The 80,869-nt window shown below is 67.6% G+C and carries 76 protein-coding genes and 5 pseudogenes (1 of these 81 only partly in view); 43 read left to right on the forward strand and 38 right to left on the reverse strand.

Annotated features, from left to right (window positions below; translation table 11 throughout):
- A protein-coding gene (locus ACW4TU_RS45270) for a site-specific integrase (RefSeq protein WP_457430887.1) crosses the window boundary here: on the forward strand, positions 1–1,495 show its 3' portion. Its footprint begins 926 nt before the window's first position; the window shows 1,495 of its 2,421 coding nt (coding positions 927–2,421); the start codon falls outside the window, past its left edge; the stop codon is at positions 1,493–1,495.
- Here ACW4TU_RS45270 and ACW4TU_RS45275 read toward each other — a convergent pair.
- On the reverse strand, positions 1,470–2,096 hold the full coding sequence (locus tag ACW4TU_RS45275; protein WP_457430889.1) for a nucleotidyltransferase family protein: 627 nt from the start codon (positions 2,094–2,096) through the stop codon (positions 1,470–1,472). The two genes, ACW4TU_RS45270 and ACW4TU_RS45275, sit on opposite strands and share 26 nt — an antisense overlap.
- A gap of 141 nt (positions 2,097–2,237) precedes the next feature.
- On the opposite strand from ACW4TU_RS45275, the gene ACW4TU_RS45280 reads away from it, so the two are divergent.
- From ACW4TU_RS45280 to ACW4TU_RS45290, 3 genes are read left to right on the forward strand one after another with little or no spacing between them, the layout of a single operon-like run.
- Complete coding sequence (locus tag ACW4TU_RS45280; RefSeq protein ID WP_457430891.1) at positions 2,238–2,804, forward strand: CYTH domain-containing protein; 567 nt, start codon at positions 2,238–2,240, stop codon at positions 2,802–2,804.
- Positions 2,765–3,361: a hypothetical protein gene (locus ACW4TU_RS45285; RefSeq protein ID WP_457430893.1), complete on the forward strand. Its 597-nt coding sequence runs from the start codon at positions 2,765–2,767 to the stop codon at positions 3,359–3,361. The genes ACW4TU_RS45280 and ACW4TU_RS45285 overlap by 40 nt, the downstream gene beginning before the upstream one ends.
- The gene (locus ACW4TU_RS45290) at positions 3,358–3,939 is read left to right on the forward strand and encodes a DUF6262 family protein (protein ID WP_457430894.1); all 582 of its coding nucleotides are present in this window, start codon (positions 3,358–3,360) and stop codon (positions 3,937–3,939) included. The genes ACW4TU_RS45285 and ACW4TU_RS45290 overlap by 4 nt, the downstream gene beginning before the upstream one ends.
- Positions 3,940–4,260: 321 nt before the next feature.
- On the opposite strand, the gene ACW4TU_RS45295 is transcribed toward ACW4TU_RS45290, so the two are convergent.
- From ACW4TU_RS45295 to ACW4TU_RS45315, 5 genes are all read right to left on the reverse strand, one after another.
- Positions 4,261–5,469: an MFS transporter gene (locus ACW4TU_RS45295; protein ID WP_457430896.1), complete on the reverse strand. Its 1,209-nt coding sequence runs from the start codon at positions 5,467–5,469 to the stop codon at positions 4,261–4,263.
- Positions 5,470–5,735: 266 nt separating this feature from the next.
- On the reverse strand, positions 5,736–6,908 hold the full coding sequence (locus ACW4TU_RS45300) for an ATP-grasp domain-containing protein (RefSeq protein WP_457430898.1): 1,173 nt from the start codon (positions 6,906–6,908) through the stop codon (positions 5,736–5,738).
- Between the two features lie 387 nt (positions 6,909–7,295).
- The gene (gene metX, locus ACW4TU_RS45305; RefSeq protein WP_457430900.1) at positions 7,296–8,417 is read right to left on the reverse strand and encodes a homoserine O-acetyltransferase MetX; all 1,122 of its coding nucleotides are present in this window, start codon (positions 8,415–8,417) and stop codon (positions 7,296–7,298) included.
- 20 nt (positions 8,418–8,437) lie between these two features.
- Positions 8,438–9,418 carry a cysteine synthase A gene (cysK, locus tag ACW4TU_RS45310; protein ID WP_457430901.1) on the reverse strand — a complete coding sequence of 327 codons (981 nt, stop codon included), beginning with the start codon at positions 9,416–9,418 and terminating at the stop codon, positions 8,438–8,440.
- Positions 9,419–9,727: 309 nt separating this feature from the next.
- Positions 9,728–10,846, reverse strand: coding sequence for a cytochrome P450 family protein (locus ACW4TU_RS45315; protein ID WP_457430902.1), 1,119 nt, complete (start codon positions 10,844–10,846; stop codon positions 9,728–9,730).
- Positions 10,847–11,455: 609 nt separating this feature from the next.
- Here ACW4TU_RS45315 and ACW4TU_RS45320 point away from each other — a divergent pair.
- A complete protein-coding gene (locus ACW4TU_RS45320; protein WP_457430903.1) occupies positions 11,456–11,590 on the forward strand; it encodes a hypothetical protein in 135 nt (44 codons plus the stop codon).
- Between the two features lie 157 nt (positions 11,591–11,747).
- Here the strand turns inward: ACW4TU_RS45320 and ACW4TU_RS45325 are convergent.
- Positions 11,748–13,000 (reverse strand): IS3 family transposase gene (locus ACW4TU_RS45325; protein ID WP_457430862.1). Its coding sequence is split into 2 segments (ribosomal slippage): positions 11,748–12,718 and positions 12,718–13,000, totalling 1,254 coding nucleotides; the frame shifts between segments, so codons are not numbered across the junction.
- Between the two features lie 97 nt (positions 13,001–13,097).
- Here ACW4TU_RS45325 and ACW4TU_RS45330 point away from each other — a divergent pair.
- From ACW4TU_RS45330 to ACW4TU_RS45345, 4 genes are all read left to right on the forward strand, one after another.
- On the forward strand, positions 13,098–13,325 hold the full coding sequence (locus ACW4TU_RS45330) for a hypothetical protein (protein ID WP_457430905.1): 228 nt from the start codon (positions 13,098–13,100) through the stop codon (positions 13,323–13,325).
- Positions 13,326–13,860: 535 nt separating this feature from the next.
- A complete protein-coding gene (locus ACW4TU_RS45335; RefSeq protein WP_457430907.1) occupies positions 13,861–14,463 on the forward strand; it encodes a sigma-70 family RNA polymerase sigma factor in 603 nt (200 codons plus the stop codon).
- Positions 14,460–15,131: a hypothetical protein gene (locus tag ACW4TU_RS45340; RefSeq protein WP_457430909.1), complete on the forward strand. Its 672-nt coding sequence runs from the start codon at positions 14,460–14,462 to the stop codon at positions 15,129–15,131. The genes ACW4TU_RS45335 and ACW4TU_RS45340 overlap by 4 nt, the downstream gene beginning before the upstream one ends.
- A gap of 304 nt (positions 15,132–15,435) precedes the next feature.
- Positions 15,436–15,636 (forward strand): hypothetical protein, encoded by a 201-nt coding sequence (locus ACW4TU_RS45345; RefSeq protein WP_457430910.1) that lies wholly within the window; start codon positions 15,436–15,438, stop codon positions 15,634–15,636.
- Positions 15,637–15,840: 204 nt separating this feature from the next.
- On the opposite strand, the gene ACW4TU_RS45350 is transcribed toward ACW4TU_RS45345, so the two are convergent.
- Entirely contained in the window at positions 15,841–16,158 is a 318-nt protein-coding gene (locus ACW4TU_RS45350; RefSeq protein WP_457430912.1) for a hypothetical protein, read from the reverse strand.
- Between the two features lie 203 nt (positions 16,159–16,361).
- Between ACW4TU_RS45350 and ACW4TU_RS45355 the strand changes: the two genes are divergently transcribed.
- The 3 genes from ACW4TU_RS45355 (at position 16,362) to ACW4TU_RS45365 (ending at position 18,383) form a co-directional block, all read left to right on the forward strand.
- A complete protein-coding gene (locus tag ACW4TU_RS45355; protein WP_457430913.1) occupies positions 16,362–17,111 on the forward strand; it encodes a transposase family protein in 750 nt (249 codons plus the stop codon).
- A gap of 413 nt (positions 17,112–17,524) precedes the next feature.
- Positions 17,525–18,004, forward strand: a complete 480-nt coding sequence (locus tag ACW4TU_RS45360; RefSeq protein ID WP_457430914.1) for a hypothetical protein — start codon at positions 17,525–17,527, stop codon at positions 18,002–18,004.
- Positions 18,005–18,257: 253 nt separating this feature from the next.
- Positions 18,258–18,383 carry a hypothetical protein gene (locus ACW4TU_RS45365; RefSeq protein WP_457430916.1) on the forward strand — a complete coding sequence of 42 codons (126 nt, stop codon included), beginning with the start codon at positions 18,258–18,260 and terminating at the stop codon, positions 18,381–18,383.
- Positions 18,384–18,587: 204 nt separating this feature from the next.
- Here the strand turns inward: ACW4TU_RS45365 and ACW4TU_RS45370 are convergent.
- The 3 genes and pseudogenes from ACW4TU_RS45370 to ACW4TU_RS45380 all read right to left on the reverse strand — a co-directional run.
- A pseudogene (locus tag ACW4TU_RS45370) lies at positions 18,588–18,893 on the reverse strand (hypothetical protein); the annotation flags it as partial.
- Positions 18,894–18,951: 58 nt separating this feature from the next.
- Positions 18,952–22,791, reverse strand: coding sequence for an nSTAND1 domain-containing NTPase (locus ACW4TU_RS45375; protein ID WP_457430918.1), 3,840 nt, complete (start codon positions 22,789–22,791; stop codon positions 18,952–18,954).
- A complete protein-coding gene (locus ACW4TU_RS45380; RefSeq protein WP_457430919.1) occupies positions 22,788–23,063 on the reverse strand; it encodes a hypothetical protein in 276 nt (91 codons plus the stop codon). The genes ACW4TU_RS45375 and ACW4TU_RS45380 overlap by 4 nt, the downstream gene beginning before the upstream one ends.
- Before the next feature lie 1,018 nt (positions 23,064–24,081).
- Between ACW4TU_RS45380 and ACW4TU_RS45385 the strand changes: the two genes are divergently transcribed.
- Together ACW4TU_RS45385 and ACW4TU_RS45390 are read left to right on the forward strand one after the other, a co-directional pair.
- The gene (locus tag ACW4TU_RS45385) at positions 24,082–25,035 is read left to right on the forward strand and encodes an FHA domain-containing protein (protein ID WP_457430921.1); all 954 of its coding nucleotides are present in this window, start codon (positions 24,082–24,084) and stop codon (positions 25,033–25,035) included.
- A gap of 14 nt (positions 25,036–25,049) precedes the next feature.
- Complete coding sequence (locus ACW4TU_RS45390) at positions 25,050–25,442, forward strand: hypothetical protein (RefSeq protein WP_363167537.1); 393 nt, start codon at positions 25,050–25,052, stop codon at positions 25,440–25,442.
- 314 nt (positions 25,443–25,756) lie between these two features.
- Here ACW4TU_RS45390 and ACW4TU_RS45395 read toward each other — a convergent pair whose 3' ends face one another.
- The 3 genes and pseudogenes from ACW4TU_RS45395 to ACW4TU_RS45405 form a co-directional block, all read right to left on the reverse strand.
- Positions 25,757–26,137: a hypothetical protein gene (locus ACW4TU_RS45395; protein WP_457430923.1), complete on the reverse strand. Its 381-nt coding sequence runs from the start codon at positions 26,135–26,137 to the stop codon at positions 25,757–25,759.
- A 157-nt stretch (positions 26,138–26,294) separates the two neighbouring features.
- On the reverse strand, positions 26,295–26,804 hold the full coding sequence (locus ACW4TU_RS45400; protein WP_457430925.1) for a helix-turn-helix domain-containing protein: 510 nt from the start codon (positions 26,802–26,804) through the stop codon (positions 26,295–26,297).
- 630 nt (positions 26,805–27,434) lie between these two features.
- Positions 27,435–28,569, reverse strand: a pseudogene (locus tag ACW4TU_RS45405) (serine hydrolase domain-containing protein).
- Between the two features lie 396 nt (positions 28,570–28,965).
- Between ACW4TU_RS45405 and ACW4TU_RS45410 the strand changes: the two are divergent.
- Positions 28,966–30,465 carry a hypothetical protein gene (locus ACW4TU_RS45410; protein WP_457430927.1) on the forward strand — a complete coding sequence of 500 codons (1,500 nt, stop codon included), beginning with the start codon at positions 28,966–28,968 and terminating at the stop codon, positions 30,463–30,465.
- A 180-nt stretch (positions 30,466–30,645) separates the two neighbouring features.
- On the opposite strand, the gene ACW4TU_RS45415 is transcribed toward ACW4TU_RS45410, so the two are convergent.
- Positions 30,646–31,218, reverse strand: a complete 573-nt coding sequence (locus tag ACW4TU_RS45415) for a group II intron maturase-specific domain-containing protein (RefSeq protein ID WP_457430928.1) — start codon at positions 31,216–31,218, stop codon at positions 30,646–30,648.
- Positions 31,219–32,061: 843 nt separating this feature from the next.
- Here ACW4TU_RS45415 and ACW4TU_RS45420 point away from each other — a divergent pair.
- Entirely contained in the window at positions 32,062–34,020 is a 1,959-nt protein-coding gene (locus ACW4TU_RS45420) for a hypothetical protein (RefSeq protein ID WP_457430930.1), read from the forward strand.
- A gap of 78 nt (positions 34,021–34,098) precedes the next feature.
- Here ACW4TU_RS45420 and ACW4TU_RS45425 read toward each other — a convergent pair whose 3' ends face one another.
- A complete protein-coding gene (locus ACW4TU_RS45425) occupies positions 34,099–35,052 on the reverse strand; it encodes an SMI1/KNR4 family protein (protein ID WP_457430932.1) in 954 nt (317 codons plus the stop codon).
- A gap of 884 nt (positions 35,053–35,936) precedes the next feature.
- On the opposite strand from ACW4TU_RS45425, the gene ACW4TU_RS45430 reads away from it, so the two are divergent.
- Genes ACW4TU_RS45430 through ACW4TU_RS45440 form a run of 3 tightly spaced genes read left to right on the forward strand, consistent with a single transcriptional unit; the run spans position 35,937 to position 37,466 of the window.
- A complete protein-coding gene (locus ACW4TU_RS45430) occupies positions 35,937–36,125 on the forward strand; it encodes a hypothetical protein (RefSeq protein WP_457430933.1) in 189 nt (62 codons plus the stop codon).
- Positions 36,126–36,128: 3 nt separating this feature from the next.
- A complete protein-coding gene (locus ACW4TU_RS45435) occupies positions 36,129–36,764 on the forward strand; it encodes a sigma-70 family RNA polymerase sigma factor (RefSeq protein WP_457430935.1) in 636 nt (211 codons plus the stop codon).
- 3 nt (positions 36,765–36,767) lie between these two features.
- Positions 36,768–37,466: a hypothetical protein gene (locus ACW4TU_RS45440; RefSeq protein WP_457430937.1), complete on the forward strand. Its 699-nt coding sequence runs from the start codon at positions 36,768–36,770 to the stop codon at positions 37,464–37,466.
- 69 nt (positions 37,467–37,535) lie between these two features.
- On the opposite strand, the gene ACW4TU_RS45445 is transcribed toward ACW4TU_RS45440, so the two are convergent.
- Entirely contained in the window at positions 37,536–38,465 is a 930-nt protein-coding gene (locus ACW4TU_RS45445; RefSeq protein ID WP_457430938.1) for a hypothetical protein, read from the reverse strand.
- 256 nt (positions 38,466–38,721) lie between these two features.
- Positions 38,722–38,949 (reverse strand): hypothetical protein, encoded by a 228-nt coding sequence (locus tag ACW4TU_RS45450; RefSeq protein WP_457430940.1) that lies wholly within the window; start codon positions 38,947–38,949, stop codon positions 38,722–38,724.
- A 754-nt stretch (positions 38,950–39,703) separates the two neighbouring features.
- Here ACW4TU_RS45450 and ACW4TU_RS45455 point away from each other — a divergent pair.
- From ACW4TU_RS45455 to ACW4TU_RS45475, 5 genes are all read left to right on the forward strand, one after another.
- Positions 39,704–39,991, forward strand: a complete 288-nt coding sequence (locus tag ACW4TU_RS45455) for a hypothetical protein (RefSeq protein ID WP_457430941.1) — start codon at positions 39,704–39,706, stop codon at positions 39,989–39,991.
- Positions 39,992–40,332: 341 nt separating this feature from the next.
- Positions 40,333–41,025, forward strand: a complete 693-nt coding sequence (locus ACW4TU_RS45460) for a hypothetical protein (protein ID WP_457430943.1) — start codon at positions 40,333–40,335, stop codon at positions 41,023–41,025.
- Between the two features lie 93 nt (positions 41,026–41,118).
- Positions 41,119–41,781 (forward strand): hypothetical protein, encoded by a 663-nt coding sequence (locus ACW4TU_RS45465; RefSeq protein WP_457430944.1) that lies wholly within the window; start codon positions 41,119–41,121, stop codon positions 41,779–41,781.
- Between the two features lie 79 nt (positions 41,782–41,860).
- Positions 41,861–42,214, forward strand: coding sequence for a hypothetical protein (locus tag ACW4TU_RS45470; protein WP_457430946.1), 354 nt, complete (start codon positions 41,861–41,863; stop codon positions 42,212–42,214).
- A 272-nt stretch (positions 42,215–42,486) separates the two neighbouring features.
- Positions 42,487–43,206, forward strand: a complete 720-nt coding sequence (locus ACW4TU_RS45475; protein ID WP_457430948.1) for an HNH endonuclease family protein — start codon at positions 42,487–42,489, stop codon at positions 43,204–43,206.
- A 381-nt stretch (positions 43,207–43,587) separates the two neighbouring features.
- On the opposite strand, the gene ACW4TU_RS45480 is transcribed toward ACW4TU_RS45475, so the two are convergent.
- Complete coding sequence (locus ACW4TU_RS45480) at positions 43,588–44,031, reverse strand: hypothetical protein (RefSeq protein WP_457430950.1); 444 nt, start codon at positions 44,029–44,031, stop codon at positions 43,588–43,590.
- A 68-nt stretch (positions 44,032–44,099) separates the two neighbouring features.
- Between ACW4TU_RS45480 and ACW4TU_RS45485 the strand changes: the two genes are divergently transcribed.
- Positions 44,100–46,547, forward strand: a complete 2,448-nt coding sequence (locus ACW4TU_RS45485; RefSeq protein WP_457430952.1) for a beta propeller repeat protein — start codon at positions 44,100–44,102, stop codon at positions 46,545–46,547.
- Between the two features lie 30 nt (positions 46,548–46,577).
- Entirely contained in the window at positions 46,578–46,823 is a 246-nt protein-coding gene (locus tag ACW4TU_RS45490; RefSeq protein ID WP_457430954.1) for an ABC transporter permease, read from the forward strand.
- Positions 46,824–47,026: 203 nt separating this feature from the next.
- Here ACW4TU_RS45490 and ACW4TU_RS45495 read toward each other — a convergent pair whose 3' ends face one another.
- On the reverse strand, positions 47,027–48,649 hold the full coding sequence (locus tag ACW4TU_RS45495; protein WP_457430956.1) for a serine/threonine-protein kinase: 1,623 nt from the start codon (positions 48,647–48,649) through the stop codon (positions 47,027–47,029).
- A gap of 259 nt (positions 48,650–48,908) precedes the next feature.
- Between ACW4TU_RS45495 and ACW4TU_RS45500 the strand changes: the two genes are divergently transcribed.
- Together ACW4TU_RS45500 and ACW4TU_RS45505 are read left to right on the forward strand one after the other, a co-directional pair.
- Complete coding sequence (locus ACW4TU_RS45500) at positions 48,909–49,148, forward strand: hypothetical protein (RefSeq protein ID WP_457430958.1); 240 nt, start codon at positions 48,909–48,911, stop codon at positions 49,146–49,148.
- The gene (locus ACW4TU_RS45505) at positions 49,148–49,528 is read left to right on the forward strand and encodes a toxin Doc (protein ID WP_457430959.1); all 381 of its coding nucleotides are present in this window, start codon (positions 49,148–49,150) and stop codon (positions 49,526–49,528) included. Before ACW4TU_RS45500 ends, ACW4TU_RS45505 begins: the two co-directional genes overlap by 1 nt.
- 33 nt (positions 49,529–49,561) lie before the next feature.
- Here the strand turns inward: ACW4TU_RS45505 and ACW4TU_RS45510 are convergent, their stop codons facing one another.
- Both ACW4TU_RS45510 and ACW4TU_RS45515 read right to left on the reverse strand, forming a co-directional pair.
- Positions 49,562–50,881: a tetratricopeptide repeat protein gene (locus ACW4TU_RS45510; RefSeq protein ID WP_457430961.1), complete on the reverse strand. Its 1,320-nt coding sequence runs from the start codon at positions 50,879–50,881 to the stop codon at positions 49,562–49,564.
- Positions 50,878–51,792, reverse strand: coding sequence for a hypothetical protein (locus ACW4TU_RS45515; protein ID WP_457430963.1), 915 nt, complete (start codon positions 51,790–51,792; stop codon positions 50,878–50,880). The genes ACW4TU_RS45510 and ACW4TU_RS45515 overlap by 4 nt, the downstream gene beginning before the upstream one ends.
- 234 nt (positions 51,793–52,026) lie before the next feature.
- Between ACW4TU_RS45515 and tap the strand changes: the two genes are divergently transcribed.
- Positions 52,027–54,147 (forward strand): telomere-associated protein Tap, encoded by a 2,121-nt coding sequence (gene tap / locus ACW4TU_RS45520; RefSeq protein ID WP_457430965.1) that lies wholly within the window; start codon positions 52,027–52,029, stop codon positions 54,145–54,147.
- Positions 54,148–54,150: 3 nt separating this feature from the next.
- Positions 54,151–54,708 (forward strand): telomere-protecting terminal protein Tpg, encoded by a 558-nt coding sequence (gene tpg, locus ACW4TU_RS45525; protein ID WP_457430967.1) that lies wholly within the window; start codon positions 54,151–54,153, stop codon positions 54,706–54,708.
- Positions 54,709–55,272: 564 nt separating this feature from the next.
- Here tpg and ACW4TU_RS45530 read toward each other — a convergent pair.
- Positions 55,273–55,941 carry a hypothetical protein gene (locus ACW4TU_RS45530; protein WP_457430969.1) on the reverse strand — a complete coding sequence of 223 codons (669 nt, stop codon included), beginning with the start codon at positions 55,939–55,941 and terminating at the stop codon, positions 55,273–55,275.
- A 197-nt stretch (positions 55,942–56,138) separates the two neighbouring features.
- On the opposite strand from ACW4TU_RS45530, the gene ACW4TU_RS45535 reads away from it, so the two are divergent.
- On the forward strand, positions 56,139–56,600 hold the full coding sequence (locus tag ACW4TU_RS45535) for a hypothetical protein (RefSeq protein ID WP_457430971.1): 462 nt from the start codon (positions 56,139–56,141) through the stop codon (positions 56,598–56,600).
- Positions 56,601–56,824: 224 nt separating this feature from the next.
- On the opposite strand, the gene ACW4TU_RS45540 is transcribed toward ACW4TU_RS45535, so the two are convergent.
- The gene (locus tag ACW4TU_RS45540) at positions 56,825–56,953 is read right to left on the reverse strand and encodes a hypothetical protein (protein ID WP_314254458.1); all 129 of its coding nucleotides are present in this window, start codon (positions 56,951–56,953) and stop codon (positions 56,825–56,827) included.
- Between ACW4TU_RS45540 and ACW4TU_RS45545 the strand changes: the two genes are divergently transcribed.
- From ACW4TU_RS45545 to ACW4TU_RS45555, 3 genes are read left to right on the forward strand one after another with little or no spacing between them, the layout of a single operon-like run.
- The gene (locus tag ACW4TU_RS45545; RefSeq protein ID WP_457430874.1) at positions 56,945–57,994 is read left to right on the forward strand and encodes an ISAs1 family transposase; all 1,050 of its coding nucleotides are present in this window, start codon (positions 56,945–56,947) and stop codon (positions 57,992–57,994) included. The genes ACW4TU_RS45540 and ACW4TU_RS45545 overlap by 9 nt on opposite strands.
- Before the next feature lie 55 nt (positions 57,995–58,049).
- A complete protein-coding gene (locus ACW4TU_RS45550; protein ID WP_457430973.1) occupies positions 58,050–58,355 on the forward strand; it encodes a DUF6247 family protein in 306 nt (101 codons plus the stop codon).
- Positions 58,352–58,612, forward strand: a complete 261-nt coding sequence (locus ACW4TU_RS45555) for a hypothetical protein (RefSeq protein WP_457430974.1) — start codon at positions 58,352–58,354, stop codon at positions 58,610–58,612. The genes ACW4TU_RS45550 and ACW4TU_RS45555 overlap by 4 nt, the downstream gene beginning before the upstream one ends.
- 16 nt (positions 58,613–58,628) lie before the next feature.
- On the opposite strand, the gene ACW4TU_RS45560 is transcribed toward ACW4TU_RS45555, so the two are convergent.
- Both ACW4TU_RS45560 and ACW4TU_RS45565 read right to left on the reverse strand, forming a co-directional pair.
- Positions 58,629–59,204, reverse strand: a complete 576-nt coding sequence (locus tag ACW4TU_RS45560) for a hypothetical protein (RefSeq protein WP_457430976.1) — start codon at positions 59,202–59,204, stop codon at positions 58,629–58,631.
- A 439-nt stretch (positions 59,205–59,643) separates the two neighbouring features.
- The gene (locus ACW4TU_RS45565; RefSeq protein WP_457430978.1) at positions 59,644–59,961 is read right to left on the reverse strand and encodes a hypothetical protein; all 318 of its coding nucleotides are present in this window, start codon (positions 59,959–59,961) and stop codon (positions 59,644–59,646) included.
- 322 nt (positions 59,962–60,283) lie between these two features.
- Here ACW4TU_RS45565 and ACW4TU_RS45570 point away from each other — a divergent pair, with 322 nt between their 5' ends.
- Positions 60,284–61,423: a hypothetical protein gene (locus ACW4TU_RS45570; RefSeq protein ID WP_457430979.1), complete on the forward strand. Its 1,140-nt coding sequence runs from the start codon at positions 60,284–60,286 to the stop codon at positions 61,421–61,423.
- A 21-nt stretch (positions 61,424–61,444) separates the two neighbouring features.
- Positions 61,445–61,612 (forward strand): annotated as a pseudogene (locus ACW4TU_RS45575) (helix-turn-helix domain-containing protein); the annotation flags it as partial.
- A gap of 14 nt (positions 61,613–61,626) precedes the next feature.
- On the opposite strand, the gene ACW4TU_RS45580 reads toward ACW4TU_RS45575, so the two are convergent.
- Positions 61,627–62,547, reverse strand: a complete 921-nt coding sequence (locus tag ACW4TU_RS45580) for an IS3 family transposase (protein ID WP_457430981.1) — start codon at positions 62,545–62,547, stop codon at positions 61,627–61,629.
- Positions 62,535–62,867, reverse strand: coding sequence for a transposase (locus tag ACW4TU_RS45585; protein WP_457430983.1), 333 nt, complete (start codon positions 62,865–62,867; stop codon positions 62,535–62,537). Before ACW4TU_RS45585 ends, ACW4TU_RS45580 begins: the two co-directional genes overlap by 13 nt.
- A gap of 49 nt (positions 62,868–62,916) precedes the next feature.
- Between ACW4TU_RS45585 and ACW4TU_RS45590 the strand changes: the two are divergent.
- Positions 62,917–63,863: pseudogene (locus tag ACW4TU_RS45590) on the forward strand (IS630 family transposase); the annotation flags it as partial.
- A gap of 318 nt (positions 63,864–64,181) precedes the next feature.
- Here ACW4TU_RS45590 and ACW4TU_RS45595 read toward each other — a convergent pair.
- The 4 genes from ACW4TU_RS45595 to ACW4TU_RS45610 all read right to left on the reverse strand — a co-directional run bounded on the left by ACW4TU_RS45595 (position 64,182) and on the right by ACW4TU_RS45610 (position 66,199).
- Positions 64,182–64,364 carry a hypothetical protein gene (locus ACW4TU_RS45595; protein ID WP_457430985.1) on the reverse strand — a complete coding sequence of 61 codons (183 nt, stop codon included), beginning with the start codon at positions 64,362–64,364 and terminating at the stop codon, positions 64,182–64,184.
- Positions 64,365–64,816: 452 nt separating this feature from the next.
- Entirely contained in the window at positions 64,817–65,254 is a 438-nt protein-coding gene (locus ACW4TU_RS45600) for a hypothetical protein (protein ID WP_457430986.1), read from the reverse strand.
- A gap of 156 nt (positions 65,255–65,410) precedes the next feature.
- Complete coding sequence (locus tag ACW4TU_RS45605) at positions 65,411–65,869, reverse strand: hypothetical protein (RefSeq protein ID WP_457430987.1); 459 nt, start codon at positions 65,867–65,869, stop codon at positions 65,411–65,413.
- A 96-nt stretch (positions 65,870–65,965) separates the two neighbouring features.
- Positions 65,966–66,199, reverse strand: a complete 234-nt coding sequence (locus ACW4TU_RS45610) for a hypothetical protein (protein ID WP_457430989.1) — start codon at positions 66,197–66,199, stop codon at positions 65,966–65,968.
- 168 nt (positions 66,200–66,367) lie between these two features.
- Between ACW4TU_RS45610 and ACW4TU_RS45615 the strand changes: the two genes are divergently transcribed.
- Both ACW4TU_RS45615 and ACW4TU_RS45620 read left to right on the forward strand, forming a co-directional pair.
- Positions 66,368–66,889, forward strand: coding sequence for a hypothetical protein (locus ACW4TU_RS45615; RefSeq protein ID WP_457430991.1), 522 nt, complete (start codon positions 66,368–66,370; stop codon positions 66,887–66,889).
- A gap of 159 nt (positions 66,890–67,048) precedes the next feature.
- Positions 67,049–67,207, forward strand: a complete 159-nt coding sequence (locus ACW4TU_RS45620; RefSeq protein ID WP_457430993.1) for a hypothetical protein — start codon at positions 67,049–67,051, stop codon at positions 67,205–67,207.
- A gap of 490 nt (positions 67,208–67,697) precedes the next feature.
- On the opposite strand, the gene ACW4TU_RS45625 is transcribed toward ACW4TU_RS45620, so the two are convergent.
- Positions 67,698–70,112, reverse strand: a complete 2,415-nt coding sequence (locus tag ACW4TU_RS45625) for a UvrD-helicase domain-containing protein (protein WP_457430995.1) — start codon at positions 70,110–70,112, stop codon at positions 67,698–67,700.
- A 330-nt stretch (positions 70,113–70,442) separates the two neighbouring features.
- Between ACW4TU_RS45625 and ACW4TU_RS45630 the strand changes: the two genes are divergently transcribed.
- The 4 genes from ACW4TU_RS45630 (at position 70,443) to ACW4TU_RS45645 (ending at position 75,123) form a co-directional block, all read left to right on the forward strand.
- Positions 70,443–71,111, forward strand: a complete 669-nt coding sequence (locus tag ACW4TU_RS45630; RefSeq protein WP_457430996.1) for a DUF4232 domain-containing protein — start codon at positions 70,443–70,445, stop codon at positions 71,109–71,111.
- Positions 71,112–72,080: 969 nt separating this feature from the next.
- Positions 72,081–73,187, forward strand: a complete 1,107-nt coding sequence (locus ACW4TU_RS45635; RefSeq protein WP_457430998.1) for a bifunctional DNA primase/polymerase — start codon at positions 72,081–72,083, stop codon at positions 73,185–73,187.
- Positions 73,184–74,725: a DNA primase family protein gene (locus tag ACW4TU_RS45640; protein WP_457430999.1), complete on the forward strand. Its 1,542-nt coding sequence runs from the start codon at positions 73,184–73,186 to the stop codon at positions 74,723–74,725. The genes ACW4TU_RS45635 and ACW4TU_RS45640 overlap by 4 nt, the downstream gene beginning before the upstream one ends.
- Positions 74,722–75,123, forward strand: a complete 402-nt coding sequence (locus ACW4TU_RS45645; RefSeq protein ID WP_457431001.1) for a DUF6009 family protein — start codon at positions 74,722–74,724, stop codon at positions 75,121–75,123. The genes ACW4TU_RS45640 and ACW4TU_RS45645 overlap by 4 nt, the downstream gene beginning before the upstream one ends.
- A 274-nt stretch (positions 75,124–75,397) precedes the next feature.
- Here ACW4TU_RS45645 and ACW4TU_RS45650 read toward each other — a convergent pair.
- From ACW4TU_RS45650 to ACW4TU_RS45670, 5 genes and pseudogenes are all read right to left on the reverse strand, one after another.
- Positions 75,398–76,369, reverse strand: a pseudogene (locus tag ACW4TU_RS45650) (lipase/acyltransferase domain-containing protein); the annotation flags it as partial.
- A gap of 392 nt (positions 76,370–76,761) precedes the next feature.
- Positions 76,762–78,039, reverse strand: a complete 1,278-nt coding sequence (ectB, locus tag ACW4TU_RS45655) for a diaminobutyrate--2-oxoglutarate transaminase (RefSeq protein ID WP_457431002.1) — start codon at positions 78,037–78,039, stop codon at positions 76,762–76,764.
- Positions 78,040–78,169: 130 nt separating this feature from the next.
- Entirely contained in the window at positions 78,170–78,616 is a 447-nt protein-coding gene (locus ACW4TU_RS45660; RefSeq protein WP_457431004.1) for a hypothetical protein, read from the reverse strand.
- A gap of 263 nt (positions 78,617–78,879) precedes the next feature.
- Positions 78,880–79,983: a 3-dehydroquinate synthase II family protein gene (locus ACW4TU_RS45665; protein WP_457431006.1), complete on the reverse strand. Its 1,104-nt coding sequence runs from the start codon at positions 79,981–79,983 to the stop codon at positions 78,880–78,882.
- Positions 79,980–80,795: a 2-amino-3,7-dideoxy-D-threo-hept-6-ulosonate synthase gene (locus ACW4TU_RS45670; RefSeq protein ID WP_457431008.1), complete on the reverse strand. Its 816-nt coding sequence runs from the start codon at positions 80,793–80,795 to the stop codon at positions 79,980–79,982. Before ACW4TU_RS45670 ends, ACW4TU_RS45665 begins: the two co-directional genes overlap by 4 nt.
- Positions 80,796–80,869 lie beyond the last annotated feature (74 nt).

The following is an 80,869-nucleotide window of genomic DNA, read 5'->3' on the forward strand; positions in this document are numbered from 1 at the left end:
CTGCCGCACCGCCGAAGGGCCGGTCTGCCCGAACTGCCGTCCCCTGCCCGTACTGCTCTGCTCGATCTGCGGCCGCACCGCACCCTGCATGCTCTCGAAGCTCACCGGCCTGCCCCGCTGCGGCGGCTGCGACAGACGCCCGGCTCACTGCATCGTCTGCGGACGACTCCGCGGCATCCACTCCGGCACCGCCGACGCCCCCGTCTGCGGCCCCTGCACCACACCGGACGCCGAGCTCTGGCGCCCGTGCCCGACCTGCGGACAAGCCGAACGGCTGCATGCGCCGGGTCCGTGCCCCCGCTGCACCCTCAAGGAGCGGCTCCACGAGCTCCTCTCCACTGACACCGGCTCCATACCCCCGAAACTGCAGGCCCTCCACGAGGCCCTGGCCGGCACCGAACGCGCCGGCACCGCGATGCGCTGGCTCTCCAATGGCATCGTCTCCACCGTCCTGTCCGACCTCGGCTCCGGCCGCCGCCCCCTCACCCACGAAGCCCTGGACGAACTCCCCGAAGGTAAGGTCGTCGAACACATCCGCAGCGTCCTCGTCGCCACCGACACCCTGCCGAAACGCGACGAGCAGATGGTCCGTCTTGAACGGCACGTGAAGGACCTCGTCACCTCCCACACGACCGCCGAAGGACGGAAAATCCTGCACCGGTACGCAACCTGGCACCTCCTGCGCCGGCTTCGCCGACGCAGTCGCGGCAAGGAGACCACGCACAACCAGCTCCAGGTCGCGCGGCAACATCTGCGGGCAGCCGTCTATCTCCTGAACTGGCTTGCGGACCAGAACCTGACCCTTGCCACTTGCCAGCAGACCGACCTTGAGCGCTGGATGACCAGCGACGACGTCCGCCACCGCCAGGAGGCAGGCCACTTCGTGCGCTGGGCCCTCTCCCAGAAGATCGCCCGCGATCTCACCTTCCCGGCCGAACGATGGAACGGCCCCTCCCAGCCCATGGACGACGAAGTCCGCTGGCACACCGCCCGCCGCCTGCTGCACGATGACACCCTCAAGTCCGAAGACCGCCTCGCTGGCCTGCTGTTGCTCCTCTATGCCCAGTGGCCCGCGGCGATCTCCCGGCTCACCGTCGCCCACATCGAGGAGACGGACGGAGAGGTCCGCATCCGCCTCGGCGCCGTCCCGGTCGAACTTCCCGCACCTGTCGCCGAACTGGCCCTCCACCAGGTCGAGGCTCGTCGCAGCCATGCCGTCCTCGGCCGCACAGACTCGCCCTGGCTCTTCCCCGGAGGCCAGCCCGGCCGACCGATCAGCGCCTGGGCCATGGGCGAACGGCTCCGCAAACTCGGCATCCGCCTCGCGGAAGCCCGCTCGACCGCACTGTTCCAGCTTGCCTCCGAGCTGCCCGCTGCGGTTCTCGCCCGCACCCTCGGCATCGACATCACCGTTGCCGTCAAGTGGCAGCGAGCCGCTGCCGGAGACTGGGGCGCTTACGCAGCCGAGGTCAGCCGCCGGACCAGGTCGTCGTGACACTCAGGGCGGGCCAGTCCAGCACGGTGAGCTCGGGCCATTGCTCTTGCCATCGTGCCGCCTTGGTCTCATAGACCGAGCGAGGGGCGAGCACAGGGTTCGGCCGGACGACGAGGTTGAACATGTCCGAAAGGCCATGCGGCGCATACACGCGCCACCGGCCGTCAGTCTCCAGCCGGACTCCCAGACAGCAGGTCGTCGCAGCGAAACTGTCGATCGCCGCCTCAGTGGAGTCATACGGCGGACACGCCACTCCGAACTTGTCCTCATACCAGAGGTGGACCCGGGCCTCGTTGCGGATCTCAACCTCTGCCGGAAGGTCGGCGAAGACCTCCTTGCCGGTCTTGATCACGGCATCTTCTGCTTCCCAGGACAGATCGTCGGCGTCGAAGTAGAAGACGTCGTAGTCCTTGATGCCGCTGGTCGGTGGTCTGTCCGTTGCCACGTTCCACACAGTCTGGAACAGGCATCCCGCGGTCACAAACCACCCAGGCAGACCCAACGTCGCAGTCCGCGCCAGCACCTCCGTCAACACGTCGTTACGCGATAGCACCGCACGCAGGGACTCGAGTTGCTCGTCGAGAGGGAGTCGGCTGATCACCACCCCTGCCTACCACAACTCGCCCAGGGCCACGGCCGATCCACTTCGCGAAGCCCCTCCTGGCTGTTTCGACGGCTGCGGGAGGTCGATCCCACTGAAAACTCAGGCATCGCGAGCAGAACCAGCTGGGAAGCTGTCTTCATGATGGACAAGGCCGGCGGGGTTCAAGGTCAGACGGTTCACCCGGGAAAGTACGCGCGCATCGAGCGGGAACGGCGGTTCTTGCAGGCTGAAGCGCCGGCACCGTCAGCAGTGACGGTCACCCGGATGATCACCGACCGCTATCTGGTGGGAACGCGCCTGCGTCTGCGACGCGCCGAACGGTCAGACGGCGGCTGCGAACTCAAGCTCACCCAGAAGGTGCCGGTCTCTCGGCCAGGCGCGGTTCAGGGCCTGATCACGAATACGTACTTGTCGTCGGCTGAGTACGACCTGCTCGCCTCACTGCCGGCCGCAGTGTTGACCAAGACGCGTTTCAGCGTGCCTCCCTTGGGCGTCGACGTCTTCGACGGACGTTTGCAGGGCCTGGTCCTGGCGGAGGGCGAGTTCACCACCGACGAGGAGGCCCAGTCCTTTATGCCCCCTCCAGAGTGCGTGGCAGAGGTGACCGACGACGCCCGCTTCACCGGAGGCCGACTCGTCGAGACCTCTCGCCAAGACCTGCTTCAGTGGCTGGCCGAGTACGGGCTCCATCCAGCGACTCCCTAGGCGTCGAAGCCTCTCGGGCACAGGCATTCAGGCAGTTCCAATACCCGACTCCACCATTAAAGGTCTCCCTGGAGCGGAAACGCAAAGCCGTCGAGACAGTTGCCCAGCTGACCCTCGACCGGCACGGCAACCCCCACGGCTACAGCGACGCACTGGCCTACGAGGGCCAGACCGTCGCGGTCCCCTACGGCGGCTGCAGCGAACCGAGTAACGTCAAGGCTGGCGGGCAGCACTGCCGTATCCGCTTCCAGTGCGCTGGCTGCGACTTCTACCGCCCCGACCCCTCCTACCTGCCGGCGTTGGAACAACAGGTCGCCGAGCTGCGGGCCGACAAGGAGGCAGCCCTGGCGATGGGCGCTGCCGACTGGGTCATCCGCAACTTCGACGACCAGATCGCCGGCTACGGCAAGTCCCTGGACCAGATGCAGCACACGCTTCAAGCACTGCCAGAGCGCGAACGAACGGCCGTTGAGGAAGCGGCCCGAGAACTGCGCAAGGCGCGATCAGCCGCCGCATTCATCCCACTGGACCGCCTGAACGTACGGAGCAGCGGGTGAGCAGAACCGCATCGTCTCGCGACGCCCGCGTGGCTCGGTTGCGCCAGGCCAGGCAATCGGACAGCGTCACCAAGACCACCCGTGCGCGGGAAGTTATCCGCGACCTGCTCACAGCCGGACAACGCGTCTCCTTCGCCCGCGTCGCACGAGAAGCGAGCGTGTCGACGTGGTTCGTCTACAACAATCCCGAGGTCAAGGCGGCGATCCGGGACGCGATGAACGACCAGACCCATCATGGGATAGAAGCAGCTGCGGCTCCCCGGTCTGAGCGGGCCACGCCCGCCAGCCTGCACACCGACCTCGCGCTCGCCCGTGAGGAGATCCAGGACCTGAAACGGGAGCGTGACACTTTGAAGCGCCGCGTCCAGCTTGCTCTGCGCGCGGAGATCGACCACGTGGCACAGGCCGATCTCGTCGATCGAATCCAGGATCTGGAACACCACAATCAGGTCCTGGCCACAGACCTCACCCAGGCCCGCGCCAGCGCCGAACGACTCGCGAAGCAGCGTGAGGAGTCGGAAGAAACGATCACGTCGCTTCGGCTCGCCCTGCGCAAGGCCATACGCGCAGTGCCTTGAGATCCTCATCCGACGAAGTGGTGGCCCCTACCGAGAGGGGCCGCCACCCGTCATCACCGGGCGAGTTCGACCGTGATCGGCTTGGTGGTGCAGGAGGAGGCGAGACGGGTGAAAGTGTCCTTCTCGCGACTGTCCACAGTCAGGCCGTAAGGACAGCTGATCAGCGGTGGGCGGGGAAGTTCATCGGGCCATGGCCGGTTGCCGCAGACGGGAGCTCCCAGTCGTTGCTGCCGCGGTGCACCCTTTGTCCCGGAAGCGCGCATGCCGGACGTAGCCCTGCTCATGCACAGCGACATGTAGTCGGGTTAGCCCGCTCTCAGCCTACGAAATCATCGAGATCTGTTGCAGCCGACGCCGCACGGGAGCGGCCAGGGCAAGCCCCCCGGCCAGCCCGGCGCCGCCCAGGACGGCACATGTCCACCACAGGACGGCGGGTCCCGCAGTGGCGTACAGCTGGGCTCCCATCGGCAGCCCGATCAGCTGTGCGGCCGCATACGACCAGCCGAACGTGGCCTGGTAGCGGCCCTGGGCACGGTCCGGGGCCAGATCGGCGACCAGGGAGCCGACGAAGCTGGCTGCCCCGATCTCGCCCAGGGTCCAGACGCATACCGTTACGACGTAGCCGAGCGCGGAGTCGGCCAGTGCGGTGGCGGCAATACCCAGGCCGAAAACCAGCCAGGACACCCCCAGCACTACCAGCCGGTCGTAGCGTTCTAGCCAGGCAGAGAGCAGGGGCTGGGTGACACTGATGATGATGCCGTTGGCCAGGAAGACTGATCCGTAGACGGAGCCGCTCAGGCCGTCGTCCCTGATGGCCAGCGGCAAACCGACCGTGATCTGGGCGGTGACTATCCCGTTGACCAGGTTGAGCGCGGCAAGGGCGAGCAGCAGCCGGTCGTGCAGCGCACCGGGTGCAGCCAACCCGTCTGCGGCGGGCGCTCGTTCGCGCTCCGGAGGGTCCGCCGGCAGTAGGACGAAAATCAGCAGGGCGAACGCGCCGGTGGTCAGTGCCTGCACAGCGAACAGGGTCCCGTAGCCGTGCCGGGCGAGCAGACCGGCGAGCAGACCACCCAGTGCCACACCGAGATTGACGGCCCAGTAGATGAGGCTGTATGCGCGCGGACGGTCGGCGACCGGTACGGAGGTGGCGACCACCGCGGCGGCAGCCGGGCGGTAGATGTCGGCCACGACGCCGAACAGCAGTGCGGCGGCGAGGACCGACCCCAGCCCTCGGGCTGTGCCGAGTAGGGCGCTGGTGGCGCAACTGGCCGAAAGCCCTGCCACCAGTGCGAAGCGAGGGCCGAACAGGTCCGTGAGCACACCCCCCAGCGGCTGGGAGGCGAGGCCGCCCACACCGACCGCTCCGAGCACGATTCCCGCATCCTCCGCCGTCAGACCTTGCTCCCCCAGATAAAGCACCAGGAAGGGCACGGCCATGCTGCCGATGCGGTTGATGAACTGGCCTGAGAAGACGACCCAGAAGCTTCTCGGCAATCCACCCATACGAACCGCACCGACGGCGCGCGCCACATTTGGGCCGAGCGTCAAGAATTCCCCCACAGTAAAAGAGCGACCCATTTGAAATGGGTCCCACGCAGGTGCGCTATCGTTATGAAACCTCGATTGACGCCTATGTCACATATCAGCGACTGACCGGCGGTTTCACACCCGTCAGAGTGCAGAGCGCGCCGGAAATGAAAGCAGAGGTCATTTCGGCGACGACCTTGCCTCCGTTCCTGACCGACGCGCGGATGAGGCTGGCGCTCCGGCCGATCTTAATGGGGTGGTCCGAGTCGCTAGGCTCCATAGGAAAAGCACTTCTCGGACTTGAGGTAGTCGAAGGTCTCCAGCAATGTGCTCGCGTCCGGAGCAGCGGCATACACGCGCGCGAGCGCTCCTGTCATCGTTCCTTCTTCCCATTGCGGCCGTTCTCCTCGCACATAGTTAACCCGTGCGCTCATTACACTGGGCAGCGCAAGCAATTCATCCGCAGTGGGTACATGAGCAATTTCTAGGTGCCGAGACGGTATTTGGGGCAACATGATGGCAGATGCCATCTTGAACTGTCCGATGTCGGGGGGAGTCTTCCCCAGGGCGACATCGGCAAGCGCTCTAATGATGTCGTAGCCGGCAGCGTAGTAAAGCTGCTCCGGAACTCCGCCGCCAACCCGGCAGTTAACCTCGATGATCATCGGGCCGATCGCCGTCAGCTTGAATTCTGCATGCACGGCACAGTTGGTGAGTCCGAGAGCTGTGATTGCCGCCGAGGCGGCACTGTACAGATCATTTATGTCTTCCGCCGGCAACACCGAGGGAAGAATTCCGCCATTTTCCCGGAAAGGATCAGTGAGGGGAAACTTGTCGGTCACGGCGAGATGGCTGATCTGTCCACCATGTACGATGGATTCGACGCTGGCATAGTCTCCGTATCGCTCGTCTGAGTATTTGCTGACGCCTATGAGTCGCTCTTCAAGGATAAAGGTGGCTGTTTTGCCGCCGCGCGCATCGTTTTCATGAGCTGCGCGTGCTGTCTCCCACAGGCCCCTGAGGCTCGTGTCTGGGCCGACCGCGTAGGTTGCCAGGCTGCCCGCCCCGGTCACCGGCTTGAAGATCGCTGGTGACCCAACGTGCCGGTGTGCCTCCTCGAGCTGTTCGGCGCTACGCACCAGCGCAAACCGGGGAACCGGAACGCCGGCCTCAGCCAGACGTTGGCGCTGCACGTACTTGTCACGCATTGCCGGAACAGAAGGCAACGGGTTGGCTGGGAGCCCCAGTTCCGCAGCCGCTGTGTGGGTATCGCTGACCCGCAGCTCGCTGAACGAGAGAAGGCCGTCAGCGTTTTCGGAGAGGGCGAATTTCTTGATCATCTGGACGAGATTCTGGCCCTTGTGGAAGATCGAGCTTCGACACCCCCAGGACGTGAACAGTTCCTGCTTTCCGTTATCCGCCGACTCGTCTCCGGACGGCATCCACAAGACTGCGACATCGTGCCGATCGCAGAGCCGCGGGAGGTACCAATCCGGGGAGAGACCAAATCCATCCACAAGGATAAGCTTCGGGCGGGGGTGAGTCGAGTCATTCATTGGATTCTCCGTAAGGGCGAGACGTGTAGGTTTATGTCAAGTGCGGTTTCATTAGGCGGTCCGAAAGTGACGCAGAGGTCCGGCCTCGGGAGGAAAACGGCCCAGCGCCCACGTCGCACCAGCCGCGACTCTGGAACCCTTTGCGATGTGATGTTTTCGCGCGCGACGAATCCGGCCAGTACCAGTGCCACCGTCTGCAGGGCATATGCTTCCGGAGTACCAGCCGCACTGGGCTCCGTCAGCGACTCCGGCGAAGACCCGAACTTGCCGAAGTCAGTAGTTCCATCCCATCGACAGGAACTTGGCTATCGGCGGCCCGAAATGATCGGTGTCGACCAAGAATGCGTCGTGCCCCTGTGATGAGTCCAGTGGCAGGAATTGAACATCGGTTCCTCCAGCACTTAGCCCCTCAGCAATCTGCTGCTGCTGCTTCAACGGGAACAGGATGTCGGTCTCTACGCCAATCACCAGTGCCTTCTCAAGGTGCAACTTGGACAGGGCGTCGTTCGGGGTGATACCGCAGCACTCACCCAGGTCGAACTGGTCGATCGAATGACTGAGGTAGAGGTAACTGTTGGGGTCAAATTCGCGCAGGAAGCGGTGGGCATGGAATTCCAGATAGCTCTCAACCTCGAATTCCAGGCCAAACGGCTCCTCCTCCGTTTGACGATCTGCGCTCAGGCGCGCTCGACCGAAGCGGCTCTCCCACTCTTGGGCCGAACGATACGTCGCCATGCCCAACTTGCGCGCTATGAGCATGCCTCGCTGCGGATACTGTTCCGCGTGGTACCAGCCCCGGTTCCACAGTGGATCACACCGGATCGCCTCGCGTTGCAGGGAGCGGATGGCGATCGAGAACGGCAGCGAGTGCACTGCCCCGGAGATACTGATATGGCTCTGCGCTATCCCAGGGTGCCGAGCGAGCAGAGCCAATGAGCTCATCCCTCCCATCGAGGCCCCCAGCACGCAGGCCAGGCGATCAAATCCCAACGCGCGCACTGTGTAGGCTGCAGCATCCGCGATGTCCTCAATGGTGACGTCAGGGAATTTGAGCCGATAGAAGTCGCCTGTTCTTGGATCGATAGAGGCTGGTCCCGTCGAGCCCTTACAGCTCCCCAAGGAGTTGATGCAGATAACGTACCAACGGTCCGTGTCGATGGGCTTTCCCGGCCCCACCATTGCCTCCCACCATCCTGGACTTGGGTCGTCCGGGTGTGCGGCAGGGTGCGCGTCGGCCGAAAGGCCGGCGAGAATCAAGATAACCTCGCGTGCAGCGTTCAACTTCCCATAGGTTTGGTAGCCGATGCGCGCACCGTGAAGCGTGCCACCATGCTTCATCGGAAAATCTTCGGGCAGGTCGATGAAGCGAGTGGCAGGGGGGATGAATTCCCTCATGCGCCCGTTCTCCTTCAGGTTCAGGCGACGCCGGGGGCCTCGTCGAGCGAGGCCAGCCATTCGTCGTCCGAGCCCTCATTCATTCCGTCGAACAAAAAGGTGGACAGGTAGCGCTCGCCGGTATCCGGCAGCATGGTGAGAAGGACCGAGCCCTCGGGAGCGGTCTTCGCGATGCGCAGCGCTGTCGCCACGTTGGCTCCGGCTGTTATACCCGTGAAGATTCCTTCCTCGGCGGCGAGCCGGCGCGCGGTGTCGCGTGCCACGACTTCGTCCACGGTCAGGAGTTCATCGATCACGCTTCTGTCCAGCACTCCGGGCACCCAACCGGGGGCCAGCCCCTGAATCTTGTGGGTCTCCCACTCCTGGCCGGCCAACACGGCGGCCTTGTCCGGCTCAAAGGTCACGATGCGTACATTGGGCCGGGCGCGCTTCATCATCTGGCCGACGCCTGTCAGGGTCCCGCTTGTACCGAAGCCACAGACGAAGTAGTCCAGCCGCTTTCCGGCAAAGTCGCTGAGAATCTCCGCCGCTGTGGTTTCCCGGTGGTAGGCAGGATTGGCAGGGTTGTCGAACTGCCGGGAGCGGAACCAGCCATACCTTTCTGCCAATTCGTCGGCAATGACCCTGCCGTCAGTGCGGCCCTCAGCGACAGCGGGGAAGAGGATGACTTTGCCGCCGTAGGCCCGTATGAGCTTCCGCCGCTCCACCGAGAAGTAATCGCACATGACCGCCACAAATCGGTAGCCACGCGCCGCGGCCACCATTGCCAGCGCGACGCCCGCATTGCCCGAGGTACATTCCACGATCGTGTCGCCGGGCTTCAGTTCTCCTCTCGCCTCGGCGTCGAGGATGACGGAGAGCGCGAGGCGGTCCTTCACGGAGCCACCGGGGTTGAACGACTCGACTTTTACATAGAGCGTGACATTCTCAGGCGCAAGCCGGTTCAGTTTGACGATGGGCGTGCGGCCGATAGTGTCGAGAATACTGTCAAAGAGAGGCATGGGGGAACTGTCCTTTGTAGGCGAATACGGGGCTTCTTGTATCCGGCCGTGGGGCAGACGCTGCGTCAGCCGGTAAGCCGCTGCGGTACTCCAGGCGCAGGGGTTATGACCGGGCTGGCCCTGACACTCCCTGGGTTCGATACCCACGAGCTAAGCAGGAGGACCTGCCCCTGCCCCCACCACGGCAAGATCACTCAAGCGGAACCCCTCGTTCGACGGGCACCGCTCAAGTCTGCAAAGACAACGACGGCTTACTGACGCGCCGATATATTTGCACCACCGGAGGAACCCGATGCAGAAATTTCCGGGTCACGGTCGCGCTGCGAACCGCAACATAAGACGGTCAGGTCCATGCAGTCCTGATGGTGCGCGCCACGAAATCGGCTCCATGATCTCAGGGGTTCCCAACGTGGCTGTGAGCTCACTCAAAGCCTCTGAGACGTGGCTGAACGAGGTCTTGGAGGCCATGCAGTGGTGCGGTCCCATACTGAAAGACAGGTGTGATTGGTGCCGCTTTGTGAGGATGTCGAATTCATGACCGCCATCTGAGCCGTCGCGGTTGGCCTGCAGGGAACACAGGATTACCGGGCTGCCCACCGCCAAGTTCATTCCCTGGTATTCAATATCTTCCGTAGCAAACCGAATCTGAAGGGGCGCCCCCGGAATCCAGCGCAACGTTTCGGCGGAAGCAGCATCGGCCAGTTCAGGGTTCCCTGCCAGCGATTGCCATTGCTGTGGATGATACGCAAAGGCTATTACGCTGTTGGCGAACTGTAGCCTGAGTGCCTCAAACCCAATGACCAGTGACATCAACGCGCGCAATGTCGTCGCTGCATCCGGGGACTTGCTGACAAGGACGGATACGGCGTCCCAGCCGGGCCGTCGCCTACGCTGCTCGGCAAGGTCAGTTAGATACAGGTTGAGCTGCATGGCAGCTTCGTTCACCTTGGTCACTACATTGTCGAGTGATAGGTCGTGCACCAGGGACAGGTCACGTGCACATTGCGCAATCGGCGCGTAATCCGCCATGGACACGCCGAGCATCGCGGCGATCATCCGATCAGTGAGAGGTGTGGCAAAATCTTTAAGAAATTCACATTCCGGAGAGACTGCAATTTCCTCCGCCAACTCGCGGGCAATTTTCTGGACGAACGACGGTGTGAACGGCTCGCACTTGAATGCATGCCCAATCAACCGGCGTAGGCCATCATGATTGCCGGTCTGAGATGTGACCGTCAGCGAGTTGATTAGGAGTGACCCGAACCACTCATCAGCGAAACTACTTTCGATACCGGTCAAATTCAACTGTTGGCGGCCGGCATGCACGAGACCGCGGTGGCGCGAGAGTTCGCTTACCTCCCTGTGGCGTAGCACCACCGGTCCCAACTCTGACGTCGCATACCATGATTTCTGCTGTGCGGCCTGCACGCATGGCAGGGCAAAGTGAAATGAACGATCCAGAACATCAAGATGCGCCGGTATTTCGGCATCGACCCCAGGAGATATCTGAGTACGGGAGGAGATATCTCTCCCATTGACCTCACTAGACGCGGGATAATCTAGTCCTCGGTTACTCATAACTGTCACCATTCTGTGAGGTTCGGTGGAATTCCATACGCTCACACTGAATAAGGTGCGGCACATGGAGGGGTCTCCTCGACCCGAATTTACTTGAATTGACTGCCCTCTATGCCAAGCAACGGTCAGTGGCTCGTCGTTAGTGTCCCTGCCACTCCGGATAACGCTCGGTTCGGTAAATTGGAGCAACCGCTACTACCTTACGGTCGCCAATGCGAGGTCACGCAATACCTCGCTCGCAAGATGGCACCTTCGGGCACAGTGTTTGGTAGCAGTGCTTGCTTGCGGAGTGCCCCTGATGCCCATTGCGGACAGTTAATTCTTCTCCTTTTGGCCAGGCCCGTCGCGCCAGAGCCCCGACGCCTTGTCTATGGCTTGTGCTGTTATGTGACGATCACCTGTTGCCATAGATGGAGCGTGCAGTTCCGAAAGGGCACCATCGAGACAGTCCTACTGCCCGTGCGTACCATCGAGATTGACATCTCCAACGGCGTGATCGGCCTGTTGTCCACGGACAAGCGAGACGTGGTCGCCGCGACCTTGCGCGTCAGGGCTTCGGCGTATTCGCGCGCAGTCCGGTTCGTGATCACGTGAGGACGAGTAGTGCGAACAGGCGTTTCAGGTCGCGGGCGTCGACGCGGCCTGCTGCCGCCGATGGGCTCCATCGGCGGCTGCGTGGACAACGCGATGATGGAGCCCTTCTGGGGCCGGATCCAGGTCGAACTGAACCGCCCCGGGTTGGTTGGAGACTCTAGATTGTGGTTGTGACCTGGAGTTTCTGGGTTGTCTGGTAGTGGCCGGCTTCGTATTCGGCGGGTGGGACGTGGCCTATCTCACCGTGCAGGCGGCGGAAGTTGTACCAGTCGATCCATTCGGCGGTGGCCAACTCCACCTCGGCCAGGGTCTTCCAGGGCCGTCGGGGCTTGATCAGCTCGGTCTTGTAGAGGCCGATCGTGGATTCCATCAGGGCGTTGTCGTAGGCGTCGCCGACCGAGCCGATGGAGGCTGCGATGCCGTCGTGGGCCAGGTGCTCGGCGAGCTTGAACGAGGTGTATTGCGACCCGGCATCCGAGTGATGTATGAGCTTGCCGGGCGTGTGCGGGTGGCCGTCGCGGTCCCGCTGCCAGATACCCATCTCCAGCGCGTCCAGGACCAGTTGGGTCTCTTTGCTCATCGCGGCGGACCAGCCGACGATGCGGCGGGAGAAGGTGTCCACGACGAACGCGACGTAGACGGTGCCGGCCCAGGCCGCGACATGCGTGAAGTCCGCGACCCAGGTGCGGTTCGGCGCGTCGGCGACGAAGTCGCGGTCGAGACGGTCCGGGGCCCGTGTCGCGGCCGGGTCGGCGATGGTGGTGACGACCTTCCGGCCGCGGACGGCGCCGGTGATGCCGAGTTCACGCATGAGGCGTTCGACGGTGCACCGGGCCACCGTGTGGCCCTGCCGGTTCAGCTCCCGCCAGATCTTCCTGGCCCCGTAGACACGGTAGTTGGCGTCGAAGATCTCCTTGATCAGGTCCTTGAGAGCGGTGTCCCGCAGTTGGCGGGCGGAGGGATTCTCCTGGCGCTGTTTGTGGGCGTAGTAGGTGGAGGGGGCGATGCTGCAGTCGTGCTCGGAGAGTGTTCTGCAGATCGGCTCGACACCGCCGAAGCGGTCCCGGCACTCGTCGATGAACGCTACGAGCGCAGATGTGGCCGGTCGAGCTCGGCCGCGAAGAAAGACGCCGCGGCCTTCAGGATCTCGTTCGCCCGCTTCAGTTCGGCGTTCTCCTTCTTCAACGCCTTGACCTGGGCAGACTCCTCCGTCGTCGTCCCTGGCCGAGTCCCGCCGTCGACCTGGTCCTGGCGGACCCACGAGCGCAGCGTCTCGGTCGAACCGATCCCCAGCTTGCTCGCGACCGCCTTCATCGCGGCCCACTCGGTGGCGTAGTCGGGCCGCACCTCGGCGACCATGCGGACCGCACGCTTGCGCAGCTCAGGAGGGTAAGGGGAGGGACGTGCCATGACTCAATCCTCTCAGAGAATCGAGCCTCCATTCGACCCGGAACGGTTCAGTGCAGATAAGCCTGGTGTTGCACGAGTCGCGGTCAGCGTCGACCCAGTGGCGGAACTTGGAGCGCTCGTACCCGGTGCGGTCCTCGGTCTGGACGGCCAGGGCGTGGAGGGCCTCGCGTACGGGCAGGGCCACGGTGTCGCCGGGGGCGGCGGCGTGCGCGGCGGCGGGGGAGAGCAGGGCGGCGAGTGCGGAGAACGCGGGGGCAGTGCTGGCGGTATGGGAGCGGGTGGGGCGCACGAAGGGTTCCTCTCGGAGATCACGGACAGCGGGTGATCTTCGTAGCGGGCGAGGCCCGCGCCACGTTCGGCGATCCGCCGCCGGTTCACCCGTACGGGCCGGTAAGTCACACAGGCGCCTGAGGGCCTGAGGCAGCACGCTGTAGGGCTGGCGCCCGGCGCGTTTCGCTCTCACCACCGCGCGCCCCTCGATCGGGTGACGGCGGATCGGTTCTGCACATAGGAGGGGTGACGGGGGCGCGTCGTCAGATGTCTGTACAGAAGGGAGCAGAGTGTGACCTCTGACACGAACCAGGCGGTTCTTGAACAGTGAACCTCTCCGTATGGCTCTGTTTTCCCAGCTCACAGTGCTTGCGTGGAACGTCTGCCCGATTAGAGAACTCACGTTCCGCTTACGGTCAAGATCGGTGAGTGACGATTTTCGGGGGTCGCATGAGTTTCAGGCCTTGAAAATCGACAGGGTGGTGCGTGAGGGCCCAATCCAACTGGGCGCTTGCGCGGGAAAGTTGACCCGTGCTGGATCCCACCGGCCTCGACGGAGAGTCCGGTGCCCGCATCGCATGGAGGACCGTATGGGCAACGGCGACGTCACCACTGACGTATCGCCCCAGGACGGCGGCCACGGCCAGCCCGTCCAGGCCCCTCCCGACCTGCCGCTGGACTTCGAGGCCTTCTACCTGGGACATCAGGAGTTCTTCCACGACTTCGCGGAGATCCACCTGGGAAGCCGCCGGGTCGCCGAACAGGTCGTCCACCACGTCTTCCTGACCATCCTGGGCGGCTGGGACGATCTGCTGCAGCAGGGCGACCTCGAACAGCAGACCCTGGCGGTGCTGCACTGCTGCGTCACCCGCCGCCTCAAGGAGGACGGACGCCCGCCAGCCTTCCTCATCAACGCCCCGATAGCCCGCAACCTGCAAGCGGTGCGCAGCCAGCTGGAGATCGCCAGCAGCACGAACGGCCTGTACGAGGCGATCCTTCAGTTGCCCACCCGCCAGTTCACCGTCATCGTCCTGCGCCATCTGCTCGGCTACCCGACCAAGCAGATCGCCCGCTACATGGGCCTGGACACCCGCACCGTCGACTACCACGGCCGCAAAGGCAAGGACCGCCTGCGCATCCAGCTGCGCCTGCCCGCCGACCCGCACAAGAGCAAGAAGGGACCGGGACAGTGAGCACCACCATCGACGCCCTCCTGGCCGACGCCCGTGTCCCCACCACACGGCACGAGGGCTTCGACGTCGGCGCCGCGCTGCGCCGCCTCGCCGCCGACGCAGCCACCGCGTCACCGATGCCGAACCGGGACATGGTCCGTGCCGCGGAGGCCGGCCAGCGGCTGTCGGTGGTGTGCCGCTGGATCCTCAACAAGCCCGACGCCGCCGACCACGTCGACCGCCTCGCCCAGGAACCCGACGAAGTGACCGCGGACCAGCTGGACGTCGACGGCGCCCTCATCTTCGCGTGCCTGCTCCACCTCACCGACCACCGCGAGAGCGCCCAGTTCTGGTGGCAGCTCGCCGCCGGGGCCGGCCACCGCGCCGCCGCCTACTGCCTGCACCTGCACCACCTCGCCCTCGGTGAGACGCGCGAGGCACGGCACTGGCTCCACGAGGTCACCCACGACGTCCTCGACTCCGAAGCCCCCGACAGCGACTTCCTCGCCACCCTCGAAGCCGTCGCGACGTACGTCCGCAGGACCGGCTCCAGCCTCACCAGCCCGCCCACCGGAGGCCTCGAAATGGAGGTCGACCGCCTCGCCACCGAGAAGACCGGCTCGTGCATCATCGTCCGGCGCCCCGACCAGCAACTCGCCGACCGACTGCATGACTTCACCCGCCGCTGACCGCGCGACACCACCGAGCGTGTGGCTTTGTGACGGTTACCACCCCGTGGCTGAGCCCACGTCATCTACCTGCGCTTTCAGCTGGGTCGTGAGCCGCTCGGTGGGAACTGGACGGCGCGAGACGGCGCGAGACGGCGCGAGACGGCACTCATGGCTGCGACGCCGGAACCGGCTGTTCGCGGCCGTCGATACACTCCCCTGAACGCGCAGAAGGAGCCCTGAATCCCAACTGGTTTCTCAGGCCACAGTGTTGGGAGGGCTCCCTGCGCGGTGTTCCAGCACGCCGAAAACGAGAGGAACTCCGTTGGACGAGAGTAACGCGAAACGCGGGCCGAAGCACTGGGCACACATGGGCAGGCGGGTCAGGGACACCGGCTATCGCCTGCGCAAATGGCTCGGAAGGCATGGCCAGGATGTCCAGATCCAGTTTCTCCAGGGTGCGGCGAACCGGCTCGGCAGCGGCGCGGTGACCCTGCTCATCCTGTGGTGGGAGACCCGCCACTGACGCCGGCGGCGGGCCCTGCGGGTGGGCCCGCCGTATCCTCGCCAACCGGCCTTCTGCCGGCGGCACATTGCGAACGTCGCTTTCGCCATGAGATGACGACACCGACGTCTCACCAGTCCCTGCGTTCTGGAGACCCAAGACTGGCGCCGTAGCCGTACCGGGCACCGCCCACGTCAAGCAGCGCACGACGCGGTTTCCTTGATCTCATTGGGCGTGGTGCAGCCAGCGCTGGAGGGTGTTGTTGACGTCTGCCGGCAGGGTGCTGAGCTGGTCGATGACGGCACGGTCTTCGGGCATCGGGGGGATGCCGGTGACGGTGAGTGCCGCATGCAGGGCGAGACGTTGCTGGTCGTGTGGGCTGAGGATGTAGTTGAGGCGGTCGGCGGGGTTGGGCGGCGGCAGGAAGTAGTCGAGGTCATCGCAGGGCTGGGCGGCAGTCGGCCAGGCATCGTCACTGGGATGTACGGCGTAGGGGTCGACGACGGCGCACGAACCGAGGCTCTCGTAGCTCCAGGCGGTCATTTCTGTCTCCTCACCGGCGAACTGCGGATCACAGGTCCAGAGCACCGCAAGGACCCCTTCGGTTGCGGCCGCGACCGTACGTCACACTGAGCTTCTTCGAGTTGGCCTCCGATCAGGTGACGGCCTGCGAAGCGCAACGAGCGAGGCCCCCGGGCTGTTGATCGAGATGTCTGACGTCTCAACCACGCTGCTCGGGGGCCTCGTTGGTCATCTGTCCTGCCGCACTCGACCTGCCCCATGCCCTCGTGGAGTGGGTCACGATGCTCATCGTCACCCGTGAGGGTGACCGGCGCTGCAAGCTCCGCCCATCTCAACGCGCGATGGTGGCACTGGTGTACCTGCGCGAACACACCACCCTGGCGAAGATCGCTACCGGGTTCGGAATCAGCGAATCCACCGCCCACGCCTACACCAGCACGGTCATCCACCTGCTCGCCGAACGCGCGCCGGGCCTGCTGAAGGTCCTGCGCGAGGCCGATGCGGACTTCGTCCTGCTGGACGGCACGCTCGCCGAGTGCGACCGGGTCGGCGACGGACGGGCCGACTACTCCCACAAGCACCGCCGGCACGGGGTGAACGTGCAGGTGGTCACCGATCCGGGCGGCCGACTGCTGTGGCTCTCACCCGCACTGCCCGGCCGGACTCACGACCTGACCGCCGCCCGCACCCACCGGATCATCCGCATCTGCGAACGCCAGGGCGTCCCCATCCTGGCCGACCTCGCCTACCAGGGCGGCGGCCCGTGGGTAAGTACCGGCATCAAACTCAAGCCCCTGCAGGAACTCACCCTCACCGAGAAGACCCTCAACCGCGCGCTGTCCGCGGCACGGGCACCGGTCGAACGCGGCGTCGCACACCTGAAGTCCTGGCGCATCTTCCGCAGATCCCGATGCAGTCCCAACCGGATGACGTCAATCGCCAAAGCCGTCCTCACCCTGGAGCGGCAACGCTGAAGAAGCTCACTGATGGCGCCATCGACTGCTGATCACCTGGTGTGACCAGTAGATGGCAGTCGGCGCAGCACTCCGGCGATGTTCGGCAGAAATAGTGACAGAGCGTCACTCGGCCGTGGTGCGGCCACGTGCTGGCCAGGGTGGCGCTGCTCTTGCCGGGGTACGTTCCCCGATGATCTGGCGGCACCGTGGCTTCACCAGTGAGTCGTGGCTCCACCCAACGAGTTTTGGCCCCCTTTGCTGCAGTAGTCCACCGGCGGGTGAGGCTTCTCCGCGCAGGTTTGGCGGATGCCGGGGGCAGGAATCGCTATGTCACCGGCAGGCGGGCAAGTACCGGAACCCCCTGATCAGCCGTGATGCTCTGCCGGGTGTCCCACCCTCGCGGCCTCGGGCCAACCTTCGGGAGAGCAGCTGTGGTTGATCTCGGTTTCGTGGGCCCCAGCCGGCCCGCCAACGACTACCGGTTCGTGAGCGTCACCGACGGTGACACCCCCAACATCGAAATGGCCATCCGCATGGTGTCCATCGACACCCCGGAAAGCCACTACGGCGGCGCCCCGGCCACCGCCCAGGCCACTCTGGAGCGCACCAAGACGCGGCTGCTAAACGGCACCTACGACGCGCTGCCGCAGGACCTGCGCAATTATCTCGTCGCCCGGATCACCCCCGACGCCGCGCAGCGCCATCAGGACGCGGGCCAGGCGGCGGCCGAGGCGCATACGGCCATGGTGGCCACCCGCCTGGCCCGTCCCGACGGCTCCCAGCGCAAGATGGCCGTGATCGCCACCGGCGAGCTCGTCGAGGGCAACGGACGCCTGCTGGCCTACACCGCGCCCCGGTTCATCGGCAGCGCCTCCGATCCGCTGCCGCCACGCGACAACCCCCGCCGGTGAACGTTCAACCTGGACATGGTGGCGCTCGGCTGGGCGGCCACCTTCCTCATCTACCCCTCCATCCCGCCCGCCAGGGACCTGAACCTGCTGCTGGACGGAGGCGCAGGCGGCCTGGACACAGCAACTCGGCGCCTGGGCCCAGTTCGGGCAGGACCTGCTGCTGGGATACGAGTACCGGGCCTGCATCAAGCTCGGCGCCAGGGAGCTGACCGACCCGGCCGGGGCGATCTCCCAGGCCTACCAACGGGTGTGCGTGGACCTGCGGATCCTGACCGAAGGAGGCCTCTACGACTACCACCAGGTGCCGCCCCAGCACCGGCTGTGGATCTGGGCGACCGACCTGGGGCAGGCACGCAAGGACCTACTGATCAGCTCCTGAACCCAGGCCCGCGCCGCGCTCCGTGATCCGCCGCCGGCTCACCCGTGCGTGCCGGTAGGTCACACAGGTGCACCGGCCCGGCGCGACGGGCGCGAGCCCGGTGGGCTGGGTGGCCTGCCCCCTCTGGCACGCCCCGCACACCGCGGGCTCTGGGTGGGGACATGCATGAGATCCGGCGGCCGGTAGGACGCCGGGCCAACGAGTGGTCCAGGCGGTGAACTCCTCCGGCGAGAAGACGTTGTCCAGGCTCAGCATCGCGACCGTGTGCGGGACATCCCCCTCCACTGCGCCGCCAGCGACCCTCCCGGTCGGCGATGCGGGCAGCGCCTGATCGGGAAGCTCGGTCTCCCATGCGGCGATGCCGCGGACCAGCCGGTCGTAGGTGTCGTCGTCAAGCACCGAGGTGCCGCCCGTGTAGTAGGCGGCCGACGCCTTTACCGCGTCCTCGACCGCCTGCGCGTAGCGGCGGAAGAACCTGACCGAGCGAACGAACTGGTCGTGCTGGAGCATGTCCGCGGGCATGGGGCAGGCCGCGCGTTCGGTCCCGCTACTACCGTCGCCGCGGGGCTCAGTTCCGTCCGGGGCACGGCGGGTCGTAGTCCAGTTGCGGGATGTACTTGTGCCAGAGGGCGGGTGTCAAGAGATTCCCGGTCGCCCGGCATACGTAGTCGACGGCGGCTTGGGCGGACAGCGGCAGGGTGAACACGGTGTTCTCCCCGGTGCCGATGAAGAGGAAACGCCCGTCAGGGGAGAACACGACGGCGTTGACCCAGTTGATGACGCCGGTCACCGGCAGTCCGTGGGCCCGCGCGCGGCCCCGCTCGTCGACGTCCCACAGTCGGAGCGTCGTGTCGGAACTGCCGCTGATCAGAGTGCGGCCGTCCGGGCTGAAGGCCAGGGTGTAGACGATGTCCGTGTGGCCGGTGAGCGGGGCGCCCGTCGGTGTGGGGCGCGCGCGGTCGGTGAGGTTCCACAAGCGGACTGTGCTGTCGTTGCCGGCGGCGGCGAGGGTACGGCTGTCCGGGCTGAAGGCGACGGCCTGGAGCGGATCCGCGCTGGGACGCAGGGGTGTCCCCAGAGGCGTCGGCTGCGTGGGCTCGGCAATGTCCCACAGGCGGAGGGCGCCGTCTTGTGCCACAGCGGCGAGCGTGCGGCCGTCCGGGCTGACGGCCAGGCGGTTGATCCGGCCTGCCTGGGTCTCTATCGGTGACCCCAGGGACGTGCGGCGGGACGAATCGGAGACGTCCCACAGCCGGATCGTACCGTCGGCGTCGCCGCCTGCCAGCGTGCGCCCGTCCGGCGTGAATCCGACCGCCAGGAGGTTGCCCTGGGGATTGTGCAGCGGACCACCCAGCGGCTGGGGTTTGGCCGGTGCGCTGACGTCCCACAGCCGGATGTCCGGCCCGGCGGCGACGGCCAGGACCCTGCCGTCGGGGCTGAAGGCGACCCAGTTGACGAACGGCGTGTGGCCAGTGATCGACGCGCTGACCTGGCGGGGAGCGGCCGGGTTCCTGACATCCCAGAGACGGACGGTGTTGTCCTGGGAGCCCGAGGCGAGCAGCCGGCCGTCGGGGCTCACGTCCACGGTGTTGACGTAGCCGGTGTGCCCACTCAGGATCGTCCGCGGGATGGTCCACAGGCGGATGGTGTGGTCGGCGCCCGCGCTGGCCAGCATGGTGCCCTTCGGGTCGAAGGCCAGGGCCAGCACGGGCCCGGTGTGACCGTCCAGGGCGTTGGTGAGGTCCCGGACGTCGCCCGGATTCGTCACGTTCTCGAGCCAGATGGTGTTGTCGTCCCCGCCGTAGGCCATGAGGTTGCCCGTGCGCGAGAAGGCGACGGTGTTGACGACGTTGTTACTGGCGGCGGAGTCGACCCGGACCGGCTTGGCGGGGTTCGTGACATTCCACAGGTGGGTCTCCTGGTCGCTCCCGGCCACCGCCAGCGTGCGGCTGTCCGGGCTGAAAGAGACCGCCTGGGCGAAGCCGGGGAGCCCTGCCCTGAAGGAGATGTCGGCCGTCCGGCCGACGGCCGACGGATGCCGACGGTCCGTCACCTTCCACAACCGCACCGTCCCATCGTTTCCAGCGCTCGCCAGCAGCTTGCCGTCCGGGCTGAAGGCCACCCCGTTCACCTCGTCCTCGGAGGCGGGGAGCGGCTCGGAGAGGGGCCGCAGGTGCCCGGGATCGGTGGTGTCCCACAGGTGGATGCGGCCGTCATGGCCTGCCACGGCCAGGGCGTGTCCGTCCGGCCTGAAGGCGAGCGTCCTCAGAGCGCCGGTACCGTCACGGGCCGTGGTGCCGAGGCCGTCCGGGCGGCCAGGGTCACGGATGTCCCACAGGCGTACGATGCCGTCCTCGCCCGTGCTGGCCAGGAGGCGTCCGTCGGGGCTGAAGGCGAGCGCCAGCACCGCGCCCTTGGGCCCGCGCAGCGGATCGCCCAGCGGGACCGGGTGGCCCGCGCGGGCGGTGTTCCACAGCCGGATCGTGCCGTCGCCTCCGGCGCTGGCCAGCACGCGTCCGTCCGGGCTGAAGCCAATGGCGTTCACCCGGTCGGTATGGCCGGTCAACACGGTGGCAAGCGGCACGTTCTGGGCGCTGAGCAGGTGAGTCTCCGTCGACGCGGCCGGCGACATCCGGTGCGCGACCAGAGTCAGCTGGGCGGCCAGCGACGGGTCGGTCGCGCGCACCAGGTCGGCCTGGGCTCTGATCTCGCCGAGGATGGCGGTGTTGCGTTCCTGCTGTGCCGTGTTGCGCTGCTGGAACGCGAGGACGGCGGACAGCGCGACGAGGAGGGCAAGCACGGTCAGACCGGCGACGACCCCCAGGCGGATCCGGCGCGTGCGGTGCCGTTGCCGTACGGAGGCGGCAATGAACGCGGACACATCCGGATCGACCTCGCCCGTGCCCTTATCGTCGCCCAGGGCACAGGCTTCGTCCAGGCGGTGGCCCCGGTACAGCAGCGCCGGGTCGTGGTCGGCGTCCTGCCACGCGGTGGCCGCGTCTTCCAGCCGCTGGCGTGCCATGTACTGGGCGCGGTGGGCCTCGATCCACTCCCGCAGGTGCGGCCAGGCCCGTAGCAGCACCTCGTGGGTGATGGTGACTGTGTCCTGTTCCCGGGTCAGCAGCCGTCCCCGGGTGAACGTCTCGACGACCTCGGCCGTCTCGTCGGAGTGCGGGCCGTGGCTCAGCAGTTCGGCGTACCGCACCGGGCGACGCGTGTCGTGGGTGCCGTCGCCGAACTTGACCAGGCGCAGAAACACGGTCTCCGCGCTGCGCTGCGCCTGCGGATCCAGCCGGTCGAAGCAGCGGTCCGCTTCGGCCGTCACGCTGTGCGCGATGCCGCCTGTGGACTCGTAGCCGTCCACGGTGAGGACGTGTCCTGCCCGGCGCAGCCAGGTGGCCCGCAGCGCGTGGGCGAGCAGTGGAAGCCGCCCGATCTCGTAGGCGTCAGCTTCGTCCGTTCCCGGCGGTGTGTGGTCGGGTTCCGGTGCGCCGAGGTCGCGCAACAGGACCGGTACGAGGCCCGGTTCGACGTCCAGTCCGACAGCGTGGGCGGGATGCAGGATCGCCTCCCGTACGCCGGCCTGGGACAGTGGCCCGACGATCACCTGGTTGCGTTCCACCGCTTCGAGGAGCCCCGGATGGGCGGCGCAGTGGGTGTAGAAGTCCGAGCGCAGGCCGAAGACGACCAGGCCGACGGGCGGTTCGCCGTCGGGGCCCGGGTCCGCCATGGCCAGGACCGCGGCCAGGAAGTCCCGCCGCTCCCGCTCGTCGGTGCACAGCGTGAACAGTTCCTCCAACTGGTCCACGACCAGGAGCAGGCGGCGTCGTGCGCCGTTCCCGCCGTCGCCCGCCGTGAGTGCGCGCCGCAGTTCTGCCGGCTGCCACACCGGAGCGCCTGACCCGTTGCCGGACGTTCCCCGCACTCCGTCCACCATCTCCGACAGGCGGGTGCCGAGGGCCGCCATCGGCTGTGCGCCCGGGGTCAGCCACAGGTGGGGCCAGCACGCCGAGCCCGGCAGGGCTCCCCGGCTGACCTCGGCCAGGAGTCCGGCCCTGAGCAGCGAGGACTTCCCGGCCCCGGAGGGCGCGACGACGATCAGTGCCCCACCCACTGTGAGGCAGGCGTCCAGCCGGACCAGCAGCTTGGCCACGAGCGCGTCCCTGCCGAAGAAGTACGGGGCCTGTTCGGCGCTGAACGCGGCCAGACCGGGATACGGGCACTCCTGGGACATCGTGGCGGCGTGCACACGACGGGCCGTGCGCACGCCGTCCTCGTAGTGCAGGTGCAGGTCCCGCTCCGACACGTACAGGTCCCGGCGTGCCTGATAGATCCTGGCCCGTTCCGAGGCGTGGGCCTCCAGCAGGATCCCCTCTCCGTGCCCGGGATCTCTGTCGGCGGGACTCATGGCCCGTAGATGTTCTGGTCGCGCCCGGCCTGGTACACCCGGCCATGTCCGGATGCCTCTGCCCGGAACTCATGAGATCCGGTGCGGGCGCTGTCCTCGCGCCCCAGAAGCGGGCCGATTTCCTCTTCGATGAGCCGCCGCAGCCCGTCCGCCAGCGCGGGATCGTCCCGCAGCAGCGCGGTCAGACGGGCCGCCCAGGCTGCGACGACGTGTGATTCCGCGTCTTCGTCCCGCGCTCGGCGGGCCGCCAGCACGTGGTCTCGGGACTGCATGAACGCAGCGTCCATCTGGTCTGCCTGCTGCGGACGTATAAGTCGCCACCAGGCTATGAGGGCCGCTCGTGCCTGCTGCCAAGCATCCACGGCCATCGCTCCCACCAAGGACGTGGCTGCGGACGATACGATCGCATCCATCGTCATCAACTCCTTGGGCTGCCTTATGGCTTCCGAACTTAGACAGCCCGTCGATGCTGGTCGCGGATTCCTCGTCCGCAGCCACTTCCGGGCGTTTCGGCCTAAACAATGTCGTCCGGTACGGTGCAAGCTCCTCCGCCCCGGGCCTGCCAACTACCTCCACAGACGGCTCGAATCCATTCTGGACTGGGCTTGTCTGGCATACCTCATATGTGATGCAGACACTTCAAAATGGGATGCGGACACTTAAAAAAATGAGTTGCGCGCAAGCTATCTTGCTTGAGATGCGCGTCAACAAGAGGTTCGAGGAACAGTTCGTCCCCACCATCCCCATCCCCCTTGTTGTAGCAAGTCCACGTCAATAGCAAGCCCATTGACTTTGCACTCTCACCCAAGAAGGCCCTGCATGAACTTCTCGGGGGATTCGCGGAACTTGATCTTCTCCTCCAAGCTGAGTCAACGACCTCCGATTCGATGCCGATTTGATTCCCCCATCGACTTACGGACGTAGGACCCGTTCAACCGGCCGCGAATTACTGGACCCCCCAGAGATTCCCATCGTGTCTCAGCTCAGACGGCTATAAGGTCAGCCTCCGCAGGGAGTTCTGACTCTCTCATTGTCTGCTGGCCTCCGAGTTACGCAACTGCACTCGCGAAGTTCACGGAGGTGCACTACCTGTTTCAAGGAAACCTGGGCACCGCGCGGAGCACGCCCGGTGGTGCGCGGTCGGGGAAACGGCCGGGTGAAGCTTGCCGTCCGGGATGCTGTGGCAGGACGGCGCCGATCGGCCTTTACTGGAAGGTGAGGATCACCAGAATAGGCGACCGAATAGTTTCGCCCGACGCCGGATGCTTCGCCAAGGCAGGAGGTCGTGCCATGGACCCGCCTCTGCGAGAGCGCGACCTACCGCACCTCGTGGTCGACCGCCCGGACCGGCTGCGCGGCCGGGTCTTCGTCCTCGACGACCAGCCGATGCTGGTCGGGCGGGACGCCGACTGCCAGATCCAAGTGGGCGATCCGGGCGTCAGCCGACGGCACGCGGTGGTGTGGCGGGCCTCGGGCCGGACCACCGTCGAGGATCTCGCCTCCACCAACGGCACCATGCTGAACGGTCACCCGGTGCTCGGGCAGCAGGTGCTGCACTCGGGCGACGTGCTGGATTTTGGGCCCTTCGAGGTGCATTACGAAGAGCTGCGCTCCGCCGACCGGACCGTTCAGGCCCCGAAGCCCGGAGCCGGCGGCACCCCGGGCGGTACCTCGGACACCATGCCGGGCTGGGGCCCCGCCCCTGCGCCCGGGCCCATGCCTCACGGTGCTCCCGCCGCAGGGCCGCCACCCTCCGGCCCGCCGGGCCGCCCGGCACCGCGCGAGGCCGGCCGTACGCCGCCCGGCGGCGAGCGGCGGTTCGATATCGGGGAGCAGCAGGCCGACCGGCTGAGCAACGTCGCTGGGGACCAGTACAACTACGTTCAGCAGGCACAGCGCGAGAGCTTTTTCAAGGAGATCGCCGCGACCCGTACCAGGGCGCGACACCTGATCATGCTCGGCTTCCTGCTCTTTCTGGTCGGGGGCGGGATCTACGGCTGGGTGATCATTCGATTCATTGCCAGGACCAACGACGATTTTTCGTCGGGGAGTTCGAACTTCGACTATTCCCCGGAGCTGCTCGGACCGAAGGTGGCCGGGGTGCCGGTAGGGGCGGTCGGGTTCGCGATGGCGGCTATCGGGACGGTTCTGACGGTCATCGGGATCGTTGTGCACATCGTGACGACGTCCCGGCGCCGCCGCTTCGAGGATGCCGAGCGGCAGGCGTTCTGGCGGCAGCGGTGAGGAGATGGGGAGCCATGGCCTTCAACATCGGCAACCAGCAGGGCGGCGTGGTCAACAACGTCGCCGGGAACCAGACCGTTCACGGTGGCCAGTCGGCCGTCTTCACGGCGGGCGGGCAGGAGGTGCGCGGCCTGGTCCGGGAACTGAGGGCGTCGATCGAGCGGACGGCGCTGCCGCCAGCAATCGAGCCCGAGGTGCGGGCCGAGCTGGACTCGCTGGACGAGGAGGTCGCCCGGCCGGAGCCGGACCGGGAGGCAGTGGCGGGCCGGCTCGGACGGATCACCCGGCTGCTGTCCTCGGCGGGTGCGCTGGCCACGGCCAGCACCGGGCTGATCGGGCCGCTCGGAGCGCTCGCGGGCTGGCTCGGCGCACTCGGCCAGCCGATCTTGCGGGCGATCGCAGGCTGATGTGCTCCTTTCGGCCGTCAAACCCCCCATGCACGTAGAGACTTTCATGCAAGCCCGCCAGCCCGGCACGGACGGCGTGTTCGCCACCAACGACCTCATGGCGCAGGGCGCCTGCGGACGACGGGTCGGGTCACGGTCGTGGGCGCAGATCGGACGACGGGTCGGGTCACGGTGGGGGCGTGGATCGGAGGACGTGTAGCCCGAACTGCGGGCGCGGCCAAGGGCGTTCGCACGGCGCGCGTGACGCATGAGTCCGCAGGCCGGCCGGCGCAGGAGGGCGCGGTCCCGGTGGCTCTGTCCGGGCCGCGCCCCCGTCAGCGGTCTGTCACCCAGGTCGCGTCGGACGGCCAGTTCCCCGTCCGCACGATGTGGCTCGCGATCCTGAGCGCCTCGCTCAGGGGCACGGTGTCCGCGTCCGGGTAGGCGTCGTGCTGTCCGCCGGTGAGGACGAAGCCCTCACTCCAGCCCTCAGCTCCCGGGGTGGCGGCGTGTTCACCGGGGTCGTCCTCGCCGTCGAGCACCATGACCATCGCGCGGCGGGTGTTGGTGACGAGGGCGAGCGAACGTCCGGCGCTGCTGGTCAACCAGGTCTCCAGGCGGCCCTCGGCGATCCTCGTGCGGAGCGTCTGCGTCACTGTTCCGGCCGGGACGGGGGTGCCGGGGCCATCGTGGTCCACTGTCCAGGATTCGTGCACGGTGCGACGGTCTCACGGCGGGATCGGCCTGGCGGAGGCGGTCGCCCCGGGCGGTGCGGCGAGGTCGTGGAGCCCCGTGTCGGGGCTCGCGTCGAACCGGCCTCGGTGGACGCCAAGCCAGGGCGGCCCGCTCCAACTGGCCACGCGGCGGGCGGAGTCAGCGTGATCCGCCACGGCTCCATGTCCGCCTTGGCTGTCGCCTTGGGACCGCCGGTTTCGTCGGGAGCGTCTGCTGCGGTGCAACGGGCTGCCCGGTGGCCTGGGTCAACAGGAGGGGGGTGAGGTCCAGCACGTTCAGCAGAGCGGCCGTCTGCCGTCCGTCACCGCTCCATCTGTTCGTTTCCTCGGCCCCCTCGTACTGTGCGGTGTCCATTCCGATCGATCGGGCCAGTCTGTCCGTAGTGAACTGCCGTACCAGTCGGTGTTCCGTCAGGGTGCGCGGAGACTCGATCCCCATCAGGTCCTTGGTCCGGCACCAGAGGACGTCCGCGAGGGCGAACAGCTCGTCCTCCGTGGGTCGGTACTCACCGGCCTCCCATGCGTGGACCAGCGGGATGTCGACGACAACTCTGTAGGCGTTCATCTGTTCCGTCACCTGGTGGGGCGACAGTCCCAGGTCCTGCCTGGCCGACTTGGCGGTGTCGGGTGAGAACGGCGGTCGGTTCACTGGTCGGCCTCTCTTGTCGCTGATGCCACGGACCGCGTCCGTGCGTCCCGGAGGCTCGGGCTGGAGGTCGGGGAACGCGGGTGCAGGAGCGAGCCCCCGGACGGTCGTGATCTTGAAAAGAGAGTTTCGCTGTCGGACCACGGTGACCGTGGCATGTGCACGGACTCCTGTCCGGCCGTCCCTCACACCTGCCTGCCTGGCCGGCCCGGATGTCCGGCCGGCCTGCCTCAAAAGGACATGGTCATCCCGCACAGCGGGACATCACGTCAGGGATGGGACGGGCATGAACTCCCGGGCGTCTGCCTGCGGTTGAGCTGCCGCTGCGGACCCTGCTGCCGTTCACCGCGGGAGTCCCGGGTGGAAGCGATGCGTCGCCAGCAGCAGGGCCAGGACGCCGAGGGCCGATCCTGTGACGTGCCGCTGGACCCGGAGCCAGGCGGGGCGTGTGGTGAGGAACGCCGAAGCGTGCCCGCGACGGCGATGACGACCAGGTTCGCGGAGACGCTCACGGCGATCTGGGCGCACCTGCACCCGGAGGACGGGCATCGGCGCTGCCACGCGCGCCTCCCGTCCGGGGCTGTAGGCCGCGTACACCGCTTCGGAACGGCCGAGGACCACCGGAGGAGACACTCAGACGGTCGCGGCGTAGGTCCAGAAGTCGCGCATCCACGTGGGGAAGGCAGGACCGGGCAGGCCGCAGGGGGTGAAGAGGATGGTGACCGTGTCGGTCGACGGGTCGATGTGCGCGGCGGTGCCGGTGCCGCCCACCCATCCGTAGCGGCCGGGGGTGTTCCACGGCTCCGCGGAGGTGACGTCGACCGACCCGCCGTAGCCCCACCCCTGGCCCTGGAGGAAGAGGTCGCCCTCGTCGCGCTGGTCCGCGGTGAGGTGATCCGTCGTCATGAGGCGTACGGACTCCCGAGAGAGGACCGTGCCGCCGCCGGCAAGCAGCATGCGGCCGAAGGCGTGCCAGTCCGCGACGGTGGACACCAGGCCCCCCGCGCCCGAGGCGAAGGCGGGCGGGGTGGACCAGGCGCCGTCGGCGGCATCGGCAAAGGTGTGGGTGCCGTCAGGGGCTGTCAGGTAGTAAGGGGTGAGGCGGTCGCGCTCCGATGCCGGTACGGCGAAGGCCGTGTCCTTCATCCCGAGCGGCTCGAAGATCCGCTCGGCCAGGAACTCCGGCAGCCCACGCCCCGCGGCCCGTGCCACCAGCACGCCTTGCAGGTCGGAGCTGGCGTTGTACAGGAACGCCTCTCCGGGCTGCCGCAGCAAGGGGATTCCGGCGAGGGCGGCGACCCACTCGTCCGGACTCAGCGGCGACCGCGGACCTCCGTTGTACACGGCCACGTCCGCGAACAGGGGCTGAAGGGCAGGCTCGGTGAAGTCGGCCCCGAAGCCCCATCCCGAGCGGGACGACAGGACGTCTTCCACGGTGACGGGACGGACGGCCGGCACCACGTCGGCCAGCTCGCTCGCGGGAGTGCGGACGACATTGGGGACGCCAGTTCCGGCAGCCAGCGCACGATCGGCGCGTCCAGGGTGAGCACACCGTGTCGACGAGCGCCAGCACCGCGGCGGCGGTCACGGGCTTGGTGACCGAGGAGAGCCGGAACACGGTGTCGGCCCGCATCGGCGCCGAGTCTGCGGGCTCCGTCGATCCCACGGCCGCGACCTTCACCTCGCCGGAGCGGTCCACCAGGGCGACCGCTCCGGGGAAGGCTCCCTCGGCGACGTACTTCTCCAACAGTGCGCCCAGTTGGTTCATCAGGCTCTGCCCTTCGTGTCACGGTCGACGGCGGATACGTCTCTAGGACCGTCCGCCGGCGCGAAACTCATCGGCGCAGACCCACACGTCTCCTCAGCGGCCGTGGGTCGAGGTGCTGCGGTAACCGGTGTAGGGGTTGTCGAGGATGGAGGCAGAAGGCGCTGGCGCCGTTGCCGGCACCGGCGGCGAATCGCCACCTGAGCTGGGGCACCCTGCTGGTCGTGGCCAGCGACGGAATAGGAATCCAGAGCGCGCGATCGAGCCAGCGCGCAGGCGACAGCGGCGGATACGGCTCGGCGGGGCGGGCGCACCGGGCGCCGTAGCGAGATGGGCGGCTTGCCGACGAGGGAGCCATCGGGCGGCCCGGTCCAGGAGGCGAGGTGGCAGGATGACGCGGTGTCCGACTCTCTCCGTGAACTGTGGCTGCGCGGCATCGCCTTCAACGCGGCGGCGCCCGTCGACGTGCTGATACGTCTCCTGGACGAAGCGGCCGGTGAGGCCGGCTTGCTGATGTGTGAGGGGCGCGACCTGCCCGACGCCGTCATCGACGCGGCCCTCCGCCACCCGGTCGAGCGGACCCGCTGCGCCCTCGCCCGCAATCTGCACGTCGACCCGGCGCGACTCGCTCCCTTGGCATCGGACCCTTCGGGACTCGTCCGTGCGTATCTCGCCGGCGGCACCCGGCTCCAGCCCCGGTGGGTCCGGCCCCTGCCGGATGACATCCTCGTCACCTTCCTGACCGCCCAGGAAGGAGGCGAGGACGGCAGGGTCACCGAAATGGAGATCGTCGGGGAGCTCTGGTCCTCCCGGCAGGTCCCTCTGTCCTTCCCGCGGGACATGGCCGGTCACGACCACCCCGCACTCCGTCTGTATGCCGCCTTCCAGTGGCAGTCGCTCACCGCTGCGCAGCGCCATGCCCTGCTCGACGACTCCGACCCCGCCGTACGGGAAGCAGCCAGGAGGGGCAGCCGGCAGCTGGACCCGGAGGCGGTGGAGGCCGAGCTGCCGCCCATCGGATCACGCCACGCGGTGTCCGTGCTCAGCACCTGTGCCCTGTCACCCGCAGTCGTCGAACAGTGCTTCGCGGAGGACGAGGTAGACCCGCTGGTCCGGAACCGCCATACCCCAGCCGACGCCCTCGCCCGGCTCGCCCGCCACCCCGATACAGAGATCCGCAGGCTGGTCGCCACCCGGCCCGACCTGGGACCGGAGGCGGCGGAGCTGAGACAGGATCCGGACGAGGACGTGCGGATGCGTGCCCGCCTCCAGCCCTCCATCCGTACCTGGGCCGAATTCCAGGAGGTCCAAAAGGTCGTCGATCACGGGCCCGACTGCACCTGCCCGATCACGCAGCCGGCCACCGAGCCGTCGCCGGACTGGTACGCCACCTGTGCTGCGTCCGAGGAACCGGTGCTCCGCCGGGTTGCGGCGAGCTGGCCCGGCTTGCCCGCAGAGCTCGTCGGGACACTGGCGCTGGACGATGACGAGCAGGTACGCATCCGGCTGGCCTGCCACCACCCGCTGGCTCCGCCACACCTCCTCCTGGACGTCTTTGTGACCCGCCCGGCCCACCGTCCGCACCTGCTGACCCTGCCCGCGTTCCCCCGCACCGGCTGGACCCACCTCATCGTCCACCCGGACCCCGAGGTGCGCGCCCTGGCCGCGGCCGACCCCACCCTGCCCGAACCTCCGCTGGGAGACCCCGACGATGCAGTACGCCGGGCAGCCGCCGCCAACCCGACCCTGACACCGGAGACCCTGGAAACCCTCCTCACCGACCTTCGCACCGCAGAGGGCGCCGCGGCCAACCCGTCCCTCCCCGTCCCCCGCATGCACGCACTCCTCGACCAATGCCTGAACGACGCCGTCACCGCGCCGACGGCGGCCCGACGCTGAGAGACGACACCCACGTAGCGATCACGGACATGGCAACCTCCGTCGGCCATCGACTGTCCCTGTGCGGTCGGCTCGGGGCGCGGTGACGACGTTGCCGTCGTTCCGTTTCCCCGAGCCGCCGACCCGAACCGGACGTGCGTGTCTCCACGCATCCGGCTCTCCACGTGTCTTGCCCTGCGGTCAGCCGGTTCCGGCTGCCGAGTCGATGGTCCACGGAGTCGGGATACGTGCTCCGCGGTAGCGATAGCGTTCGATCATGACGCTGGATGCGCCGAGGAACGCGGTGTCGCCGTCGGCGAACCGCCACCCCTGGTCACAGAATCTCCTCAACTGGCTGCTGGGGATGCTGTGTTTCCGGCGGAGCCAGATCGCGACGCGGTGCCACGCGTGGTGGTCGACCGCGTTGAAGGTCCGCTTCGCCGAACCATGGTGGAAGTAGATCGCCCACCCTCTCAGCGTCTGGTTCAGCTCGGTCAGGAGCTGGGTCAGACTCTGGTTCTGGGTGTTTCTGTAGGTCCGCTCCGAGATTCGGTCCCTCACGGCCTGCACGGCCTTCTTGGAGGGCCGGGTGTAGACGTATCGCTTGTTCGTGCCACGTTTCCGCTGGCGGCGGATGTGGTGGCCGAGAAAATCGAAGCCGTCGTCGATGTGGACCACGCGGGTCTGAAGCATCACTGTGAGCACCACGTCGGTGAAATGACCGACCAGGTCGGCGGCTTGCAAGTTGATTGGTTTCCTGGTTGGTCCTGACACCTTCAGTCCGCGCCGTCCTCGTCGTCGTCAAGTTCCGGCGCTTCCGGGTCGCGGCGGGGCCGTTATGAGCCGACGGCCGGGGTGGAGGCAGTGAAGCTGTAACGGCCGAGCACGTTGAGATTGCGGTGCTTGAGTGGGCAGAGACGGGCGATGTCCTCGTCCCGGATCTCGTGTCCCTCGGAGCGAAGCTGGGCGACGGCGGCAGCCGGTCCAGGGCGCGGACCTGGCGGTGCAGCTCCACCCGGGCTGTCGGCGTCCCGTCCGGCCAGTACTGCATGGCCGGACGAGACCCGTTTGCTTGCAGCCCGGTCGGATCCTGAAGGGACGGGTCGCGCCCCACACCCGCAATTAGGCCAAATATTCGACTGCCCGGGCTTGGGCGATACCTAAGGGGCTCTGCAGGTGAGGGGAGCAGGGACAGCTCATTCACCCCTCACTCTCTTCTCGGTCGACGTGGGTGTGCTGCAGCCGTACCTCGGACGGGAGGCGGCCGAAGTCGCCGCCGCCGATGGGGGCTTGATGCGTGCAGGCTGGTTCAGCTCGCTGGTTGTTGTGGGCGGTGGTGCGTCTTGGTGCTGGTGTGACGCTCTGGCCTGAAGGGGGTTGACGCCCGGTAAACCATGATTTCAATCATGTTTCTTCGTGTCGGAACGTGGTGGGGTTCGCGGGCTGTTGTGTACAACTCACGAACTCACAGGAGAGATTGACGCATTGAGACTCTTACGTGTGTCGGCGTGGAGACATGTTGCGGCCGGTGCCGCGCTGGCACTGCTGGCGGGGATAAGCACCGCGGCAGCGGCCCCTGCGCCGCCTGCGCCGGGCTTGGAGGATTCCCCGGCGGAGGTGGCGGCAGCCGGACCGCAGGACCTGGCGGCCATCGCTGCCGGGGGTGCGCGTCCGGTGTCGGGCACCGCTCCGTCGGCCGGCCCCAAGTTCGCCAAGTCAGGCTCCATCTGGCGGGTCATCGCACCGGAGGTGGTGCTGCGGAACTCGGTGACCGACGCCGACGGTGACACCTCCACTGAGACGTTCCAGGTGTATACCGCCAAAGCGGACGGCACGCCGGGAGTCGAGGTCGACCTCGACGGTGCGGGTTCGAACGACGTGCTGGTGTCGCCGTATGTGAACTCCGGTGCCACAGCGAAGGTGACGGTGCCGTACGGCATCCTGAAGCCCGGCGTGCTGTACAAGTTCCGCACCTCCGCCTATGACGGCAGTCTGTACGAGACGACCTGGTCACCGTGGGCGGACTTCCGTATCGAGCCGTACGTGAAGTTCCCTGCCGCGCAGACGTCATCGACGATCGATACGACCGCGCAGGAGACCGTCGAGGTCACCCGGACCGACCCTGGCCCGGCGCTGCCGGCGTTCGACGCCAACGGGACGGTGAAACGGGAAGCCGTCCAGGAGCGTTCCTGCGGCAAGCAGGATGCCGAGGGCCGCAAGCTGTGTATCGAACTGGCCCCGCCCACCGCGGAGTCGAAGGCGCGTGCGGCCAAGCGCACCGAGGCACTGCGCGAGGCGACAGAGGCGAAGGCCCGCAAGTCCGGTAAGTCGACCGCTGCGGCGGCTGCCGCTGCTGCTGACGCGCCGCTGGCGGACCTGGTCAGCTGGTGCTCCGACGAGCCGGCCGGCGCGGACTACATGAACCGCACCGATGCCTGCCTGAAGAGCATCGGGTCGGGGACGCTGGTGTTCGTCGACACCGACGACGCGACGATCGGCACCGCCACGTTCGACTTCGAACAGCGCATCAAGGCGTACCCGAACAAGGCCGCCGGTGGCACCAACTTCGCCGAGTTCGACCAGCAGATCCGCATCATGCCGGTGAACATCGACGCCGCCCTCGACGGCGTCACACTGAAGTGGAACACCCAGTCGATGTGCGCGGCGTGTAATACGTCGGTGATTCGGTGGGCCGACGACTTCGACAACGCGGCGGGCGACAGCGCCTACTGGGACGCGGACAATTGGAACGCCTACACCGACGGCAGGTGGGGCACCCGCGCCACCACCTGGAACGGCACCGGCAAGGAGACCATCGACCTCGGCTGGTCGGTGACCGCGAGCGTGGACGCCAGCGCCACCGCGGCCGACACGGCAGACTTCGGCACCACCGGCATTCCGGAGGTACAGGAGCTTGCACCCCGCTGCGACGACTTCGTGGCCGGGTCGCTGCCAGGCTGTGTACTGCCGTTCTTCAAGCCGACCTACACCGTGGACACCAACAAGTACCCGGCCGCCGGGGGCTACTACTGGTACATGCAACAGGTGATGCCCGACCACGCAGGCTCCAAGCGGTGGGACTCCCTGCTGCACTATCTGGGCCCGGACACCCCCCTCACGACCAGCACCGGCGCCAAGTGGACGAAAGCCAACAGCAGGAACGTCATCTGTGGTTCCAGCTCCTCCTGGAGCGTCCACCCGTCCGACGCATCGGTGGGATCAGTCGACTGCGACGAATATGCGATGGCCTCGACGCATGAGTCCGGCGGCTACCCGCAGGGCGTGAACCTCGTGACGTCAGGCACCAAGTGTGCACAACTGTTCACGGACAAGATGGGCGACGGCTCGGCAAACTTCGGCCTCCTCGCAGACACCCGCGCCGTGACGAACGGGCCGAGCGGTACGGAGCGGTGCGGGCGTGCAGCCATTTCCAGCTCGCAGAACGAGGAGGCGTTCAGCAGCTATCCGGCCCCGTCGTGGCGGCTGCTGGACGGTGACGGATTCTTCGTGACCCTGCCGGGATACGAGCACTGCACGTCGACCGCAACCACCTGCGCGTGGAAAAAGATCGGCTGATATAGCCCGAGCACCCAGGTACAGAAAAGCCAGAAGGGGGGCCGAGCCCGAAGGGCCGGCCCCCCTTCTCGTACGGTGTCAGCCGGACAGGGGCTGCCACCGATCCTCCTGTGCGGGATCGATACTGCTGAGCCACACCAGCGTCCCACCGATCAGGCCAGGTTTGTCCCGCGCGGCCAGAGCGGGGGCTTCGAGCATGTCGGCAGCCTCCTCCAGGTAGGTGACCAGTGTGTCGAGTTCACCGCCGGGCGTTTCGATTTCACGGGACCAGAAGCCCAGGTAGCCGGTCGCGGCGTCCAGGTACAGACCCATGGTGCTGTCGGCCGGGCCCAAAGCAACCACCGGAATCCGGGTCGCCTCCCACACGGTGATCCGCTCCTCTTCGGGACGGTCTGCGTTGAGGACGGCCTGCTGGGCCTGGGCGCCCGTCTTCAGTCGATAGCGGGATGCCACGGCGTCCAGGTTCATCAGCGCCATGTTGCCCGGAAAGCACCCCCAGCCATCGGCCCCGTCGTCGCCCGCAGTCAGCATCCACAGAACGCGCAGCTCGACGGGAATCGGGATACCGAGATCCTCTTCCAGGGCAGCGATGGACGCAGGACTGGCGCCGGCGCGGAGCGCGGCGTAGGAGTCGGGAGCGTTGTGCTTCAGCCAGCCGGTGATGCGCCGCCAGGCATCGGCGACCTCCCGTACGGTGGCCGCTGCGGCAACAAGGTCATCGGACTGGTCTTCGTCTTGGCCCAGTTGCTGCTCTGGGGCAGGAGTATCCGTGGAGGTCTCGGGGGAGGGCAGCGCTTTGAGGAACCGGATCTCGATCCGGTCCGACTCGCGGATGTAGCCGACGGACAGGTCGGGGCAGTCATCGAACATGTCGCCGTTGACCGTCACCGTCAGAATGCCGGCCGGCCCCGAAGGCCGGCCCATGTCGGGGTCGTCGGCCAGTTGGCCTGCCAAAGCTTTCAGCGCGTAGGGAACGTCTGCCCCGAGCTGGGCGGCGGTATCGCGTACGTCCGGCTGGATTTCGACCTTCACGACCTAGTGCTCCCTGCTGCTCGGATGGAGGATGGTGCCCTCACACAGTAGGCCCCCCGCGCACACCGTCAGGTGGTCGTCGGCCGCCCCTGCCGTACGGGGCGCGGCGGTCTGCCCCGATGTCCAGGACTGAACACAAGTTCCCGATGTGCAGCCCGACTTGGGAAATGAATACTCGAGGAGTTCGCCGACGCATGAGCACGGCCGGTTCCTGGACAGCGGTTCCGCAGGAACGGGCTGCGTCGCATCGGGAGACCGCACGCACGGCATGTGCGCGTAGCTCTGGCCGGATCGGTCATCGCGGGAGCGTTCCTCTGCGGCGAGCAGCAGCTGCAGCGGATGCAGGTGTCCTCGGTGGCTTTCGCGATCGGTGTCAGGGGCATGCCGCGGCGCCGTCGACAGTGCGAAGCCCCGGCTGGACGGGGGAGACCAGCCGGGGCGGTGTGGTGGTGGCGTGCGGAGGGCGGTCGCCTCGCGGCGAACGGCTCCATAGGGCTTCAGCCGAACGATCTTCCCCATGGGCAATAGATGAGGCCCGGGGACACTGTCCCCTCCGCAGCCACATACAGATGAACCGTCAACCACCCCTGGATGTTCCACCGTTGACGCCACGGGGCGTGTGAACTGGGGCACTCAGCTGGTCGCGGCCAACGACGGCTACCACCGCGCGCTCGCCGCCCATCAGCAGGCCGTCCCGGCCTCCTTGTCGGCCGATCCAAGGGATTGTTTGTGACCCTTATTGATCGAGGTGGTTATGCGCGTTTGGAGGGTCGGATCCGAAATCCTGGGGCTGAGGAGCCGACGAGGTCTCCTTCCAGCTCAACCTGGCTCGGTTCAGGGCAGGTTGACGCTGTGTCGGCATGAAGGGACAAGGGCCTTTGACCGTGAACGATGCGCTGGCGCTGCTGGCAGTGACGACCGCGCTGCGCGTATTCCTCCCCGACCTGCGGGCAGCGACACGCCTTCCGCTGCGTGCCGCCGTCCGGGCGGGCGTCAGTGAACTCCTGCAGGTCCGGCCCACCAACACGCCCTCCTCCATCTCGGTGGCTTCCCAAGGCACGGAGGAGGCGTAACCAGTGACTGGCACTGACGACGACAACAGGCACGACACCCTCCCGACATCGGTCGAGGACCTCAACGGATTGCGCGGCGTCCCGTACGACATGCCTCCGTCGTTGGACGCCTTCTACAGAATCTACGTCCAGGCGCAGGTCCGATACGCCGCGACGGTCCTGGGCGACAAGGACGCGGCCAAGACCGTTGTGCGCCACCTCTACCACCACCTCGCCATGAACTGGGCTGCCGTCCGGCTCGAGGAGTGCGGCACGGAGGCGTACGCGTGGCACCACCTGAAACGGCTTGTGGACGACCAGGCGCGTGCCTTCTTTCCCGGAGATCCTCTCGGCGCCGCCACGGCAGCCGGCGACCGAACCCACGCCGCGCACGCAGCCGCCCGAGAGATGCTGAGGGCGATGCGTTCCCAGATGGCGGACTTGGATTCGCCGGTCGGCCTCTACACGGCGATGAGCGGCCTCCCGGAGCGCCAGTTCGACGTGATCGTCCTCCATTACGCCCTGGGCTACTGCTCCCAGCAGGTCGCGCACATCATGGGCATTCAACCAAGCACCGTCCGCACCCACCGGCGCCTGGCCCGCGAGCGTATCGCCGCCAAACTCGGCATCGACCTGGGCGACGACGAGGAGAAGGAGTAGAAGGTGCCGGCACAGTTCGACGAACTACTTGGCCACGCGACCAGCTGCTACCCCCTCGCCGACGGTGAACTGGCCGACCTGCGGCAGGAGATCACCCGCGATGTCGTCACCGAGCTGATGTTCGGCCCCCAGCGGACCGATCGCCAGGTACACCGCGCCAGCAAGACGGACCGTGCCGGCGTCTACCTGAAGTCCTTGTCCCGCACGCTCCTGGACAGCGACTGCGCCCCCGTCCACTTGGCCCGCCTCGTCGACGACCTCACCGACATCGAGGGGGCTCTGCACTTCGGCTGTCTGCTCAACCTCGCCCAGGAACCGGAAGAGGCCATCTGGTGGTGGCAGTTTGCCGGCGGCGCCGGAAACGCGACCGCGGCCTACTGCCTGTACCTCCTCCACCTGAGCCGCGGTGAGCGACGGGACGCAGAACTCTGGATGGGCCAGGCTCTCGCCTCCGACAACAGGATCGCCTTTACCCCGCCCGTCTCCTGGGTAGGCCACCAACCCGGGTCACGCTCCGCGAATCTCCGGGAGGCCGTGAAGCGACTCAAGGCCGTGGAGGTCGCCGGATTCCCACTCCGTCGCCCAGATCGCCGATTCCTTAAACAGATCGGAAACCATCTGGCCTCCGGCGGTCCGCGGCGGCCCTGCGCATCCGTGCGGCACGCTCCATCCGATGCGCCACGCCGACGACGTCTGTGGTGATCACGGAGGCGTGCAGGCCCTTCGTCGTGGTGGCGGTACGCAGCGCCGACGGGAAAGACTCGTGAAGACTCAGGCATGGGGCCAGTCCTGGCCAGCGGCCACCTCGCGTGCGGTGCGACGCCACTGTGCCTCCCCGCCGGGCAGGGGCCAGGCCCAGGTCGGCTGTTCCGCAGTGTTCAGGTCGTGGAGGCGTCGGGCGAGTTGTGGGCCGGCGGTGGCGGCGCCGTCCGGGACCGTGGGGCCGTGGACGGTGCGGAGTTCGGCGAAGCGTGCCAGTTCGTGCTCGTAGAAGCCCACGGCCTCATCGATGCGTACGCCCAGGTCTTCGCGGGCCACCGTGCGGTGCAGCTGCAGCAGCGGAGGTTCGACGGATTCGGCGATCGCCGCGGCGAGCCGCGCGTGACCGTCCAGGACCAGATGGCAGTCGAGGCCACTGACCCACCACAACAGGAGGGGTGGAAGGGTCCCTTCACGGGCCTGCTTGCGGTACGCCTTGACCCGGCTGTCGTCGGTATCGGGCATCGGCCGCAGCGGCAGGACCTCCCACGAATGAGCATGGAGGAACCAGTCGATGTATCCGTCCGGATGGCCGTCGACGAGCATCGAGCTCCAGTACTCCGCATGCGAAACGTCAGCGTGGCGCCAACGCCCGAACGGACTCTCACAGGAGAGCAGCCATCGGCCCCCGTGCAGCGGGCCGTCCGGGTCCGCGAGGTGCTGGGCGAATCGGTGAGCCCACCGTTCCGGGCTGCCGGCCAGGGCGCGCGCCGCATCGGAGCGCAGCGGCGGAACGAAAGAGCGGTACTCGTCGGTGCGCCAGAAATCAACGCCTTGGAGGTGTTCGTCGACGACGGCGAGCAGCACGGGCCGTGACAGCTGGGAGATCAGCAGTCGTGGCCCGGCGCTGAAGATGCACAGCCCCGGCTGGTGTCGGTCCGGTACGTCCAGGGACAGGCCCACCCACGTGCCGTCATCCCGCGTGACATCGCTGCGCTGCATGCCGAGAGCGTAGACAACTGCTGGTCGGGAGGCGGCCAGCCGGCATGGCCCCAAGCGTTGTACCGGCAGCTGGACTACATGCTGCTGTTCGGCAAATTCGAGACCGGACGCAACCTCGGGAGGTACTACACGCGGCAGGGCTTCACCGTGCTGTGGCCGGGACAGACGATCAACGTCGGCACCCTGCTGGCCGGCATGCCCGGTCCAGCTCGGTGCGGGGGTGGGCGAGACGCTCTTCACCGGTGGCGCGACCGCGTCAGGTGACGGGCCTGGCGGGTTCATGGCGCAGCAGGTCAGGGCGGGCATCGGCCAGGAGAAAGATGCGGTTGAGTCCGGCCACCAGAGCCGGGTCGATGCGGTAGATCCTGGACGAGGCCTCTACCAGAAACGGACTTACCCTCGTGGCCTTTGCCGTGCAGATTGCTGGCGGGTTCGGCAGCGAGCAGATCACCGAAGGAGTGGCCTCGGTGGGCACTGTGCTCACCGACGCTGATGCCCCTACGTGATCAGCCACCGACCTGTAACACGTTCAGCGGAATCGCCTTTTTCTGCTTCCTGGTCGACTCGACGGTGCCATCCTCAATGTCCAAGAAGTGCAAAACGGGCGGGGGCCTATGAGCAATGCATCGAGCACCGGCGGCGGGAGCACCGGCGGGATTTGGCGACAGCCTTCGTTTTATTGGCCTGCCATCATTGGGCCAATAATATCAGGAGTTGTTATCTCCGTCGCCACGGGCGGATTTCCTTCCATGATCGATCAGATATTCGACCCAGGGCCTGGAATAACTACCATTGGCGGGAGGGGCAAGGAGCCGGACGGCTCGTCACCCAACGCGAAAGCTAGCTGGAATCCTTCGGAATCCACATCGCATCCAAAGGGTCAGAGAAAGCGAAAGGCAGGTGACGTTCGAATAAGATTCGGGCCGGCTGGGTGCGGCGGTCGTGACGCTTGGGTAGCTTTCCTTCCACCGGAAAAATTCCGGAGCGGACCTTCACGAGCCTATCCCGACTACTCGACGGGTGCAGATCCTGACGCAACACGAAGATCCATCATCATCCAGCCCAGCAGCAGTGCATCAGTCCAGGTAACCGGTGTGCGGATCAAAATAATCCAACAAGGAGCCCCGCCTCCCCCGTCAGGAGCGACGCTCTTGCATTTCGACGATCGAGATTCCGCTTGCACTCCACCACCACACAACCTCATTAGGGCTACTGTAAATCTTGACAGCCTTGCCAAGATGAAAGAAGTTTCACCGCTGGAAGCGGATAAATTTAAACTTCCGGCCACTCTCAAAGAGGGAGATTTTCTTAATTTTTCACTAACCGCAACTTCCTCTATGCATACCTGTACCTGGATTCCAGTAGTAGATTGGGTATCCAAAGGGGAGGAGCACTCCACCGAAGTGAAAGGCGTAGGCACCCCTTTCAGGACCACGCCATCGAAGGGTTTAAAAGAGGTGGTATTGGTGCCATCAGAGGAAGAGGACGGCTGGATTTATGCGAGAGAACTTCCGGCAACTCCGTGATCCGTACAGCGTATTTCGGTTCATGGAGGCTCCCGCATGGGTTCGACAACACCGTGCGGCTGCGGGATCCAGCTACCCGCACCCCGATCAGCGATCCCCTCACCAGCCACGACGAATCCGCCGTCTACTCGGTGGCCTTCACCCCGGATTCTTCTGTGCTCGCCTGTGACAGGGCATCAGGGCAGGCTTTACGCCTGAGCGGTGCCCGGACGGACGCTGGGCCCGGAGGCCGATGACCGAGCCAACTTGGCAGCGGCCGGACATGCCGCCGGAGCCGGACAGCCCGGTGGTCGCCTACGCTGTCATCGCCGCCGCAGAACACCTCATGCAGCCCCGACAGCGTGACCAGCGCGAGGCGTCGGCTACTCGCGCTGATCGAGCACCTCGGACTTCCCGAGGACCGCACCGGCATGCAGGGACTGCGCGGCTGGGACGTCCACGACGGCGCCGGCACCCACATCGGCCGCGTCATCGGCCGTTCCACCGTCGTCGCTGCCGAGTGGCTCGACACCCTCACGGACGACTGGCTGTTCGCCAAGTGGTCCTGCCGCCGCCTCGAGTGCGCCGTCCACGAGATCGTGCGCCTGCGCGACGACCACGCCGACCAGCGGTCCGCCGCCGACGCCCGTCGTACGGAGCTCCAGCAGTGCGCCGACTACGCCGACCACCTCCAGCGCCACGGCCTGGTCCTCGATGAGGATTGTGACGAGAGGTACGCCGACCGCACCGGTCACGCCACGGAGCCGGCCCGCGCCGCCGACCGGGAGGCTGCCGAGGACTTCGCGACCCTGCTGCGGGACCTGCTCGGGCTGACCCCCGACACGCCCCGCTTCCAACAGGGCCGCGATCAGCACCGCCGTGCCGACCAGCTCATCCGCCGTGCCCGCGAGCGCGTCCAGGGCCAGGTCGCGCTGGAGGGCGACGACATGGACGCCGTCAGCGTAACGCTGCGCAGCACGAACCCCTTCGATCTGGAGGCCACGCCCGAGTGGCTGATGGGCCTGATCGAGAAGTACGCCCCGAGCTCCTGGTAGCTGCGCACCTCGCACCCTGGACCCCCGGGCGGTAGGACGGCAGTCGGGTAGGGCAGCATCTGCTCAGCTATCGCCTGCCTGTGAGGGGTCGTCATGCGTTCTACCCGCCGTGCCGCTTCATCCGTCCTGTTCACCTGCCTGGTGCTCGCTGGCTGTTCTCCTACTTCGCTGGGCGGCTCTGTGCCGTCGGGGAGTGCGAGTGGTGCGGCGGAGCCGTCGGGTGCTGGCGGGGCCGGGCGGGCGATCGCGGTGGGGGCGGGTCCGCAGAAGCACTACACGGTGCAGAAGCAGCCGGCCGCGGGCAGTTGCCACTACCGGTATCTCAAGGGCGAGCCGCTCGAGGACCCGAGGTGCACGCCGGGCGCGGTTTCTCCGGCGGTCACGCAGTCGAATCTGAAGTCGACGATCTGCCGCAAGGGCGGCTACACCTCCAGCATCCGCCCCTCCACGTATGTCACGGGCAAGGAGAAGAAGCTGAACGCCGCCTCCTACAGCTTCACCGGCCGCATGGGCGATGCCGAGTACGACCACCTGATCAGCCTGCAACTGGGCGGGGACCCCAACGACTACCGGAACCTGTGGGTGGAGCCCGCCGACCCGGGCCACAAGAAGGGTTCTGGGGTCAACAACCTGAAGGACCCGGTGGAGACGAAACTGCACACCGCGGTCTGCAAGGGCACGGTCACCCTCGCCGCCGCACAGAAGGCCATCGTCACCGACTGGACCACCGCCCTCATCCGCCTCGGACTCGGCTGAGGCATACGGTGCTGGGCTTCGAGGGCACCATCTTGAGCTCGAAGACGCCTTGGTGCCGTAGAACACGAACGCGACCACGGTGAACACCACGGTGATGGTCTCCATGGTGGTGCCGGGCATCTCCGAGACCACGCTCGCCCACCAGGGCGTCGCGCCCTCCACTCAGCAGAACAGCACGGCGGCCGGCGATGTCGACCAGGCGCCGTTGGACGGTACCGGGGTGCGCGGCGCGGTGGCCGTCGGCCCCCTACTTGCCCTTGGCGAGCTGGTCGACGCGCGGGATGGACAGGCCGGTCCTCTCGGCGACCTTGGCGAGGTTGAGCGTTTGGCGCAGTTCGAGTACGGCGCCCTGCCGGACGGCCTTGGCCTGGGTGAGCGGTGTTGGTGCCCGGCTCGAGGGGCGGCGGCGCTCTCGAAGGGGACCGCGCCGTGAAGGCGGGTGCACATTTTCTCCGGCGAACCTTCACTTCCGTTTGAGCGGCGGCATCTTCCCGCGGGTTGGTGCAGGTGACGTGTGTAAGCGCTCGAAGGGGCACGTGCCAACAGTTTCTGATCTTCCCTTCACTGGCACCTGTAACCCGAGCGCGGCATCAACTGGCCTGTAAGTGAAGGGAGTTGGGGGTGTTAGCGTCGGCACCGGCCGAAGGTGATTGCACTTGCAAGCTCCTCTTGGCCGTCAAACCCCCCATGCACGTGGAGACCTTCATGCACAAAACCTTCATCCGCAGGGCAGCCCAGCCCGATCCGCAGGCCGACACCCCCACCCGGCACGGCCACTTCACACGGCGGGCAGGAGTGCTCGCACTGGCCGTCGCCACCGTCACCGGCGCCGGCCTGGTCTTCTCACCCGGCGCTTTCGCCTACGGACCCGACAGCCCGCCCAGCGCCGCCGACGCCCGCAACCAGTGGAACGACCTCCGCCTCGCCGGCAACCTCCAGCCGGAAGACAACGGCGGAAGCTATGACCGGGCACGCTTCCCGCACTGGCGGACAGTCGGCCCGCCCCCCGGACAGCCGAACCGCAACTGCGCCGCCGACAAGTGGACCAAGATCCGCGACCGGTCCGCCGGCACCGTCAACGGCTGCGAAGTCACCAACGGCCAGTGGCTGTCGGGCTACGACGGCCAGACCGTCACCAACCCCGACATCGACCACGTCGTCCCCCTGCGCGAAGCATGGGTCTCCGGAGCCGACGACTGGACCGACGACCAGCGCGCGATCTTCGCCAACGACGTCGTCGTCAACCTCGTGGCCGTCTCCCCGTCCAGCAACCGCTCCAAAGGAGACAGGGACCCCGGCAAATGGATGCCGGCCCAGAAGCAGTGCGAGTACCTGACCTGGTGGGTCGAGGTAAAGGTCAAGTACGACCTGACCTTCGACAACGATGAGTACACCGCAGTGACCAACGGCCTCCGCAACTGCTGACGCCCTCCGGTGTCCGTTGCTGCCGGTGCCGGCAGTACAAGAGCAACTCGCCGGCACCGGCGGCAACACGGTAGGCACTCCGGTCCAGCAATAGGTGAGCTGGCGCAGGGCCTTGCCGAGGGCAAAGTACCGGCCGCATACGCTAAACTTGATCTTGAGCTGGTCGCCGCAACTTGGGGTGGCTGGTGGTGCGTTGGTGGTCCAAGGAAGGACGCCCCGCTTCCTGCGGGGAGATGCAGGTGCAAGGCCTGCCCGGCGCTCGATATATGGGGCCCGTCCGCACACCGGACGGGCCCTGTTCGTTGCCCGGCGTCAGGGCCCGGCGGCTGCGATTTCCCTGTTCCGGCGTGCGACACGCTCACAGGTGTGGCACCGTGACGGTCAGTTCGATCCACCGTTTTCCCCCGAAGCGGCGGGCCGTTCGCGTTCTGCAGGACTGGACGGGAACACCGGGCTCCCGTCCTTGCCTATGAACGGCGGATCGGACGGAACGTACCCCAGCGCCTGCCAGACGGCCTGGGCGGCAGCGAACTTCACATCGCCTGGACCGGTATCCGCCGGGGCCGTGATGATCTCGGTGATCTCCACGAGAAAGTTGTTGGCGTCGTCCGGCAGTTCCTTCAGCGCGTACCAGGCGCCGTCTTGTGCGTCCGCCGCGTTCCGCGCGTCATCGACGGCTGCCGAACGGTGCCGGCCAGATACGTCCGCACAGACCACGACTGCGGCCTTCGCTGCTGGAGCCAGGCGCACGCCGACCTCGGCGAAACGCGCCCACCTGTTCGTCTGACGCCGTTTCGATGACGGCGTCCTGGTGTTGCCGCTCACCCAGCACCGGGAGACGATGGTTAGTGGGTCCCCTCCACACCGTCTCATCGCACACGCAGGGGCGCATCATGGGCATCTCCGACGAAGAAGTCGCCCGGGCCAAGAACATCAGCGTCGAGCAGTTGAAGTTGCTCCGCGAGACGCGGGGAACTACCAACGAGACCCTCAAGGGCCTGTCCACCGGGGCGATACGCAAAGCGCTGCGCCGGCTGGACTTCCCCGACATGCCCAACGCGCGCGGGCTGTTCAGACTTCAACAGGAACGGGGTGACGACGGGCGGGTCCCCGCTCACCCCTGGGGCACGGCCCGCGAGCAGGCCCGGGCCCGTCTCCACGCCGCCGCGCAGCCGGAGACGGCCGGTGTGCCGACCGGCCCCCATCCCGCGCCCGGCGAGCACGGCGTGACGCCCACGGCGGGGCTGGCGCTCGCTCGCTGGAAGTGGCTCGGCCCCGGGAACATCGGAGGCCGCACCCTCAGCATCGTGATCCACCCGGACCACCCGGAGCGGATGTGGGCCGCGAGCGCGGGCGGCGGGGTCTGGCACACCAGGGACGGAGGCAAGGCCTGGAGGCCCGTGGACGACTTCCTCGCCAACCTAGCCTGCGGGGCCCTCGCGATGGACCCCTCCGACCCGGACACCCTGTACGCCGGCACCGGGGAGCTCCTCAACATCGACGCCCTGCGCGGCAACGGAGTCTTCCGCACCACTGACGGCGCCACCTGGAAACCCCTGCCGGCCACGCAGACGAACGACTTCCGCGCCGTGTCCGGGATCGCGGTGTCCTCGTCCGGCGAGGTCGTCCTCGCGGCCACCTCCACCGGCCTCTTCCGCAGCTCGGACCCGGCGCACGCCGACTGGACACGGGTCCTCGGCGTCCCCGTGGGCACGGTCGTCTTCGACCCCGCGGACAGCGGCCGGGCGGTCGCCGGAGCGCTGCGCGGCGCCAAGGCCTGGTTCAGCGAAGACGGCGGCAAAACCTGGCAGGAGGCGGCCCACAGCACCTGGCGGGGCCGGGTGTCGGTGGCGTACGCGGCGAAGGACCCGGCGGTCGTGTACGCCTCGGTGGAACTGGACGGCCTCGGCGGCATCTGGCGCTCCGACGACGGCGGGCGAACCTACCAGCCCCGGCGCGGCCGCGGCCCGGACGGCAAGCGGGCCGACTACCTGGGCGGCCAGGGCTGGTACGGCAACGCCGTCTGGGCCGGGGACCCCACGGACGAGGACCTGCTCGTGGTGGGCGGCATCAACCTGTGGCGCAGCACGGACGGCGGCGACCACCTGGCCGAGATCAGCACCTGGGAGGTCGCGCCGGAGTCGGCGCACGCGGACCAGCACGTCATCGTGTCGCATCCCGCCTACGACGGGGTGCAGCACAGAACCGTGTTCTTCGGCACCGACGGCGGGGTGTTCATGGCGGACCTGGCCAAGGTGGGGACCGAGCCGAAGGCGCCGTTCGTGCGGGGCTGGACCGAACTGGTCAACAACTACGGCGTCACCCAGTTCTTCGGCGGCGCCGGGAACCCCGTCACCGGAAGGATCATCGGCGGCGCCCAGGACAACGGCTCCCTCGTCCTCGACCCGGAGGCCGGCACCGAGGGGTGGAAGGAGTTCTCCGGCGGGGACGGCGGCTGGTGCGCCTGCGAACCCGCCGACCCAGGCGTCTTCTACGGCGAGTACGTCAACCTGAACATCCACCGCAACACCGACGGCGGCGCCACCGAGGACGACCCGCACCGCTACATCAGCGGAATGTTCTTCAACGAGCAGAAGCACAAGTGGGACTGGAAGCCGGAGCCGTTCCGGATCCCCGACGCCAAGGACGGCACGGCGCTCTTCATCGCGCCGTTCGTGCTGGACCCGAGCGAGCCCGAGCGGCTGCTCGCCGGCGGCCTGGACCTGTGGCGGACCGACAACGCCAAGGCGCCCAACACTCCCACCTCGGGGCCCGCCTGGCACTCGATCAAACCCAGGACCGGCCCCGACGCCGAGGGCAGCGCCCCGATCAGCGCCCTGGCGATCTCGCCTGCCGACTCCGATGTGGTCTGGGCGGGCCACAACGACGGCCAGGTCTTCCGCTCCACCGACGGCACCACGGCCGCTCCGGCCTGGCGGCGCGTCGGGGCGGGTGGCCCGAACCCGCTGCGGCCGAAGCGCTATTGCGCCTGCATCACCGCCCACCCGACCGACGTGGACACCGCCTACGTCTCCTTCTGCGGCTTCGAACCGGACAACCTGTGGGTGACCCACGACGGCGGCGCGCGGTGGGCCGACCTCTCCGGCACGCTGCCCGACGCCCCCATCCGCGCGGTGACCGTGCATCCACGGCGCGACGTTCTCCTCTATTGCGGCACCGAGGTCGGTCTCTTCGCCAGCGAGGACATGGGGGCGACCTGGTCGCCGACCAACGAGGGCCCGACCAACTGCTCGGTCGACGACCTGTTCTGGATGGACGAGACCCTGGTCTGTGTCACCCACGGCCGCGGAATGTTCCAGATCGACCTGTCCGCGGTGTGACGCGGCCGACCGAAGGCGAAGGTGACGACGATGATGCGGAACATGCGCCTGCGCGGCCGGATCGAGGCCGTCCTGGCCGTCGTGAGCGGCCTGCTGTGCCTCCTCACCCTGTTCTGGCCCGAATGGATCGAGGAGGTCTTCGGGGTCGATCCCGACCAGCACAGCGGCGCCCTCGAATGGTCCATCGCAGTCGTCGCCCTGTGCGCCACGGCCGTCTTCTCCCTGCTGGCCCGCGCCGAGTTCCGCAGGGCACGTACGCCGGTCGGAGACCAGTAGCGCGGGAGGACGGCTGCACCGATACCGAGCGGGACGCTGTTCGTGCCTACGCTCGCCGGGTATGGATCACCGCCCAGGAGAGACAGGCTGACACCTGACCGCAACGCGGCAGGAGCGGGCCGGGCCGGTGCAGGCCCTCACCGATGGTGGGGGCCTGCTGCTTTGCCGTGGTGCCGCACGGATGTCCGCCGCGGGCAGTGCCGCTACGGGTTGTCGTAGCGGTCGTGAAGGATCTTGACGGTGTCGGTCCACGCGCTGTCGGCCTGCCCGGGCTGCTGGTGACCTGCGTGGTCGGCCAGCTGCCGGTAGACCGGGTGCATCGTTCCTGCCTCGGTGGTGATCAGGGCGGTGAGCAGGGCAGGGCGCTGGGGTTTGGGGCTGCGGGGGCGAGCGGTGGGCTTGACCCGCCGGAGCACCTGCACCTGATCAGACTCCGGCAGCTCCTCCAGGTTCTTGACCTGGGCACACAGATCGGCGAAGGTCACGGTCTTGCCCATCCGGGCTGCGTGCTCCAGGACGTCCCGGACCGTGTCGGCAAGGCCGGCCGCGTCGAGGCGCGGGGAGTGGGGAGTTGCGGGAGTAATGCGCGGCGCCCGGGTACGCACCGGTGGCTGAGGGGGACGCGGCGCGGGTGCGGACTCCGTCGGAGCTGTCTGCCATGCCTGGACCTGGGAGCGCTGGGCGTCGGTGAGCCAGGCGGAAGCCTGTTCTGCGGCCTGGGCGAGCTGGCGGCGCTGGTGGAGTGTGACAGCCGGAAACCTGCGGCGCTTCTGTTCCGCGAGGTCGCCCAGCAGTCGCTGGACTTTCTGCAGGGCCTTGCGCTCCTGGAAGGTCGGTTCGCGTGGTGTGGGCATGCCGACTGCTCGTTCCAGCCTGAGCAGCGCGTCTGTTGCTGCCCTGATCAGGGCGTTCTCGTCGGCGGTTGCCCCGCCGTGTGTCACCTCTTCCGCCTGGTTCAGCCAGTGACGGATCTCCTTGCGGCTGCGCCCGTCACTGACCGCCTGTTCGAGGGCTACCATGACGGCCGCACGGTCGGGCGAGGGGATGTCGTGTGTCTCCTCGCTGGCCGCCGGCCGCACGGTCGGCCGGGTCTGCCGCTGCGTGGCCTTGGGCGCCTGCACGCCGATGGGCCGCCGGGTGGTCCGCAGTCGGCGGACTTCTTCGACCGCGGGAGTGGTCAGTCCCGCGTCGGTGAACTCCACCTCGTGCAGGTCAAACCACTCGGTTGTGCCGCCATGGCGTTCGGTTCCGACCTGGATCCGGCGGCGGGTGCCGTCCGGGACGAGCTGGATGCGGTTGACGTATCCCTGCCGCAGCAGCACGTCCGGGTCGGACGTCACCTCGGGGCCGAGCACCCGCTGGGCAAAGTCCTCTCCCACAGGTGCGGGTGAGCCGGCGGACTCGGAGAGCAGGACCCGCAGTCCGGTGTGACCTGCAGGGGTGAAGAGCACTTCCCGGCCGATCGAACCGTCGGCCTCGCGCGGGATGGTGGCCGTGGCGGTGATGTCCTGCTCCGCCATCCAGGCCAGCAGCCCCTGCTTGATGTACAGGTGGTCCGCGCTGGAGACCCCGGCCGCCTTCCGGGCACAGGTGGAGGTGTGCTCGGGATTCGGCCCGTGAGCGAAGTGGCAGGCGCGATCGGTGTACAGCTTGGTGAAGAGCTGGTGCCCGCACCCGCCCAGCCACACGCCGCACCAGTAGGTCTGGTCGGCATGGTGTGCCCGGAAGTCGTCGAGCTCTATCGCTTCCATCGGAAGGACCACGGGGAGCTCGGAATCGGCGTGGCCGATCACGGCGGTCTGTACTCGGCGTCTGTCCAGGGCCATGCAACCTCCAGCCGTACGGAGACGAGATCCGTCTCCGGTCGGCGCCCTGCCACACTGCCGGGCGCCCAACTGACTGACGGTACCTCCCGGCACTGACAACGCCAGAGGTGCTGAGGCGCCTGCGCTGCGGTGAGGCCCCGGCCTTCCGAGGCCTCACCGTCTTGATGTGCACCATGCCCTTCGTCGTCCGGCCTGCTCGTACGGGGCTGGCTGGCTCATCGCTTCACCTGGCAGGCACCTACTAGGTACCATCGCTGGTATGCCATCTCTGAACGTGTCCTTCACCGACGAGGAGCTTGAGGGTGTCCGGGCCTCGGCCGCGGCCGAGGGCAAGAGCCTCAAGCAGTACCTGCATGATCTCGGAATCCGTGAGATGCAGCGCAAGCGGTTCGTCGTCGGCGCGGCTGAATGGGCCGATCGGCTGCGTGGCGAGTTCGACGAGGCTTTCCCCGAGGAAGTGCCGCCCGGTGAGCGCGGTGACGGGGCTGCTGCCGCCTGATGCCGCCGCTCCACATCGACGTTTCCTGGCTGCTGGATGTCCAGGAGAACGCGCTCGGTCATGACGATCTGTCCGTTTCGGATTATTCGGCTCTGGTGGCCGCTGTCGCCCGCCACAAGACCCGGCTGCCGACCCTCGCGGCCGCCGACCCGGACGCGGCCTGGCGTGCCGCGGCGCTGCTGCACACGATCGTGCGTCTGGAGCCGCTTCCGCACCGCAACAGTCTGTACGCGGCGTTCATCGCCGCGCAGTACATGGCGCAGGCCGGTGAGGGGATCGATCCCCCCTACGGCGCGCTGTCCGATCTGGTCCGCAAGGTCCGTGACACCCGTATCGGCGTGCAGGACGTCGCCGGTCTGCTGCGCGGCTGGAAGCTGTAGTTTCCGTCCCGCGCGGGATGGCGGCCTTCGCTCTCACGCCGGTGACGGGCCGCCGGGCGGCTGGTTGTTGCGGAGGCGGTGCTGGCGGGTGGTGACCAGGGCGCGCCAGCGGGTGCGGACGGCTGGTTCGCTGTCGAGCCAGTGGATGGCGGGCCCGTCGGGCTGGGGCCGGTCTCCCATGGCGGCCGCGATGGGCACGTAGTAGGCGAAGTCGCCGTTCGCGGTCGCCTGGCGCAGCCGGTCGATGGTGGCGGTCAGGTCGTCCTCGTTGCCGCGTACGGCGTGGTGGAAGGCGAGGGCGGTCTCCAGGAGCGGGGTGAGCCAGGGGAGCCCGGCGACGGTGATCTCGGTGCGCAGCACGGCGGCGTGGCCGGTGATGTCGCGGTCGGTGCCGGCGTCGCGTACGAGGGCGGCGACCTGGGCGAGGAGGGTGGTGGCGCGCTGGTCGGTCCGGGTGAGCAGCTGGTGGGCGAGGGCGAGTTCGTCGTCTGCGCGGTCCGGGTCGGTGAACGAGGTGACCAGGGCGAGGAGGGTCTGGGCGATGGCCTGTTCGCCCTGGGCGTCGTGCTGCTCGGCTTCGGCCCGTGCGTCCTCGAAGGCGGCGATGGCACGGTCCATGTCGCCGTGGGGCCACCTGATGTGTCCCAGGACGCGGTGGTGGCGGCCTTTCCAGCCCAGGGTGGGGACGGCGGCGAGGGCTGTGGGGAAGTCGCCTTGGATGCGGGCGAGGTTGGCCAGGCCGCGGCGGGCGCGCGGGGCGAGGCGGCCGTCGGCGTCGGCGACCTGGCGGTAGCCGTCAAGGGCGGCGTCGGTGCGGCCGAGGTCCTTGTGGGCTTTCGCCCGGTAGTACAGGGCGAGTTCGGCCGTCTCGCCGGACAGCAGACCGGTTTCGAGGACGGTGGTGAGGCGTTCGGCGGTGTGTTCGCGGTGTTCGTGCTGGCGGCGGGCGATGGCGGTGAGGAGTTCGGCCAGCGCGTCGGCGGGTGTGTCCGGACCCGGGACCGGGCCGGGGGATGAGCTGGCCCCGCCGGCCGGGGCGGGGGTGGGCGGGGCGACGGGTTCCCAGACGGAGTCGTCGGTGTAGGCGAAGGCGGCCTCGGTGAGCCAGCCGGGGTCATCGAGGCCGTGGTCGCGGGCCAGGCGCAGGCACGCGACGAGGAGGGTCCGGGCGGGGACGACGGCGTCGGTGTCCTGCCACTGCCGGCCCAGCGCCACCAGGGCACGTCCGGCGGCCTGGTGCCAGTCGGCTGCGGTCCAGCGGTCGTCGGTGTGGTCGTCGGCGGTGCGCAGCGCGGTGCGGATGGCGCCGTGCAGGTGGTACGGCCAGATGGCCTCAGGGTTTTCGCTGATCATCGGGCGTTCGGCGAGCCTGCGGGCCGCCGACTGGTGGGGGAGGCCCGCCGCCTGGGTGGCCAGGTGCAGGTCGAAGGCGTCCAGCAGGCTGACGCTGCGCAGGACGTGGCGTTCGTCGGTGGTGAGGTCGGACAGGGTGCGCGCGATGAGGGCGGGGAAGGTGTGGTCGAAGTCGGCGGGCTGGGGGTGCGGCCGGTGCGACGGATCTCCAGGAAGCGGGCAACGGCCAGGTCCAGGTGGAGCGGCAGTCCGTGGGAGCGTTCCGTGACGACGGTCCGGATGCCGGGGCCGATCAGCGGCCGGCCGTCGTGGGTGAGGCGGCGGGCGAGGTAGGCGTCACAGTCGGGCGGCGAGAAGTCGCCGATCAGGTGCTGGCGCTCGCCTCCGGCAGCCCGTGCCGGCTGCCCCGGACGGGCGGCCAGGCCTGGCCAGGCGTCGGGGCCAGTGCAGTCGAGTTGTCCCTGCAGGGCGGGGTCGGCCCACGGCAGGCGGTTGCGGCCGGAGATGACGAAGAAGACGTTCGGCATCAGCCACACCAGGCGTTGCAGCAGCCGTTCGGTGTCGCGGTGGCGGTCACCGGTGTCCTCGAAGGTGTCCAGCAGGACGACCGGCGTCACCGCGTGCTTGGCGGGCAGGCGGCTGATCTCCCATGCCAGCAGGTGCGGATAGTAGGAGAGCGCCTCGAGGTCGGGGTCGGCTTCCAGCAGCGCCGCCGTGCGGGCGCAGCCGGCCAGGGCCCGGGCCCGCTCGCGCCGCTCACGCAGGGCCGTGACGAGTGCTACGGCGACCTGACCCGCCGCCGACCCGACCATGCCCGGCAGCTGGAGCGCCCCGGCGGCCTGGCTGACCGCTTCCTGCAGCTGCTGCGGCAGCAGCTGCCCGAACCGCCCCACCAGGCCGGTGCGCCGCACGTACTCTTCCAGCGGCTCGCCGGGGTGCTGGGCATCCCAGTAGCGGCGCAGCGCCAGGTCGAAGCTGGGCAGGGGCCGGCCGACGACGGAGGCCAGGGCGAGCCTCCTGGTATGCGAGTTGCCGCTTTGCGCCTGTCAAGATCACCCTACCAGAAAGATCCGATCGGGTTAAAAAACGAGTTAATAGCTAGGATAAATTCTGCTAGGGTGGGGGTACGGAAGGAGATCCACCACATGGCATCCGAGGAAGAGCTGTTTGCGAACATCGACGCACTGCTGGAGGAGGAGCCGCAGCTTCCGCCCCCGGCGGAGCGCGCCCGGCTGCGTCAGGCCGCCGGGGTCACCCAGGCCCGCCTCGCGACCGCGTTGAAGACGACCACACAGACGGTGAAGAACTACGAGAACGGCCGCTCAGAGCCGAAGTCGCCGCGTCTGGAGGCGTACCAGCGGCTGCTGACCGGCTGGGCAGCGAAGTACCCCGCGCACGCCGTCGCCGTCGCTCCGGCCGTTACGCCACAGCCTGTGTCGCTTCCGGAGACGTTCACCGGCCCGGCCGCGCCCGAGACGCCCGAGGCGGAGACGGGCCCCGTGGAGGCACCCGCCGCCCCGGTCGCGCCGGAGCGTCCGACCGCGCGCCCGGCGACGTCGTCGCGTCGCCCGGCCGCGAAGAAGGCTGCGAAGCCCGCCGTCGACTCACGATTCCCGCACGGTCCACTCGCCGTACTGGACGGTGACGGCTCCGCGTACGGCGTGGGCGGCATCGTGCTCGACTGCCCGGCGACCACGGTGGTGGAGCTGGTGGAGTGGACGCTGCGCGAGTCCGGCCTCGGCGCGGCGAAGCTCAACCGGTACGGCAAGGACTCCGACCCGCTGATCGTGCTCACCGCCGCGGCCGCCGTGAAGCTGGGGCTGCCGGAGCACCTGGAGGGCCACGAGCAGCGCCGTTCTCTGCGCCTGCCCGAGGACCACCCGGTGGTCAAGCAGGTGGCGAAGGCGAAATGGCAGTTGACGCAGCGCGGGTTCGGCCCGTGGGCGCGGATCTACCGCAAGGCGCAGGGACGTGAGCGGCAGTGCGTGCAGCTCGCCATCCTGTCGTGGGACGCCCTCGATCCCCGGTCGTGGCCCGGCGTCTGTGAGATGGAGCCGGCCGACATCGCCCGCGTCCTCGGTGTCTACGCGACCCGGGTCATCACCCCGCGCGGCTCCACAGCCGTCTCGGGCCTGGAGTTGATGACCGCGCTGCGCCCGCCGACGAAGGCCGTGCAGGACCCGACGACCGGGAACTGGGTGTCCGGCCACAACGCGGGCTCCCTGGGCACCGAGCCGATGGACCCGGCGCCGCCGGAAGCCACCCCGGAGCACCCCGTCGTCGTGAACTCCGGCTGGACCGGCGGCTTCCTGAACGAGGAGGCGTACCAGTGGGTGCGGTCGGTGGAGTCACGCTGTGATGAGGAGTGCGTGCTGCCCTTCGCGGTCGGCCTGGACCTCAACACCGCGTTCCTCGCCGCCGCGGCCCGCCTGGTCGTCGGCCTCTCCGCCCCCGACCACTTCCACACCCCGACGTTCAACCCGAAGATCCCCGGCTCCTGGCTGGTCGACCTCTCCCACATCGACCTGGACCCGCGCCTGCCCAGCCCGTTCACCCCGGACGGCACCCGTCCGGCGGGCCCGGCCTGGTACCAGACGCACACCGTCGCCTACGCCCAGGAGCTCGGCTACGACGTCCACCCGATCGAGGCGTACCTGCGCCGCGAGACCGGCGCGTACCTGGACCCGTGGCACGACCGCCTCAAGACCGCCTACGTCGACACCCTCGCCGACCTCGGCGTCACGAAGGACCTGGACGACCGGCAGTTCCTCGCCGCGATGGAGCAGCACAAGCAGATCGACCCGGCCCTGGCCGCCGTCCTCGGCGCCATCAAGGCCACCGTGAAGGGCGGCGTCGGCAAGCTCCGCGAACGCCCCCAGGGCAAGCAGTACAAGGACGGCGAGCCGTGGCCGGCCATGCAGCGCCCGACTTGGCGCCCCGACATCCGCGCCGCCGTCATCAGCAAGGCCCGCGTCAACATGCACCGCAAGCTCAACAACATGGTCAAGATGACGGGCCTGTACCCGCTCGCCGTGCTGTCCGACTGCGTCGTCTACCCGTCGCCCGGGGAGAGCCCGCTGGACTTCCTGCCGTACGCGGCGTCCGGGAAGCCGCAGCCCGGCGGATTCCGTCTCGGGCCCACGCCGGGCCTGGCGAAGCTGGAGGGCGTCCAGTCGATGCTGTGGGCGGTCGACCTGATGGAGAAGGGCCTCAACCCGGCCCGCCACATCAAGGGCGGCGACGCCGTCCTCGACGAAGGAGAATAACCGGTGGGCGAGATCGACGACGCGATCGAACGCGCCGACCGGGAAAGCTTTACCCGCGAGCCGCCGAAGACGTTGAAGGGTCAGATCGGCTACCTGCTCAAGCAGTTGGGCAGCGCCAAGGCCGTCGCGCAGGAACTCGGGGTCACCGCCGACTCCGTCAACCGCTACCGGCGCGGCGCCCGCAAGCACGCCCGCGCCGACGTCGCCGCGAAACTCGACGACGCGGTACGGCAGCGGTGGCAGCCGCAGGTGCGCAAGCGCCGGCAGAAACAGGCCGCGACCTCCGGCGGCATCACCGTGGAGACGAGGGCCCGGTTCGGGTACACCGCACCGGTCGGCACGACCGACGACGGACGCTTCCGCCGACTGACCGTGCACCTCCCCCCGGCGTACGCACAACGCCTGTTCGACGCCCGCAACGCGGGTGCCAGCGACCAGCAAATGCGTGGGATCATCGCCGAAGGATTTAAGGAAATATATTTCCAGGACGGCGGAGGGCGCGCTACAGGACTCTCAGACGTCGAAATCAATGACATCGACTACCTCGATCTGGATTACTGACTAGAAGCGAATACATGACCGGGGGAGACGAAATGCTGAGCCGAAGCACGATAGTTGTCACTAAGGCAGGCGTGTTGTCACCAAGACCATCCGGAAGGGGCAGGCAGGGCTGATCATCAATGTGCTGCCGCATCGCAGTTGGCAGATTAGCGACAGGAAATCTAAAGAGCGCGGTCCGGTCGGGTCGTGAACCGGCCGCCTTGGCCACATTTCCAGTCAACAGGAAGTTGAAGGGAGCCCCCGTGGTAGCCATCTCGATCGGCGGAACGCCAGATGCGGGACCTGGGAGACGAGTTACCTCGGATCATGGTCGCTGGGCATCTGGAGCCGCTGTTCCGGCTGGCAGGGGAAGTCCCGTTCGACAGCACCCGAATTATCAAGAAGGGCTGAGCCTCACGGGCGCCACGACTCAGCTGGGCCGCCGCGCCGGGCAATTCGCCGGTGAAGAACAACCACTGCCAGATGGTCCACAGGGCGACGCTGGAATGGTCGGCGGATATCCGAGCCACCGTGAATGCTGCCACTGCCACCCCGCCCGGAGCGCCACGAATTAGGCGTTGGCGGTCAGTTGCAAGAGCAGTGGGCTACAGCAGTCAACTTGGCGCCGGTGTCAGGTTCCGCAGCATGGCAGCGCGGCCAGCCCCATGGATGCTCCCGGTCCAAAAGATTTTTCATGGCATGGCTGTCGCGGCCTTGGAAGGATTCTTGAATGCTGTACACCATAATTCTCGCCGCACGCCAAGCGGTGAAAATATCTAGTCGATGATGAATGAGAGTGAGAGTATAGAAGCAGTCGCACTGCGAACGGTTCATAATTCCGATCTGTGCACCATCCCAACCGATATTTTCGGCAGCCTGGCGCCGTCCGACGCCCAGCTCATAGTCTTCGAAATGTAGAATAGTGTCTCGAAAAACTTTGAGGCAACATGCACTTTCGTCGAATATGGAGATAACCTCACTTTGGTCGCCGCTAGTTAATTCGTCAACAAATGCTGCCGCCTGGCGTAAATGCCACAGGGAAATAACTGATAGGTCGGTACTGGCGGTCCGCTCGTCAAGCCTTCCTTGACATTCCTGAATCAAGTTGGCGCTCAGATTACGGACGGAAAAATCAGACGCCCACCACCAATGAAGAATATATTTCCATGCTTCGTACAAGTCGCCCTTGCCAAAGGTCTGGCGCCAGTCTTCTATCGCTTCAGCGCGCTGCCCGCGTCGTCGGTTGCTTGCCACCTGACCATGTTGCCCAAGTTTGGGCCTAGCCATCCAACGGGCGGCAAGATGCGCGGCGGCGCCCGGGCGATCTCGTTGGGGCGCGGACGAAGGGCGGGGAGCTACAGCTGGACATCGACGGCGCGGAGCACGAACGGCGCCGTGCCGCCGGACTGGGTGTCGCCACTGGGTACGGCTTCGGCGGCCTGGACGTACTGATGGCGCTCCCGCACGGCCTTCCCGTCCCGCTCAAGGCGCTCACCGATCACCAACGCGCCTACGTCTCGCGGGCCCCGGCCGGGATCTGCACCGTCACCGACGACCAGGTCGTCCGGCACGTCACACGGCCGTGCCGGGTGCGGCTGGCCACGGTGCGGGCGGCGAGCGCCTCCCAACTGGCCCTGGACGCGGCGGACAAGTTCGCGACCATCTGCGCACGCCGGGTGATCATCACCAGGCCGCCCAGCGTGCACTTCCCCGAGAAGCTGCCGGAGTTCGGCTCCTACGGCATTGGCGTCTGCCTCCAGCACCCTGGCGGGGAACTGGAGACGCTGGTGGAGCCACGGCCGTGGCGGGTGAAGCGGCACTCATCCGAAGCCTGGTGGTTCGCCGAAACCGCCTACGGCCACTTCCTCACTCAGCAGTCACCACCGGCCCCCGCACTGTCGCCGACGCTCTGATCCGGTAGGAGGGATCTGTCCCATGCCCGCATCCACGGCCACCCCGCGCGCGTACCGTGACGGTACGACCCGCCGGCACAGGGCTTCGGCGTGGTCGCCGGGCATCCGGTTTGTGACGGTCCGCCAGGTTGGTCGGCCAGGGAGAGCGGAACAGGCACGGCTTCCAAGATCATGGAGTTCTCGACGCCCCGTGACCTGCCTGGAAGACCGTGCCTGCCGAAGCATCATCGCTGATCCCGCCTGCCCTTGACCAACTCCGCGAGCATCCAGAGGTCGCGCCGGAAGAAGTGCCCGGACTGCTGGGCCGCCTCGCCCAGGTGCCCGATCCGCGTGATCCCCGTGGAGTGCGCCACGCTCTGGTGGGCGTCCTTGCCCTGGTCGCCTGCGCGGTGCTGGCGGGGGCGACGTCACTGCTGGCGGTCGGCGAATGGATTACCGACGCTCCGCCCCACGTGCTGGAACACGTCGGCGTGCGACTCGACCCCCTGTTCCCCAAACGGTCCCTGCCTGCGGAAACGACGGTCCGACGACTGCTGGCCCGGATCGACGGCGACGCATTGGACCTGGCGGTCGGCCGCTGGCTCGCCGACCGCCGCAACCGAACCCGGGGCCGGCTGCGCGGCCTGGCGGTCGACGGCAAGAGCCTTCGCGGAGCGGCCAGGGCCAACGGCCGCAAGATTCACCTGCTCGCAGCCCTGGACCACACCACCGGCCTGGTCCTGGCCCAGCTGGACGTCGGCGAGAAGACGAACGAGATCACCTGCTTCCAGCCGTTGCTGGAGACCATGGCCGACCTGGCCGGGGTGGTCGTCACCAGCGACGCCATGCACACCCAACGCGAGCACGCCGACTACCTTCTCGGCCGCGAAGCCCACTACATCGTGATCGTCAAGGGCAACCAGAAGAAGCTCCGCAAGCAGCTCAGATCCCTTCCGTGGACAGAGATCCCGCTGCAGGGCCGCGTGAGGGGCATCGGCCACGGACGCTCGGAGATCCGACGGATCAAGGTGGTCACGGTCAACAGCCTGCTCTTCCCCGGAGCCCGGCAGGCCGTCCAGATCAAGCGCCGCCGCACCGACCGCAAGACCGGCAAGACCACCATCAAGACCGTCCACGCCGTCACCAGCCTCACCGCCGAGCAAGCCAACCCCGCCCAGCTGGCGACCCTGATCCGTGATCACTGGCAGATCGAAGCTCTGCACCACGTCAGAGACACCACGTTCGCCGAAGACGCCTCACAGCTGCGAACCGGCAACGGGCCCCGGGCGATGGCCACTTGGCGCAACCTCGCCATCGGCACCCTGCGACTGGCCGGCGCGACCAACATCGCCGCAGCTCTGCGACACAACGCCCGCAACGCGGACCGCCCGCTCGCCCTGCTCGGCCTCAAGTGATCACGAAACGGACGCTCGCCGACTACGCCGAAGCCCTGCCCGCCGGCAGGACCAGATGAGCGCGCAGCCCGACCACGCACCCATCCCGCCGTACGCCCCCGCCCCGGGAGCTCCGGCCGAACTCCTCGCGCAGCTGCGCGCCGACCGGCGCGCAGCGCAGTGGGTGCCGGCCTTCGAACGGGAGTGGACGGCCGCGCTGGAAGAGTCGCGCCGGACGTTCTCCCTCGCCGGGCTCTACGAGGTCGTCCAGGACTGGCAGGGCCGCCTCGCCCACGCCCCGGCGATCGACGCCTTCGTCGCCTCCGGCTACGACGACAGCGAGTTCATCGACATGACGGAGCTGCGGAGAAGGCGCCGGTGACCGGACAGCCGTACGCGGTCCGCTTCTCGCCGCCGGCCGCGAAGGTCCTCGGCACCCTGCCCGAGCACGTCGAAGACACCGTGTGGGACGTTCTGGACGCCGCCGCGGCCGACCCGTGGGGCTTTGGCCAGTGGAACACCGAGGACCTCGAGGGCGAGGACGTGCGCTACGCGTCCGTCGGCCAACTGTCCCTCACCTACTGGGTGGACAGACCCCTGTGCCGCTTGACCGTCCTGAACATCGCCTGGCTGGGATAGTCACCCGGCGAAGCGCTCAGGCGTTGCCCCACGCCTCGAAGAATCGCTTGCGGTCGTCCGCTGTCTCATGCAGCCGGCGCCTGGCGAGCAGAACATGCCAGGCAGTGGTCTCGGCATCACGCAGCCACAACCGCCCGAGGTAGCGGCCGCCTGCTAAGAGCGTGTCATGGGACAGTGCGTCGCCGATCACCTTGGCCACGGCATCACGCTGCTGGTCGTCGACCTCTGCCAGGAAGCTGAGCACACGGTCGGCAACGCCCACTTCGTTCCCCCTGACCAGGCGTTCGAAAAACGGACCGCCCATGTTGCCGGGGTCGATGTACAGCGCGCCAGTGCCTCCCGCAGCCTCCATCGCGACCCAGAACTCATCGCCTTCGGGCGTGCCCGGCAGGGGAAGTACGGCGAAGAGATCGGCCAAATGACCGTTGGCTGCCTGGTTGTACGAGACGTCGCAGGCTGCCGCAGAAGCAATCTTCGCGACCTGCCCAGTGTTCAGCCCCGCGCCCTGTGGCCAGTCCAGTGGAGTGTTGAGCCGCTGGACGAGGTGCTGGGCCAGCTCACCATCGTCGTCAAGGAATCCGCGAACGATCACAAGTACCCCCAGGTAAATGCCAGTTGGCGTGCAAAGGCGGCTCTTGCCTGTCAGTCTGCCGAACTGGGCAGTGATCCGCTGGGGTGCTCGGACAACGTCCGGAAATTACTCGTTCCGACGCCAGACGTGGTGACAACGCCTCGCCTCCGGCAACGCAGCTTCCGGAGGCGAGGCGTTTCCAGCGTCGCAAGGGTCAGTGGGTGCAGTGGGTGCAGGACGGGGTGCCGGCGAATGCACGGTCCGCCGCGGCGACATCGCGGCCGGTGAGGTGCGCGGCCGCGTCCAGCGAGGCAGACAGCGGGCGGGGGATGGCAGTGCTGTGCCGGTAGGGCCTGTCCGCGGTGATGTACCGGTCGACCGACGCGGCATGCCGTCCGGGATTCTTCCGGTAGATATCGTCCGCTCGGCTGGCACGGCGCCACCGTGCTTCGCTGCCGCCTCACTTCTCCTCAGCCTCCGCCGCGCTCATGCGGACTGCTTCCCCGATGACGTCCCAACCGGTCCCCCGGACCCGCTCAGTGATCACCGCCGCTGTCACGAGCGTGGACTGCACCGAGTCCGTCAGGTACATCGCTTTGCGCACGTAGTCACCGGCCTGCGTCAGATCCTCAGCCACCATCTGCGCGAAGTCCTCGTAGCCTTCCACACGCCGCTGGGCTGCGCTCACCATCGCGATTCTGGCGATGTCGGAGTCGGTGAAGCTGTCCACCGGGAACTCTGCCGGGTTCACCTGGACGGTGACCGTCTCGCTGCTCATGGCGAGGATCGTAGAGGTGCTCCGCCACTTCACAGTCCTTCGTCACCTGTAAGGCTCACAGTCCATCTCCCCAGGTAGACGCGTCGAACTGTGAGGCTATGAGGTTGTGAGATACAGCGTGACCACGCGTATCCACCCCCGTTTCCACGCCCGTATCCGGCGAAAGCCAAGGGTCCGGAATCACACGATCCGGTGAACCCCTGGGCTGCGGATACCGCTGGCTACTCCCTGCGGGTGACATGTTGTCAGTGCCGATACCTAGCGTCCGACTTGTGAGAACTCCATCGCGCCCTGGCGGCGCCCGTTGCCCAAGGCGGACCTCATGAGCCTGACCTCCGGAATTCACTGTCGGCGCACCCCGCTGCGCCGATTCCTGGACCGTGAACTGTCGGCCGGCGCCCACCCGTTGCGGAAAAGCTTCCGCGCCCGGGACCAGAGCGACCAGATCCTGCTGCCGGGCCCCGGCGTCGGCACCGAGGCCGGGAACGTCGGCACGGCGATCGACTACAGGCTGCGCCTGGCGTTCACCACTGCCGAGCCCGTCGACCCCGTCGCGCGCGCCGGCATCCTGCTTGCCGGCGCCACCGTCGACTCGTACGACGATGACGAGGACGACTCGTACGACTCCGACGCGCGCCAGCGGATGGGGGAAGTGGGCGAGGAACTCGCCGCGCGCCTCGAGGAAACGGTCCTTGCCCTGCAGCTCGACAACCGCGAGCTGCCCATGGACCGGGCCCACGACGAAGAGGAGGACCTGGCCCGGATGCTGATCGCCGCCTCCTGGTACCAGGTCAAGTACCGCAGCCCGATCGGGTTCACCTACACCCCGCTGGCCATCACCGCACGGGAGGACCCCGGCGCCTTCACCTTGGACCGGCTCCTGGAGCTCCCGCACCGCGACATGGTGACCGACATCGTCGCCCAGCTCTACAAGGCCGCCGACGGCCCCCTGAACGCCCTGCGTGCCCGCAGCCGGCCCAGGGACTGCACACCCGGCCCGACGTTCCCCAACGCCCGGATCAGCGCGGACGCCGACCTCGCCGTCGACGGACTGCTGCTCGACTTCAAGAGCACCCGGCACCCCCGCACACTCCGCCAGGCGGAAGCGTGGCAGCTGCTCGGCTACCTGCTGCTCGACACCGCCGACCAGTACCGGATCGACACCGTCGGCCTGTACCTCTCGCGCTCCGGCACGCTCGCCAGCTGGCCGGTGGAGGAATACCTGGAACTGCTCGGGGCCTGCCGCCGCAACCTCACCGCCTTCCGCGGCGCGTTCACCGAACTGCTCGAAGGCTGCACGGCAGACGCTCAACCGAACGAGCAGGAGGAAGAAGACCGAGTCGGGCGGCTGCTGCGCCGCCTGGCCTCCGTCGCCGCCCCTGGCCACTGCCTGGTGTGCACGCAACCGTGCCCCGGCACTACTGACCTTTTCGGGTTGCCTTCGGGTGGTGACGTTGGGTGATCCCTGCGGTATGCCGGTGTTATGCGGTACGCGGATGGTGGGGGCCTGACTGCTGAGCGCCGGGCCGTGCGTGAAGGGATCCGGCTGGAGGCCGGGCAGAGGTTCGCACGAGGTGACAGGACTTCGGGCATCGCCAAGGACCTTCGGGTGAGCGAGCGTTCGGTGGAGCAATGGTGTCAATCCCCTCGCAGTGTGGAGACGATCTATCCGGCCAGTCCCTCGGCGAGGGTGGCTCGGTACTCGCGTTCGTAGTCGATCGGGCTCTTGAACCCGCATACGCTGTGTAGCCGCCTGGTGTTGTAGAAGTCGGTGATCCAGGTGGCGATCCTGATCCGGGCCTCGGTGCGGGTGGCGAAGGTGTGCCGGTGGACGTACTCGACCTTGAGCACACTGTTGAACGCCTCGCTCACGGCGTTGTCGAAACAAGATCCGACTCTGCCCATGGACTGGGTCACGCCCAGTCGCCGGCAGGCCCGGCGAAAGCGCCGCGAGCAGTACTCGCTGCCCCTGTCCGTGTGCATGATCACGCCGCGGACGTTGCCGCTCCGGGTGGCCGCGGCCATGTTGAGTGAGGCCACCACCAGCTCGGCGTCGTGACGGACGCCCATCGCGTAGCCGAGCAGCCGCCGGGAGAACAGATCGATGACGGTGGCGAGGTAGAGCTTGCCTTCGCCGGTGTCGATCTCGGTCATGTCGCCCGCCCAGACAAGGTCCGGTTCCTCGGCAGTGAAGTCCCGGCGCACGAAGTCCGGGGCCGCCGCCCGCTTCCCGGGCCGGGTCAGGCCCCGGCGCCTTCGGGTCTTCCGTCCGGCCAGGCCGAGTTCGGCCATGAGCTTGGCGACGGTGTTCACCGACACCCGCCAGCCCCGGCGGATCAGCTCGATGAACACCTTAGGCGAGCCGTAGGTGCCGCCCGAGCCGCGGAAGATCTCCTCGATCTCCTCCGCCAGACGCTGCCGGCGCATCTCCCGCGCCGTGGGCGGGCGGTCGCGCCACTTGTAGAACCACGACTCCGACACCCCAAGTGCCCGACATGCGGTGCGGTAGGGAATCTTCTGCTCGGCCTTGCAGTTGCTGATCACCCCGACCGCCACGGCCGGGTCCGCGTCAGCTACTTCACCCACAAGGCCACGAATCGCTTGCACACATCACGCTCCATCTCCAGCTCGCGGATGCGCTTGTCCTTCTCCCTGGCCTCGGCCCGCAGCCGGTCCAGCTCCGCGCGCTCACTCTCCCGCAGCCGACCACCGGGCGACGCCTCGGCCACCCGCCGGTCCGACGACGGTGACCCGTTACGCCTCGCCCGCGACACCCAGCTGTGCAGTGTCCCGGAATGGATGCCCAGATCCGCGGCCACCTCCGGGATCGACTTCCCGGTCTCCATCACGATCCGTACCGCCCCCTCGCGGAACTCCGCATCGTAGAGGCGCTTCTTGGATGCCATGACCCCAACTATCCCTCCGGTCACGGTCTCCACAGTAGGAGGGGAACCTCAATGGCGCCGGGCCTGGCGTGAGGGCGGCATGGAGGGTCTGAAGTCGAAGGGACCCGCGAAACTGCCGAAGCTGTCGGACGAACGGTTCGCCCTGCTGGAGAAGGAGCTGGCCAAAGGGCCGGCCGCGCACGGCTGGGAAGACCAGCGGTGGACCCTGGAACGCGTCAGAACGCTGATCGGCCGCCAGTTCAGGGTCAGTTGCTCGATCGCGGGAGTGTGGCGGCTCCTGCACCGCCACGGCTGGTCCTGGCAGAGCCCCGCCCGTCGCGCACTGGAACGCGACGAACACGCGGTCGAGCTCTGGAAGAAGGACGTGTGGCCGCAGGTGGAAGGACCGCGGCGGCGCTCGATGCCTGGATCGTCTTCGAGGACGAGGCCGGGTTCGCGATGACGCCGCCACGAGCCCGCACGTGGGGCCGACGCGGGCAGACTCCCGTAGTGAGAGTGCGGGGACGGTCCCGGCGACGGATCTCGATCGCCGCGATGTGCTGCTACCGGACCGGGGAAAGGTCCCGGCTGATCTACCGGCCCCGCTTCCACCTGCTACTCAAAGGCGCACGCAAGAGTTTCGCATGGCAGGACTACCGAGACCTCCTGGTCCGCGCGCACCTGCAACTCGGCGCCCCGATCGTTGTCGTCTGGGACAACTTGAACACCCATCGTGCCGCCGGAATGAGGAAATACGCGGCCGACCACGAATGGCTCACCATCATCCAACTACCCTCCTACAGCCCGGACTTGAATTCTGTGGAGGGCATCTGGTCTCTGCTGCGGCGCGGGCCGATGGCCAACACCGCGTTCACCGACCCCGACCACCTCACCCGCACCCTCCGCCGAGGACTCGCCCACATCCAGCGCCATCCCGAACTCATCGACGGCTGCCTCACCGAAACCGGACTGACCCTCGCTTCAGACCACCCGAAGCCAATCCGAAAAGGTCAGTAACCGCCGGCCCCGGGATTTCTGCTCCACCTGGTGCCGCGGCCGCGCCCAGACTCTGCGCAACAAGGGCCTACTGCCCGGCGGGCCGGCCCTACTGCTCCCACGCCCCCGCAAGGAGCGCCTGGACCTCCCCGACGACGCGGAGGTTGTGAGCCTCACAGCCCGTTTGCCCAGGTAGGCGCGGCGTAGCGTCCGGACGCCTGTACATCGTGGACATCGTCTGGCTCGGCTGACCCACCCTCGAACGAACATCGGCCCGCCCCGGCATACGAACTGCCGGGACGGGCCGATGCACGTGCTATCCGCGCCCGACCATCGTGGTCAGCGGCGGATGTGGACGGTCACGCTGACGATCGTTCCACCCGCGAAGACCGTGGCGCCGAACCACGCCACAGCCGTGATGGGGGCCGTGTGTCCGCTGGCGGCCAGCAAACAGATGGCGACCATCGCCAAGAGCGCGACGATGGCAGGGGTCACCTGGCTGACCTGGGCAAGACGGGACACCGATCTGGCTGCGGTACTGTTCCGCGATGTAGCTGCAGGATTCATCTCTCGTGATTTCTCTCGGGCGGATGTGATCCCAACGCGACACCGGGGAGTCCTCGGTCGTACCCTCCGCCGTCCAAAGCTCGGGTGCGGCCTTCGGGGCTCCCCTTTTGCGTGCTGGGACCACGATGGTCGGCGGAGAGGACGTGCTGGCTGAAGCCGCCACTCCCTGCGAAAAGGTCCACGAGGCCGAACTACGCTGGCAGTTACGCCTGACACTTGGTCGACGCCACGGACGCTTCGCAGCGAATCCTGCCCCTACTTCTGGCGGGAAAGCCAATCCGGCACCCCTGGGAGTCACACGAACACCCTTGGGAGTCACCCGCCGGTAGCGAAAGCCCACATTGGGGAACGCACCGTCACCGACATCCGAGACGCGTCGACTACCGCTGAATCCTGACCGGTGTCGCTCAGTTGACCCGGAGGACCTCATTGCGTAGTGCGCGCAGCAGGGTCAGGGCGTCCTGGTTGTCGGCGTCGGTGAACGCGTGGATGGCCAGGAGGATGGATCGGGCGATCAGCTTCGCGGTGGCGGGGTCGTCGCCGGCGTGAGCGGCCTGATTGTGCAGGGCGTCGGTCAGGACGAAGACGATGCGGGCCATCGGATCACTGTTGATCTCCCCGACCAGTCGGCCCGTTTCGTCGTAATCCATGGTGGCGTCGATACCGAAGCCGGCGATCAGGATGCGGTGGAGGGTGTGCTGCCCGTAGGCGGCCAGCAGCACCGGCAACGGCCGCTCGCCATCACCGCCCGCCAGGACCGTCAGGGCATCGTCGTTGTTTCCGACGACGGCCTCCAGCGCGGCCAGTGCCCGCAGGTGCTCATCGTCCGTCAGCTCGATGTCCATGGCACCGCAGGGTAGGGCAACGCTCCGAGGACACGGCGGCGTTCGCCGCGAAACCACCCACCAGGGTCTGGCCACCGGTTGCCATACGGGCGGCACCGCGTATCCGCGCGCAGTAGTCACCAAGCGCCACGGGGGCGTTCGGCACCGAGCTGGACCTCACGCAGGCACTCGCGGCACTCCGGCAGGCCGTCCAACGGCGCGGCCCTCTTCCTGCGCCCAGCTGAAGCCGCACAGCGACCTGGTCCGGCGCCTGGACCCCTCCGCCACAGCATGGGAGTCATAGCCCGGGACCTTCCACGTCACAGGCGTCCCGCCGTCGTAGGGGGCACCGTTCGGCCAGACGTAGGCGGCTTCGGTGGTGGTGCAGCGCATCCGCAGATCAGGACCGCTCCACCGTTTGCCCTGTCGGACCTCGGCAGCGGCATCAACAGCGTCGGCCAGGCGCTCGAAGGACAGGTCGAAGTCGTCCATGTGCCTCCACCGGCCTGGCTCCTGCGCGCGCATCAGCGTGCGGAACATCAGCAGCAGCCGCGCCAGGTCGTGCTGGCCGACCCGGACCGTGTTCGTCTCCGGGTCGTAGCCGTACGGGTTCTCGGTGTCGGTCTTCTTGGGCATCGCCTTCTCCTCATCCACGCGCTGGCGGGCTGAGTGTGCCGGGCACGCGGACGGCTCCGTGTCCAGAACCAACGTGTCTCCGTGAACCAGCGAGGCCTACTCGTGCTGCGAGAAGGAGCTGTTCCCCTTGCCATCGGCGCGGGTGTTGGCGTTGTTGTTCTCGGTGCTCTGCATGTCGCTGTTGATGGCTGTGTTCAGCGCCGCGATGTCGCTGAGGATATGGGCGTTGTTGAGGGTGCCGTCCTCGACTCCGGCGTGTGCGGGTACTGCGGTGAGGATGGCCATGCCGACAGCGAGAACGGCAGTGGTGAGGATGCTTCGCTTCTTCATGATCTGATCAACGGCCAGCACAGCCGAAGGTCACTAGCGCCGACGCGTCACCATCGCCGCGCAGCCGACAGAGAGAACGGTGTCACGCTGTGAGGTCTATGAGGTTCACAGGGCGTTTCCCCAGGTAGACGCGGTGAATTGTGAGGTTGTGAGGCGAAGCTCACGCCCGTGCTTCCGCACGCCCTGGTCTCGCCCGTCGGCGCGGAGGACGATGGAGTCGTGGGCGAGCACAACAAGGACCAGGAGCACGTTGCCGAACCGGCGCGGCCGCCGCTCACCGCGGCCCGCGCCCGGGAGATGACGGCGGGGCTGCTCGAGGCGATGGACGACGTCCGGCGCTCCGTGGCGGTGCTCGCCGCCCGGGTCCGCGACGCGCACACCGCCCGGGTGTGGCTCCCCCTCGGTCACCCGAGCTGGGAGGCGTACTGCGACGCGGAGTTCGGCATCAGCCGCGCTCAGGCGTACCGGCTGCTCGACATCGCCCGCTCCCTCGCCGCGATCCACAGCGCCGTCGCCACCGGCACCGAGACGTCTCGCACGCGAGACACCGACCCGGCCGCGGCCGCACTCGACTACGGCCTGTCCCAACGCGCCCTGATCGCAGTCTCCGGCCGTACCCACGACGTCGCGGAGCTTGATCACCCGACGCCTCGCCACGCTCGCCCACAGCGGCCTCCAGGTCCTCGATGAGCCGACCGTGCGCGCCGTGGTCCGCCAGGCCGTCCGCGACGTCCGCACCGCCCCGCCGCCCGCCGATCCGCCCGCGATCCGCCGACGGATCCCGCGCTCGCCGCGCTGCGCGCCGTCATCGACGACCTCGCCGCCAGCACGCACGCGATCGGCGAGCTGATGCTCGAAGTCGCCCCGGCCTACCTCTCTGACACCGACGCGGCCGACGTCCTGGCGCCACTGTGCGCGCAGACCGGCGCGGCCCTCGAGGACGGACTCGCCGCCCGCCGATACGCGATGTCCGGTGACCGCCGCGCCCTGCACGACACTGTCTTGTAGGCCACCGCTCCCGGCTGCTCCTGTGTGACACACAGCCCGTTTCCTCTGGTGGCCGGGGTGCGGTGTGAGGGTGTGGGGTGTGAGGCGAGGGCCTGCGGCGGCAGGGTGCCGCTGCTCCTGGTCGTGATGCTCGCCGGTGATGGGCAGGGGGTGTCATCGGTGGGTTCCGGTGGATGGTGGCCGTCGTCGCGGTGGTGCGGCGCGTGGTCCTGGTGATGGTCGTCGGGTGGCAGGAGAGCGATGTCGCGAGTGCTGCGCAGTATTTGCATGGGCTCGCGTAGCACAAGGCTCTGCGCGAGTGGCAGGTCGGCCCCGACGGGCAACTGCTGTTCACCGCTCGGACCGTCCGCGCCCGCCAGCGCCCTGTCGTTCCGCGGCCGCCAGCACGGTCGGGAGCACGTTCCTGCGGCTACTGGAGGGGAACGATGTATCACTCGGCTCGCACGAGAGCGGCGCCGCACCGAGGGCGCGGCGCCGCAAGATTGAGAACTCAGCCCTTCTCCGACGACGCCGACCGCTTTGCCTGCCGAAGGTGCTCTCGCAGCAGTGTGCGCAGTTGGGGCAGTGGAACACGAGCGCCCAGGGCGTTGAGGAACTCCGGGATGTTCCACGTGATCAGGGCGCCCTGGCGGGAGAGGTAGAGGCCCACCTGGTTGATGCCGTACGCGTTGTCGTAGTCGAGCAGCAGGTATCCGGCGAGCTGCTGTACCGCAGAACGGTTGATCGTGTGGGGGCGCGTGGTTGCCTTGCAGTCGATCAGCAGCCCACCGACGATGAAGTCCGCATCAGCCCCGCCCAAGTCAGCGCTGCCGGCGAACACCGGTCCGCACACCCGCTGCCCGTCCGGCAACTGCGTGAACGCTGCGAAAGGCCGCTCGGCCAGCTCCATCTGCTCGGCGATGTCCTCCAACACGTAGGCCGGCACCGCCGCGGTCAGATGGGCCAAGGTGGTGTGCGCGTCGGCGAGGGCGAGCATGTTCCGGCGCCGGGAGAAGACGCCATTGCGGTAGACGGCCTCATAGAACCCCGCCAGGTGACACAGCCGGGTCAGCTCCTCCTCATCCAGTCGGGGCGCGCCCTCCAGGTGATTCTGGAGACGGGCAAGCAGCTGAGTGCCAGCCGTGTGCAGGGTCTTGCGCACCTCAGGGGCAGGAGCCCCCTCGATCGGGATCCGGCTGCCGAGAAGCCGAACGCCCGTCGTGACCGCGGCTCCGGGGCCGTGCCCCAGACGGAGCCGGAGGCGGTAGTCGATGGTGTGCCCGAGAGCTGCGTAGTCGGGGCGCCGCTCGTCCATCGGCTGCACCGCGGGCGCAAATCCCCGAGACTGCTGCAGGTACGAACCGACCACCTGCTCCGTACGCGGCAGATGCCGGTTCAGGAACACGGACATTGGTGAGCGCGGGTACTGAAGCTGCCCTGTCAACGGCAGCGCTGCCAGCGGCACACCCTCTGGCGTACTCGTGAGCGAGGCGCGTGAGACATTCCGGATCTGGGCTTCGGCCCACTGAATCCCCGTCGTGTCCAGTACCTCGCGAGCCCGCGTCACCGCCACGTAGATCAAGCGCGCCTCCGCCGGCTGCACCCCACGTGGCCCGGGCCCGTCAGCTGGCGGTGTGAAACCGTCCCCGATCCGCACCCGCCCCCATTCGCGGCCCTTGGCCTTGTGGACGGTGGACACCACTACCCGCGCCTGGGCCTCGTCGACCATGCCTCTGACCGCCGCGATGATCTGCTGCGGCCCGTAGGCGTCGACCAGTTCCACGATCGCTTTCAACTCCGCCGCAGCGGAGTCCTGCTCGGCGTACTCCTGCACCTCACCCCAGGAGGAGAACAGGAACAGTTCATGGTGCGATGTCCGCCGCCCCACCTGCAGATCGATCGCAGCCTCAGCAATCTTCAGCAGCGGTTGACCGCCACCGACCAGCGCGACAGGCACGCCCTGCTCGAGGAAGCACAGCACTTCAGCGAGCGCGTCGGCGTTCCCCCGGCACAACACCGCATCGGGGACCTCCACCCGCCCCAGACCAGAAGCCCTACCGGCGTGCCCGGTCAGCTGCATCGTTGATGCCGCCGCCCGCAGCCACCGATTCGCCACCTGCGCAATCGCCGGCCCGAACCTGAACGACTGCGTCAACTCAAGCTGCTGTCCCGGAAAACTGCTCATGATGTCCTTGGCATGCCGCCACTCATAAATCTGCTGCGCCGGGTCCCCGACGCACACCCGTTGCGCGTCCTGGGCCAGGAAAATTTCCTCCAAGACCGGGTTGGTGTCCTGCGCCTCGTCCAGCAGCACGAAGTCGGCCGACAGTCTCGGTCGTGTCAGCGCCCACATTTTCAGGTAGTGGTCGTGCTGGAACGGCAGCTTGCCTTCGGGTGAGCAGATGTCCTCCCACGCCCACTGCGCCCTCTTCAGGAGCACTTGCGCCAGATACTGCGCACCCTGATCATCCAGCCCGTTCACCGGCCCCAGGTGCCGGGCCGCCACCTGTTCGTCCGTGCTGTAGCAGAAGCGGCGGACCATCTCCATCACGAGCCGCGCCTGCGTCGTCGCCCTCAGCCGTCTCTTGCCCACGGCCAGGTCGCGATCCAACCCCAGCAACTGCGCCGTACGCTTCAACGGCATGTGGCGCGAGGCATCGAGCCGGTCCTGGAACTGGCGACCCACCGCCCGGTGCGCCAATGAGTGCGACGTACGGCACGCCACATTTCCCCCGAAACGAGCCTTAGCCTCGTCGGCAATCGGCTTGTTGAAGGCCACGTACAGGCCCCGGCCGCGTGCTGCCGAGCCCATCATCACCAGCGTCGAAGTCTTCCCTGTACCGGCACCGGCCACCAACGCCAAGTCCTGGCCTGCGGTAAACACCTCCCGGGCCGCTTCCTGCTCAGCCGTCGCTCGCAAAGCCACACCACACGTCCCTTCCACCCGCAGCACGGGTCACCTCAGTCCGGCCCTGTTTCGGCCGAGCCTGACGAGCATGGCGGAGGCCACTGACACCCTGTCACCCAATCCCATACGCCCATACGAATCTTCGAATAGACGGCCGATCGGCCACTCCTGAAGGCCGCGGGTCAGAAGTTCGGTCTGCCAGCGCCTTCCACGGTGGTTGTGGCCGGATTTCGTCACTGGTGGGTCACAGATCGGAGTGAGGGAAAACTGCTGGCTCCACTGTTCTGTCTGGTTGAACGGGGGCGGCGAGGAGCCGTGCTCCGGACATCTGGGACTCGGGGGGACAGCATGCGTTACGTGAACGGAATGCGCGGTTCGGCGGTGGCGGTCGTCGTGGTCTCGGCGGCGCTGGCGGTGGCGGGATGTCAGCCCGGTGGGGGCGGTGCGGACACCGGAGGCGGCGGCGTCACGCCGTCCGGGGCTGTCAGCTCAGCGGCCTCCTCCTCGACGCCCTCCGTCTCCATGCCCGCGTCCTCCGCGCCCCCGTCGTCCGCACCCGCTCCGGGCGGTTCGGCGCCGACCTGTTCGGCGGGCAGTCTGAAGGCGACCGCCCGTCAGGCCGCCGTGCGGCCGGCCGGTACGGGGACCGGGGCGGCCGTCGTCGAGTTCACCAACGTGTCCGGACGGACGTGCGTCCTCAAGGGGCACCCCACGGTGGCCGGCGCCGGGAACGGCTCTCCCGAGATGAACGTGCCGCTCACTGTCAAGCCGACCGGAGCCGCGGCGCCGGTGAAGGTGGCCCCCGGCGGCAAGGCGTGGGTAAAGCTGACGTTCGTGCAGGTGCAGGGAGAGGCCGACGGATACTGCGTGTCCGGTTCGGCGCCCGTGGTGTACCCCACGATGGTCGTCCGGCTGCCGGGGTCCGGGGCGCACCAGGTGGCCCTGAATGACGGGCAGTTCGCCGAGTGCGACGACACCGTGACCGTCACCGCCGTATCGGCGGTCAGGCCTTCTTGACCGATTCCAGCAGCACCAGCGCGCGCATGTCTAGCTCAGCACGTGATCCCCAAGAGGCGGCGAAGCAGACGCCTTCCCATGTGACCGGCGCGATTACACCGGTCACAGCGGTTGTTGACCTCCACACTGCCAGGAAAAGCAACGTCGCGAACTGCGCCGCAGCGAGCGCAAACGAGATGGCCGCCGATAGCCGCGGGCCCAGACAACTGAGCGTTGCTGCCTGAACCTGCCGTTCGCTGTCACTCTCGTTCCAGCGTGATCCTCTCGACGGGATCCATCGCGGCCCTGCTCGAGCTGACGTTAGCCTGGGTACTGCTGGCCAGACCTACGGGACACGTTTTTGTCGGCGCCGAGCAGAACGAACTGACAGCGCTGGCGGCACCGAGCAGGCATATCTGGTTGTCAGACTCACACAGGGCAGCACAGCCCGGGGCCGGCCCCGGGAGCGACCAAAGCGACCAGCGGCTCGAGTTCCCTCACAACAGCTCAATACCGAAGGGTGTTGCCGAATGCAGAGTCGCTTCAGTCGCTTGCGTCGCTCCCGGGCCACGAAGCACAGCGACTGAACGAGCAGCTACTCAGCAGACCAATGGTCGCTGAGTAGCTGGAGTACGTTAGTGCAGGTCAACGGCATGTTGGAGTGTGTACAGCGACCGAAGCGACCCAAAGGCGGGGTATATGAAGCCGTTGGGGTGTGTGCGTGTGTGTCATATATAGGAGGCTTCAGTCGCTTCAGTCGCTGTTCTGGATTTCGCATGACCTCTGAACTGGGGTTTTCTCAGAGTGGGCTGGGTAGCTACCGAACCACTGTCAGTCGCTGCCTTGTCTGGTCAGTCGCTGCGCGACGGTGCCGGTCGCATCATCAACATCCCATTCGGGTTCTTTCGCATGTGCTCCACGCCCCCACAGGCCACATTCGCTACGCTGTGTCCGTCGTTGAGTCGCTTCGGTCGCTGATAGGGGGTGGTTATGCCTGCTGAGCTGCGCTTTTCCGGCAGCGACTCACCGCAGACTCCCCCCGAGTCGGCTGTCTCCCTGGCCACCGCCAGCTGGTGCGCGCGCCGCGGCTGGCCAGTGCACCCCCTCGCCGCCAGTCGCAAGACGCCAGCCGCAAACTGCACCGAATGTCGCTCGACACCTCATGCGCCCGCCAGGTGCCCGTGTCTCCCCGCAGGACGTTGGTGCCACGGCTTTCACGCCGCCACCCTCGACCAGCGCCGTATCGCCGAATGGTGGGGCCACCACCCGGAGTTCGGTGTGGGTGTCGCCTGTGGTCCGGCCAGCCTCGTCGTCATCGACATCGACGCTCACCCTACCCAGCCGCCGTCCCGGGACCGGGTTCTGCCGGGCATCCCGATCGGCGACCACGTCGACCTCACCGGCCTGGCCAACGGATTCCACACGCTGGCCGTCCTGGCCGCGCTCCGCGGCCAGCGCAGCCCCGCAGAGGATGACGCCACGCTGCGCGTACGCACCCCCTCAGGGGGTCTGCACGTCTGGTACCGGGCCGCGGACAACCGACGCTGGCGCTGCTCCGCAGGCTCCAGCCAAGGCGCGGCCCTGGCCTGGCAGGTTGATGTCCGGGCCCACGGCGGCTACATCGTCGCCCCGGGCACCACCACCCGCGACGGCACCTACACCCCGCTCGACGACGTCCGCGAACCCGCCGCACTGCCGTCCTGGCTGGCCCAGGAACTCGAACGCACCGGGCATCTGCCCGCACGGAGCATTCCCGCCCCCCGGTCGGTCCCGCCCCGCGCGCAGCAGGCCATCCTGGCCGCAGGCGGAGGCCGCGAACGCACCGAGCGGATGCTCGCCTCCGTCCTTGCCCCGGTCGAGGAGTGCGGCCAAGTCGCTGAAGGCGCCGGGTTCTCCGACACCCTCAACCGCGCCGCCTACACCCTGGGAGGCCTCGTCGCCGCCGGCCGGCTCACCGAGGAAGAAGCCGAACGCGCCCTCACCGAAGCCGCGGCCGCCGCCCGCCCGGGCCAGGAGCGGCGCGTTGCTCAGATCATCCGCAGCGGCATGACCGCCGGCCGCCAACACCCCCTCCACCTGCGAAGGGGCCCCCGATGAGCGCACCCGACCACGAGACAGCAGCCCTCTTCGAGTTCGACGCCGAAGCCGTCGCCGCACAAATCCGCCAGCAGGCCCACCCCGCCCCGGCCGTCACCGTTGTACTGCCCGCCCAGACGGACGTCTCCCGCGCCGCGGCTGGTGAAGCAACCTCTGCAGGCTTGTTGCCCGACACTCTGACCGATCGCGGTAACGCCAAGCTGTTCGTGAAGCTGTACGCCAACGACTACCGGCACGTCCCCGGGATGGGCTGGTACCGGTGGGACACCACCCGCTGGCAGATCGACGAGGACGACACGGTCCTGTGGGCGGCCGGCGACCTCGCCGAAGCCATCGCAGGCCACGACCCGCGCGGCCTGTTCACCACCCAGTCGCTGCACGCACACCGACGCCGCGCACTGTCCACCACGGGCATGAACGCCATGCTCACGCAGGCCAAGTCCGCTCCCGGGATGGTTCTCAACGCCGCCCTGCTGGACGCCGACCCCTACGCGCTGTGCACCCCCGACGGGATCGTCGACCTGCGCACCGGCCTGGTGAAGACCCCGGACCCGAACAAGGACTTCCACTCCCGCTCCACCACCGTCGGCCCCCAGCCCATGCCCACCCCCCGCTGGGAACGCTTCCTGACCGACACCTTCGGAGCCGACCTCGAAGACCAGCAGATGATCGGCTACCTGCAGCTTCTGCTCGGCTACTCCGTCACCGGCGATGTAGGCGGCCAGGTCCTGCCCTTCCTGTTCGGCTCCGGCAAGAACGGCAAGTCCGTCCTCCTCGACGTCCTGATGAAACTTTTGGGCGACTACGCGGACGCGGCCCCGCCAGGCTTCCTGATGGCCCGCCCCTTCGAAGGCCACCCCACCGACCTGGCCGAACTCCACGGTCGGCGCGTCATCGTCTGCTCCGAGGTCAAGCCAGGAGACAAGTTCGACGAGGGCCGCGTCAAACTGCTCACCGGCGGCGACCGCATCAAGGCCCGCCGCATGCGCCAGGACTTCTTCGGCTTCAACCCCACCCACAAACTCTGGCTGCTGGGCAACCACCGGCCCGAAGTCGGCACCGGCGGCTTCGCGTTCTGGCGCCGCATGCGGCTGATCCCCTTCGAACGCGTCGTCCCCGACCACCGCAAGATCGACAACCTGGCCGACCTCCTCGTCACCGAGGAAGGCCCCGGCATCCTCGCCTGGCTCGTCGACGGCGCCCGCCGCTACCTCGCCGGCGACCGCGACCTCACTGGACCCGAACGCGTCCGCATCGCCACCAGCGCCTACGCCGAGACCGAGGACCACACCGGCCGCTTCTACGAAGAGTGCTGCACCCTCGGCACCGACCTGCGCGCCGAGCAGACCACCCTCTACGCCGCCTACCGGGCCTGGTGCCACACTGAAGGGGCACCAGCCATGTCCTCGCGCGCGTTCGCCGCCCGCACCCGGGAACTCGTCGGGCTGGCCTCGCCGAAGGAAATGATCCTGTCCAACCAGCGCAAGCACTACCCCGGCATCGGACTGCTCACCGACCAGGAGAGGGACCACACATGAGCTCCCTGATCACCGAGGACGAGATCAGCCACGAAGCCGACATCGTGTGGCTGGAGGACATCGCAACCCTCGACTACGTACGCCAGAGCCTGGACCGGCTGCCTACCCGCAAAGGCCGGCCCGCCTACCACCGCGACGGACGCATGATCGGCTACGCCCTCCTCGGGCCCACCGCCAAAGCCTCCCGCGCCTCCGGCACCTTCCGCCGCCGTGTCTTTTGGCTCTTGCCCCACGACCGCGACAGCCAGCCCACCGGCCTCTACGCTAAGAGCGCCCCCGCCGAAGGCGTCGACCCCCGCACCCTCGAACCCCGCGTCAAGGGTTACAAGACCGAACGCTCAGAAGGCGGCCCGCCCTCAACGGCAATGCAGGAGTTGGGGATAACGCTCCCGCTGTAAGCCCTCGCGCACCTCAACGACCTCCTCCAGAACGGCGGCTGAACGACGGGCCTTGGGAGCTCTGAGGGATGGCGGCTGCGGCGCCGGGGGAGCGGGGCCCCCATGACAGGGGGTTCACGGACGCTGACGCGCTCAGCGCGAGTGCGACAACCAGAGGAGGCCGCACACCACGTGGATCCCGCGGTCGGGGCACCTCACCAAGCCGTCGTCGCAGGCGTCACAAGCGGTAATCCTGGCCCCTGGCCGCAAGTATCCGCCGACCGGCAAAGCCGTTTTAGTACGAGCCGATCTCGGCGACGTCTGCTGCCAGGAGCAGCTGGGAGACTTGGCGCCGGTCGCGCGTTGTCACGGTGACCCGATAGAGGCCCGGAGCGGGCAGGGTCGCGGTGGCGGTGAGGTGGCGGCCGGTCAGACGCAGCCGGGGAATGACAGGCGTAGCTGCGGTTGATCCGTCTGCTGCCGTGATGTGGCAGGTCATGCCTGCTGGTGAATGGACTCCGGTGACGACGAGGTCCCATGGTTGTCCGGGGCTGACGAGGTCTGGGATGTCCAGACCGCATCCGGGGCCACCCATGGGTGGGCCGAGGTGGATGTCGTCGCGTAGGAGTTCTTGGACGGCGCGCAGGGCGAAGCGGTCCGTGGCGACGGCACCGTGCTGCAGCGGGAGGGTCCTTACAGCTGACCCGAGGGCTGCGGACTCTTTGTGGACTGTGCCGTCACCTTGAACGTCGAACAGTTTCAGGTTGTTGTCGGAGTCCCGGATGAAGGTGTGGTCGCTGTTGCGGCGCACGGTGTGACAGTGCGTCTGCAGGATCCCGTCGTGCAGGGTCAGGCTTTGCGCAGTGGTCTGGCCGGTGCCTGCGACCGCGCGGTGGCCGGGTAGCACGATGGCGGCTCGTTTGGTGGCGAAGTCGGCCGCGAGGTGGGCGAGTTCGCGGTGTCCGTCGAGGTGCTCCACGTCCGAGGAGGTCAGGCGGCGTGCGTCGTTGTCGTTGAGGACGCATACATATTGCGGCGGCAGGTCGTGCAGGCCGGGCATGGTCGAGCACAGTTCTTTGAGCTGTTTGTGGGGGAGTGGGACGGGTGTTCCGCGCCCGGTGTTCAGGATGGCGGCGGCTTTCACCGCGCCGTGGAAGGGGGTGCCCAGCGTGATCACGGCGCGGGTGTCGCCGGCCAATTCGCTGTCGTGCTGCGGGTCGAGCGCTGCTTGCGTGACCAGTCCGCCCATGGAGTGTGCGACGAATACGTGCCGCCCTGGATGAGCGTCGACCCTGGCGGGGCGGGCCTCGGCGTGTTCTCGACGCCCGCCTGGCCGCCGAACAACTCGCCGCCACCGACCCGCTGTTCAAGGCCTGGTACCCGCTGACCGCACGCGAGCTCGGCTTCAGTCAGGCGGAGCTCGAATTCAACCCGGCCGCGGGCACCTTCACGGCGCGGCTGCTGGTGGCCGGGCCCGAAGCAGCCGGGCGCCGTCACGGCACGTTCTTCGGGTGCTGGACGGTGGCGCGTGGCTTCGCCCTGACCGCGGTCGCGGCTGCCGGGGGTGGGATGAACGCCGGTCCTGCCCGCCCGACCCCCGGGCGGTCAGGACGCGCCGGTGCCGGCTCAGGGCGGGTTCGCCGCCCTGAGCGTGGTACTTCACGCCGTCCCGTGCACCGCCTGGGCGAGGGCACGCAGACCCTCGTCCAGCTCGTCGAGAGTGACGGTGAGCGGAGGCAGCAGCTTGACGACCTCGCTGTCCGGGCCCGAGGTCTCGACCAGCAGGCCGAGTTCGAAGGCTCGTCGGGCTACGCGCACCGCCCGGCTCGTATCCCGGAACTCCAGACCCCACACCAGGCCCCTGCCCCGGTACCCATTCATCTCCTCCGGTCGTTCGGCGCGGATCGTGGCGAGTGCCCGCTCGACCCGTTCGCCGCGCAGGAGGGTCTGCTTCTCCAACTGGTCGTCGATCCAGTAGGTGTGGAGTGCGGCGGTGGCGGTGACGAAGGCAGCGTTGTTGCCACGGAACGTGCCGTTGTGCTCGCCAGGTTCCCAGATGTCGAGTTCGGGTTTGAACAGGCACAGAGCCATGGGCAGTCCGTAGCCGCTGATGGACTTCGAGACGGTGACGATGTCGGGGACGATGCCCGCCTCCTCGAAGGAGAAGAAGGCGCCGGTCCGGCCACAGCCCATCTGGATGTCGTCCACGATCAGGAGCATGTCGTGCCGCCGGCACAACTCGGCGAGTTCGCGCAGCCACTCGGCACCGGCCACGTTGATACCGCCTTCACCCTGCACGGTCTCGACGATCACGGCCGCCGGCCGGTCGAGGCCGGAGCCCTTGTCCTCCAGGAGTCTCTCGAACCATCCGAAGGCGAGCATCCCGTCGAGGTAGCCGTCGTAGGGCATGGGAGTGTGGTGCACCAGCGGGACACCCGCGCCCGCCCGTTTGAAGGTGTTGCCGGTCACCGCGAGCGAGCCGAGGGTCATGCCGTGGAAGGCGTTGGTGAAGGACACGACGGTCTCGCGGGCCTTGACCTTGCGGGCCAGCTTGAGCGCCGCCTCGACCGCGTTGGTACCGGTCGGGCCCGGGAACATCACCTTGTACGGGAGGTCGCGGGGGCGCAGGATTACCTCCTGGAAAGTCTCCAGGAAAGCGCGTTTGGCCACGGTGGACATGTCCAGGGAGTGGATGACGCCATCGCGCTGGACGTAGTCGAGCAATGCGCCTTTCAGGGCGGGGTTGTTGTGGCCGTAGTTGAGTGCCCCAGCCCCGGTGAAAAAGTCGAGGTAGGCGACGCCTTGCTCGTCATACAGATACGAGCCCCCGGCAGAGTCGAACACGGTCGGCCAGCCGCGGCAGTAGCTGCGGACCTCCGACTCCAGGGTCTCGAAGATGTTCGGATCAGGCTGATCGATCCCGTGATGACGGTCCATTGCACATCCTTGGGGCGCAGAGGAGTTGAGCCGGGCTCGACGGGCTTCTGTGGGCAGGCCGGGCGGTGGCCGGGCCTGGCCGGCGTGCCGTTTCAGCCCGCGGTCCTGGGACCGGGTCGAGCGCGGTCCTTCACACCGCGGCCGCGAGATAGCGCAGCAACGCCAGGTTCGGGCGGACGACGGTCCGGCCCGGTGCCCGGCTCCTGGCGGCCAGGATCTCCCGCAGGAGAGCCTCCCTCTGGTGCAGTGCTCCCGGACGGCCGACGAGGATCCGCCGCCAGGTGCGTGGGGCCTCGTACGGTCCCCTGGTCCCGGAACGGTATGCCGCCCGGCAGTTGAGGATGACGCTGCCGCCCTCCCCAGGGGACAGCCGGGAGAGGTCGACGCGGACAGAGGTCTCGGGGAAGACCACCGTCACGGTGTTCCGGTCGCACACGACCTGGAGGGCCTGGGCCAGTCGCAAGTCCCCGATGATCAGGACGAATCGGAGTGCGAGGCCCTGCCGGTTCAGGGCGGTCCACTCCTGGTTCTGCTGCGTCGGGCGGGCTTGACGGCGTGAAATGCCTATGTCGGTCATGGTCAGCTCTCTCCTGACTTCGGTCCGCCGGGCGTTGTTCCGCAGTGGGCAGATGTCTCCTGGAGCGGGCCGGCCATATCCGTCTTGTCACCGGGACGCCCTGGCGGGTCCGGCGCCCGCGATGAGGGCGGTGCGACCGCTCGCGCACACCCTGGGCTCTCCGATCGGCTTGTCCGGCCCGTCCTGGCCGGAAGGCGGCGCCCTCCGGCCAGGACAACTCGCTGCCGGAGGCCGGGATCAGCTCCCGGTCCCGGCGGACCGCGTCACGTCTCCAGGCAGAACTCGTCGATCGGGTAGCCGACGTGCCGGTCCTGCTCGGGCAGATAGCCGAGCACCTTGTCACCGGGCTTGAGCTCGGTGCTGTTGAGGACCGTCCCGCCGGGGCCGAGGACCCGGACGTGCCAGTCGTCCTGCAGGATCAGATTGACCGTGCGGCCGTCGGAGGAGACCGCGTCGACGGACAGCAGGGGGCGGGACTCGATCTTGACCCGGCCTACTGTGACCAGTCGGGTCCTGCCGTGAATGTCCACCGCGGTGACCTTGCTGCCCGACTTCAACTCGCTGAGATAGCTGGTGCGTTGGTCACTTGCGAGAGTGTACGAATGGATGGCCCCGGCGTTGACCCGGAAAGGGCGGGTCGGCATGTACGGCAGCGGGTGTGTCTCGCTGACGCAGAGGATCATGCCCTTGGAGTGCGAGCCGACCAGGATTCCTTCGTCCTTGCGGAAGTACGCGGTGGTGTCCACGCAGGCTCGCTCGCCCATGCCCACGTGGGCGGTGGCCGTGACTTCCAGTTCGACGAGGGTCAGATCGGGGATGCCCGTTTCGGCGGTCTGTTTGAGCGCCGTGGTTTCACCGACACGCGACGGGGCCAACAGCACGCCGTCGGAGCCGAGTTCGAGGACCCCGAAGATGATCTCCGCTTCCTCCACGTCCTGCGCGACGGTGATCAGGCTGCCTTTCGCCCCTGAGGCCGCGGCGATCACGATCTCCAGGGGGATTTTCGTGGGATCCCGGAACAGCAGCAGGCTCCACTGGTCGGTCCGGCCGGACCGGCAGGCGTCCTCCAGCGTTGTCGCGTCCACGATCTCCACGAACCGGCCGAACTCGATGTCCGGGTACCGGGCCGACAGTTCGGCTGGGTCGCCGTGCTTGGCCGGGTCGACCACAACCACGTCGGCGGTGCCGAAGTCTTCGGGCAGTGGCTGCCCCTGGGGGAAAAGGATCTTCTTCACCGTCGGCGGAAGAGGGGCCAGGTCCACCGGGTCGGCGGCGACAATGCCGTCCACCCTGGCGTGAATCGCTTCCTGGACGATGGCCTCCTTGGCGGAGCCGACGTTGCGGATGTCGATCCAGCTGAGCTTCACTTCACACCTGCCATGAGTGAGGAGGAGAGGGGAACGGGTGTCAGGCTCGGGCCGTGCACGATGTCCACGAGCTCCCGGACCAGCCGTTCGGGAGACGGTGAGGTGAACACCCGCCGACCGATCGCGACGCCCCGGCAACCGGCGGCCAGTGCCGTACGGGCGAAGTCGGGAAGGCTCTCACGGCTGTCGGAACCGCCGGCGACGAGGACCGGCACGGGGGAAGCGGCGACCGCGTCGGCCATACCGTCCACGGGCCGGGCGAAGACCGTCTTCACCAGATCGGCGCCGAGCTCGGCCGCCACGGTGATCACATGGGCCACCTGCTCGGGGGTCGCAGGACCGGTCAGCCTGGGGCCCCTCGGGTAGACCATGGCGAGCAGGGGCATGCCCCACCGGTCGCAGGCGGCGGCGACCATGGCCAGGTCTGCGAGCTGGACCGACTCGGTGTCGGATCCGATGTTCACATGGACACTGACGCCATCTGCTCCCAGCCGCAGGGCTTCTTCCACTCCCCCGACCAGGACCTTGGCGTCGTTGTCCGGGCCGTGCACCGTGCTGGCACTGAGGTGGATGATGAGCGAACAGGTGGCGAACAACTGGGGGTCGAGCGATCTGGCCCTGCCCTTGTGCACGATGATGCCGTCCGCTCCGCCGCCGACGATGTCGCGGACCAGATGACGAAAGCCGGCGGCTGCGGCAATGGGGCCGTCCGATAGCGAGTGGTCCAAAGGCACCAGCACGAGTCGCCCGTCACCGCAACCGGACAATCTGGCAAAACGTAAAGATTTTCCTGTCAATGTGGCGTTCGCCATCCTTGCTCCTTCGGGTCGGAGGTTCAGCGGAGGCGGAGGTTATTCGGGATGCGTCGGCGGAAGCCTCGCAAAGC

It is taken from the genome of Streptomyces kryoterrae, assembly GCF_054072135.1.

What these genes read in the sequence shown, in the direction of transcription:
- ACW4TU_RS45280 (WP_457430891.1), top strand. Translation starts at nt 2,238, where the DNA reads ATGATGGACAAGGCCGGCGGGGTTCAAGGTCAGACGGTTCACCCGGGA.
- ACW4TU_RS45300 (WP_457430898.1), bottom strand. Translation starts at nt 6,908, where the DNA reads ATGCCGTCCGGAGACGAGTCGGCGGATAACGGAAAGCAGGAACTGTTC.
- metX (WP_457430900.1), bottom strand. Translation starts at nt 8,417, where the DNA reads ATGAGGGAATTCATCCCCCCTGCCACTCGCTTCATCGACCTGCCCGAA.
- cysK (WP_457430901.1), bottom strand. Translation starts at nt 9,418, where the DNA reads ATGCCTCTCTTTGACAGTATTCTCGACACTATCGGCCGCACGCCCATC.
- ACW4TU_RS45335 (WP_457430907.1), top strand. Translation starts at nt 13,861, where the DNA reads ATGGGCAACGGCGACGTCACCACTGACGTATCGCCCCAGGACGGCGGC.
- ACW4TU_RS45350 (WP_457430912.1), bottom strand. Translation starts at nt 16,158, where the DNA reads ATGACCGCCTGGAGCTACGAGAGCCTCGGTTCGTGCGCCGTCGTCGAC.
- ACW4TU_RS45375 (WP_457430918.1), bottom strand. Translation starts at nt 22,791, where the DNA reads ATGAGTCCCGCCGACAGAGATCCCGGGCACGGAGAGGGGATCCTGCTG.
- ACW4TU_RS45380 (WP_457430919.1), bottom strand. Translation starts at nt 23,063, where the DNA reads ATGCAGTCCCGAGACCACGTGCTGGCGGCCCGCCGAGCGCGGGACGAA.
- ACW4TU_RS45385 (WP_457430921.1), top strand. Translation starts at nt 24,082, where the DNA reads ATGGACCCGCCTCTGCGAGAGCGCGACCTACCGCACCTCGTGGTCGAC.
- ACW4TU_RS45390 (WP_363167537.1), top strand. Translation starts at nt 25,050, where the DNA reads ATGGCCTTCAACATCGGCAACCAGCAGGGCGGCGTGGTCAACAACGTC.
- ACW4TU_RS45445 (WP_457430938.1), bottom strand. Translation starts at nt 38,465, where the DNA reads ATGCAGCGCAGCGATGTCACGCGGGATGACGGCACGTGGGTGGGCCTG.
- ACW4TU_RS45455 (WP_457430941.1), top strand. Translation starts at nt 39,704, where the DNA reads ATGAAAGAAGTTTCACCGCTGGAAGCGGATAAATTTAAACTTCCGGCC.
- ACW4TU_RS45465 (WP_457430944.1), top strand. Translation starts at nt 41,119, where the DNA reads ATGCGTTCTACCCGCCGTGCCGCTTCATCCGTCCTGTTCACCTGCCTG.
- ACW4TU_RS45475 (WP_457430948.1), top strand. Translation starts at nt 42,487, where the DNA reads ATGCACAAAACCTTCATCCGCAGGGCAGCCCAGCCCGATCCGCAGGCC.
- ACW4TU_RS45485 (WP_457430952.1), top strand. Translation starts at nt 44,100, where the DNA reads ATGGGCATCTCCGACGAAGAAGTCGCCCGGGCCAAGAACATCAGCGTC.
- ACW4TU_RS45490 (WP_457430954.1), top strand. Translation starts at nt 46,578, where the DNA reads ATGATGCGGAACATGCGCCTGCGCGGCCGGATCGAGGCCGTCCTGGCC.
- ACW4TU_RS45495 (WP_457430956.1), bottom strand. Translation starts at nt 48,649, where the DNA reads ATGGCCCTGGACAGACGCCGAGTACAGACCGCCGTGATCGGCCACGCC.
- ACW4TU_RS45500 (WP_457430958.1), top strand. Translation starts at nt 48,909, where the DNA reads ATGCCATCTCTGAACGTGTCCTTCACCGACGAGGAGCTTGAGGGTGTC.
- ACW4TU_RS45505 (WP_457430959.1), top strand. Translation starts at nt 49,148, where the DNA reads ATGCCGCCGCTCCACATCGACGTTTCCTGGCTGCTGGATGTCCAGGAG.
- ACW4TU_RS45510 (WP_457430961.1), bottom strand. Translation starts at nt 50,881, where the DNA reads ATGATCAGCGAAAACCCTGAGGCCATCTGGCCGTACCACCTGCACGGC.
- tap (WP_457430965.1), top strand. Translation starts at nt 52,027, where the DNA reads ATGGCATCCGAGGAAGAGCTGTTTGCGAACATCGACGCACTGCTGGAG.
- ACW4TU_RS45535 (WP_457430971.1), top strand. Translation starts at nt 56,139, where the DNA reads ATGGCGCTCCCGCACGGCCTTCCCGTCCCGCTCAAGGCGCTCACCGAT.
- ACW4TU_RS45550 (WP_457430973.1), top strand. Translation starts at nt 58,050, where the DNA reads ATGAGCGCGCAGCCCGACCACGCACCCATCCCGCCGTACGCCCCCGCC.
- ACW4TU_RS45565 (WP_457430978.1), bottom strand. Translation starts at nt 59,961, where the DNA reads ATGAGCAGCGAGACGGTCACCGTCCAGGTGAACCCGGCAGAGTTCCCG.
- ACW4TU_RS45570 (WP_457430979.1), top strand. Translation starts at nt 60,284, where the DNA reads ATGAGCCTGACCTCCGGAATTCACTGTCGGCGCACCCCGCTGCGCCGA.
- ACW4TU_RS45585 (WP_457430983.1), bottom strand. Translation starts at nt 62,867, where the DNA reads ATGGCATCCAAGAAGCGCCTCTACGATGCGGAGTTCCGCGAGGGGGCG.
- ACW4TU_RS45600 (WP_457430986.1), bottom strand. Translation starts at nt 65,254, where the DNA reads ATGGACATCGAGCTGACGGACGATGAGCACCTGCGGGCACTGGCCGCG.
- ACW4TU_RS45605 (WP_457430987.1), bottom strand. Translation starts at nt 65,869, where the DNA reads ATGCCCAAGAAGACCGACACCGAGAACCCGTACGGCTACGACCCGGAG.
- ACW4TU_RS45610 (WP_457430989.1), bottom strand. Translation starts at nt 66,199, where the DNA reads ATGAAGAAGCGAAGCATCCTCACCACTGCCGTTCTCGCTGTCGGCATG.
- ACW4TU_RS45620 (WP_457430993.1), top strand. Translation starts at nt 67,049, where the DNA reads ATGCTCGAAGTCGCCCCGGCCTACCTCTCTGACACCGACGCGGCCGAC.
- ACW4TU_RS45630 (WP_457430996.1), top strand. Translation starts at nt 70,443, where the DNA reads ATGCGTTACGTGAACGGAATGCGCGGTTCGGCGGTGGCGGTCGTCGTG.
- ACW4TU_RS45635 (WP_457430998.1), top strand. Translation starts at nt 72,081, where the DNA reads ATGCCTGCTGAGCTGCGCTTTTCCGGCAGCGACTCACCGCAGACTCCC.
- ACW4TU_RS45640 (WP_457430999.1), top strand. Translation starts at nt 73,184, where the DNA reads ATGAGCGCACCCGACCACGAGACAGCAGCCCTCTTCGAGTTCGACGCC.
- ACW4TU_RS45645 (WP_457431001.1), top strand. Translation starts at nt 74,722, where the DNA reads ATGAGCTCCCTGATCACCGAGGACGAGATCAGCCACGAAGCCGACATC.
- ectB (WP_457431002.1), bottom strand. Translation starts at nt 78,039, where the DNA reads ATGGACCGTCATCACGGGATCGATCAGCCTGATCCGAACATCTTCGAG.
- ACW4TU_RS45660 (WP_457431004.1), bottom strand. Translation starts at nt 78,616, where the DNA reads ATGACCGACATAGGCATTTCACGCCGTCAAGCCCGCCCGACGCAGCAG.
- ACW4TU_RS45670 (WP_457431008.1), bottom strand. Translation starts at nt 80,795, where the DNA reads ATGGCGAACGCCACATTGACAGGAAAATCTTTACGTTTTGCCAGATTG.